At 49.4% G+C, this 115343-nt stretch carries 101 protein-coding genes, 4 pseudogenes and 1 CRISPR repeat array (1 of these 106 running past the window's edge); of the genes and pseudogenes, 39 read left to right on the top strand and 66 right to left on the bottom strand.

All coding sequences use genetic code 11. The features are described from left to right. Nucleotides 1–5 precede the first annotated feature (5 nt). The 4 genes and pseudogenes from BBD42_RS00005 to BBD42_RS32025 all read right to left on the bottom strand — a co-directional run. Nucleotides 6–335, bottom strand: a pseudogene (locus tag BBD42_RS00005) (non-canonical purine NTP pyrophosphatase); the annotation flags it as partial. Next, nucleotides 335–1071, bottom strand: a pseudogene (gene rph / locus BBD42_RS00010) (ribonuclease PH). The pseudogenes BBD42_RS00005 and rph, both read right to left, overlap by 1 nt. Before the next feature lie 488 nt (nucleotides 1072–1559). Further along, on the bottom strand, nucleotides 1560–1871 hold the full coding sequence (locus tag BBD42_RS32020; RefSeq protein WP_237163303.1) for a GerMN domain-containing protein: 312 nt from the start codon (nucleotides 1869–1871) through the stop codon (nucleotides 1560–1562). Between the two features lie 228 nt (nucleotides 1872–2099). Beyond that, the gene (locus BBD42_RS32025) at nucleotides 2100–2273 is read right to left on the bottom strand and encodes a hypothetical protein (protein WP_237163304.1); all 174 of its coding nucleotides are present in this window, start codon (nucleotides 2271–2273) and stop codon (nucleotides 2100–2102) included. 136 nt (nucleotides 2274–2409) lie between these two features. Here BBD42_RS32025 and BBD42_RS00020 point away from each other — a divergent pair, with 136 nt between their 5' ends. Together BBD42_RS00020 and BBD42_RS00025 are read left to right on the top strand one after the other, a co-directional pair. Further along, nucleotides 2410–2949 carry a phosphatidylglycerophosphatase A family protein gene (locus tag BBD42_RS00020; protein WP_056039845.1) on the top strand — a complete coding sequence of 180 codons (540 nt, stop codon included), beginning with the start codon at nucleotides 2410–2412 and terminating at the stop codon, nucleotides 2947–2949. An 802-nt stretch (nucleotides 2950–3751) separates the two neighbouring features. After that, nucleotides 3752–5578 (top strand): APC family permease, encoded by a 1827-nt coding sequence (locus BBD42_RS00025; RefSeq protein ID WP_099516482.1) that lies wholly within the window; start codon nucleotides 3752–3754, stop codon nucleotides 5576–5578. On the opposite strand, the gene BBD42_RS00030 is transcribed toward BBD42_RS00025, so the two are convergent. Together BBD42_RS00030 and BBD42_RS00035 are read right to left on the bottom strand one after the other, a co-directional pair. Beyond that, nucleotides 5563–6552, bottom strand: a complete 990-nt coding sequence (locus tag BBD42_RS00030; RefSeq protein ID WP_099516483.1) for an MBL fold metallo-hydrolase — start codon at nucleotides 6550–6552, stop codon at nucleotides 5563–5565. The two genes, BBD42_RS00025 and BBD42_RS00030, sit on opposite strands and share 16 nt — an antisense overlap. Further along, the gene (locus BBD42_RS00035) at nucleotides 6552–7301 is read right to left on the bottom strand and encodes a class I SAM-dependent methyltransferase (RefSeq protein WP_099516484.1); all 750 of its coding nucleotides are present in this window, start codon (nucleotides 7299–7301) and stop codon (nucleotides 6552–6554) included. Before BBD42_RS00035 ends, BBD42_RS00030 begins: the two co-directional genes overlap by 1 nt. Nucleotides 7302–7495: 194 nt before the next feature. Between BBD42_RS00035 and BBD42_RS00040 the strand changes: the two genes are divergently transcribed. Genes BBD42_RS00040 through BBD42_RS00050 form a run of 3 tightly spaced genes read left to right on the top strand, consistent with a single transcriptional unit; the run spans nucleotide 7496 to nucleotide 11027 of the window. After that, complete coding sequence (locus BBD42_RS00040; protein ID WP_099516485.1) at nucleotides 7496–8827, top strand: spore germination protein; 1332 nt, start codon at nucleotides 7496–7498, stop codon at nucleotides 8825–8827. Beyond that, nucleotides 8824–9924, top strand: a complete 1101-nt coding sequence (locus BBD42_RS00045) for a GerAB/ArcD/ProY family transporter (protein ID WP_172455342.1) — start codon at nucleotides 8824–8826, stop codon at nucleotides 9922–9924. The genes BBD42_RS00040 and BBD42_RS00045 overlap by 4 nt, the downstream gene beginning before the upstream one ends. Then, entirely contained in the window at nucleotides 9921–11027 is a 1107-nt protein-coding gene (locus BBD42_RS00050; RefSeq protein WP_099516486.1) for a Ger(x)C family spore germination protein, read from the top strand. The genes BBD42_RS00045 and BBD42_RS00050 overlap by 4 nt, the downstream gene beginning before the upstream one ends. 39 nt (nucleotides 11028–11066) lie before the next feature. Here the strand turns inward: BBD42_RS00050 and fni are convergent, their stop codons facing one another. Beyond that, entirely contained in the window at nucleotides 11067–12146 is a 1080-nt protein-coding gene (gene fni / locus BBD42_RS00055; protein WP_099516487.1) for a type 2 isopentenyl-diphosphate Delta-isomerase, read from the bottom strand. Between the two features lie 166 nt (nucleotides 12147–12312). Between fni and nagB the strand changes: the two genes are divergently transcribed. The 3 genes from nagB to BBD42_RS00070 all read left to right on the top strand — a co-directional run bounded on the left by nagB (nucleotide 12313) and on the right by BBD42_RS00070 (nucleotide 15928). Next, the gene (gene nagB, locus BBD42_RS00060; RefSeq protein ID WP_099521365.1) at nucleotides 12313–13038 is read left to right on the top strand and encodes a glucosamine-6-phosphate deaminase; all 726 of its coding nucleotides are present in this window, start codon (nucleotides 12313–12315) and stop codon (nucleotides 13036–13038) included. Nucleotide 13039: 1 nt separating this feature from the next. Continuing rightward, complete coding sequence (gene nagA / locus BBD42_RS00065; RefSeq protein ID WP_099516488.1) at nucleotides 13040–14233, top strand: N-acetylglucosamine-6-phosphate deacetylase; 1194 nt, start codon at nucleotides 13040–13042, stop codon at nucleotides 14231–14233. Nucleotides 14234–14530: 297 nt separating this feature from the next. Continuing rightward, nucleotides 14531–15928, top strand: a complete 1398-nt coding sequence (locus tag BBD42_RS00070; RefSeq protein ID WP_099516489.1) for an ArnT family glycosyltransferase — start codon at nucleotides 14531–14533, stop codon at nucleotides 15926–15928. Between the two features lie 123 nt (nucleotides 15929–16051). Here BBD42_RS00070 and BBD42_RS00075 read toward each other — a convergent pair whose 3' ends face one another. The 9 genes from BBD42_RS00075 to BBD42_RS00115 form a co-directional block, all read right to left on the bottom strand. After that, nucleotides 16052–16570, bottom strand: a complete 519-nt coding sequence (locus tag BBD42_RS00075) for a TetR/AcrR family transcriptional regulator (protein ID WP_237163305.1) — start codon at nucleotides 16568–16570, stop codon at nucleotides 16052–16054. A 200-nt stretch (nucleotides 16571–16770) separates the two neighbouring features. After that, nucleotides 16771–17568, bottom strand: coding sequence for a DeoR/GlpR family DNA-binding transcription regulator (locus BBD42_RS00080; RefSeq protein WP_099516491.1), 798 nt, complete (start codon nucleotides 17566–17568; stop codon nucleotides 16771–16773). A gap of 2 nt (nucleotides 17569–17570) precedes the next feature. Further along, nucleotides 17571–18527, bottom strand: coding sequence for a sugar kinase (locus BBD42_RS00085; protein WP_099516492.1), 957 nt, complete (start codon nucleotides 18525–18527; stop codon nucleotides 17571–17573). 80 nt (nucleotides 18528–18607) lie between these two features. Further along, nucleotides 18608–19039: a hypothetical protein gene (locus BBD42_RS00090; RefSeq protein WP_056039818.1), complete on the bottom strand. Its 432-nt coding sequence runs from the start codon at nucleotides 19037–19039 to the stop codon at nucleotides 18608–18610. A 239-nt stretch (nucleotides 19040–19278) separates the two neighbouring features. Continuing rightward, complete coding sequence (recQ, locus tag BBD42_RS00095; RefSeq protein WP_099516493.1) at nucleotides 19279–21438, bottom strand: DNA helicase RecQ; 2160 nt, start codon at nucleotides 21436–21438, stop codon at nucleotides 19279–19281. Nucleotides 21439–21600: 162 nt separating this feature from the next. After that, on the bottom strand, nucleotides 21601–22542 hold the full coding sequence (gene mdh, locus BBD42_RS00100; RefSeq protein ID WP_099516494.1) for a malate dehydrogenase: 942 nt from the start codon (nucleotides 22540–22542) through the stop codon (nucleotides 21601–21603). A gap of 29 nt (nucleotides 22543–22571) precedes the next feature. Then, nucleotides 22572–23867 carry an NADP-dependent isocitrate dehydrogenase gene (gene icd, locus BBD42_RS00105; protein WP_099516495.1) on the bottom strand — a complete coding sequence of 432 codons (1296 nt, stop codon included), beginning with the start codon at nucleotides 23865–23867 and terminating at the stop codon, nucleotides 22572–22574. Nucleotides 23868–23915: 48 nt separating this feature from the next. Next, nucleotides 23916–25028, bottom strand: a complete 1113-nt coding sequence (gene citZ / locus BBD42_RS00110) for a citrate synthase (protein ID WP_099516496.1) — start codon at nucleotides 25026–25028, stop codon at nucleotides 23916–23918. 449 nt (nucleotides 25029–25477) lie between these two features. Further along, on the bottom strand, nucleotides 25478–25816 hold the full coding sequence (locus BBD42_RS00115; RefSeq protein WP_099516497.1) for a hypothetical protein: 339 nt from the start codon (nucleotides 25814–25816) through the stop codon (nucleotides 25478–25480). A gap of 296 nt (nucleotides 25817–26112) precedes the next feature. On the opposite strand from BBD42_RS00115, the gene ppx reads away from it, so the two are divergent. After that, nucleotides 26113–27648 carry an exopolyphosphatase gene (gene ppx, locus BBD42_RS00120; RefSeq protein WP_099516498.1) on the top strand — a complete coding sequence of 512 codons (1536 nt, stop codon included), beginning with the start codon at nucleotides 26113–26115 and terminating at the stop codon, nucleotides 27646–27648. 88 nt (nucleotides 27649–27736) lie between these two features. On the opposite strand, the gene ppk1 is transcribed toward ppx, so the two are convergent. The 9 genes from ppk1 to BBD42_RS00165 all read right to left on the bottom strand — a co-directional run bounded on the left by ppk1 (nucleotide 27737) and on the right by BBD42_RS00165 (nucleotide 39922). Beyond that, nucleotides 27737–29797 carry a polyphosphate kinase 1 gene (ppk1, locus tag BBD42_RS00125; RefSeq protein ID WP_099516499.1) on the bottom strand — a complete coding sequence of 687 codons (2061 nt, stop codon included), beginning with the start codon at nucleotides 29795–29797 and terminating at the stop codon, nucleotides 27737–27739. An 86-nt stretch (nucleotides 29798–29883) separates the two neighbouring features. Next, nucleotides 29884–30276: an FxsA family protein gene (locus BBD42_RS00130; RefSeq protein ID WP_056039805.1), complete on the bottom strand. Its 393-nt coding sequence runs from the start codon at nucleotides 30274–30276 to the stop codon at nucleotides 29884–29886. Nucleotides 30277–30322: 46 nt separating this feature from the next. Further along, entirely contained in the window at nucleotides 30323–30799 is a 477-nt protein-coding gene (locus BBD42_RS00135) for an acyl-CoA thioesterase (RefSeq protein ID WP_099516500.1), read from the bottom strand. A gap of 197 nt (nucleotides 30800–30996) precedes the next feature. Continuing rightward, entirely contained in the window at nucleotides 30997–32751 is a 1755-nt protein-coding gene (pyk, locus tag BBD42_RS00140; protein WP_056039801.1) for a pyruvate kinase, read from the bottom strand. Nucleotides 32752–32974: 223 nt separating this feature from the next. Next, nucleotides 32975–34051: an acetyl-CoA carboxylase carboxyltransferase subunit alpha gene (locus tag BBD42_RS00145; protein WP_099516501.1), complete on the bottom strand. Its 1077-nt coding sequence runs from the start codon at nucleotides 34049–34051 to the stop codon at nucleotides 32975–32977. Continuing rightward, on the bottom strand, nucleotides 34041–34913 hold the full coding sequence (gene accD / locus BBD42_RS00150; protein WP_099516502.1) for an acetyl-CoA carboxylase, carboxyltransferase subunit beta: 873 nt from the start codon (nucleotides 34911–34913) through the stop codon (nucleotides 34041–34043). The genes BBD42_RS00145 and accD overlap by 11 nt, the downstream gene beginning before the upstream one ends. Before the next feature lie 40 nt (nucleotides 34914–34953). Next, nucleotides 34954–35142 (bottom strand): hypothetical protein, encoded by a 189-nt coding sequence (locus BBD42_RS00155; protein WP_046229439.1) that lies wholly within the window; start codon nucleotides 35140–35142, stop codon nucleotides 34954–34956. 98 nt (nucleotides 35143–35240) lie between these two features. Further along, nucleotides 35241–35741 (bottom strand): phosphatidylglycerophosphatase A family protein, encoded by a 501-nt coding sequence (locus BBD42_RS00160; RefSeq protein ID WP_099516503.1) that lies wholly within the window; start codon nucleotides 35739–35741, stop codon nucleotides 35241–35243. Between the two features lie 518 nt (nucleotides 35742–36259). Then, entirely contained in the window at nucleotides 36260–39922 is a 3663-nt protein-coding gene (locus BBD42_RS00165; RefSeq protein ID WP_099516504.1) for a DNA polymerase III subunit alpha, read from the bottom strand. 126 nt (nucleotides 39923–40048) lie between these two features. Here BBD42_RS00165 and BBD42_RS00170 point away from each other — a divergent pair, with 126 nt between their 5' ends. The 3 genes from BBD42_RS00170 to BBD42_RS00180 all read left to right on the top strand — a co-directional run bounded on the left by BBD42_RS00170 (nucleotide 40049) and on the right by BBD42_RS00180 (nucleotide 41505). Continuing rightward, nucleotides 40049–40375, top strand: a complete 327-nt coding sequence (locus BBD42_RS00170) for a YtrH family sporulation protein (protein WP_056040129.1) — start codon at nucleotides 40049–40051, stop codon at nucleotides 40373–40375. Nucleotides 40376–40378: 3 nt separating this feature from the next. After that, nucleotides 40379–40894: a sporulation membrane protein YtrI gene (locus tag BBD42_RS00175; protein WP_099516505.1), complete on the top strand. Its 516-nt coding sequence runs from the start codon at nucleotides 40379–40381 to the stop codon at nucleotides 40892–40894. Between the two features lie 314 nt (nucleotides 40895–41208). Continuing rightward, nucleotides 41209–41505: a YtpI family protein gene (locus tag BBD42_RS00180; RefSeq protein ID WP_056039788.1), complete on the top strand. Its 297-nt coding sequence runs from the start codon at nucleotides 41209–41211 to the stop codon at nucleotides 41503–41505. Nucleotides 41506–41599: 94 nt separating this feature from the next. Here BBD42_RS00180 and BBD42_RS00185 read toward each other — a convergent pair whose 3' ends face one another. Continuing rightward, the gene (locus tag BBD42_RS00185) at nucleotides 41600–42940 is read right to left on the bottom strand and encodes a DRTGG domain-containing protein (RefSeq protein WP_046228760.1); all 1341 of its coding nucleotides are present in this window, start codon (nucleotides 42938–42940) and stop codon (nucleotides 41600–41602) included. A gap of 34 nt (nucleotides 42941–42974) precedes the next feature. Then, nucleotides 42975–43463, bottom strand: a complete 489-nt coding sequence (locus tag BBD42_RS00190) for a hypothetical protein (protein ID WP_099516506.1) — start codon at nucleotides 43461–43463, stop codon at nucleotides 42975–42977. 180 nt (nucleotides 43464–43643) lie between these two features. On the opposite strand from BBD42_RS00190, the gene BBD42_RS00195 reads away from it, so the two are divergent. After that, nucleotides 43644–43991: a helix-turn-helix domain-containing protein gene (locus tag BBD42_RS00195; protein WP_046228758.1), complete on the top strand. Its 348-nt coding sequence runs from the start codon at nucleotides 43644–43646 to the stop codon at nucleotides 43989–43991. A 69-nt stretch (nucleotides 43992–44060) separates the two neighbouring features. On the opposite strand, the gene BBD42_RS00200 is transcribed toward BBD42_RS00195, so the two are convergent. Together BBD42_RS00200 and BBD42_RS00205 are read right to left on the bottom strand one after the other, a co-directional pair. Then, the gene (locus BBD42_RS00200; protein ID WP_056039781.1) at nucleotides 44061–44342 is read right to left on the bottom strand and encodes a hypothetical protein; all 282 of its coding nucleotides are present in this window, start codon (nucleotides 44340–44342) and stop codon (nucleotides 44061–44063) included. A gap of 69 nt (nucleotides 44343–44411) precedes the next feature. Continuing rightward, entirely contained in the window at nucleotides 44412–44747 is a 336-nt protein-coding gene (locus BBD42_RS00205) for a YlbF/YmcA family competence regulator (RefSeq protein WP_099516507.1), read from the bottom strand. Between the two features lie 148 nt (nucleotides 44748–44895). Here BBD42_RS00205 and BBD42_RS00210 point away from each other — a divergent pair, with 148 nt between their 5' ends. The 6 genes from BBD42_RS00210 to BBD42_RS00235 are packed head-to-tail and all read left to right on the top strand — an operon-like array spanning nucleotide 44896 to nucleotide 51636. After that, entirely contained in the window at nucleotides 44896–46260 is a 1365-nt protein-coding gene (locus BBD42_RS00210; RefSeq protein ID WP_099516508.1) for a YheC/YheD family endospore coat-associated protein, read from the top strand. 11 nt (nucleotides 46261–46271) lie between these two features. After that, nucleotides 46272–47459 (top strand): YheC/YheD family endospore coat-associated protein, encoded by a 1188-nt coding sequence (locus BBD42_RS00215; protein ID WP_099516509.1) that lies wholly within the window; start codon nucleotides 46272–46274, stop codon nucleotides 47457–47459. Further along, entirely contained in the window at nucleotides 47456–48832 is a 1377-nt protein-coding gene (locus BBD42_RS00220; protein WP_099516510.1) for a YheC/YheD family endospore coat-associated protein, read from the top strand. The genes BBD42_RS00215 and BBD42_RS00220 overlap by 4 nt, the downstream gene beginning before the upstream one ends. Beyond that, nucleotides 48832–49986 (top strand): YheC/YheD family endospore coat-associated protein, encoded by a 1155-nt coding sequence (locus BBD42_RS00225; protein ID WP_099516511.1) that lies wholly within the window; start codon nucleotides 48832–48834, stop codon nucleotides 49984–49986. Before BBD42_RS00220 ends, BBD42_RS00225 begins: the two co-directional genes overlap by 1 nt. Next, nucleotides 49986–50489 (top strand): GNAT family N-acetyltransferase, encoded by a 504-nt coding sequence (locus BBD42_RS00230; protein ID WP_150131488.1) that lies wholly within the window; start codon nucleotides 49986–49988, stop codon nucleotides 50487–50489. Before BBD42_RS00225 ends, BBD42_RS00230 begins: the two co-directional genes overlap by 1 nt. Further along, nucleotides 50446–51636 (top strand): YheC/YheD family endospore coat-associated protein, encoded by a 1191-nt coding sequence (locus BBD42_RS00235; RefSeq protein WP_099516513.1) that lies wholly within the window; start codon nucleotides 50446–50448, stop codon nucleotides 51634–51636. The genes BBD42_RS00230 and BBD42_RS00235 overlap by 44 nt, the downstream gene beginning before the upstream one ends. Before the next feature lie 79 nt (nucleotides 51637–51715). Here BBD42_RS00235 and BBD42_RS00240 read toward each other — a convergent pair whose 3' ends face one another. After that, entirely contained in the window at nucleotides 51716–52396 is a 681-nt protein-coding gene (locus BBD42_RS00240) for an HAD family hydrolase (RefSeq protein WP_099516514.1), read from the bottom strand. Between the two features lie 327 nt (nucleotides 52397–52723). Between BBD42_RS00240 and BBD42_RS32775 the strand changes: the two are divergent. Next, nucleotides 52724–52852 (top strand): annotated as a pseudogene (locus BBD42_RS32775) (transposase); the annotation flags it as partial. Nucleotides 52853–52936: 84 nt separating this feature from the next. Next, the gene (locus BBD42_RS00245) at nucleotides 52937–53599 is read left to right on the top strand and encodes a hypothetical protein (RefSeq protein ID WP_237163306.1); all 663 of its coding nucleotides are present in this window, start codon (nucleotides 52937–52939) and stop codon (nucleotides 53597–53599) included. A gap of 1070 nt (nucleotides 53600–54669) precedes the next feature. Here BBD42_RS00245 and yfkAB read toward each other — a convergent pair. From yfkAB to BBD42_RS00260, 3 genes are all read right to left on the bottom strand, one after another. Continuing rightward, nucleotides 54670–55833 carry a radical SAM/CxCxxxxC motif protein YfkAB gene (yfkAB, locus tag BBD42_RS00250; protein WP_481855907.1) on the bottom strand — a complete coding sequence of 388 codons (1164 nt, stop codon included), beginning with the start codon at nucleotides 55831–55833 and terminating at the stop codon, nucleotides 54670–54672. A 133-nt stretch (nucleotides 55834–55966) separates the two neighbouring features. Beyond that, nucleotides 55967–57091, bottom strand: a complete 1125-nt coding sequence (locus BBD42_RS00255) for an HD-GYP domain-containing protein (RefSeq protein WP_056039766.1) — start codon at nucleotides 57089–57091, stop codon at nucleotides 55967–55969. Between the two features lie 68 nt (nucleotides 57092–57159). Continuing rightward, nucleotides 57160–58614: a bifunctional metallophosphatase/5'-nucleotidase gene (locus BBD42_RS00260; protein ID WP_099516516.1), complete on the bottom strand. Its 1455-nt coding sequence runs from the start codon at nucleotides 58612–58614 to the stop codon at nucleotides 57160–57162. Nucleotides 58615–58748: 134 nt separating this feature from the next. Here BBD42_RS00260 and BBD42_RS32635 point away from each other — a divergent pair, with 134 nt between their 5' ends. Next, entirely contained in the window at nucleotides 58749–59507 is a 759-nt protein-coding gene (locus tag BBD42_RS32635; protein ID WP_099516517.1) for a molybdenum cofactor biosynthesis protein, read from the top strand. A 205-nt stretch (nucleotides 59508–59712) separates the two neighbouring features. Then, nucleotides 59713–60768, top strand: coding sequence for an HD-GYP domain-containing protein (locus tag BBD42_RS00270; protein WP_099516518.1), 1056 nt, complete (start codon nucleotides 59713–59715; stop codon nucleotides 60766–60768). Nucleotides 60769–60860: 92 nt separating this feature from the next. On the opposite strand, the gene sufB is transcribed toward BBD42_RS00270, so the two are convergent. The 6 genes from sufB to BBD42_RS00300 form a co-directional block, all read right to left on the bottom strand. Further along, on the bottom strand, nucleotides 60861–62258 hold the full coding sequence (gene sufB / locus BBD42_RS00275) for a Fe-S cluster assembly protein SufB (protein ID WP_056039758.1): 1398 nt from the start codon (nucleotides 62256–62258) through the stop codon (nucleotides 60861–60863). Between the two features lie 29 nt (nucleotides 62259–62287). After that, nucleotides 62288–62713 (bottom strand): Fe-S cluster assembly sulfur transfer protein SufU, encoded by a 426-nt coding sequence (gene sufU, locus BBD42_RS00280; RefSeq protein ID WP_056039756.1) that lies wholly within the window; start codon nucleotides 62711–62713, stop codon nucleotides 62288–62290. Further along, on the bottom strand, nucleotides 62700–63926 hold the full coding sequence (locus BBD42_RS00285) for a cysteine desulfurase (RefSeq protein ID WP_099516519.1): 1227 nt from the start codon (nucleotides 63924–63926) through the stop codon (nucleotides 62700–62702). The genes sufU and BBD42_RS00285 overlap by 14 nt, the downstream gene beginning before the upstream one ends. Beyond that, nucleotides 63923–65230, bottom strand: coding sequence for a Fe-S cluster assembly protein SufD (gene sufD / locus BBD42_RS00290; protein ID WP_056039753.1), 1308 nt, complete (start codon nucleotides 65228–65230; stop codon nucleotides 63923–63925). Before sufD ends, BBD42_RS00285 begins: the two co-directional genes overlap by 4 nt. A gap of 21 nt (nucleotides 65231–65251) precedes the next feature. Next, on the bottom strand, nucleotides 65252–66031 hold the full coding sequence (sufC, locus tag BBD42_RS00295) for a Fe-S cluster assembly ATPase SufC (protein ID WP_056039751.1): 780 nt from the start codon (nucleotides 66029–66031) through the stop codon (nucleotides 65252–65254). Between the two features lie 186 nt (nucleotides 66032–66217). Beyond that, nucleotides 66218–66805: a DUF1802 family protein gene (locus BBD42_RS00300; RefSeq protein ID WP_099516520.1), complete on the bottom strand. Its 588-nt coding sequence runs from the start codon at nucleotides 66803–66805 to the stop codon at nucleotides 66218–66220. Between the two features lie 239 nt (nucleotides 66806–67044). Between BBD42_RS00300 and mtnK the strand changes: the two genes are divergently transcribed. Together mtnK and mtnA are read left to right on the top strand one after the other, a co-directional pair. After that, nucleotides 67045–68262, top strand: coding sequence for an S-methyl-5-thioribose kinase (gene mtnK, locus BBD42_RS00305; protein ID WP_099521367.1), 1218 nt, complete (start codon nucleotides 67045–67047; stop codon nucleotides 68260–68262). Nucleotides 68263–68301: 39 nt separating this feature from the next. Then, complete coding sequence (mtnA, locus tag BBD42_RS00310; RefSeq protein WP_099516521.1) at nucleotides 68302–69357, top strand: S-methyl-5-thioribose-1-phosphate isomerase; 1056 nt, start codon at nucleotides 68302–68304, stop codon at nucleotides 69355–69357. Between the two features lie 60 nt (nucleotides 69358–69417). Here the strand turns inward: mtnA and BBD42_RS00315 are convergent, their stop codons facing one another. Continuing rightward, nucleotides 69418–69723: a YunC family protein gene (locus BBD42_RS00315; RefSeq protein ID WP_056039747.1), complete on the bottom strand. Its 306-nt coding sequence runs from the start codon at nucleotides 69721–69723 to the stop codon at nucleotides 69418–69420. A gap of 174 nt (nucleotides 69724–69897) precedes the next feature. Between BBD42_RS00315 and BBD42_RS00320 the strand changes: the two genes are divergently transcribed. After that, nucleotides 69898–70458 (top strand): hypothetical protein, encoded by a 561-nt coding sequence (locus BBD42_RS00320; RefSeq protein WP_099516522.1) that lies wholly within the window; start codon nucleotides 69898–69900, stop codon nucleotides 70456–70458. Between the two features lie 77 nt (nucleotides 70459–70535). Here BBD42_RS00320 and BBD42_RS00325 read toward each other — a convergent pair whose 3' ends face one another. Both BBD42_RS00325 and BBD42_RS00330 read right to left on the bottom strand, forming a co-directional pair. Next, nucleotides 70536–72233: a putative bifunctional diguanylate cyclase/phosphodiesterase gene (locus BBD42_RS00325; protein WP_237163307.1), complete on the bottom strand. Its 1698-nt coding sequence runs from the start codon at nucleotides 72231–72233 to the stop codon at nucleotides 70536–70538. 305 nt (nucleotides 72234–72538) lie between these two features. Further along, on the bottom strand, nucleotides 72539–72925 hold the full coding sequence (locus BBD42_RS00330) for a DUF423 domain-containing protein (protein WP_099516523.1): 387 nt from the start codon (nucleotides 72923–72925) through the stop codon (nucleotides 72539–72541). An 85-nt stretch (nucleotides 72926–73010) separates the two neighbouring features. Between BBD42_RS00330 and BBD42_RS00335 the strand changes: the two genes are divergently transcribed. Then, the gene (locus BBD42_RS00335) at nucleotides 73011–73550 is read left to right on the top strand and encodes a hypothetical protein (protein ID WP_099516524.1); all 540 of its coding nucleotides are present in this window, start codon (nucleotides 73011–73013) and stop codon (nucleotides 73548–73550) included. Nucleotides 73551–73605: 55 nt separating this feature from the next. Here BBD42_RS00335 and BBD42_RS00340 read toward each other — a convergent pair whose 3' ends face one another. Both BBD42_RS00340 and BBD42_RS00345 read right to left on the bottom strand, forming a co-directional pair. Continuing rightward, nucleotides 73606–76698, bottom strand: a complete 3093-nt coding sequence (locus BBD42_RS00340) for an AAA family ATPase (protein ID WP_099516525.1) — start codon at nucleotides 76696–76698, stop codon at nucleotides 73606–73608. Beyond that, nucleotides 76695–77870: an exonuclease SbcCD subunit D gene (locus tag BBD42_RS00345; protein ID WP_099516526.1), complete on the bottom strand. Its 1176-nt coding sequence runs from the start codon at nucleotides 77868–77870 to the stop codon at nucleotides 76695–76697. Before BBD42_RS00345 ends, BBD42_RS00340 begins: the two co-directional genes overlap by 4 nt. A gap of 83 nt (nucleotides 77871–77953) precedes the next feature. Between BBD42_RS00345 and BBD42_RS00350 the strand changes: the two genes are divergently transcribed. Continuing rightward, the gene (locus BBD42_RS00350) at nucleotides 77954–79252 is read left to right on the top strand and encodes an amidohydrolase (protein ID WP_099516527.1); all 1299 of its coding nucleotides are present in this window, start codon (nucleotides 77954–77956) and stop codon (nucleotides 79250–79252) included. 348 nt (nucleotides 79253–79600) lie between these two features. Here the strand turns inward: BBD42_RS00350 and BBD42_RS00355 are convergent, their stop codons facing one another. Beyond that, complete coding sequence (locus BBD42_RS00355; protein WP_172455343.1) at nucleotides 79601–81763, bottom strand: rhamnogalacturonan lyase; 2163 nt, start codon at nucleotides 81761–81763, stop codon at nucleotides 79601–79603. Between the two features lie 488 nt (nucleotides 81764–82251). On the opposite strand from BBD42_RS00355, the gene yhbH reads away from it, so the two are divergent. Continuing rightward, a complete protein-coding gene (gene yhbH, locus BBD42_RS00360; RefSeq protein ID WP_099516528.1) occupies nucleotides 82252–83403 on the top strand; it encodes a sporulation protein YhbH in 1152 nt (383 codons plus the stop codon). 177 nt (nucleotides 83404–83580) lie between these two features. Here the strand turns inward: yhbH and cysC are convergent, their stop codons facing one another. The 3 genes from cysC to BBD42_RS00375 all read right to left on the bottom strand — a co-directional run bounded on the left by cysC (nucleotide 83581) and on the right by BBD42_RS00375 (nucleotide 86184). Beyond that, a complete protein-coding gene (gene cysC, locus BBD42_RS00365) occupies nucleotides 83581–84195 on the bottom strand; it encodes an adenylyl-sulfate kinase (protein WP_099516529.1) in 615 nt (204 codons plus the stop codon). A 12-nt stretch (nucleotides 84196–84207) separates the two neighbouring features. Next, complete coding sequence (locus BBD42_RS00370) at nucleotides 84208–85047, bottom strand: alpha/beta hydrolase family protein (RefSeq protein ID WP_237163308.1); 840 nt, start codon at nucleotides 85045–85047, stop codon at nucleotides 84208–84210. A 99-nt stretch (nucleotides 85048–85146) separates the two neighbouring features. Beyond that, complete coding sequence (locus tag BBD42_RS00375; protein ID WP_099516530.1) at nucleotides 85147–86184, bottom strand: glycoside hydrolase family 53 protein; 1038 nt, start codon at nucleotides 86182–86184, stop codon at nucleotides 85147–85149. A 422-nt stretch (nucleotides 86185–86606) separates the two neighbouring features. Between BBD42_RS00375 and glsA the strand changes: the two genes are divergently transcribed. From glsA to BBD42_RS00390, 3 genes are read left to right on the top strand one after another with little or no spacing between them, the layout of a single operon-like run. Beyond that, on the top strand, nucleotides 86607–87524 hold the full coding sequence (gene glsA, locus BBD42_RS00380) for a glutaminase A (RefSeq protein WP_481855998.1): 918 nt from the start codon (nucleotides 86607–86609) through the stop codon (nucleotides 87522–87524). Between the two features lie 17 nt (nucleotides 87525–87541). After that, nucleotides 87542–87943 carry a DUF4265 domain-containing protein gene (locus tag BBD42_RS00385; protein ID WP_099516532.1) on the top strand — a complete coding sequence of 134 codons (402 nt, stop codon included), beginning with the start codon at nucleotides 87542–87544 and terminating at the stop codon, nucleotides 87941–87943. A gap of 13 nt (nucleotides 87944–87956) precedes the next feature. Then, a complete protein-coding gene (locus tag BBD42_RS00390; protein ID WP_099516533.1) occupies nucleotides 87957–88892 on the top strand; it encodes a dipeptidase in 936 nt (311 codons plus the stop codon). 473 nt (nucleotides 88893–89365) lie between these two features. Here the strand turns inward: BBD42_RS00390 and BBD42_RS00395 are convergent, their stop codons facing one another. From BBD42_RS00395 to BBD42_RS00420, 5 genes are all read right to left on the bottom strand, one after another. Further along, the gene (locus tag BBD42_RS00395) at nucleotides 89366–90535 is read right to left on the bottom strand and encodes a copper amine oxidase N-terminal domain-containing protein (RefSeq protein WP_099516534.1); all 1170 of its coding nucleotides are present in this window, start codon (nucleotides 90533–90535) and stop codon (nucleotides 89366–89368) included. A 38-nt stretch (nucleotides 90536–90573) separates the two neighbouring features. Further along, entirely contained in the window at nucleotides 90574–91239 is a 666-nt protein-coding gene (locus tag BBD42_RS00400; protein WP_237163309.1) for a hypothetical protein, read from the bottom strand. A gap of 284 nt (nucleotides 91240–91523) precedes the next feature. Then, entirely contained in the window at nucleotides 91524–92765 is a 1242-nt protein-coding gene (locus tag BBD42_RS31655) for an MFS transporter (RefSeq protein ID WP_172455344.1), read from the bottom strand. A gap of 57 nt (nucleotides 92766–92822) precedes the next feature. Then, nucleotides 92823–93380, bottom strand: a complete 558-nt coding sequence (locus tag BBD42_RS00415; RefSeq protein ID WP_056039706.1) for an SLOG family protein — start codon at nucleotides 93378–93380, stop codon at nucleotides 92823–92825. Next, on the bottom strand, nucleotides 93377–94159 hold the full coding sequence (locus BBD42_RS00420) for an RNA ligase family protein (RefSeq protein WP_099516536.1): 783 nt from the start codon (nucleotides 94157–94159) through the stop codon (nucleotides 93377–93379). Before BBD42_RS00420 ends, BBD42_RS00415 begins: the two co-directional genes overlap by 4 nt. Nucleotides 94160–94275: 116 nt before the next feature. Between BBD42_RS00420 and BBD42_RS00425 the strand changes: the two genes are divergently transcribed. Then, the gene (locus BBD42_RS00425; RefSeq protein ID WP_150131489.1) at nucleotides 94276–94488 is read left to right on the top strand and encodes a hypothetical protein; all 213 of its coding nucleotides are present in this window, start codon (nucleotides 94276–94278) and stop codon (nucleotides 94486–94488) included. A gap of 226 nt (nucleotides 94489–94714) precedes the next feature. Here the strand turns inward: BBD42_RS00425 and BBD42_RS00430 are convergent, their stop codons facing one another. The 3 genes from BBD42_RS00430 to BBD42_RS00440 form a co-directional block, all read right to left on the bottom strand. Beyond that, entirely contained in the window at nucleotides 94715–94903 is a 189-nt protein-coding gene (locus BBD42_RS00430) for a CsbD family protein (RefSeq protein WP_099516538.1), read from the bottom strand. Nucleotides 94904–94992: 89 nt separating this feature from the next. Continuing rightward, nucleotides 94993–95577: a GerMN domain-containing protein gene (locus tag BBD42_RS00435; RefSeq protein ID WP_099516539.1), complete on the bottom strand. Its 585-nt coding sequence runs from the start codon at nucleotides 95575–95577 to the stop codon at nucleotides 94993–94995. 42 nt (nucleotides 95578–95619) lie between these two features. Then, the gene (locus tag BBD42_RS00440; protein WP_237163310.1) at nucleotides 95620–97110 is read right to left on the bottom strand and encodes an N-acetylmuramoyl-L-alanine amidase family protein; all 1491 of its coding nucleotides are present in this window, start codon (nucleotides 97108–97110) and stop codon (nucleotides 95620–95622) included. A gap of 265 nt (nucleotides 97111–97375) precedes the next feature. Between BBD42_RS00440 and BBD42_RS00445 the strand changes: the two genes are divergently transcribed. Then, nucleotides 97376–99175 carry a sulfatase family protein gene (locus tag BBD42_RS00445; RefSeq protein WP_099516540.1) on the top strand — a complete coding sequence of 600 codons (1800 nt, stop codon included), beginning with the start codon at nucleotides 97376–97378 and terminating at the stop codon, nucleotides 99173–99175. 138 nt (nucleotides 99176–99313) lie between these two features. Continuing rightward, a CRISPR array of direct repeats spans nucleotides 99314–99953; the repeat unit is 33 nt; unit sequence GTTTCAATCCACGCACTCCGTACGGAGTGCGAC. Nucleotides 99954–100180: 227 nt separating this feature from the next. On the opposite strand, the gene BBD42_RS00450 is transcribed toward BBD42_RS00445, so the two are convergent. The 3 genes from BBD42_RS00450 to BBD42_RS00460 are packed head-to-tail and all read right to left on the bottom strand — an operon-like array spanning nucleotide 100181 to nucleotide 103028. After that, nucleotides 100181–100756, bottom strand: coding sequence for an RNA 2'-phosphotransferase (locus BBD42_RS00450; RefSeq protein WP_099516541.1), 576 nt, complete (start codon nucleotides 100754–100756; stop codon nucleotides 100181–100183). 3 nt (nucleotides 100757–100759) lie between these two features. Next, nucleotides 100760–102178: an RtcB family protein gene (locus BBD42_RS00455; RefSeq protein ID WP_099516542.1), complete on the bottom strand. Its 1419-nt coding sequence runs from the start codon at nucleotides 102176–102178 to the stop codon at nucleotides 100760–100762. Nucleotides 102179–102236: 58 nt separating this feature from the next. Beyond that, nucleotides 102237–103028 carry a nucleotidyltransferase domain-containing protein gene (locus BBD42_RS00460; RefSeq protein WP_099516543.1) on the bottom strand — a complete coding sequence of 264 codons (792 nt, stop codon included), beginning with the start codon at nucleotides 103026–103028 and terminating at the stop codon, nucleotides 102237–102239. A gap of 444 nt (nucleotides 103029–103472) precedes the next feature. Between BBD42_RS00460 and BBD42_RS00465 the strand changes: the two are divergent. Continuing rightward, a pseudogene (locus BBD42_RS00465) lies at nucleotides 103473–103641 on the top strand (cysteine synthase A); the annotation flags it as partial. A 102-nt stretch (nucleotides 103642–103743) separates the two neighbouring features. On the opposite strand, the gene BBD42_RS00470 reads toward BBD42_RS00465, so the two are convergent. From BBD42_RS00470 to BBD42_RS00480, 3 genes are all read right to left on the bottom strand, one after another. After that, nucleotides 103744–104865 (bottom strand): slipin family protein, encoded by a 1122-nt coding sequence (locus BBD42_RS00470; protein ID WP_099516544.1) that lies wholly within the window; start codon nucleotides 104863–104865, stop codon nucleotides 103744–103746. Between the two features lie 20 nt (nucleotides 104866–104885). Next, nucleotides 104886–105167, bottom strand: coding sequence for a hypothetical protein (locus tag BBD42_RS00475; protein ID WP_099516545.1), 282 nt, complete (start codon nucleotides 105165–105167; stop codon nucleotides 104886–104888). 305 nt (nucleotides 105168–105472) lie between these two features. Next, the gene (locus BBD42_RS00480; protein ID WP_237163311.1) at nucleotides 105473–106927 is read right to left on the bottom strand and encodes an RtcB family protein; all 1455 of its coding nucleotides are present in this window, start codon (nucleotides 106925–106927) and stop codon (nucleotides 105473–105475) included. A gap of 222 nt (nucleotides 106928–107149) precedes the next feature. On the opposite strand from BBD42_RS00480, the gene BBD42_RS00485 reads away from it, so the two are divergent. From BBD42_RS00485 to BBD42_RS00495, 3 genes are all read left to right on the top strand, one after another. Continuing rightward, nucleotides 107150–108469 carry a WYL domain-containing protein gene (locus BBD42_RS00485; RefSeq protein WP_099516546.1) on the top strand — a complete coding sequence of 440 codons (1320 nt, stop codon included), beginning with the start codon at nucleotides 107150–107152 and terminating at the stop codon, nucleotides 108467–108469. Then, entirely contained in the window at nucleotides 108456–109304 is an 849-nt protein-coding gene (locus tag BBD42_RS00490; protein ID WP_099516547.1) for a WYL domain-containing protein, read from the top strand. The genes BBD42_RS00485 and BBD42_RS00490 overlap by 14 nt, the downstream gene beginning before the upstream one ends. A 105-nt stretch (nucleotides 109305–109409) precedes the next feature. Beyond that, entirely contained in the window at nucleotides 109410–109802 is a 393-nt protein-coding gene (locus tag BBD42_RS00495) for a DUF4190 domain-containing protein (protein ID WP_056039670.1), read from the top strand. A 98-nt stretch (nucleotides 109803–109900) separates the two neighbouring features. Here the strand turns inward: BBD42_RS00495 and BBD42_RS32710 are convergent, their stop codons facing one another. From BBD42_RS32710 to BBD42_RS00520, 4 genes are all read right to left on the bottom strand, one after another. Continuing rightward, nucleotides 109901–110827, bottom strand: a complete 927-nt coding sequence (locus BBD42_RS32710) for an HNH endonuclease (RefSeq protein WP_348272583.1) — start codon at nucleotides 110825–110827, stop codon at nucleotides 109901–109903. 97 nt (nucleotides 110828–110924) lie between these two features. Further along, nucleotides 110925–111881 (bottom strand): 3'-5' exoribonuclease YhaM family protein, encoded by a 957-nt coding sequence (locus tag BBD42_RS00510; protein WP_099516548.1) that lies wholly within the window; start codon nucleotides 111879–111881, stop codon nucleotides 110925–110927. After that, nucleotides 111881–112441: an HD domain-containing protein gene (locus BBD42_RS00515; RefSeq protein ID WP_099516549.1), complete on the bottom strand. Its 561-nt coding sequence runs from the start codon at nucleotides 112439–112441 to the stop codon at nucleotides 111881–111883. Before BBD42_RS00515 ends, BBD42_RS00510 begins: the two co-directional genes overlap by 1 nt. Nucleotides 112442–112689: 248 nt before the next feature. Next, the gene (locus BBD42_RS00520; RefSeq protein ID WP_099516550.1) at nucleotides 112690–113403 is read right to left on the bottom strand and encodes an S-layer homology domain-containing protein; all 714 of its coding nucleotides are present in this window, start codon (nucleotides 113401–113403) and stop codon (nucleotides 112690–112692) included. 561 nt (nucleotides 113404–113964) lie between these two features. Here BBD42_RS00520 and BBD42_RS00525 point away from each other — a divergent pair. Beyond that, a protein-coding gene (locus BBD42_RS00525) for a 2-oxoglutarate dehydrogenase E1 component (protein ID WP_099516551.1) crosses the window boundary here: on the top strand, nucleotides 113965–115343 show its start. 1498 nt of this gene lie beyond the right edge of the window; only the first 1379 of its 2877 coding nucleotides appear in the window; the start codon lies at nucleotides 113965–113967; its stop codon lies off the right edge, out of view.

The following is a 115343-nucleotide window of genomic DNA, read 5'->3' on the forward strand; positions in this document are numbered from 1 at the left end:
CGGTTCAGCTCCGCTAGCAGCTTCGCATTATTCGAGCTGTCCGTAGCTCCTTCGCCAGAATATCTGGCTGAATATACGCCTGGAGCACGGCAAGCGCTGCTACGCTCAAGCCGGAATCATCGGCGAGAACTGGCACCTGGAAGGCATCGCCCGCCGCCTTCGCTTAATTCGCGCATTTGCCGAGAATGTATCGCCATCCTCCACAATATCGCAAACTCTGGGTATTCGTTCAGGCTGACTACGCGCTTGCCAAGCTTCGCGAATGCGTGGGCAAATTCCTGGACCTTGCCCTCGTTTTTCGTAGCAATCAGAATGATCTCGCTGCTTAGCTCCATCATTCTCTGCTCCTCCTCCGATCAGCCCTGCTGCTTCCCAGCACCTCGCGCTGCTTTGCAATCAGCTCAGCAATGCCGCCTCCGCCAGTTCCAAAGCTCATTCAGCTCCTTGCGGGAAAATGGCGCGTCCTCGCCTGTACCTTGAAGCTCCACAAATTGGCGCTTCCCGTCATCACGACGTTCATGTCCACCTTGGCTTAGAGTCCTCGTCATAAGCAAGGTCCAGCATCGGCTGATCTTGAATAACGCCTACGCTACGAAGCCAAATAATCTGTAATCGGATATTTCGTAAAGGTGACGTTCGTCGACAGCTTGTTCACTGCAGACAAAGCGCGAGAAAAGAGCCAGTGATCGAGGTTGTGCGGTGCCTCCATCCGCTTGAATGACATCGCAATCGAGCGTAATCGTTCTTTCCCAAGCGCCTGCAAATCTACGACAGACCGCAAAGCTCTGCCAATGAGACGTTGGATTTCCATCGTACGGCCCGTCAGCTTGCCCTTAGCCGCCTCCCGATGATTGCGCGAATGGGTTGCTCTGGGCAGCATCGAATATTCCGCTGTAATCCAGCCTTTGCCCTGATTTTTCATAAAAGGAGGCACACGCTCCTCCACGCTTGCTGTACAAATGACCTTCGTTTCTCCGACCTCAATTAGGACGGATCCTTCCGCATATTTATTTACGCCCGCCGTAATGGTAACCGGTCGCAGTCATTGGTTTGACGCCCATCTGTTCTCATCGTAATGCAGCCTCCTAGCCTATGTTTCAACACAATACTACCCATTTTACCAAAGTAAAACTAGAAAAGCATCCGTAACCGCAAAAAGAGAGCGCCTATGCGCCCTCTCCTTTCTTGAAGCATCACGTAAGGCTCCTTTGCATTTACTTTTATGATTTCATCGCATTCACATGATGCGGTCTGCGACTGGCTCGTTGTAAGAAGTATTTGATCATCTACAACGTTCGCTTCACCGTTCAACCGGATTTGAACTTTCGCTGCTCCTGTATTTTCTGTCACAGATAAGACGACGGCCTGCAGCATTTCAGCAGGAGCATTTTGGCCGCTCTCATAGGCGGTATTTGAAGATCCACCGTTACAGTATCATCCTTCTGCTCAATACTTGTAACTGAACATCATTGGTCATGAGCCATTCAGCTGCTTGCGGTTAAGCGGGCCGGCAATCAGTTCCTCCACCGCTGCCTTCACCGTCGACTCGGGCCTTGCGATTAGCCTTGTACGGGAACATAATATTGCTCTTCATTGGATGTTTGGGAGGAGAAATACAGCGTAACTGGCGTTGAGTAAGCCGAGCTGACGCCATCTGCTGTTTCCAGGTTGATGCCGACTGAGCGAGTAAGCGGACGGTCCAGCGGGAAACCATCAACCGGCATTTCACTCAGCTTGCTGCCCTCGTACCATAGCTCCACCTTTTCAATTCCGGTCATCGCCGTCAGCGTCCACGTAATGGCTTCAACGATTTCCGTTCTTTCGTTGCCGGTATAATCTGCAAAAGGAGCGGAAAACTCTACTGTAGCCATCTTCACTGCGGATCCACATGGTAGGATTTAATTTGAGTACCTTGTGGAATCACAGCCTGAAATCTTCCGGAAGCTGGCTTTTCATAAGCGCCGCCATCGACCATCATTTCCAGCGCCTTTGCCCGGCCGCTTCTTTGCCGCCAAGCGTCGTACGCAGCGAGATTGGTGCAAGGTATCCATTTTTGTCCTCTAAGTATACGGTCAACTGCGTTTCTTCTCCCTGTGGATTTACGCTGCTTGTCTTCCTGTATTCGTACCGTCAATGACGTTGGTTGATTCCGTCTGAGGCGGGTCAATCTCCTTGCTTGTCTCCGTTGAGAACAGCCCGCACCCTGCGCTCAGCAGAGGCACAACCATAACACCGCTTATCGCGGCAAGGCGAATCCATTTCGTTTGAACCATTTTGTTTTTTCCTCCTCTAGTGATTTTGCCGCATGCGGCTTTGTACAACTCTCATTTTGTAGTAATATGTATACGAGCCCTTCCCGTTTTAGACCAGTTTTGTCCACAAAATTACATCCAATAAGGGGGAACCAAGATGACAACACCACAACCATACAGCTTGAACAGCCGCAAGGTTGCCGAAGCGACGGAGGAGTGGCTTGTAAAGCGCGGCATTACGAAAATCGCCGTGGCCCAGCTCGTGCATTTTTTGCAAAAGGATTATTTCCCAGAGCTAACAATCGATGAATGCATCGTAAATGTTGACGCTGTTTTATCCAAACGCGAGGTGCAAAATGCAGTGCTCACCGGCATCCAGCTCGATATGCTCGCCGAGGAAGGCAAGCTGCTGCCGCCGCTTCAGGAGATGATTAAAAACGATGAAGGGCTATACGGCTGCGATGAAATTCTCGCCTTGTCCATCGTCAATGTATATGGAAGCATCGGCTTCACAAACTTCGGCTATATTGACAAGCTGAAGCCCGGCATTTTGAAAAAGCTTAACGATAAATCGAGCGGCGATGTACACACCTTCCTCGATGATATTATCGGTGCCATTGCAGCCTCAGCTGCAAGCCGCATTGCTCATCGAAAGCAAGCGGAGCGTGAAGGAGCAACTAATCCCCCGCTCGATTAAAAGTCGGATAGATAACGAACAGGCGCCGCGTCTTGCCAAAGACGCAGCGCCTGTTTGATGTCTACCAGATAAAAGACTGCTTGCGCGTTTCACTAGCGCTCCCGATGCCCTCTCTCTCCCATCAACCATTCCGCCTCTCCATTTTCTTTTTTCTTTTTCCTTTAGGTATTCGGCATAAGCCACTCGGTATTCGACTTTCGACTTTCGGCACTCATGATTTCAGGTTTCAGGTTTTTATTTTCTGATTTTTACTTTTTGATTCTTAATTTTTTGCTTTTTGCATTCTGCAATCTGCATTCTGCTTTCTGCTTTCTCGTATGGCCATGCAAATTGTTTGCTCTATTTTTTGCTTTATGCTGTTATCCCCTTAGCTCAGAAACCAGGCTTTCGTACGCAATCCCCCTTTTCTGAGCTAAGGGGATAACTCCCCAAAGCGAACAAAAGACAATATTTATTTTCCCCTTCAAGCTCAACCATTCCTCACGCTTTCATTGCCTGGAATAGGCAATAATCATTCCTACCGCAAGCTACACCTCGCGCCGCTAAACAGCGTTGATTTGTAATCGCTTACATGATCAAAAGAGAACCTTTCCGCCTCTTTTCAGCTGAAAACGAGATTTTACAAAAAGCATGCCTGGGGACTATGATCATCATTGCACCTGCCTCAAACCGAGTCGCTTGCGGAGAGAACAAGCAGCTTTTTTTTCCATGGTGAAAAAACTTATAACAGGAGATAGTAGCAATAACATGCTCTGCATAAATGCTTTATACTCTTACGACTAACTGCTGGCGGTGACCTGAAATGATGACTTTTTTAAAACGGCTTTTAATTGGACGGCCGCTCAAATCCAATGAACTGGGCGACCAGAAACTGATCAAGCTGAAAGCGCTGGCCATTCTTTCGTCGGATGCCCTCTCCTCCGTTGCCTATGGACCGGAACAAATTTTGATTGTCTTAATAACAGTAAGTGCTGCTGCATTCTGGTATTCAGTACCAATTGCTGCTTTCGTGCTCATTTTGCTGCTGGCGCTTATTCTGTCTTACCGGCAAATTATTTTCGCCTATCCGCATGGCGGGGGCGCATATGTCGTATCCAAAGAAAATCTCGGCATTTTCCCCGGATTAATTTCAGGCGGATCCTTGCTAGTGGACTACATATTGACGGTAGCGGTCAGCGTCTCCGCTGGAACCGACGCCATTACGTCGGCTTTTCCCAGCCTCCATGAGCATAATGTGTTGATTGCTGTTATTTTCGTCATTTTAATTACGATATTGAATTTGCGTGGCGTGACCGAGTCGGCATCCATTCTCGCCTACCCGGTATATTTGTTCGTTCTTGCGCTGTTTATTTTAATCGGAGCAGGTATTTACAATATTTCAACCGGCCATGTGCCGCCTGAGCTGCATACGCCGATTGGGACGCCAGTTGCAGGCATCAGCTTGTTCCTGCTGCTGCGTGCCTTTGCGTCTGGCAGCTCCGCGCTCACAGGGGTAGAAGCCATTTCCAATGCGATTCCAAACTTTCGCGACCCGGCTCCCCGGAATGCTGCAAAGACGCTCTCATCCATGGGCATTTTGCTGGCTATTCTTTTCTCTGGCATTGTGTTCCTTGCCTATTATTACGGCATTAAACCGGCGGTAGAAGTAACCGTCGTTTCCCAAATTGCTGAGCATACGTTTGGGCGGCATTTTATGTATTTCTTCATTCAAGGCACTACGGCGCTGATTTTGATTTTGGCAGCTAATACAGGATATTCGGCTTTTCCGCTGCTCGCGGTGAATTTGGCTAAAGACAAGTTTATTCCGCGGATGTTTACGGTCAGGGGCGATCGCCTTGGCTATTCCAATGGCATTATCAGCCTTGGCGTGCTTTCCATCCTGTTGATTATTGCTTTTGGCGGTCAGACCGAGCATTTGATTCCGCTTTATGCGGTCGGGGTATTCATTCCATTTACCTTGTCCCAGACGGGGATGATTGTGAAATGGATCCGCCAGAAGCCGAAGGGCTGGGTCGTGAAGCTGCTTATAAACTCGGCAGGGGCGCTCATCAGCTTGATCGTCACAATGATGTTCTTTTTGACGAAGTTCGCTCAAGTATGGCCTGTGCTCGTGTTTCTGCCGATTATTATTTATGTGTTTCACCGAATTAAAAAGCATTACAACGCCGTCGGCGAACAGCTGCGGCTCACCACGTGCGAGCCTGCAATGCCCATCGAAGGCAATGTGCTGATTTTGCCTGTGGCCGGAATGACACATGTTGTCGATAATTCCATTGCTTATGCCAAGTCACTGTCCGTGAATCAAATTATTGCGGTGTATGTGCCATTTGAGCGGGAGGAAGGCGAAGCGTTCGAGGAAAAATGGAAGGATTGGCAGCCGGACGTGCGATTAGTCGTATTGCATTCGCCTTATCGTTCGGTTATGCAGCCGCTGCTGAAATTTATTGATACGGTGGAGCGCAAGGCCAGCCAGTCCAGCTACCGCGTGACGGTGATTATACCGCAATTTATCCCGAAACGCGGCTGGCATAATATTTTGCACAACCAGACGAGCTTTATGATTCGCGCCCTGCTGCTGCACCGCAAAAACGTCGTAGTTACGACCGTTCCCTATCATCTCAAAAAATAAATAACGCCCGCACGCTCCGTACGCGATATCCGGCCCGACTGCTCCAGCTCATACAAATGGGCGAGCGTCTCGGCCATAGCAAAACGGTGCTGATGCGGGCTTTGTTGTGCCCGTGCACCGAAAGATCGTCCACACACCTCAAAGCCTGTGAGCGGCTCCTCCAGCATCAGCAGCATTTGCTCAAGCCGCTGCACATGATGCTGCTTAATTTCTGCGATTCGGCCAGCAAATGTCGTGAACGAATCATAATGCCCTGGAAAAGCGCGCTTAACCTCATATTCGCTTAAGCGATCCAGGCTTGCCAGAAAATCGCCAAGCGGATTCATCTCCTCGCCAGGAACGACGCTAATATTGGGAGTTATGCGCGGAAGCACCTGATCGCCGCATATCATCCATTTTTTGTTGGCTTCATAGAAACAGAGTTGGCCATAGGCATGTCCTGGCGCATCAAGCAGCTCCCACTGTGAACCGCCAAGCTCAAGCGTCTCGCCAGCCTCTATATACCTGATTTGATCTTGCTGCGGCTGCGGCGAAACTTTTTCCTGAAAGCTGCTTAAGTTGCTGCTAATTTCGTCAATGTAGTGCTGCGGCATGCCATGCAGCGCAAATAATTCAGCAAGCTCTCCTGTCATTGTGCTGCCCTCTCCCCATAAGTGCCTAACATAGCGATGGGCACGCCGGGACATCAAGACTGGTGCGCCGCTTAACTCGGCAAAATAGCCCGCGAGACCGTAATGATCAGGATGCTGATGCGTAAGGACGATGCGCGAAATTTGCTCTGGCACAATCGAATGGTCCGCAAATACCGCTTCCCAAACCGCAAGCGTCTCCTCCGTTCGGAGACCAGGATCGATAAGCGTATAACCTCCCGCAGGCTCAGTAAATACATAGCTGTTTACCGTTTTTAAGGCAAAGGGCAGCGGAAGCCTCACTTGCAGCAGACCATGCTCCCATTGCACCGCTTGAGCCGCCATTACGCATTAGCCTTTCCAAGCATAATAAGGCGCGGCGAGTTCAGCTCATCATAGGCTGAGCCATCAACGTTGCCAAATGTTTTCTCCAGCACAAGGCCTGCCTCGGCGAACGCCCGCTCAAACCACGTGAGCGAATACAGGCGAACCTGCTCATCATAATGGCGATTGTCTGCCTCATCGCTGCTTACGGCAATTTCTATATGCTTTTTGACCCAGCCATCTTCAATTTTACGCTGCTCGCGAATGACCCAGCCGGACTCTGCATCCTTGCGCTCCGATGCCGAAACGAGATTACGCTCTACATAAGCCGGATTCAGAAAATCAATTAGAAATGGCGCACCCGGCTTCAGCATGCGGCGAATTTCCCGCAGCACCTGCACGTTCTCTTTTTCATCTGCAAAATAGCCAAACGACGTAAATAAATTAACCGTTCCCTCGAACGTCCCCGATTCGAAAGGGAGCTGGCGCATGTCGCCCTGCACCCAGGTTACGCGCTGCAACGCATCATGCTTCCTCGCTTCGCTAAGCAGCGGATCCGACAAATCCATCCCCGTCACTTCATAGCCGCAGTCTGCCAGTGCCAGCGCATGGCGTCCCATGCCGCAGCCAATGTCCAGCACCTTTGCCTTAGCCGGAAGCTGGAGCCACTGCGCCATCAGCTGTACCTCCTTGTAGGCGTTGTCCCAATCCCGATGCTTATAAACAACCATATAATCGCTTCCAAAACTCTGCTCAAACCAGTTGGACATATGTATTCTCCTCTACCCTTGCAATTCACTTCTCATCCCTTCATTGTACTGCACTTTATGCTACTTAGGCAAAAGGATGCCCTGTAATGATTCACTCCAATGGGTATAATTACAGGTCGCCTGGCGCACCTTAAGCCCGTGAGCGACAAGCTGGAAGCTCGCTTTGCCCATTTTGCTGCTAAGGAGGAAACCCTATGATCGACCACATTCGCCTGCTGTTTGCCCAATCGGTTGACCTGAAGGTGCAACAGCTCAAAAATGACGATTTGATTATCGAAATTGCCTATATCTCCTCTTTATGCGACGATCAAATGATTAGCAATTATGTGCTAGTACCTTTTATGAAGGAAGAGGTGCCTTACGATAAACAGCTTCGTACGATTAGCGACTATCTAGTCGTTGATGATCCAGCTACGTGGACCGATTTGCTGCTGAAAGGCAATATTTTAATAGAAGCTCAAGGCATCGTTTACTCGCTTTACACAGCGAAAATTATTAGTAATGAAAGTACCCAAACCCAAGTAGAAAGTGCAATTCAAGGTCCGCAGCTTGCGTTGAACGAAGATTTGAAAAAATCGCTTAACCTCATCCGCAGCATGTACCACTCTCCTGAGCTGTGTGTAGAAGAGCACACCGTAGGCTCGCTGTCGAAGACGGAAATTATTGTGCTGTTTGATCAGCGCCGCGTCGATCCTACTGTATTGAATCAGTTGAGGCAAAGACTGACGAAAGCGCAAACCGAAATGCTGCAGGCCGCAGGAGAGCTGGAAACGATTTTAACCGGAAAGCAGTGGCATCTGTTCCCTACCGTCCTGATTACCGAGCGCCCGGATCGCATTACGACGGCTATCTCCAATGGTAAAATCGCCATTCTCATTAAAGGAAATATGTTTGCTCTAGTGCTGCCTGTCACCTTTTTTGACTTCATGCATGCAGTCGAGGATAACTACGAAGCCTTTTGGATGACTCGCACGCTTATTTTACTGCGCTATGTTGCGGTTGTATTGACCATTACGCTGCCTGCCCTCTATGTATCCATTATCTCTTACAATCCAGAGCTCTTTCGGGTACAGCTGGCACTCTCCATCGCCGGAAGCCGCTCGGCTGTACCCTACCCGTCCTTTATCGAGGTAATGGTTATGCTATTTATGATCGAAGCGCTAATTGAGGCCAGCATTCGGCTGCCCCGCTATATTGGTTCAACAGCTACGACCGTCGGAGGACTTATTTTGGGACAGGCGGCCCAGCAGGCCGGTCTCGTCAGCAGCATTATGATTATTGTGACCTCCGTCGTCGCCATTTCCAATTTTGTCGTTCCGGTCAATTCCTTGTCATTTGCCATCCGCTTTCTGAAATATCCGCTCATTGTGATGGCCATCTTTTTCGGCATTACCGGTGTTACCGTTGGCTCATTCATGTACGTGGTCTATTTATGCAATTTGCGCAGCTTCGGCAAGCCTTATTTCCGCATGTTTGCAGGCACAAAATCACAGTCAGGGGACATTGGGCAGGTGAAGGTGGAATGACACGCTACTTCTTTTACAACTTTTTTCTGACCAGCTTCGTCAACTTGATGCTGTATGTGCCGCATATTCTAATCGAACACCGCTACAGCGGCGCTGTCTCCTCGATGCTGATTTCCGGGGCCACCGGAACTTTGCTAACCTATGCCTATACTGCTGCGCTAGCGCATTTTCCCGGCATGGGACTGCCTGAAATTTTACGGGCCTATTGGCCGCGGTGGCTCGTCTCGCCCATTATGGTTTATGTGGCGATTATTTGCTTCGTATCGTCTACTATTGTCGTGGCCGCCTTTGCGATCATGATCAACCGCTTTTTCAATCCGGAGCTGAATCCGCTGGTCATTTTATGCCTGCTCGTTATTGCCTGCAGCTATGCGGCCTCACGCTCGACGTTATCCGTACAGCATATTATCGAAGTTGGACTGCTGCTCAATGCGCCGATTATTTTTTTCGTGCTGTTCAAAATGGTGAGAAGCCCGCAGCTAAATTGGGATGCCATTCATACCGTCGCCAATTTTGTCATGGTGCGTCCAGAGCTTGGCTCTATTGCCGCCGGGGTATTTGTATTCACCGGATTTTTCAACCTGTCGATTTTCAATCGTCTACTGCCGCCGAATTTCAGCTATACGTATCGCTGGCTCGTACCGATATTTGGCATGATAATTTTGAGCATTTCCTTCTTCGTGCCAATCGGATTCCATGGCACTGAAGCGGTAGAAGAATACCTTTATGTATGGAGCATGACTGCTGACTCGATTACGCTGCAATACGGCTTTATCGAACGGGTATTGTTTCTGTTCCTGATTGTGTATCTAAATCTATCGCTCATTTATACGATGAGCTGCTGGCATCAAGCGATGGAATTTATTAAAAGCTGCTTCCCCAAGCTGAAGATGGCAACCGACTTCGAGGAAACGCCCGTTATCAACTATATGATTTGCGGCGTGTTTGCTATAGCTGCCGTATTTTATTTATATTTCAGCGATGAACGTTTAGAGTTTATGTTTACACGCTATTGGCTGACGGCGATGCTGTTTTCTTATATAGCCATCGTGATTTCCGTGTTCATGCTTAGCCGAAAGGAGCGTAAATCCGCATGAAGATGCGCTGGTTAAAGCTCATGCTGCTGGCTTTGTGCATGCTGTTGGCCTGTACAGCATTAAGCGGCTGCGGCTTTAAGGATATTGACAAACGTTATTTTATCGTGGCGATGGGTATCGATTACAGTGGCAAAAAACAAAATCCTTTTCTCATTACGCTGCGCCTCGCCATTGCCTCGCCAAAAATCGAGCCGGGGGCTGGCAAAGCGCAAGTTGAAACAATTGAAGCCGCAAGCATCGCCGAAGGTGTGCGCATGCTCAAAGCCCATGTGGACAAGGAATTGGACTTTGGCCATTGCAAAATTTTTCTCATCGGTGAGCGCGTTGCCTATAAGGATTATTCCCCTGTGCTGGATTGGATGAAAAGACGGCGGGATATACAAAGTATTGCGAATTTGGCGATTGGCAAGCCGGATGCCCGGACGATTTTGAAAATTAATCCCCAGGCGGAGCGCTATCCGGGAAATGCGCTGTTTCTAAGCTTCGGTGCAGATGGAACGGACAATCCCTATACATATGTAGAAAATCTTTCGGATCTGACGAGGCGCGTCATGGAAAAAGGTCTGGACCCCGTCCTGCCAATTATTCGTAACGAAGGCACCAGCGGCTATATTATTAACCACACGGCGCTGCTGGATAAATCAAAAATCAAGCTAGTCCTAAAACCGGAAGAATCACAGCTATTTAACCAGTTGGCTCAAAACTACGAGAAGTCTTCGATTCAAGGAAGTTTCTCAAACAATCGGATTGTGGGAGCCATCAGCAAAATTAAAAGCCATTATCACTTTAGCGAGCATAATGGCAAGCTTCAATTAAACATGGACGTTCGCATAAAAGCGCTTATGGAGGAAGCACCTCCACATTTGTTTGAGCAGGGCTGGGGGCAGGTGGAGCAAAAGCTAAGCCAGGACTACTCCAAATTGACGGATAAGCTGCTGATAAAAATACAGCAGGCTGGCGTCGATCCTTTCGGCTTTGGCCTGCATTACAGGGCGACTCATGGTGGCGAAGCAGCCTGGAAGCAATGGGAAAATATTTACCCGACGCTGCAATTCGCCGTCAATGCCCGAATCAAAATCGAAGGGACCGGCCTGATTAAATAGGCTGCGGTCCCTTCGTTTGTTATGTAGGCTATGCCATGATTAGTCGGCTTTCGAAGCTAGCCGGTCCGTCTGGCGTAGCTGCTCAATCGTGCGGACGCCAATGCCGAACATCGCCGCCTTTAATTCAAACTCAATTCGCTCAAACTGCTGGGTAAGCTGGCGAATTGACAGGTCGGTCGTCCCATGCACCGCTTGCGGCAATAAGACGCGCCCAAAGCCAGCGAGATTCGCTCCAAGCGCAATCGCTTTAGCCGCATCAACACCATGCCTTAATCCGCCGCTCGCTATGACATTCATATGCGGCAACGTGCTGCGAATCGCGCTAACGCTTTCCGCTGTCGGAATGCCCCAATCGGCAAATGCCTCCGCAGCTTGCCGGCGCAATCCATCACCCGCCCGGTATTTCTCGACCTGGCTCCATGAAGTTCCCCCCGCTCCAGCGGCGTCAATAAAGGAAATGCCTGCATTCGCTAGCATTGCGGCGGTACCCGCATCAATGCCCCAGCCTACTTCCTTCACACCGACTGGCACAGGGAGGGCGCGGCATACTTGCTCAATTCGCGTCAGCAAGCCGCGGAAGTCCGTGTTGCCTTCCGGCTGAAAAACCTCCTGCATGCTGTTGACGTGAAGCACGAGGGCATTCGCCTCTGCTATGTCAACTGCACGCAAGCAATCATCCGTACCGAAGCCGTAATTCAGCTGTACCGCTCCGAGATTGGCGATGATCGGTACCGAAGGCGCCTCCATTCTAATATGGAAGGAGGCTGCCAAGTCCTCACGCTCAATAGCCGCCCGCATGGAACCGAGACCAATCGCCCAGCCTCGTGCCTCGGCAGCCTCAGCCAGGCGGCGGTTAATAGCCCCAGCCTCCGAGGTGCCTCCGGTCATAGAGCTGACGAGCAGCGGCGCTTTCATCGGCGAATTGAACCACTCCGTCTTAAGTTCAATTTCCTCAAATGACAGCTCAGGCAGCGCATTATGACGGAACCGCAGTCGATCAAGCCCTGTATCGATATGCTGGCCGTTCACTTCCTCCTGCAAGCAAATGCGGATATGCTCATTTTTGCGTTTCGCGGTTTTCGCCGCTTCCTCCGCCTCCGTACGCTGCGTTGTCGTCATTGCCTTTACCTCCTGCAAATATTCTATCCGTCCATCATAACATACGCTGTGAGTACATGTTAAATTGATTGTAAAAATCATTAATATGAACTTTACAATCAAAATTATTGTTAAAAAGATATTTTTGGTTTAAAATAAAATCATAACCTGAAGGAGGCGCTTCATGATGCAAATCATTCACTTTAACGACTGGGAGCTGCTTGACGCTTATGCGGCTCAAACCATTATTAATAAAGTCCAAGAAAAGCCAAATGCGGTGCTAGGGCTCGCTACAGGCTCGACACCTCTAGGCATCTATGCCAAAATAATAGAAGCATACCGCAGCAAGGAAGTCTCGTTCGCCCAGACGACTACCGTCAATTTGGACGAATATGTAGGCCTGCCTGCCGAGCATGAACAAAGCTATGCTTATTATATGAAGCAGCATTTATTTTCCCATATTGATATTGCAGACGATCATTATCATTTGCCTAATGGGCTGGCTGAAAATTTGGAAGCCGAATGCGACCGTTACGACCAGCTGCTGGAGCAGAACCCGATCGATATTCAGTTGCTTGGGCTCGGACATAACGGACATATCGGATTTAATGAGCCCGACACTAAGCTATCCGCGGGTACCCATGCCGTTCAGCTGAAGGCGGCTACGCTGGAAGCAAATGCCCGTTTTTTCGCATCGGCCGCAGAAGTTCCGAAGATGGCGCTGACGATGGGTGTTGGCTCCATCTTGAAAGCACACACCATTATACTCGTGGTTCGCGGCGCAGATAAGGCGGAGATTGTAGAGCAAGCGTTGACCGGCCCTATTACAACCGATGTGCCGGCTTCGCTGCTCCAGACGCATCCCCGGGTTATCGTGCTTCTCGACCGCGAAGCTGGAAGGAAGCTGAAATAATATGAAAAACTCGCCCTCCTCCTGGGTGATTCATCACGTCCATATCGTCTTGGAAGACCGGATCATTGCCGGCAGTGCCGTTATTATAAATGGCCTCATTCACCGCCTGCTGGAAAATGCTGCTGTTCTTAGCGCTGAGGAGCAGGAGCTGCCCGCTATAGATGGAGCCGGGGGCTATTTATTGCCGGGCTTTATCGACGTCCATGTGCATGGCGGCTTTGGCGCCGACTTTATGGACGCCAGCCGCAGCAGCTACGACACGATTACCCGTTTCCACGCTTCCCAGGGCACAACGGGCATGCTGGCGACGACAATGACCGCTTCTAAAGAAGCGATCGAGTCGGTTCTGCATGCAGCAGCGGATTACAGAAGCGGCGGCATGCCCTATGCCGCTCTGCTTGGTATCCATCTGGAAGGACCGTTTCTGAATGAAAAATGGATCGGTGCGCAAAATCCGGCCTACCTCTCGCCCCCACGGCAGGACTGGCTGGAGGCATGGACTGCGCAATTTCCCGATTTGATTCAAATTTTGACGCTTGCGCCTGAACGGGAGGGCTCCCTTCCGCTCATTGCCTGGCTTGCTGAAAATAATATCGTCGCCGCTTGCGGCCATACCGATGCCTCCTTCGCGGATATTGAAGCCGCAGCAGACGCTGGACTGTCCCACGCCGTCCATACGTATAATGCAATGCGTCCGCTGCATCACCGCGAGCCGGGAACCGTCGGCGCTGTTCTCAGCGATCCTCGGATATGCGCCGAGCTCATAGCCGATGGGCATCATGTCCATCCGGGAGCAATCCGGCTGCTTGCAGCTGCCAAACCGGCAGACAAGCTTATTCTCATTACCGATGCCATGTCGGCAGCGGGCATGCCCGACGGGAATTACTCGCTTGGCGGCTTGGCCGTCGAGATGAAGGATCAGGTTGCCCGCCTGCAAGGCAGCGGCAGTCTCGCAGGCAGCAGTCTGACGATGCTGCGTGCCTTCCGGTACATGCTGGCCAACACTGCGCTGTCTGTCGCCGAAGTTAGCCGCTGCGCCAGCGGTAATGCGGCTAAGCAGCTCGGCATCTACGAGCAGACCGGCTCCATCGCATGCGGCAAGCAAGCAGATGTCATATTGACGGATGCGGATTTCTCCGCAGTGAGCCATACTTGGGTAAACGGCAAGCTTGTGTTCGATGCTTCCCAAAATTAAACGATCTTCTCTATTAATAAAGCCGTCCCTTCCTAGCAGCAGGGGCGGCTTTATTCGTATGGAATATCCAGCATAAACTTTGCTTTAATTAAGCTTATTTCCGGCAGATGAATCCAATTGCAGCTCACAGCTAGCCTCTTTAACCTATTTCGGATAAAATTGGATAAGTCATTCCGCTTAAAGAAAGGAGAAGCTGTGCGCTTATTCCACTCATTCCAATCGATACGTTCTTTTTCTGCTCAAACGTTCACTTTTATAGGAGGCTTATTTTTCGTTGTCGTTTTCGCTGCATCCTTTATGAATACAGCGCAGCTGCTCCAAAGTCCCTTGCTTGCCGCTAGCGGTGTTTTCCTTACACTTATCCTTATACTTGCCGCCTCCTGGCTGCTTGGACGCCAAATATCGGCTAAAGGCTATTTGCTCGCACTCATAGCGATCAGCCTGCTGGCCCGGCTCGGCTGGATTATTTGGATCGATACACCTCCCGATTCCGATTTCCTGTTTATGTATAATGCTGCCAAGCTAGCAGCAGCAGGCGATTTTTCATTTAATCAGGATGAATATTTCCTCAGCTGGGTGTACCAGTTTGGCTTTACGATGTATGAAGCGGGCATGATCAAGCTATTTGGCGGAGCAGCACTGTTCATGCTTAAGCTAGTTAATGTGCTGTTCAGTGCAGCGACCGTGCTGCTCGTTTATTACACTGCCCTAGAGCTGTTTAACGAGCATACGGCGCGAATTGCGGGGCTGCTGTATGCGCTCTATATTCCCAATATTATCATGTGCTCGGTACTGACGAATCAGCATTGGTCGACATTCTTTTTCACACTCGGCTGCCTGCTTATCATTAGTAAAAGCTTCGAAAACAAATACGGCTGGCTTCTAATTGGCCTCTCCTTCGGACTTGCGAACTTGATGAGACCGCTAAGCCTCGTGTATTTAGCTGGCTTTGCTGCCTTTCTACTGCTATTTCGCTTATTCAAGGCGAACTTCGGCAATCATAGGTCTGCCGGGCGATCAATTGGCAAATCCACTACCTTACTGCTTGCCCGTGCCGCAGGCGTGTTTATTATTTTTTATATGGTGCAAGCTTTAGCCAGCTATGCACTCGTGCAAAGCGAAGCCTCGCAATACCCGTTATCTAACCGGGAGCCTTATTGGAAATTCGTCGTAGGATTAAATGCGGAAACAGATGGCAGATGGTCGCTTGAGGATGGCAAGCACGTGCTGCAATTTAAGCTTGGAGAGGAGCGCGACGCAGCAGAACTGGCATTGATCAAGGAGCGTCTCGCCGATCCGGCCGCAGTAGCCTCACTGTTTGCACGAAAGCTCGCTATTTTTTGGGGCGAAGAGGATTCGGCGGTTATGTGGAGCTTGAAGGATATGAATCAGGAACAGCTTGCTGCCGTCCTAAAAATAGCGGAGCGCTTCCTCTTCACTGCCATGAGCGCAGCAGGAGCCTATTCGCTGTACAGCTTATGGCGCAGCAGGTTTGCCGAGCAGCATAAGGCCGGCCACATGCTTTTTCTGATTTTACTGCTGGGCTATGCGTTCGTGCAGCTTTGGATTGAAATACAAGCAAGATATCGGCTCGATCTGCTTCCATGCTTTATTTTATTGCAGAGTTACGGTATCTATTTGATGCAAATGAAACGAACAGCGCGGCGAAAAATAAAGGCCAGCTCCCTGAATTGAAGGCAGCCGACCTTTAAATATGGAGCAGCAGCAGCGGAAGTTGCCATTGTCCGAGCAGTTATCGGCACGATTCCGCTGCTTTATTTTAATTAATGAATGATCATTCATTAAAATTCAAAAAATTTATCGCTTTATCGCGTCCCAGCTCATTTTAATCGCGCTATCCAGCTTTTCAGGCGTAAACTCAAAATCACCTTTAAACTGCTCTTTAACCAGTTCGGCTACTGGCAAAATAGAATACGTAATCAGCATATGATTATCTACATCCTTGAACAGCTGCTGCTGCTTGCCGCTCTCAAAAAACTCAAATATAGGCATATACAGCGCGGCGCTTTCTTCCAAGCACCAATTTTGCAGCAAGGGCGAGTTCGAGATTTGTTCCATAAACATAAAATAAGATTTGTGCTCCTGTACAAATTGGATAAAATTGCGAATGTACAGATTAAAGCGCTGCTCGATCGGTGCCGAATGGTCTACCCCATTAAACAGCTTATCGCTCATTATTTTTTTCGCTTTTAAATACGTCTTGCCGAGCATATCCTCCTTATTCTCAAAATAAATGTAAATTGTAGCTGCGGATACATTCGCCCGCTTGGCGATTTTAGAAATGGACGTTTCCGAAATGCCAATTTCGTTAATCAACTGAATCGTAGCTTCAAAAATTAATTCTATTTTATTTTCATCTCTTAGTCTCATGCGTCAACAATAAACGATCGTTTATTTATTGTCAATACTAAACGACAGCTGGCAGATTGGCCCCCATTTTTATGCGACGACCAAGCCAAGGAATACAAAGACAGGCAGCAGGAGCCACTTTCCACGCTCCTGCTGCCTTACCATTGCTAACTATTCGTTTCTGCTACGTAAACGTCAATATTGAGCTGCTGTGCCGCCAGCTTAAGCTCGCCTTCAATCGGCTGATCGGTAATGAAAGCTTGCAGCGCTGCAAGCGGCGAAATCGCGAACAGTGACATTTTGCCAACCTTCGTCTGATCGAATACCGCATACGTCTCAACGGATCGCCTAATCAGCGCTTTGGCAATTTGCGCTTCCTGTTCCGAATACGTCGTAATGCCCCCGCCTGCCGATACGCCATCGACGCCAATGAACATTTTTCCAATATTCAAATGGTCGACCATGCCTTCACCCAGCGGCCCGCAAAGCTCAAAGCTGTTGTGGCGCATAATTCCGCCCGTGACAACGACTTGAATCGGGCTCCCCGCCAGCTCCATTGCAATATTTACCGCATTCGTCACGACGGTAATGCCGCTTCTGAGCTTAAGCTGCTTGGCAATCAAATAATTGGTCGTGCCGCCGGACAGGCCGATGACATCGCCCTCCTGAATAAGCGATACCGCCTTCGCGGCAATTCTTTCTTTTTCCAGGTACGAAATATCCTGCTTTTCCGAAAAGCCCATATCACGAACGGCACTGAGCCCGTCATACATCGCCCCGCCAATCGTGCGAATAATCGGATAGCTGGCTTCCATTTGCTCTAAGTCTCTTCTTGCGGTCGCTTCCGAACAATCGAATTGCTCCACAATCTCGGAAATCGTAACGCGCCCCTGCTGCTTAAGCAGTTGCAAAATCGCCTCGCGGCGGCGCTGTCCTTTAGACGACGGAACATTCGCTTCAGCCATAATTAGCGCTCCACCCATGCTTTATCGCTCATGCGCTGCTCGACAACGCTCCATTCTGGAAGCGCCTCCCAATCTCCGCGCATTTGAACGACGAGTGAGCCATTGATGCTCGCAAGCTTTACAGCTTCAACAGGCGTCATGCCCTTCATAATGCCTGCCAAAAAGCCAGCGCAAAAACCATCGCCCGCTCCGACCGTATCAATAACCTTGTCCGCCTTATAGAAAGGAACAGCCGTTTCCTCGCTGCCATCCAGAACAATCGTCGCATCATCTTTGCCTTTAATGATTTTCACCGCATTCAGTTCAAGCAGCTTTTGCTTCACAACATCATAGCTATCGGTGCTGTACAGCAGCATCAGTTCGTCCCAGCCCGGCAAAAAGTAATCCGCATCAGCCGCAAAAGGCAGCAGTACCTCCCGCGCTTCTTCAATCGACCAAAGCTTCAGCCGCAAATTGGGATCAAAGCTTACTTTGACGCCAGCATCCTTTGCAATGTCGATGGCTCTGCGCACCGTCCGGCGGCAATTCTCGCTTAGCGCCGCTGTAATTCCCGTTACATGCAGCAGCTTCGCTCCTTGAATGTACGCCTCATCAAGATGCTCTGGCTCCATCCGGCTTGCAGCAGAATGCTTGCGGTAATAATGCACGGCCATGCGGCCTGCTACCGTCTCGCGGAACATCATGCCCGTTGGCGCTTCTTCGCTCAGCCTGACGCGGGATACATCTACCCCTTCCCCGCGAAGCGTTTTCAATATAATCCGCCCGAAAGGATCATTACCAAGAGCGCCGAACCAGCCTACAGAGCTTCCTAAGCGTGAAAGGCCAATGGCGACATTGCTTTCCGCCCCGCCGAAGCCCTGCTCCAGTGTTGTCGCCCGTTCAATCGCCTTATGCTCCTGCGGCATAAATAGCGCCATCGATTCTCCGAATGTAATGATGTCTGGTGATGCTTGTCCCACATTCTCCGCCCCCTGCAACGTTGATTTGAGTTCGCTTTCCTTCCATAATCAAACAAATACGGTGTTCACTTGCCGACTTGCTATACGGTAGCAAAAATCGGGAAACGCATAAAATAAATAACAACCAGGTACAGCACCAGCACGATCAGGCTCATGACGCGAGCTTTGCCGATATGTGCAGAAGCGCTTTGACCTTCACGAATAGAAGAAACGATGCGCTTCAGCGGCTTCGTAATAATACCGCCCAAAGCGGCAATCCCCAAAAACAAAACCGTTACAATAATCATCCAGATTACGGCATAATCGCCTTTCGACATCATGTAGCCGCCTGTCAGCAGTTGGACAATGAGAAAATATTGTGCGACCCGGTTTGCCGACAGCAGGCCATCAGCCAACCCTTCCTGTCCTACTCCTGCAAGCTTCGATGCCCGGCCAATCATAATCGGCAGCACGATATAAAAACCCATCCCTACAGCGCCCAATAAATGCAGCAAAACCATTACGTTATACATTCAGCTTTCCTCCTAAAAAAATTTGCGGAGCAGCAAGCGCTAGGCATGCATCGGCTTAATTCTCGCATGGCAAAGCTTGCGCTTAAATGCGCAAGCTTTATTGTTGCGATGCGATGAGTGCCCGCCAGCGCTGCATTAGCACCGTTTTTCTACTAAACACAGTATACTAAATGAACCTAGCAAATACAAAGAACTTCCATAAACCAATTAACTTACTCCGTTAAAAAACTAGCCATCGCTCAATCCTCTGCCTTCAGGCCGTATTTAAAAATAACGGCATGGATCGCAAAATAATCGACATCGTCCGGCAGCGCATCTTTAATCGGGCGCAGCTTCTCAGGACCCAACTCCATAATGGCTGCCACAATTTCCTCTTCGCGATGGGCGGGAATGATTCGGCTAAAGTCCAGCTCATAGCCCTCCTCCGCACAGCGGATAATATGCCCTTCCACCGTTACCCGGCTGAGGCCGCGCTCTGCGGATATGTCCTTTGGCGATTTGCCTTCATTAAACAGCTCTAACGACAGCACATGGCTAGGCGTTTCATCATTCCCTGCCCTGCTGGAAGGCTCTGCAGAAACCGTCCTTGACTGCCCAACAGCAGCTGCCTCGTGAGGCTTGCCTGCATGCTCGCCAATAATAGCCAGCACCTCGGCGCCATATTTCCGCGCCTTGGCTGCACCAATCCCTTTCGTTTGCAGCAGCTCGTCTTCGGTGAGTGGTTTGGCATCAGCCAGTTCCTTGAGCGTTGCATCAAAAAAGAGCATAAACGGCGGCACATTTTCGCGGGCTGCCGTCTCTTTGCGCCACTGCTTCAATGCATCGAACAGCGGCGAAGCCATTCCGCCCTGCCCCGAATCCCTGCGCTTTACCGTTGTCCGCAGACGCTGCATGACCGTCTCCTTGCCTTCCAGAACAGGCAAAGCATTCGTCGTGAGCGAGACGGTCGGATATTGCCCATCGCTCATCCGCAAGTAGCCCTCGGCTACAAGCCAATAGAGCCAATCGGTAATTTCCTTCTCTGGCCAGCTGCTGAGCAGCCCATATGTAGTGAGCGCATCCAGCCTGAACTCCAGCAGCCGTTTGTCGCGTGACCCTTTAAGAACTTTAGCTGCCATCGTCACGCCAAACCGACCGCGCATTCTGCCTACGCAGGAAAGGGCCTTCTGCGCTTCTGACGTTCGATCAACCAGCTCGCTTTTGTCGAGGCAGTTGCCGCATTTTCCGCACGGCTCTACATTTTTCTCGCCAAAATAATCGACGATAAACTGCTGCAGGCAGCGATGCGTCCGGCTATAGTTCATCATCGTATTCAGCTTGGACAGCTGAATCGACTTCCGTTCTGTATCGCCGACGCCCTGCTCGATAAGAAACCGCTGTACCTGCACATCCTGAGGCTCGAACAGCAAAATGCATTCGCTCTCCTCGCCGTCGCGTCCCGCCCGGCCCGCTTCCTGGTAATACGACTCAACGTCGCCAGGCATTTGCCAGTGCAGCACATAACGCACGTTAGGCTTGTCGATGCCCATGCCAAACGCATTCGTGGCGACCATAACGCGCAGTTCATCGAAACGGAAGCGCTCCTGAGTCGTCGCCCGCTCCTCGTCGGACAAGCCGCCATGATATTTGCCTGCGGCAATCCCTTTGCGTACAAGCTGATCATGAACAGACTCTGCTTCTTTGCGCGTAGCCGTATAAATAATGCCCGACTGCTCTTCGCGCTCGGTAATAAACTTCTGCAAAAATTTCTTTTTGTCCGCCCCGCTAATGACCGACAACGATAAATTCGGCCTAGCAAAGCCGCTGACAAAAATATTCGGATCATGCATGCCCAGCATAGCCGATACATCCCGCGCCACCTCGTCCGTTGCCGTTGCGGTAAAGCCTGCAACTAGCGGACGGTTAGCCAGCTGTCCAATCCAGCCTGCCAGCTGGCGATAGCTTGGGCGGAAATCATGCCCCCACTGCGAGACACAGTGGGCCTCATCAATGGCGATCATCGGAATTTCCATCTGCTCGCTAAGCGAGCTGAACATAGGCGCATCAAGCCGCTCTGGCGCCACATACAGCAGCTTGTAATCGCCTCTGAACGCGCTTCGCAGCACTTCGCGGTATTCTACAGCCCCAAGCGAGCTGTTCAAAAATGCCGCTGGAATGCCGAGCCTGTTCAGCGCATCGACCTGATCCTTCATAAGCGATATGAGCGGAGAAACAACAAGCGTCGTTCCATTCAGCAGCAAGGACGGTATTTGGTAACAGACGGACTTGCCTCCGCCAGTCGGGAGAATGGCAAGCGTATCCCGGCCTTCCAGTATTCCTTGAATAATGGCTTCCTGTCCAGGTCGAAACGAGTCATAGCCGTACACCCGTTTCAGCTCGGCTCTAGCTTGCTCCAGCATGCTTCTTTCCCTCCCTTTAGTTTCGCGGGTGAAATATAAGCCCATTATAAGGGTGAAACTTATAATTTCTTATATTTCAAACGGAAAAACCCTGCCAGCAAAGTGTCAGGGTCCTCCCGTACTAAATCTTTTATAAAAGCCAGCTTGCTTTAGCTAAATCCATTAAGCAGTTACGATTTGGATGACAGTTCGAACCGATTGCGCCGATTGATCAAGCGCAGCCTTTTCTTCTGCTGTCAAATCAAGCTCCAGCACTTTCTCAATGCCATCGCCGCCAATAACTGCGGGTACGCCCATGAACAGATCGTCATAGCCATATTCGCCTTCAAGGTAAGCGATAACTGGAATAATGCGTTTTTTGTCCTTCAAAATCGCTTCTGTCATTTGCACAAGCGCTGCAGCTGGCGCATAATATGCGCTGCCGTTGCCGAGCAAATTAACGATTTCGCCGCCGCCAACACGAGCGCGCTGCACGATAGCTTCAATGCGCTCAGCCGGGATCAGCTTCTCAATAGGAATACCGCCAGCGTTGGAATACCGAACAAGTGGAACCATATCGTCGCCATGACCGCCAAGCACGAAGCCGCGAACATCCTCCACGGAAACGTTAAGCTCTTGCGCAATAAATGTGCAGTAACGAGCAGTGTCAAGAACGCCGGATTGGCCGATAACGCGATTTTTAGGGAAACCAAGCGCTTGGTAAGCAACGTAAGTCATAGCATCAACCGGGTTGCTAAGAATAATGACATAAGCGTTAGGGCTTGTTGCCTTTACGTTCTCACAAACGGATTTCACGATACCCGCGTTCGTGTTAACAAGATCGTCACGGCTCATGCCGGGTTTACGGGCAATGCCCGCAGTAATTATAACGACATCGGAATCCTTCGTATCTGCATAGTCAGAAGTCCCGATAATGTTAACATCAAGGCCTTGTACTGGTGTCGATTCAAGCATGTCAAGCGCTTTGCCCTTTGTCGGGTTTTCCAATTGTGGAATATCGACGAGCACAACGTCGCCTAGCTCTTTTTGTGCTGCCATCAGGGCAGTTGTAGCGCCTGTGAAGCCTGCTCCAACAACAGTAATTTTTCTGCGTTTGATTGCCATTGTCTCATTACCTCCAGCCATTGTTGGTTCTAGAAGTTGTTGATAACCTCGTCAGCGAACTCGGAGCATTTCACTTCTTTAGCGCCATCCATCAAGCGGGCAAAGTCATAAGTTACTGTTTTGTTGTTGATCGATGCTTCCAGACCTTTGTAGATCAGGTCAGCCGCTTCCTGCCAGCCAAGGTGCTCAAGCAGCATTACGCCGGAGAGAATAACCGAGCCTGGGTTAACAACGTCTTTATCTGCATATTTAGGAGCTGTACCATGCGTAGCTTCAAAAATAGCATGTCCAGTCAAGTAGTTGATGTTTGCTCCTGGAGCGATACCGATACCGCCAACTTGCGCTGCAAGTGCATCGGACAGGTAGTCACCGTTCAGGTTCAGCGTTGCGATTACGTCGAAGTCAGTTGGACGAGTCAGAACTTGCTGCAAAGCGATGTCCGCAATAGCGTCCTTCACGATCAGCTTGCCAGCCGCTTCAGCAGCTGCTTGTGCTGCATTTGCAGCTTCTGTGCCTTCTGCTTCTTTAATGCGGTCATATTGACCCCAAGTGAAGGTTTGCTCTGCAAATTCTGTTTCAGCTACTTCGTAGCCCCAGTTTTTGAAAGCTCCTTCTGTAAATTTCATGATGTTGCCTTTGTGTACCAGTGTAAGCGACTTGCGGCCATGCTTAAGCGCATATTCAATTGCTGCGCGGGCAAGACGCTGCGAACCTTCTTTGGAAACCGGCTTGATGCCGATACCGGAAGTTTCAGGGAAACGGATTTTGTTAACGCCCATTTCAGTTTGCAGGAAGTTGATCACTTTTTTCACTTCTGCGGAACCTTCTTGGTACTCGATACCTGCATAAATGTCCTCTGTGTTTTCACGGAAAATAACCATGTCAACCAGCTCAGGGCGTTTTACAGGGGAAGGAACACCGTTAAAGTAACGAACAGGACGAAGGCATACGTACAGGTCAAGCTCTTGGCGAAGCGCTACGTTCAGGGAACGGATACCGCCGCCGATTGGCGTAGTCAAAGGACCTTTGATTGCTACGATATATTCACGAATTGCTGTCAGCGTATCAGCTGGCAACCACTCGCCGTATTCATTGAATGCTTTCTCGCCGGCAAAAACTTCGTACCAAGCGATCTTTTTGTCGCCGCCGTAAGCTTTCGCTACAGCTGCGTCAAGCACGCGTTTCGAAGCGCGCCAGATGTCGCGGCCTGTGCCGTCGCCTTCGATGAAAGGAATGATTGGATTGCTAGGAACGTTCAGCACACCGTTGTCGATAGTGATTTTGTCGCCTTCAGTAGGTAATGCGAATTTTTCGAATTGAGCCATTGTTTATAATTCCTCCTTTAATTTGTGTAACGGTACTAAAAGCAGCGCTTAGCGCTCGTCGATTGGAATATATTTCGCGTTGACTGGACCGATATAGTCGGCGCGAGGACGAATCAAGCGATTGTTCTCGTATTGCTCAAGAATATGAGCACTCCAGCCGGAAACGCGGCTAATCGCAAAAATTGGCGTAAATAGATCACGAGCAATGCCTAGTGTCGTATAGACGGAAGCAGAGTAGAAATCTACGTTTGGCTTAAGGCCTTTTTGGCCGGTAACGAGCTCTTCGATCTTGATCGACATTTCATAAAGCTCCAAATTTCCAGTCAGCTTGCCGAGCTCTTGCGACATCTTTTGCAGATGCTTGGCGCGTGGATCGCCGTTTTTGTAAACGCGGTGACCGAAGCCCATAATCTTCTGCTTGTTCGCAAGCGCATTGTTGATATATGGCTCAACATTGGCAAGGGAGCCGATTTCCTCCAGCATAACCATTACCGCTTCATTAGCGCCGCCATGCAGCGGGCCTTTGAGCGCGCCGATTGCCGAGGTAACACCGGAATAAATGTCAGATAAAGTCGCTACCGTTACACGTGCCGCAAATGTAGATGCGTTAAGCTCATGGTCAGCATGCAGCACAAGTGCCTGATCAAGCGCTTTCACTGCAACCTCTTCAGGATCTTTGCCCGTAAGCATGTACAGGAAGTTATGGGCGATGGATACGCCTTTCTTCGGAGCAATTGGATCTTTGCCTTCACGAATGCGAGCGAACGCTGCTACAACGGCTGGCAATTGCGCCTGCAACTTAATCGCTTTCAGCTGATTAGCTTCAGCAGTCATTTCATTAGCCGACTCATCATATAGAGCAAGGCTTGAAATTGCTGTACGAAGTGCCGCCATCGAATTCGTGTCCTTCGGGTACAGCTTAATTTGCTGGATAACGCCTTCAGGAATTGCTGTGTATGCATCTAACTGCTCTTGCAGTTTTGCTAGCTCGGAACGATTAGGCAGTTTGCCATACCATAACAAATAGGCAACCTCTTCAAATGTCGCATTTTCTGCCAAATCATCAATATCTATACCGCGGTATGTCAACACTCCGTCAATAATCGAGCTGATTGACGAAGAAGCGGCGACAATTCCTTCCAGACCTTTAGTTGCTGTCATCGTTCTCTCTCCTTTAGCTTGGAAATTTCACATCGCAAAATATCATTCGAATCCATGTCGTCCGTATAATCATAAATGATTTTGACAACAAAGTGAACAAAAGCACATATAAAAATGCTTTATCAGTAAGAAAGAAAATTGTGATGGGGTTGCTGGCATGTGAAATAACCTCACCTTTCGACACCCTGACAGATCTGGTACCTGCTTATGTAGTTAGATGTAAACGCCTGTCTTCTATCTTAACAGAAAAACAGGCAGAGTACTAACCGATCACGATACAAGCTTTAATAATCGTTTGTAAATAGACGAAACGACCGCTCCCGGCAAAATTCCGGGAAACAGCCGCTGCTTCATTTTTGCTGTTGTTGATTGATGTCGAAATGCCAAGGGCCTGCTGCGCAGCAAGTATTCTTCCCTATAATAGGCTAAAGAAACAAATGGTTTGCAGATTAATGATTTAACTCTCCAAATGATGAGCCTAGATACTGTGGCTGCTGATACGCAAAGGATTGGTTCGCATTTGAACTGGAAATTTGATTGCAAATGCTAGAAATTTGCTGCATTTGCTGCATCGCCTTTTGGTGACCTTGCAATAAGGTTTGGATAATATGGGCCGCTTGATGCTCACGCTGAGCAATTTGCTCCAACTGGGCGGCATTTGCTTGTTCTTGCCTCAGCAGCTGCTGATACATGCCTGACGCTTGCTGTGTTTGCTGCATCAGCTGCTGTAGAAGATGCTCGCATTGGGAAAGCTGTTGGCTAATATTCGTTTGTGAAAACTGATTCATTCGTAAAACCTCCAGATTGTTTAATAAACCGCCTCCTTTAATATGACTTACAAATCCATTTTTATTCCTGATTCGACAAATCTCGAATATCGTGTTTTGCAACCCTAGAAGCTTGCTTTGAATGTCGCCTTACGCATCTTAAGACATTCTTCATCTGCTATGTTAAAATAAATTATTGCAAGGTGAAACGGCTGTTGCCATCCTTTGGCGGCGCGGCGCGTTTCATTCCGAGAAATATAGAGAAAGAATAACGTTAAGTTAGACTTCCTATATTTCAAAAAAAACGGAGGTTCGCTATGAATGAACATCGCATTGGTATTATAGATATAGGCTCCAACTCGGTGAGGCTCGTTGTTTATGAGCGAACAGCACACGGAGCACACCGCGTCATTGACGGGAGCAAACGCCCGGCACGCCTGAGTGAACGAATTGACGAGCAAGGCAATCTATCGGCTGAGGCAATGAGCGAGCTGCTCGGCACACTCAGCCATTTCCGCTTAATTTGCGCCCACAACCGAACGGGAGAAATCCGCGCAGTGGCAACAGCGGCTATTCGCAACGCTTCGAACCGCGTGGTAATTTTGGAAGCGATAAAAGCCGAAACCGGCCTTGATATAGAACTGCTTAGCGGCGAGCAAGAGGCCGCCTTTGGCTTCCTTGGGATGATTAATGCGATGGACCTGGAGGATGGTCTATTAGTCGATATTGGCGGCGGCAGCACGGAGGTATCGCTGTTTCGCGGACGCAAGCTGCAGCATTCCGTCTCCTTTCCTTTTGGCTGCGTAAGCCTGAATCGGCGTTTCGCCTCCAAAGGCATGCTCAGCGACGAGGCGTTGCGCGCGCTGGACAATGCAGCGCTCGAAGCCTTCAAGTCCGTTCCATGGCTCACCAAAGCGCAGGGCCTGCCCATGATTGGCGTCGGGGGCACCGCAAGAGCGCTGGGTAAAATCCATCAAGCGGCGACGAACTACCCTTTTCATCAAACACATAATTATGCGATACCCGGAGGCGACGCCGAAATGGTGTTTGACCAGCTGCGGGCCCTGCCGCTGGACAAACGCAGCAAGTTTCCCGGCCTGTCCAAAGATCGGGTGGACGTTATTGTGCCTGGCTTAGCCGTGCTGCGCCAGCTTTACAAGCTGACTAAAGCTTCAGGCTATATCATTTGCGGTGCCGGATTGCGCGACGGCATTTTTCATGACACACGATTTTCGCAAGAGTCTACTCATCAGGATGTGCTGGGCTTCAGCCTGCATAACATCAGCATGCTTCATCCCGCTGCACCGATGCAGCATGTATCGCAGGTAAATCGGCTTGCTTTGCAATTGTATGATGAGCTGAGAGAACTGCACCAAATGCCATCGCGATCGCGGATTTTGCTTGATGCCGCTTCCAGCCTGTTCCGAATTGGCGCTTCCATTGACTACTACGATTACGCCAAGCATACGTTTTATTTAATCGTCAACTCGCATTTGAATGGATTGTCCCATAAGGAAATTTTGATTACAGCTTCGATCGCATCTTATAAAAGCAAAAGCCGGGCACGTCAGCAGCTCCGTCCTTACAAAGAAATGCTTGTCGAGTCCGACTATGAGTTAATCGGCAGGCTGGGCACGCTGCTGCAGCTCGCCTCAGCGCTTGACCGCAGCGAGACACAGGCGCTAAGCAGGCTGGCCGTCTCTCTTACGCCTGAGCAGCTTAAGCTGCACGCCGTACGTCCTAGCAGCTCGCTGACCGTTGAGCGTCTGGAGGTAGGCGAGCTCGCTCCCGAGTTTTCCAAGCTGTGGAAGCTGACTCCTGTGCTTGAGCTGCCTGATTATATTCAGGCATAGAAATCGTTGCTTTCCTTAAATATTTTCATAAAAAATAACGCGGTGAAAAAGGAATAGAGCTTCCCTTTCCCACCGCGTTTTTCTTTTTTTATACTTGTACTTTCCAGCCGGGGATATGTCTAGCCTCGAATTGACTGCGGAACGGTTTATTTTCATTTTCAACATGAATATAAGTGCCGTTTGACTGCAGCCTCCTAGCTTTGACATTGTCATTCAAATTCAAGCTCAGCATGTTGATGAGCGTCTGGCGCAAATGCGCGTCGTACACTGGACACATCAGCTCCACCCGCTTCATCAGATTGCGCGTCATCCAGTCGGCACTGGATAAATACACTTCCTCTTCCCCGCCATTGTGGAAATACATGACTCTTGCATGCTCCAAATAACGGTCCACAATGCTGATTACCTGAATGTTCTCGCTTCGGCCAGCAACACCAGGACGCAAGCAGCATACGCCGCGGACAATCAAATCGATTTTCACGCCTGCCTGCGAAGCCTCATACAGCTTATCGACCATCTCTTGATTGGAGAGCGAGTTCATCTTCGCAATGACACGGCCCTTCTTACCAGCCGCCACATGCGCGATTTCCCGGTCAATTAGGCGGAACAGCTTCTGCTTGAGATCCGTTGGAGCTACGCCAAAAGCTTTCCAGTCATATGGATCGGAATAGCCCGTCACCTCATTGAACAGCGCCGATGCATCGCCGCCGATTGTCGGATGAGATGTAAACAGGCCGATATCGGTATACAGCGTCGCTGTGCTGTCATTGTAATTGCCTGTGCCCACATGCACATAACGGCGCAGCGTGTCCTGCTCCCGGCGCACGACGAGCAATATTTTCGCATGGGTTTTTAATCCAATCAGACCGTAAACGACATGGCAGCCCGCTTTCTCCAGCTGGCGCGCCCATGCAATATTGCGCTCCTCATCGAATCGCGCCTTCAGCTCGACCACAACGGTCACCTGCTTGCCAGATTCGGCCGCTTCAGCCAGCGCCTGAACGAGCGCTGACTTGCCGCTGACCCGATACATCGTCATTTTAATCGCAAGCACATCCGGATCGGTAGCCGCCTGCAGCACAAAATCATTAACCGCATCAAACGATTCATACGGATGGTACATGAGAACGTCCCGCTGGCGAATCACTTCAAACATGTCGTCCGTGTCGTCAAATTCCATCGGATAGACCGGCTCCATTTTGTCATAACGCAAATGGTCGTAGCCTGGTATTGCCTGAGCGAATTTCATCATAAAGCTTAAATCGAGCGGGCCATCAATTTCGATCAGGTTATCCTCGATTTCCAGCTCATCCTTGAGAATATCCAGCGCATCCGGATGCATGCCGCGAGCAACCTCAAGCCGCACGGAGATGCCCCAACGGCGTTTGCGCAGCTCCTTCTCAATTTCCTCCAGCAAATCCTCGGCATCCTCATTGAGCGTAAAATCTGCATTGCGCGTTAAACGAAACGCATGCACCGCATAAGCTCCATAGCCATTGAAAAGGGTATCGATAAATTGCTCAATTAGATCCTCCAGCAGCACATATTCGCGCTTTTTGCTATTCGGGCGTTCAGGCAGCGGGACAAATCTTGCTAAAATCGAGGGTACCTGCACCATTGCGAATAGCGGGTCTTCATCAGGTGCGGCTTCCGGGTGGCGCAATAAAACAGCTAAATATAATTCCTTTGTATGTACAAGCGGAAAAGGCCTGCTCTGATCGACCGCCATCGGTGTCAGGACAGGAAATACAATTTCATGAAAATACTCCGATACGGCCTTGGACTGCGTCATATTCAGCTCGCTCATTGAACGGATGGCAATGCCTTCCCGTCCCAAGCCGCGCAGCACGTCCCGATAAGATTTATATTGATCATGCACCATTTGATTCGTGCGTTTAATTAATCGTTTCCATAAGCCCGCGGGCGTATAGCCTGTAAAATCAATTTTAGAATAGCCTGCTTTAATTTGCTCTTGAATGCCCGCTACACGCACACTCATAAATTCATCTAAATTACTGGATACAATGGCTAGAAACTTGGCCCGCTCAAGCAGCGGATTGTTTACATCCTGAGCCTCTTGAAGCACTCGGCAGTTAAATTCGGCCCAACTTAAATCTCTGTTAACATAGTGGGACAAATGTTTTGTCATTTTGTGCGCCTCCCTCATATATGCCCCTATTATGCGCTACAACTATTCGTGTCATATTATTAATTTGTAAAGCTAATGTAAACATCTTAGAACTTGCGTATGGAAAAAGATCCTCCGCGTATCCGTTTCTCCAGCCAGTGCAGCATGATCTGCTGATAAAAGGAACGGGTAAACGGCAGCAGAAAGGTCAGACCGATGATATCGCTGAAAAAGCCGGGGATCAGCAGCAGCAAACCGCCAGCCAGCACACATAGACCCTCCAGCAGCTTTCGTCCGGGTATTTGGCCCTGCTGCAGCTGAAGCTGCGCTTCTGCCCACACTCTGCGTCCCTCCGCCAGCGTCAAATACGCACCGACCATACTGAACAAAACGATGAGCCCAAACGTCTTCCACCCGCCAAGCCAGCTGCCCACTTGCACGATGCCCCAAAACTCAATCAAAGGCAATATAATCAATGCTGCGATGAGCCATTTTTTCATTATAAATTCCTCCCGTCCTGTTTATGCTGGCAGAAGCCGTCACCATTTAGCTTGTTATCTGCCTCATTAAATCATACAGCGCGGGGAGCCCTTTGTCCAAACGCATAGGCCGCCACTCCTTATTTACCCACACATGCTTGGTTCCTCCCGTAACGAGCCGCTCCCCCGGAAGGCTTTCCTGCTGCGCGTAAAAAGCGGGCTTAAACGACGCCTCATCCACTTTGCGAATTTCCGATTCAAAGGATAAACGCACGGAAGTGAAGTCCGATATGCGCGTGCAAATAAGCAGTGTGTCGTCATAACGTGCCGGCAAAGCATAATGGCAATGCAAATCGATGACAGGCAGCAGCATGCCGCTTTGTTCAATTGATTTGTAGTCAAAGCCTGCCGATCGTATCAGCTCGGTGCGCCCAATTTCAAACCAGTTCAAATAGTTCGTGTGAAACACAACCCCCATTTGATCCGTTTCCTGATAACGGACGCGCAGCGGATGCGCGAACCATCCAGACAACAGGCTGCTCATCTTGTAAACCTCCCTTTAAGTTCAACAAAAGCGACGGTGAAATCACCATCGCTTGTTGTTGCTCTGTCTATACGAGCAGAGAATATTAAGTTAAGGTGAAACGGCCGAAAGCCGTCCTCTGGCGGCGCATGGTGTTTCAGTCCGAGAAATATAGAGAAAGTATGACGAAATCATATACTTTCCTACATTTTTAAAAATTATACAGACTTGGATTGGCCGGAATAAATAACGCCTGTTTCGCCGTAAAGCGTAACTTCCATGCCATCTTCCAAAATAGTTGTAGCATTAGAAATGCCCAGAATAACTGGAATTCCGAGGTTGATGCCACAAACAGCCGCATGGCTAGTAATGCCGCCTTGCTCCGTTACGACAGCAGCCGCTTTCTCGAATGCAGGCATATATTCTTTATCGGTCGATACGGTTACCAGAATCGAACCTTGTTTTGTTTTTGCAATAGCTTCTTCAGGCGTGCGGGCAACGACTACTGTACCAGTAGCTGTTTGGCTGCCGATGCCTTGTCCATTTGCCAGAAGCTCGCCAATGTGGTGAATTTTGATCAGGTTTGTTGTTCCGGAGCGGCCTACTGGCACACCAGCCGTAATAACGATTGTATCGCCAAGAGCAAGCAAACCAGTGCTAAGTGCGCCAGTTACTGCATTTTCGAACAAACCGTCTGTGGAATCAACTAGAGCGCCTTTAACTGGAATAACGCCCCATACAAGTGCCAAGCGACGCATTACCGTCTCTTCTGTTGTTACCGCAATGATCGGCGCTTTCGGACGGTATTTGGATACCATACGGGAAGTGAAGCCGCTTTGCGTCGAAGTAACGATCGCTTTCGCTTTCAGGTCAAATGCGGAATTAGCAACCGCTTGGGAAATTGCTTCCGTTACGCTTGTTTGCTGTGCATTCGCTTGTTTCGTGAAAATTTCACGGTATTCAAGAGCCGATTCTGCACGCTCAGCGATACGAGCCATCGTTTGTACCGATTCAACTGGATATTTACCAGCAGCTGTTTCGCCGGAAAGCATGATCGCATCTGTACCGTCGAAAATCGCGTTCGCAACGTCGCTCGCCTCAGCACGAGTCGGACGCGGGTTGCGCTGCATCGAATCCAGCATTTGTGTTGCTGTAATAACGGGCTTGCCAGCGCGATTACATTTTTGAATCATCGATTTTTGTACGAGCGGTACTTCTTCTGCTGGAATTTCAACGCCAAGGTCGCCACGGGCAACCATCAGGCCGTCGGAAACTTCCAAAATTTCATCAAGGTTGTCTACACCTTGCTGGTTCTCAATTTTAGAAATAATTTGGATATGACCCGCGTTGTGGCGCTCCAGAAGCTCACGAATTTCCAAAACATCGCTTGCTTTACGCACGAAGGAAGCCGCGATGAAATCTACGCCTTGCTCGATGCCGAACACGATGTCGTTCGCGTCTTTCTCAGTAATACCAGGAAGCGAGATGTTTACGCCTGGTACGTTAACGCCCTTCTTGCTTTTAATTTGACCGCTGTTGACGATGCGGCAAATGATTTCTGTTCCTTGCACCTCTTCAACCGTCAAGCCAATTAGGCCGTCATCGATCAAAATGGTCGAACCAACCGAAACGTCGTTAGGCAGATCCGTATAAGTAATCGGAATACGCGTTACGTCGCCAAGAATTTCTTCTGTTGTCAAAGCGATTTTCTCGCCTTGCACCAGTTCAATTGGCTCTTCTTTCAATTTGCCCAGACGAATTTCCGGACCTTTCGTATCAAGGAGAATGGCAGTTGTTTTGCCGAGTTCGATATTTGCTTGACGAATATTCTTGATGCGGTTACCGTGCTCTTCAAAATCGCCGTGGGAGAAGTTCAGACGAGCGACATTCATGCCCGCTTGAATAAGCTTCTTCGTGTTTTCAAGTGATTCGCTGGATGGTCCGATTGTACATACAATCTTTGTTTTGCGCATGTTTAGTTTTCCTCCGTTATATTGCCTGCTTGAATGGTAGGCCTTGCTAGTTGATCTTCTTTTAAAAATATAAGAATTTATAAGTTGTTCACATATAAATAGGCTTATATTTCTCGGAATGAAACGCGCTGTGCCGCCATAGGACGGCGAAAGCCGTTTCACCTTGACCACAACTTAAATTACACGATTACGGGCAGCTTGTACAGTATAAAATATTTGTAAACTATACCTGCGCCGATTCCGGCTGTGCTGCTTTCTCGGTGCTTGGTTCTCCGCCTGCTGCCGCTGCCTCGGAAGGCTCGTCTGCCAGCTCAACGGTTTGCTGTTCTTCTGCCAGCGTCTGCTGGGCAATTTGGAACTTGCCGATTTTGCGGAATTTGCTGTAGCGGTCCTCTTTCAGCTCTTCCGGCGTCATGGCGCGCAGCTCCTGCAAATGGCTCCACAGCTTGGTCTTCAAGTGCTCTGCTGTAAAATCAAGATCACGATGCGCACCGCCCTGCGGCTCCTCTACAATGTCCTCGATGACTTCAAACGCGAGTAAATCTTTGGCTGTAATCTTCATCGCTTCCGCCGCCTGATCAGCTTTCGATGCATCCTTCCAGAGAATCGAAGCTGCTCCATTCGGCGAAATTGCTGAATAAATCGCATTTTCCAGCATGAGCACCCGGTTGCCTACGCCAAGCGCAAGTGCGCCGCCGCTGCCGCCTTCGCCAATAACGACGCATATGATCGGCACGCCGAAACCAGCCATCTCCCGCAAATTACGGGCAATTGCTTCCGATTGGCCCCGTTCCTCAGCAGTATTGCCAGGATAAGCGCCTTTCGTATCAATAAAAGTAATAATGGGGCGATTAAATTTATTAGCTTGCTGCATGAAGCGCAGCGCCTTGCGGAAACCTTCCGGGTGGGGACTTCCGAAGAAGCGGGCGATGTTGTCGCGCGTATCCTTGCCGCGCTGGTGTCCGACAACCGTTACCGGTACCCCGTTCAGCTTGGCAAGTCCGCCTACGATAGCCAAATCATCGGCAAACAGGCGGTCGCCATGCAGCTCGATGAAATCGGTAAACACCGCCTGAATGAAATCCAGCGTCGTTGGACGCTGATGGTGGCGCGCTACATGCATTTTTTGCGCAGGGGTCAGCTCCTGGTACATTTCCTGTTCCAGCTGCTTGCAGCGCTCCTCAAGCCGGGCAATTTCCTCGGAAAAATCCATGCCATTGCCCGCCGCGAGCGTTTCCAGCGTCTTTATCTTTTCCCTTAAATCACTGAGCGGTTTCTCGAACGGAAGCTCACCCGCCATTAGACAATCCCTCCCCTGCGGTATGCATATCAAGCAGCTTGGTCAGCATATGCTTCATGTCGTTACGGTGTACAACCATATCAAGCTGGCCATGCTGCAAATTGAATTCCGCCGTCTGGAAGTTGTCCGGCAGCTTCTGGCGAATCGTCTGCTCGATTACAATGCGGCCTGCAAAGCCTACTAATGCGCCAGGCTCGGCCAAATTGTAGTCGCCAAGACTTGCGAAGCTCGCCGAGACGCCACCCATCGTTGGATCGGTGAATACCGAGATAAACAAGCCGCCCGCTTCATGAAGCTTGGAGAGCGCTGCGCTTGTTTTCGCCATTTGCATAAGGCTCAGGATGCTTTCCTGCATGCGTGCGCCACCCGATGTCGAGAAAATAATAAGCGGCAGGCGCTTGTCAAGCGCCGCTTCTACAGCCCGCGTTATCTTTTCACCTACGACCGAGCCCATGCTGCCGCTGAAAAAGTCAAAGCTCATGACAGCGACAACGACAGGAAGACCGCCGATAGTTCCTTCGCCGGTAACAACTGCTTCACGCAAATTCGGATTTTTAGCCAGTTGCTGCTCCAGCTTGCTTGCATAACCAGGGAAACCAAGCGGATCTTCCGATACTAGGTCAGTATCGTATTCCGTCAGCTGTCCTTCATCAAGCGTCATAGCAATGCGCTCCCAAGCCGAAAGGCGGAAGTGATAGCCACAGGAGGAGCAGACCTTCAGATTCTTCTCCAGCTCTTTGCTGTATTGAATCGTTCCGCACCGCGTACACTTATTCATCAGTCCTTCTGGAATGTCGCGTTTAGGGCGCTCCGAAGGTACTGTCGCGTATTTCTTCTTCGTAAACAAGTCCTTAATTTGCACGTATGACACCTCTCAAGGCGCAATCGAATAAGGGAATCCATTACGGCTGAAACAAGGAGTTAAACACTTCTTGAACTTCCTCCAGCTCACCCGACGGCACCAATATTTCAAATTGCTGTTTAGACAGATTGACTGGACGGATCTTCACGAGAAATCCTTCTTCCGTAAGCCGTTTCTTGATATTCTCTGCGATTTTTGCTGTTGGCGCGATATAAATGACCGTCCACATTATGGTACCTCCTGAAAACTTTGCTACGGGCAAAGTTTACATCTTAAACATAGCTAAGTCCCGTTAACAGGTCATATGATCTTATAATAGTATCATAATCATGGGGAATCGGGCAAATGGTATTGCTGCGCTTTCGGGTCCTGATGTGCAATTCTTGCCGATGCGGCCGCCGCAAGTCCCGCAACGAGATCATCGAGGAACACATGAATATGCCGCCCTTTTATATTAAGCTGATTAATAATGCCAGGCTTCACTTTATCCAAATAACCAAAACTCGTCAAGCCGATCATCCCGTACACGTTCGTAATGCCAAGCGCCAGCGTCTCATCTACCCCATACAGCGACTCGTCATTTTCCATAATCGCCTGCAGCGGTTCAGGCAATAGCTTGCGCTCCGCCAGCTCGTCTAAAGCGATGCCCGTATACAGCACATACTGCACCTCGCGCTTGCCTAGTACAGCCCGAACGCTGTCCTCGCATTCCTTCATGCTTAAGCTCGCATTGTAAGGACGCTGCAGCGTATACACAATCTCAGCGATATCATCGACCTTCACTCCGCGCTTGCCCAGCCACGCTTCAATCTTGGATGTCGAAGCCATGTCCATCCCTCCCATGCTTGTACGCTGTTATGCAGCGTAAGCAGCGGCAATGCGGCTTTCGGGGCCCTAATAACGATGCTGCCTTTCGCGGAAGCTGTATCCCCATAGCCCGCAAGCAACAGCTGACCTCCCGCATTTCTCCGCTTGTATCCCTAAATGTATGCGGATAACGAAAGATATGTGCATCATTTTGAATTCGCTTGCGCAAGAGGTCGCAGGGTGAAAACTTAGAAAGCGGAGAGAACGAAATAAGAGAAGAAAGCCAGAAATACGAGGAAACGAGGATAACGAAGCAAGAGAAATAAGAGAAATGAGCAGCATGGGCTTGAAAATAGGGCTGGCCTCCGCTGTAGACAGCTAAGGCCAGCCCTATGAGTGATCGCTTCGCCATATTTAAGCTTCGCGATTATTAAGTGAAATCAAACCGTCTAACCTCAAAACGTCTAACCTTTGCAGGAGCCTTGTCTGTCTGGCTATGAACTCCTGTAATTTATGCTTGCAACGTATGCTGCTTGCTCCTATTTGACAACGACAGCCCCTTCGCCGAATAACTGCTCAATCTCGCCGAACAATTCCGGTGACGGCTTGACGCGGTAGCTGTCGCTAAGGGCGATCAACTTCTGTTCACGTTCGTAGAACAGAACGGTGTCCAGCTGGCCGGGGTGCTCGGCCAGCAGCTGCTTGAGCCGCTCCAGCGCGGCAAGCTGCTCGCGCGCGGCTGCGAGCTTGATGTAAACCCGCTGGCGCTTACGCCCAGCGGGTTCCTGCCGCGGTGCCCGCGGCGACTGCTGCTGCGCTTCGCCTGCAGCAGCAGTGCCGGGCCCGCGGCCCGCCGGGGCGGCTGGCGCTGCCGCCCCGCCCTTGCCCTGCCCGGACGGCTTCGCCTGTCCGGGACCGGGCCACGCGCCTCTCGCGGCGCGGGCTTGCGCTTGCCGTTGCAAGCGCTGCGCCTGCTCTGCGAGCGGCGCCCCTGCCGCAGCAGCTCCGCCTGCAAGCGGCACAACATCCTCCAGGATGAGCTTAAACTCCTCATCCTGATGCTGCACGGTCGCCTGCACAATGGCGAGGCCGCCCTTTTCCAGCTTGTCCGCGCAGCGTTTCCACACTGCCGGGAACACAACGGCTTCGACGCGGAGGATGCGATCCTCCAGCTCTAGAAACCCCATCGCATTGCCCTTCTTGTTCGTGAACGGCTTCAGCGACACAATATGCACCGCCGCTACCGCCGGCGCGCCTTCCGCGCTATCTGCCAGCTCGAACAGACGGTCGAGCCCGAGCGGCGCAAGCTGCTCCTCCACTGCGTCGAGCGGATGCCCTGACAAATACATGCCGAGCAGCTCGCGTTCAAACTCCAGCTGCTCAGCTGTTGAGAACGGCCTGATGTCCGGCAGCTCCACATCCCAGTTCTGCACCTCATCAAAGCCGAACAGCTCGATCTGCAGTTCGGCGCGCTCCTTGCGCCATTTCACCGCCGCTTCGACCGTCTCCTCCAGGGCACCGAGCAATTGCGCCCGGTGCCCTGGCAGCGAGTCGAAGGCGCCAGCCTGGATAAGCGATTCCAGCACGCGCTTGTTCACGACGCGCAAATCGACGCGGCGGCACAGGTCAAGCAAGCTTTCAAACGGCTTGTCCGCCCGCTCCTTGCGCAGCGCTTCAATCGCCTGCGTACCGACATTTTTCACCGTCGCCAGCCCAAAGCGCACGGCCCCTTCAACCGGCGTGAACGTCACTCCGCTCTCGTTGACATCGGGCGGCAGCACCTGAATGCCCATTCGGCGGCATTCATCGACGTATTCCGCCGTTTTCCGCTGGTTGCCGTTCACGGATGCCAGCATCGAAGCCATAAAGGGAACCGGATAATGCGCCTTCAGCCATGCCGTCTGAAATGCAAGTACGCCATAAGCAGCCGCATGCGCCCGCGGGAATCCATAGTCTGCAAAACGCACGATCATATCGTAAACGAGATTCGCCTCGTCCTCGCTGTAGCCCTGCGTCACACTGCCCTTCACAAAATGCTCCCGCTGCTCATCCAGCACCTCGCGCTTTTTCTTCGAAACGGCACGGCGCAGCAAATCCGCTTCGCCCAGCGAGAAACCGGCCATGCTGGAGGCAATCTGCATAATTTGCTCTTGGTACACGATAATGCCATACGTATCGGATAAAATCGGCTCAAGGGATGGATGAGGATATTCCACCTGCACCTCGCCATGCTTGCCTTGAATATATTTCGGAATAAATTCCATCGGACCCGGACGGTACAAAGCAAGAACCGATACGATATCCTCGAACTCCGATGCCTTCAAATCCCGCAATACGCGGCGCACGCCGGAAGACTCCAATTGAAAAATGCCCGTCGTCTCGCCGCGGCCGAGCATCGCATACGTTTCGGGGTCATTGTCGGGAATCGTGCGGAAATCAATCTCCTCGCCATACTGCTCCTTTACCCAATTCAGCGTTCGCTCCAAAATCGAAAGGGTACGCAGTCCCAGAAAGTCCATCTTGAGCAGCCCAATGGCTTCCAGATGCTCCATCGAATATTGGGTTAAAATAGCCCCTTCGCCGCCCGCTTGCAGCGGCACATACTCCGTCAGCGGCTCGCTGGCAATGACAACACCAGCCGCATGCGTAGAAGCATGGCGCGGCATGCCCTCTACCTTAAGCGCCATATCCAGCATCGCTGCCGTCTTCGGCAGGCGCTCCGCCGCCTCGCGCAGTCCCTCAGTCGTCCGCAGCGCCTCGGCAAGCGTAATGCCGAGCTGGCGCGGAATGAGCTTCGCCGCGCGATCCACCTCGGCAAACGGCACATTCATCGCGCGTCCGACGTCGCGGACCGCCGCTTTCGCCGCCATGGTGCCAAACGTAATAATTTGGGCAACATGCCCTTCGCCGTATTTTTGGGCGACATAGGCAATGACTTCATCCCGGCGCTCATCATTAAAGTCGATATCAATATCGGGCATCGATATGCGCTCCGGATTTAGAAACCGCTCAAAGAGCAGCTTGTATTTCAGCGGATCTACATCGGTGATTTTCAGTGCATAAGCAACCAGGGAGCCGGCTGAAGAGCCCCGTCCCGGGCCTGTACGAATGCCCTGCTCATGGGCAAAACGGATAAAATCCCAGACGATAAGAAAATAATCGCTAAAGCCCATTTTTTCAATGACAGACAGCTCATAGGCTAACCGCTGCTCCGCCTGCTGGCGGAAGTCCGGCTCCTGCGTCCACTCTGGCAGCAGGCTGTATCTTGCAAGCAGTCCTTCGCTGCATAGCTGCTGCAAATACCCTGCTGAGCTTGCTCCCTCTGGCACGGGATGAAATACCGGAAGCGGCGCCCGTCCGAAAGCCAGCTCAAGCGTACACTTATCCGCGATAACTGCCGTATTTGCAATAGCCTGAGGCACATGGTGGAATAGGGCCTCCATCTCCTCCCCGCTCTTTAAATACATTTGGTCCGTCTGCATTTTCATACGGTCCTCGTCATCGACGGATTTGCCTGTCCCAATGCAAATGAGCACATCCTGCATTTCTGCATCAGCCGCAGTCATATAATGGACATCGTTCGTAACCGCCAGCTGAATGCCGGTTTCCTGCGCCAGCCCAATCATCGCTGCATTCACTTTTTTCTGCTCCAGCAAATGATGATCCTGAAGCTCCAAATAAAAATCATCGCCGAAAATGTCCCGGTACCGCTGTGCCGCCTTGCGCGCTTCATCGGGCCTGTCATGCAGCAAATGCTGCGAAACTTCGCCTCCAAGGCAGGCACTCAGGCAGACGATGCCTTCCGCATGCTTCGCCAGCATTTCCGGATCGACGCGCGGACGATAATGAAAGCCTTCCAAATGGGCAATCGAGCTCAGCTTCATGAGATTGCGATAGCCTGTTTCATTTTTGGCAAGCAAAATTAAATGATAGATCGGGTTTTCCTTACGCGAGCCTTTCTCAAACCGCGAGCTTGCGGTCATATACATCTCACAGCCTACAATCGGCTTAATACCATGCTGTTGGCAGGCACGGATGAACGGAATGGCTCCATACATGACGCCATGGTCCGTAAGCGCCAGCGCCTTCATTCCCAGATCGGCAGCGCGGGCTGTCAAATCGCGAATCCGTGCCGCGCCATCAAGCAAGCTATATTCACTATGAACGTGCAAATGCACGAATGGCGACTCTTTAGCGGTCATTGCGCCTCGCCCCCTCAGGTGTTCCATCTCTATTTGTCTATTTTATCATAATCGCCACGGCACCGCCCATACAATGATAATAGGAGCCGGACGGGCTCCACTTGGCGAAGAGAGCGGGTGAGCGAAGTGAATTATTTTTTGATGAAGGCAGGGCTCGATTTCTTTATTGCCTTTGGCGTCGTATTAGGCGGCTCAATGCTCGCTGGCATTGGATCGGTTTTTCTGCTGATGCCCCCCACCTCCATGATGGTCAACACAGCGGCAAATTTAAAAATATGGGCTATAGTAGCCGCAGTAGGCGGCTCCATTGATCCAATGCGCGTCATAGAAAGCAACATTATGGAGGGACATCTGTCCCCGGCGGCACAGCAGGTTGGCTATATTATCGCTGCTTTTCTCGGGGCTCATATGGGCACGGAGCTTGTCAGGCTCATTTGCAAAGGGACGGGCTAAGCGATGCGGCTGCCCCCGTTTGAGCGATATATTAAAGGGCTGCAAATGTTTGGCATGCTTCTGCTCGGCATGGTTGTCGGCGCGGTCGTTTACAACTCCCTCTACCAAGCACAATTTGAGGCGCTTGTCAGTCTCAAAAGCGAGCTCGAAATTCAACTGGAGCAATACGAGCAGGACATTGGCAATCTTAAGGAGTTCAAGCATCAGCACACGGTCATCAAGAGCATTTTGCCGAGAATTGAGCTGGAGGCCGGGCAAAACGCAGGCCGTCCGCAGCTGGATAAAATGACAGAGGCTGAGCTGATTCGGCGGATCAAAGCCGATCTGTCCGTTTTTATCGGGCAAAGCATCTACGAGATTGATTCCAATGCGCAGTTTGCAAGGAAGCTTTTGAGCAAGAGAGTTTACAACGGAGTACTGGAGAAGGATTACGAGGTCGAGGTCAAAACGATGCTTGTCGTCGATAATGTGCTGCAGCTGTGGGTTAAAGTCCGCCTGCATGATCGCGGACCGAGCTAGAAGCGTGGTGAAACAGAGGCTGCGCTGCATGAAAAGCTTGGCTTCCGATCGCCATTACCCTTGAATTTCTATAAATATACCCGCTAAAGGGGGAAATTCAAGGGTAAAAACGAACGCTGACGCTTCTCCAGCTCAACCTTTTCATTCCGCTTCGCCTTTTCACCACGCTTCTAGTCATTTATTAAAAAAAGCAGTGCAGCGTAAAGACACCCGCTGCGCTGCTTCTGTTTATGTCCCTATTCATGCTACAATAGCAGCAGAAATGCGGAATAGAGCCCAATCATTCCGCTTGCAAAGGAGCTGCTTTAGAACGAATGGATTCACTGCTGCAATATTTATTCGCACCCGTCATCTTCCTCACCCTGCTGCTGACCGTTATTTTCAGCTACAGATCCCGCAGAGCAGCTGATGGTGCAAAGCGTATGCTGTACGGGGCCAGAATGAATATAAGCATGGGCGTCATGCTCATATTTATTGCCGGCGTTCAGCTGTTTCTGTCCAATGAATCCACTGTGCGCATCGTTATCGGAGCGCTATTCATGGTCATTGGCCTATTCAATCTTTTCGCTGGACTGCGCAATCTCAGCATGCTGCGCACGACGCGACGCTAAAAAAAAGGCAGCGGCGAACGCAGCGCTATTACAGCTTTGCTCCGTTCACTCCGCTTGCCTTTTTTTCAGAGCGGCCGCTCTGGTTGCTTTATGTTTATGGATCAATCATTTGGGCTGACATCATCGCTTTCGCTGCCAGCCCGTTTCGATCCCTCACTTCAATTTCCAGCTTCGTTGATTTGCGGCTCATCTCCATCGCCCGCGGTATAATCGTTATTTCACTGTCCATTTCTACTGGCTTTACAAAATAAGTCGTCATGCTTTCGAGCAAATAATCACGTTTCCCCGTCTCGCGAATCATTCTCCTGCCAGCCTGCGTCATAAGCGTAACGAGCACGCCTTCCGATATCATCCCAAGCGAGCCTGACATTTGCGGCGTTACGACCCCTTTATAAACAAACTCGCCAGCCGCATCTTCACTCGCCATAAATCTGGACCACATTAAATCATCGAACGTTTCGCCCGATTCCGGCTGTTTGCCCGCAAACCGCAGCGCATCAATCACCTGCTGGCGGCTAATGACACCAAGCAGCTTGCGATGCCGATCAACGATAGGCAGCAAATCAATCCCTTCCGCCGCCATCGTATGAGCTGCGGATGTAACGGTAATATTCGGTGCTGCCGTAATCGGATGGCGGGTCATCAGCTTATCGACGGTCTGCTCATCCAGTGCGCCGGAGGCATCCTTTGCCGTCATCATCCCAATGACTTTGCCGCGGTCATCCACCACGGGAAAACGTGAATAACCTGTTCTGCGCCGCAGTTCCTTGAAGCTGCCTGCCGTGTCTCCGGGATGCAGCACATCCGCTGGTCTGCTGAATGTAACCAAATCTTCAATCAGCATCACTTTTCGCTTAATGAGACGGTCGTACATAGCGCGGTTAATCATGGACGCAACGGTAAACGTATCGTATCGCGAAGAGAGAATAGGCAGCCCCTTCTCATCCGCAAGCGCTTTAACCTCTTCGCTCGTCTCGAAGCCGCCTGTAATAAGCACGCCCGCTCCTTGCTCCAGCGCCCGCTTATGCGCACCGATCCGGTTGCCGACAATAAGCAGGCTGTCTTCATCGATATAACGCAGCATAGCATCGAGCTCCATAGCGCCGATAACGAACTTATGCAGCGTTTTTTCAAGGCCGGATGCGCCACCAAACAGCTGGCCTTCTACAATTTCCGCTACTTCGCCAAACGTAAGCTGGTCGAGCGCTTCTTTTCTTTTACGGTCGATGCGCACCGTCCCAATTCGTTCCTTTGTGCTGACGAGTCCGGTTGCTTCCGCTTCTTTAATGGCTTTATAGGCTGTTCCTTCACTGACTCCCAGCGTTTTTGCAATCACTCTGACCGAGATTTTCGTTCCGATCTTCAGCTCTTGAATATGTGCAAGAATCAGCTCATGCTTGGTGCTGGTCTCTGAACCGGAACCGACTTTAGACACACCTGTACCTCCCTCTGGCTTTCAACACTGCTGGCTAACTATTAATGCTTTCATTATACCAATCCACCATAACGGCGGCGACCTTAAGTTTCGCGTCTATTTCCTTGCCCTGCTTGTCCACAAAACGATATTTATCGAACACAGGCTGCAATACGCCTTTGCTTAAAGCTGTACTCATGCCTTCAATAATGAAAGCTTGCCAATCGTAAACAATCGGTACCGAATAACGCAATTGATAAGCAGGCACATCCGTCATCTTAACCGATTGCTGCGGAATTTCTTCGTAAACGGTGGAAAATAAAATCGTGGCCTTCTCGCTATAAGGGCGAGACGCCGCTTCCGATTCCAAGCTGATACGATATTCAACCATTTGTGAATGAGGCTCAACCCGGCAGCGCAAAATACCATGCGCAAGCAGCAGTTTCTCTTTTTTGTGAAAAATCGTATAGCTCAAACGCACGTGGAATCGCACTTGACAGTAATGCAGCTGAACTTTGCGGAAAAACTCAAATTCTTCTACCATCTCCCAATCTCCTTGTAAAAAGAACCTTTTAAGTAAAAAGAAGTTTAATAAGGACCATTTTACATAATTATAATAAAGTCGGGTATTTCCGTCAATGACTTTAGTCATTATATTTAATAGGTTCTATAGAACGTTGTTGGTTGGCATCTAAAGCTCTATCTTTAGGCTGAGGTGAACAATTTGAGTAAATTTGCCCGATACATAGGAGATAACATCCGCACACTGCGCAAAATGAGAGGCCTTAGCCAAGAGCAGCTGGCGCTCAGAGCGGACATTAATGCTTCGTATATGGGGCAAGTCGAGCGAGGAGAGAAAAGTCCTACCGTCGATGTTCTCGGCAAAATTGCTGCAGCGCTCGACTCTCCGCTGGAACAGCTTGTTCATTTGGATGCTTCGCAGCAGACAAGCCCAGAAGACAATAGTTACGCCGACAAAATCGCCCATCAATTACATGGACTAACCGTCAAAGAACAAGAAGCGGTTTACAAATTCGTAAAGCAGCTCGTCCAGTTCAAAGAATTGGATTAATGTTTGAAAAACAAATAAGGCTCAGCGACCTTCGCTGGGCCTTATTTGTTTTTGTTTCGCTTTTGCTAGCTAGCCCCGCGCGCGCCGCCCGGCAACAACCTGCTGCAGCTTGCGCTCAAGCGCCCGGCTTTTGGCCCGTTTAATGCGCTGCATCTGCTGCCGCCTCGCTTCGCCTTGCATCAGCGCATCGATTTGCGCCGCCACAATGACAAGCGAGAACACCAGCCAGACGATGCCAAATAAGCTTGTCCCGCTCCATGGAGCGCCCAAATCCAGTCTGGGCACCCCGTAGACTAGCATCGCTACCGCAGCTAGCAAATATAATACATGACGGCTCCTGCCTTTTCTCATATCCCTCAGCTCCTCTGGTAGCACTCCTCACATTATATGAAGCAAGGACGAGGGATATGACCGCCGGCGTTAATCAACGATGGATTTTAGCACATCGGACATAATGCGGTTTATGTCCTCAAACACGATGGAGAAGCGGCGCTCAGCCTCCATCAAGCCGCTAACGAGCGGATTTAGCGAAATGACCTCATACAGCTTGTTCAGCGTATCCATATCGACCGCGGAAGGTTCCTCGCCCGCCATCATTTTCTGCTGCAGCTCGTTTTGGCGCTCGCGAAAATCATCAAGCATCCGTTTTGCATCTGGATCAGCATCTGCAGCCCGCTTTGCCTCTTTGAGCAAGCGCGCTTCCTCGCTGTCCTTTAACGCTTTGGCCAGTTCATACGTTTTGTCGTAAACATTCATGGCTTTTCCCCTCCATTATTTGCGTGAACAGCTGTTAGTATCTAATCACCAAGGGATAGATGTCCTCATATGATGAATTAATTCGTGCAAAACACCCAGCGGCTGTTACCCGCTTGCCGGAATCCTCCTGCTTGGAAGGAGATTTACGATGCTCAAATCGAAAGTAGCCGTCCAGGTTATCAGCTCAGGCATGCTCGCCGAGGATACGCTCATGCTGGGCGAAGCCTATATGAAACAATGGAAAATCCCTCAGGGCCAGCCTGTAGCGATGACCTTCGGCTCACTTAAGCAACATGTCAAAGTATTGCCCGTCACACGTTATGACGGCATTCGAATTAGCCAAAGTCTAGCACGCAAGATGGGCATTTCGAATGGAGCTACCTTAAGAATCAACTATAAATCCGGATCAGCGACGCTTTCACTCGGCCCGCTTATCGGTATTCTGATCAGCAGGGATTATCCAGGGACGCCAGATAAGCCATTTGGCTCGATCACCATGTTCTGCAAGGAGTTGGTTGACGGCTGCGCTGCACAGGGCGGGCATGTGTGTTTTTTCACCCCCGGCCAATTATCTGGCGGGCAGCAAACCGTGGAAGGCTGGATTTATGCGGGCGGCTGGCAAAGAGCGTCGCTTCCCATTCCAAATGTCATTAACAATCGACTAACTTCCCGAAAACTAGAGAACAAACCCAGCGTACAACATTTTTTCAAAGAAGTAAAATCCAGGTTTCAGACCACTGTTTTCAATGAAAAGTTTCTCGATAAAACGGAAGTTTTTGAAGCGCTCAAGAAGGACGAATCCGCCATTCGCTATTTGCCAGAGTCTTATTCACTGCGCAGCTTTGCCACCTTTAAAGCCATGTGCAGCAAACACGCCAACATCTTTTTGAAGCCTGTCACAGGAAGCCTTGGCAAAGGGATCATTCGAGTATCAAAGACTGAAACGGGCGGCTACCAGGCCCAATTTACGACAACGACAGGCTCGCGCAAGCAGCTTTATCCAAACCAGCTTAAAGTCTATTCCGCCATCTCTGCAAAAATGAAAACCGTCCGCTACCAGGTGCAGCAAGGCCTCCAGCTGATTGAAATCCAGAAGCGGCCCGTCGACTTCCGGGCGCTCGTACAGAAAAATGTCAGCGGAAAATGGAAAATCACTTCGATTGTAGCCCGAACAGCTGGCGGTCAGCATTTTGTTTCCAACCTCGCGCGGGGCGGCACATTAAGTACGGTTAGCGAGGCCATTTCCAAATCCAACTTGACGAGCGGCCGAGCGGATACTTCGAGTAGGCTGCAGCATGCAGCGCTCCTCATTGCCAAAGGAATTGAGACGCATATTCCCGCCCACTTCGGTGAGCTCGGCATCGATCTGGCTATTGATACGAGCGGCAGGGTATGGCTGCTGGAGGTCAACTCCAAGCCTTCCAAAAATGACAATACGCCGCTGAATGACAACAAAATTCGTCCCTCAGTTCGCATGGTTATTCAATATTCCCGTTTTTTATCGGGCTTCTAGCGGAGGCGCCTATGACAGCAGAAGGCATGACGATCGGATTATATGTTGCTTCCATTGAGATGCATGCCACGCAGGAGGAGCCGCGGCTTCCAGAGCCCGCCTTTTACAAGCAGCTTGCGGAAACCGCTAGAAGGAAAAAAATCGACTTTTACGTCTTTTCTCCCTCCGAATTTAATGAAGATAACGGTCAGCTTCAGGGCTATCGCTTTCTGAATCAAAGATGGGAGAAGGGCTTCTGCAGGCTGCCCGATATTATTTACGATCGGCGCTTTTGCAAAAACACGGAAGAGCAGCTTGCTTGTCGCAGCGCCCTGCAAGCTATTGCAGCGTGCAAGCCGCATATCATTTTGAACGGCAGCCTCCCGTCCAAATGGGAGGTTTATGAAGCGCTGGCGAGCGATGAGCGTATCGAGCCGCTTCTGCCTACTACCCTGCGTTATAGCCATGGCGCGATGCTGCGCAGCCGTCTTTCAGCTCCAGGCTCCGGGCTGTTTCTCAAGCCCGCTTCAGGCATGCAGGGCAAAGGAGCCTTGCTGCTCAGGCGGCATACCGAAGGGTATTGGACCGTCTCAGGGCGCAGCAAAAGCAATTTCCCTTTTCAGAAGCAGCTCCTCAGCTTGAAAGCGCTGGAGCAATGGGTAGCCCAGTTTATCGGAAATGCCAGCTACATTATTCAGCCGTATTTGCAGCTTCAGCTAACAACAGGCGAACCTTTCGATATAAGGGCTTTGGTACAGAAAGATGCGCATGGACGCTGGCAAGTAACGGGCCTTGCAGCCCGCTGCGGACAGAGCGGCTCGATCACCTCCAACCTCCACGGAGGAGGCGGGGTCAGATCTGCGAAGGAACTGCTTATAGCGGAATACAGCGAAGCCATAAATGATCTTTTATTGAAGCAAATTCACGAAATAAGCCTGTATGCAGCCGAGCAGCTTGAACAGCGCTTCGGCAGACTAGCTGAGCTTGGACTTGATTTTGGCATTGAGCAGGGCAGACGATTATGGCTTCTGGAAGCGAACTCCAGACCAGGAAGATCGGCGTTTAGGCGACTTGGCCTTGAGAGATGTGCTGCACAATCTCTTGAGCGGCCATTAGGCTATGCCCAAATGCTGGCCCGCCGTCTCCATACGCCGTTAATTACTCCATCACCCGTATTAGACCGTTCTCGGTATGAAAACGTTCAGGAGGTTCTTCCATGAGTTTGACAACTTGCAACGTACACTTTTCCCAACAAACCGATCGAGTCGTCTATCTGTCCAGTCCGCTTCTTAAAGAACTGAAGCTGTCAGGCAAAAAAACGATGCTCCTCAAGCTAGGCAGAGAAGTCATTACAGCTGCCATTCGCCCAGTCAAGCGCCAAGGCAACCATCTGTATTTATCGGCGGGCGTCCGCCAGTCTATCAAAGTACCGAAGACTGGCAATATTTTTTTGCTTCAATCCGGAAATAATGAAATCCAGCTAGGGCCCTTGGTCGGTATTTTAAGCGATATTGGATCCCCTTCCTCCGATAGTGCGCCATTTGGCGCAAGAACCGGCTTCATTAAGCAAGTCATCCGGTCGGGAGAGCACAAAGCATATTTGTTTGGCTTTACGCCAAACGACATCAACTGGCAGCAGGAAACCGTCAATGGCTACTTCTTGAACTCCCAGGGCAGCTGGTATCGCAAAACGGTTCCGCTTCCTGACGTTGTATACAATCGGCTTCCCAGCCGCAAAGCGGAAACCTCAACCATGATCAACTCGCTGCGCGAGCGGTTTGTAAGGAAGAAAATCCCGTTTTTCAATTGGAGCTTCTTCAATAAATCGGATGTCTACAAGCTGCTCGATAAAGACCCAGAGGCCCTGCAGCATTTGCCTGAATCGGTGTCAGGCCCTACGCCGGAAAAAATCAAGGAGATGCTGGAAGAGCATCAATTCTTATATTTCAAGCCTACAGCCGGAAGCCTCGGCATTGGCATTTATCGCTTGACCTATCACCCTAAGCGGGGCTATTTTGCAAGGTACCGCAAAGGGAATCAAAATGTGCTGCTGCGCTTTACGAACTTCCAGAGCATGATCCGCATGCTGCATGCGCGCCACGGCAGCTCGTTAAATAACTATGTCGTCCAACAGGGAATACGGCTCGCCGAAATTGACGGCTGTCCGCTTGATTTCCGTTTTCATATGCATAAAAACGGCCAGAACGAATGGGTGCCCGCAGGAATTGGCGCAAAAAAAGCCGGACGGGGCAGCGTCACTACCCATGTCAAAAACGGCGGCTCCCTCATGACGCCGCAGCAGGCGCTAAGCCGGACCTTCGGCAGCGAGGCTGCCGATGTGCTCGACAAAGCGAAGCAGGTCGCCATCAACCTTTCGGAAGCCATTGAACGCAACTATCCGCACCGTCTTGGCGAGCTGGGGCTTGACATCGGAATTGATAAAAATAGCGAGATATGGATGTTTGAAGCGAATGCCAAACCTGGCCGTTCTATATTCAAGCATCCTTCCTTAAAATCGGAAGGTCGCGCCTCACTGGATTATATCATTGAACATTGCCTGTACCTCAGCAAGTTCCAAGGGGGTGACAGCTGATGGAGCAGCTGGTTAAAGAACAGGAATCAACAGCGGAGATCCGGGCCGGAAGGCCCGTACTCGCTATTTTGACTATTGAGGATGATATTCAGCTTTTTCGTGGCAACCGCACCAATTTTGCTGATTTAATCCGTGTCGGCCGGGAGCAGGGCTTTATCGTTTACGTGCTCACTGCCAAAAATCTATATTTAAGCCGGACCAGTCTGAAGGGCTTCATTTTTGACGAACAGCAGGAAATATGGCAGCAGCGCCTGCTCCCTTTTCCGGATATTATTTATAATCGCATCCCTCAACGGGAGGATGAACTGCTGCCAGCCGTCAAAAACAAAATCAATGCCTGCATTAAAGATCCCAGAGTGACATTATTCAATCCCTTTTTTTTCAACAAGTGGCATTTATTCGAATGGCTTCGCCAATCCAAAACGACTAAGCCCTACATCCCTTTGACTCGCAAGTTAATGTCTCTCAACGGGCTGGGCAAAATGATGCAAAAACATTCCTTTTTATATTTGAAGCCAGAAAGCGGCAAAGCAGGCAAAGGCATTATGACGATTACCCTTAAAGCCGAGAAGCAGCTGCCCTATCGTTTAAAAATCCAGGAAGAGCGCAAAAGTGCTACCTATAATTGCGCTACGATAACGAAGCTGTGGAGCCGCATCCAGAAGCAAAGCTCAGGCGAGGCCTATATCGCTCAGCAGGGCATCCAGCTTGCTTCCTTTAATGACCGCCGCTTCGACCTCCGTGCCCTTGTCCAGAAGAACGGGCAGGGCAGATGGGAAATGACAGGAATCGGCGCAAGGGTCGCCGGCTCCTCGAGCATTACGACTCATGTGCCTCGCGGCGGAATGATTGAAGATCCGGAGAAGCTGCTCATTAGTTCTTTTAATGCAGAGCAGGCGCGTAGAATACTACTGAAAGCTAAACGTACCGCCTTGCTGATAGCGAGGCAGATCGAGCGCGGCTCTGGGCAAACGCTTGGCGAGATGTCGATGGACCTTGGAATAGACAGCTTGGGCAGCGTTTGGTTTTTCGAGGCCAATTCCAAGCCAATGAAATTCGACGAACCTCATATCCGTCAAAAATCGCTTGAGCGTATTTTTCAATACGGCTTATATTTAACAAATAAAAAAGCGGGCAAGGCAGGAGGCGTTTAATGATGGAAGTGCAGCTGCTCACTCCTAAACAATGGAACTGCTATCGCAATCGACTGGCTGATTTTGCTGTTCAGTATAGCGATAAGAGATTGACAGCTGCCTCCATTCAAGCCTTTCGCGCCTTGAATTCTGCCCAGCTCGTCCCATCAGTTGATGCTGCAAATTCCGAGGCAGCCGTTTCAATTGCCAGGCAAGGCTCACGTTTACTTGGCGTGGGCTTCGCAATAAATGGCAGCAAGCAGGAATGCTTTTTCGTCGTTCATCCAGAAGCCCGCGAGCTTGGCGTCGGAACGACTGTCGCTCGGAGTTTAATAAGCAGATTAGGCCAATTAACCTGTCATGTTGCGGTCGACAACATTCCGAGCATGGCACTATGCTTCCGCCTTGGAATGAGCGCGGTATCTATGTTCACCGGACCGACCGGCAAGCCGACGCTACGTTTTGAAAGGAGAACTTCTAATGACGCAGCCTGTACTCGGAATATTGACGCTATACCTCAATGAGAACGGTATGCTTGAAGAACGGGATATTTACCGTAAAATGACAACTGCTGGCCGCAAGCTGGGTCTCGACATTATTATTTTCACCCCTCAAGACGTCAACTACAAACAAAATCGCATTCATGCGTTAATTTATAATGAAACATCCAAAAAATGGTCGCGAAAATGGACCCCGCTTCCGCACATGATTTTTGACCGCTGCCGCATTCAACGTACTTATCGGTTCGATCAATTGCTGCAATTCCGATCCCGCTATAGCCATCTCAACTTCCTCAACCGCCCGCTTCGCAACAAATGGACGATACATCGAACATTGATAAAGGACGCCCGATTTAAAAACTATCTACCTGCAGCACGCATTGCAGAAAATGCCCAAGTCGTAACCGAGATGCTGCGCAAACATCCGCTTATTTACCTTAAACCGATTAACGGCACAGGTGGCAGAGGCATTTTGCGCATTGAGCGAAAACAAAGCGGAAGCCTTCTCATTCAAGGCCGCGATCAAGCAAGACGAATTATTAGCCCACAAAAAATAAATGCAGCCTCCTTAAGCGGCTATTTATCCGCATGGGATTTAAAAGGTACCCGTTATATAGCCCAGCAGGGCATCCACCTCAAGCTTCCAAGCGGACGTGTGCATGATTACCGCATGCTCGTCCAAAAAAACGGGGAAGGCGCTTGGAGCGTAACAGGCTGCGCGGGCCGAGTAGGGCCTCCTGGCAGCGTAACCTCCAACCTTCACGGAGGAGGCCATGCTGTTCCCATGAATGAACTGCTGCAGCAATGGGTAAGCGATGCCTCACTCGTTAAAGAGATCGAGGCGGACGCCGAACAGTTCAGCATTAATGTCGCCAAACATCTCGAGCAGGTTTATGGGCGGCTTTGTGAGCTTGCTCTCGATCTGGCTATTGACCGAAAGGGCCAAATCTGGCTGCTTGAAGTCAATCCCAAACCAGCAAGGGAAGTATTCGCCCAAGCGGGCGAGAGAGAGGCTTACAACCAGGCGATTATTAAACCTTTAGAATACGCCCTATGGCTTTATCGGCAGAAAAAAACTGGAAAAGCCAAAAACACCATTACTAATACCAACAACAGCAGCAGCTTGACCCATATGGATGGCTTAAGCAAATCCTCGACCGATTCCGCCTAATGATTCACATAAAAAAGAACCTGGCTGTGTGACGTCATCTTCGAGACGCCATAACCAGGTTCTTATTATTACAATTCGTTTAAGCCTCAGCCAACAGCTCTACGATATCCGGCAACTTGGCAATCAGCACATCTGCTCCCGCAAGTTCGGTATCTCGTCCATAGCTTGCATAAGCGCAGCCAATTACTTTAAGCCCGTTTGCTTTTCCCGCCTCCACATCAGAAGAACGGTCCCCAACCATCCATGCCGATGCAATTTGATGATCTTTCAATAATTGAGCAACCAAATCTACTTTCGTAGCCGTTTGGTATTCCCCTGCACTATACAATCCGTCAAACAAATCATAAATGCCCTTGAAGCGTGCCACACCACGCACATATTCTTCCAGCCCGTTGCTGGCTACGAACAGCTTGATGCCATACTCCTTAAGCTTTCTCAGCATTTCTTCCGCTTGAGGATACAATCTGCCTTCCCCTGCTTCCAGGTGTTCCAGCTCATAACGCAGCATCAGCTCGTCAGCGCGTCTATGAGCCGCCTCTGAAGCGTCAGGCATAACTTTACGCCAAATATCTTCCAGCAACATGCCAAGGCAGCTGAGCAGCCGCTCAATAGGCGGTGTTGGCTGATTATACAGGCCTTCTTCACGCAACGTTTGAAACAACCGCTCGTGAACAGATACTAACAGTGTATCCGTCTCAAACAACGTTCCATCCATATCAAAAATAACCGCTTCCGGCTTCGTCCACTTCTCTCCCGCCATATGTAAGTGCCTCCTCGAATTATGTGTCCTTATCATACTAATTATGCTGAGCCCCCGCAAGCACTAACGCGTTAGGCCCATACCTCTGGCTCTTTCTAATCCCTTCTAAAAAGCCATAACGCCGCATCAAGTAATGGTTTTATTTCAAACTTAGAGTCATTCAAGAAAGCGGCTCTGTCCTAAAGAGACTCTGCTGTTTTTGTTGCTTACAGGCATTATCCCCTTAGCTCAGAAAACTTTTTCCATCTACGATCCTAACTAATTGACTTCCTATCATCATTTCGATAGAATAAGAACATAAGTTCCCATCAGAGTGAGGTGTTAGCGATGCCTACTATTTCTGAGTCTATTGCAAAGTTCGATAGTCGCTTTTCCACTAACGAAGCATGCTATTCTTTTTTCTATAGTATTAAATGGCCAGAAGGTTTCCGCTGTCCTCGTTGCAATCACCATGCAGCCTATAGGATCACTTCGCGTTTCTCTGATTTATATCAATGCTATTCATGCCGTCATCAGACGACACTAACCGCTGGAACTCTCATGGACAAAAGCCGAACACCATTGCGCAAATGGTTGCTTGTGTTATTTCTAATCTCCCTGCACCAAATTCAGATTAACGCTGTTCAAATATCAATAGCTCTGCATGTTACTTATAAAACAGCCTGGGGCATGCTCCACAAAATTCGCCAATTTATAAGCCAAGCCGATGAACATGAAAAGTTATCTGGTGTTATTAAAGCTGCAGTGGAGTTATATGCTAGAAAGCAACATTCATCCAATCATGACTCACCTAAAGAACGTTCAATTGTTATAGCCTGCTCTTCCAGCCTTTGCTCTGCTTCATACTTTAAATTCAAAGTTATCCCATCTGCTCATTTGAATGAAAGATGCTTATTACGTTCAGGTGCAGCTGCTTTTGCTCGCAACTACGTTAGCGATTCATACGTTAATCATATAATTATACAGCCATTGTACCGTATGGCAGATTCGAGATTACTTAGATCACAATATAAACGTTCTATCATTAAATTAAATGCTTGCTTTAAGGGAATTGGCGCTACTCATTTGCAGTCTTATCTGAACTACCTTTGCTTTTTCCTGAATCATCCGTGCCTAGACCCGCACTCTCTCTTGTACGAACTTACATCATTATGCTTGGGCAGACCCTTATCAAATAACGTCCTATTGCCACTGGCAGAGTAAACTCTCCAATTTTTTCATATTATACTATAACCATAAATCAGTTCCTCTTTAAAAATTGCAATTACAGCCTAACCAGTTGCACCTTTTTGCTAGGGCCCACTTTTCTCAACGGTTTTGATTATTTCTTGAAACTTCAATTTCGCCAATAAAGATTGATTTTCTCTTTTCTCGCAATTAAATATTACACAAATTGACCCAATAACATATTAGATTTTGGCACAAGTTTTCTATTAAGTTTTTGTTTTCACTAGTACTATTCTTTAGCATTCCCCTTTATTAATTCAAGGTTTGCATTGACAACAAGTTCAATTCATCCTACTTCCTTTTTTTGAAAAAACAGTTCCTCTCCTCAGCAGCAATTCCATTTAACAAGTTCGGAACTCCTAAAGCACGAGCTTTCGAGCCTTTTCTATTTTTCTATGATATTTTATAATCTATTGATTTATCGATCAATGCTTGGATGGGCTAATGTTCTACGTTCTATGGTCCATGCTCGATGTTCTACATCCACGATCTTGATCTCTACACTCTTTGTTCATGCTCTAGGTTCTACGCTCCATGTTCACACTCTTGGTTCTACGTTTTCTGTTCACACTCTTGGTTCTACGCTACATGTTCATGCTCTAGGTTCTAAGCTTTTGTTCTGAACTCTAGGTTCTACGCTCTCTGTTCGCACTCTAGGTTCTACGCTCTCTGTTCGCACTCTAGGTTCTACGCTCTCTGTTCGCACTCTAGGTTCTACGCTCTCTGTTCGCACTCTAGGTTCTACACTACATGTACATGCTCTAGGTTCTAAGCTTTTGTTCTGAACTCTAGGTTCTACGCTCTCTGTTCACACTCTAGGTTCTACGCTCCATGTTTTGCGCTCTATAAGGCTATAGGTTCAGCGGTCATTTTTCTGAGCTAAGGGGATAATGGGCTAAAGCAAAATTTATAGTAAAGGCATCATCCAAAAACTAGAGCTTTTGCAAACATTCATATTTCCTATATTTATGTGTAAGCACGCAAAAATGACTGGCACACGCAAAAGGGTGTCAGTCATTTTTGTTCGTTCTTTATTCATAGCAGCTTTAATCGAAGCGGGCTGTGCGTTGGTGGAAATCTACTTCTTTGTAGTACATGTCTTTTACCAGTAAGTTGGGGCCACAGCAAGAGGCAACAGGGCAATAGCAGTTTACGTCTTGCGCTAACGGATGATCCAGCCATTTTGTGAACAAGTCATCTAGCTTAGAGCTTGCGATATTTCCAAATGATGGAACATCTGAAAAGTCGGTAACGAATACTTCTCCCGTAAATAAATTGACGTTTAGACGGTTCCGTCCATCTGGGTCATTGCGTACTGTGACATTTGGCTCCGCGGCCAGACGGCTAAGCAGCGCACGTTCCTCTGCATGATTGCTGCATTGATAAAAAGGCAGCGTTCCAAACAACATCCAAACTGATGGATCACGGTTATCCAATAACCGCTCAATTGCTTGTCGCATTTGCAAACGAGTGATGACCGGCAAATCTTTAGCAAATGAACTTGGATACATAGGATGCACTTCATGTCGCTCGCAACCCATTTCTACAATGAGCCGGTGAATTTCATCGATTTTATCATGTGTGCGGAAATTAATCATGGACTCTGCAGATACTAATACGCCTGCTTTGCTTAAAAGACGTGCATTCTCAATCATTCGTTCATACAGCTTAACCGATGCTTCGTAGGAAACATGATGACCCGCTTTAGCAAAGCCTACTTGGTGAAAATCATCCGCATTCGTATAGTTAAATGAAATGTGCATGACATCCAAATAGGGAATAATCGCCTCGTAGCGACTGAATGGTAAAGTTACATTAGAGTTGATTTGGGAGCGAACACCACGATCTCTGGCATATTGAAGCAGCGGCAGCATATATTCTTTGACCGTTTTAGCCGAATAGGAAGGCTCTCCGCCAGTAATGCTTATCGTCTGCAAATGTTCAACTTCATCCAATCGTTTGAGCATATCCTTTAAAGGCAATTTGGCCGGCTCCGACATAACTAGCGTATCGCCAACCGCGCAATGCTCGCAGCGCATATTGCATAAGTTTGAAATCGTCATTTCCACGCTCGTCAATTGGTGCTTGCCGAACTTCTGGATTGAACGAATAGGATCCCATGGGTCGTTAACTGGGGTTAGCTGCGGCAAAGCCTTGAGGCTGCCACTCATATCTAATGGATTTGTTACTATAGCATTTAATGTATTCATTTTATCAACACCTGATTTCTGCATCTTTCGATTGTATAATTTCTAGTACCATTGTAATGTTCGAATCCGAAAGAAGCAATAAAATAGACATGAAAAAGAATAAAGAGCCCCAAGTAGCAGGCTCTTCATGCTATTACCCATTTTTAGCTGATAGTACAGGCAAATCATTTTGTTCATCATTTACGCTTATAATCATTATGCTTAGCTGCTTGGACATGTCGATTTCATAGGGAACAGCGAGATCTTCCCCAACCTCGTTGCTTAATATACGAATAATCGGTCGATGTGGATAGGCATGATTAAAATCCACTACAACACCTGATTCCCCTGTATTGATTTTCACTGTGATACCAATAGGATAAATGGCTACCTTATCTCGGAATAATTGTACCATATGCTGTTCGTATAAGGTTCCAGTTCCTGCATACAGAAGCTCAATAGCATGATGCGGTAGCATCGGGGCGCGGTAAATCCGATTAGTCGTCATAGCGTCATATGAATCAACTAACCCGATCCACTTTGCATACTCATGGATTTCATTGCCTTTAATTCCTCTTGGATATCCGCTGCCATCCAGCCGTTCATGATGCTGATAGGCACAATGAGCCACAATTAGCGGCAGATTGGGCTCATCCTTTAATAGCTCAAAGCCAAAACGAGCGTGATTTTTCATCATGATGAATTCATCGGGAGTTAACGCTCCTGGCTTTTGAAGGACATCAATTGGAATTTGTGTTTTTCCAATATCATGAAGCAGCGCCCCCATACCGAGAGTCATTAGTTCTTCATGTGAATAATTGTAGGCTATGCCAAGAATGGTCGTGTAGACGCACACATTTAAAGAATGCTGATATAAATAATGATCTACCGTTCCCATATTCATCAGCATAATCATCGCATCCTTATGAGCGGACAAATCATCAATAATCAAATTCATCATTTGTTTGAAGGTTTGGCCAATATACGGATACGTAACGCCTTTTTTACGCTTTGGTCGATCCATCATATCACGAAAATTTGTACGGATTTCCTTTAAGGCAACTAGCAGCGTTTCCTCGCGAATGATTTCTGGCATCATAATATCATCGGTTTTCGGATCAAGAATATATATATACTGTATTCCACATTGTTTGAGCCGGGTAATAAGCCGACTGGTCAGCTCAACATTTTCTCCTAACAGCACTAAACCATCATGTGAGAAAATCTTTTTGGCCAATCGCATGCCGGGCTGAGTCTTTGTTATAGGCATCAAACGCATTTTCTCGATCCTTCCTTGACTGAGTGGTTTCTTCTTAATTAATACATCGGATAAAATTAATAAAAATGTTATATCGTTGATGCTATATTATTCCACCTAGGCAGCTTGCAATCCACAATATTTGCCTGTTCTTTCAATGCTTCAGCCAATACGTCACGAATAAATTCCGGCAAAAAATAATCTATATTGACTCCTTGTCCTAATGACAAATAGCCGATATGGAACGTGAACATGTCAATGGAAGCTACATTATACCATTTATCTTCCATTAGAGTTTGTCCATTGACCAATATCTTAACGATTCGGTCCAGCGGCGGCCGTTCGGAATCAAAAATAATTTGGAGACCGTCTACTGCAAGGGTTCCTAATACTTCACCGCGAAACCCATAACCTTTAATTCGCTTATCCATATACTCCGGCAGAAGGGATTGCTCAAGAGCCTCCTTAATATGCCTGCCAGTAAGCTGCATTTTGCAAGGGTTTATTGGAGACGGGCATAACGCATGCAGCTGTCCAGCGGTCACTTCTCCCTGCTGCAAGCCGCCTAGCAGTTGTCCGGTATTTACAATCGCGATTTCTGCTGCAGTATGCCTCTTTAGACCTGCTGCAAGCAAATTGGCGAGCGGCGACTCGCGCGCAATAGCCGTCGAAAGAGGCTCATCAATACGCGCGACTGTACGATTGAGTCGTGCGAGCCCTTCTTCTTTATATTTTGCAATAATAGCTTCAGCTTCCGGTTGTTCTTCAAAAGCAGCAGTCGGTACACAAGCCGCCTTTATTTGCGGTTTAGCAGCAGCAGTCCCCAGCGAAATTTCCACACGCCCAATATGCTCGCCAAATTTCCCAGCTGCACAAATCGAAGTTTGTTTTACTTGCAGTGCTTCCTCAAGCAAATGATGGGTATGAGCACCTAATACCAAGTCAACACCTGTCAATTCTTGCGCTATCCGCTCATCATTCGCCAGTCCTAGATGGGACAACACGATGATTAAATCCACTTCTTCACGCAATTGCTCCACTTGCTTTTGAATTGCTTCGAAAGGGTCCGTCGCATTCCAACCGAGCAAAACATAAAAATCCGTAAAATTTGCCGTAACACCAATTAAACCAATTTTTATATGGCCTTTATTTACAATAATATGAGGCAGCAGCCACAGCGGTTGCTTGTTCGTTGCCGCATCCAACATATTCGCCCCTAAAACGGCAAATTCAGCATGTTTGCCATATAATTCGGCCAGTCTTTCCTTGGAATACGTTAGCCCTTCATTATTCCCAATAGTTACCGCATCATAACCTGCTTCATTAAGCAGTGCAACATTCACCATGCCGTCACTGCCTTCTGTTTCACTTCTCATTCTGTCCATATGGTCGCCGATATCGAGGACTAACAAGTTGTCCTTACCGTGAACGCGACGTTGATCAGCTATATAGGAAGCAATTCGTGCAGCATTTTCCAAGCGACTATGAATATCATTGGTGTGTAAAATAACAATATTTTGCTCTAATCGTGGTTTGGAATCCATGCCTGCCTCCCCTAAATTTAAAAGTTATAAACGCCCGCCTAACTGTCTTAGGCTGTCTCTTTAGCATAACATTTTTCTATAGATTATGGTATGCTGTTATAGTACATCTATATCATTACGTGAGGTTAAATAACATGATTACGCAATGGAAAATTGATTTATTTGCAGGTTTGTCAGAGCGCTTTGGTGTGCGTTCTCTTATTATAGAGACTGCTGAGCAAAATATGACGGTGGCAGAACTGAAGAAGCACTTGATCGCTTCCTATCCCGAACAAGTGGATATTTTAAGCATCTCATTTCTTGCCTGCAACCACGCTTACGCTCAAGCAGACAGCATCGTAAACGCCACTGATGAGCTTGCGCTTCTCCCCCCCGTTTCGGGAGGACAAGCTGAACACTCTAATGAAGATGAACAAAAATCTCCCCTAGAACAATTGTACATGCTAACTAATGAGAAAATTACGACAGAGGAGGTTTTAGCCAAAGTTATTGTTCCCGGGCATGGTGCTTCCATTGCTTTTGTCGGAACGACGCGAGAGTGGACGCAAGGGCAGCGTACCATTCGCTTGGAATATGAAGCTTATGAACCGATGGCTGTTAAAATGATGAAACAAATCGGTGATGAACTTGAACAGCAATGGCCAGGAACCTTGTGTGCCATTACACATCGGCTTGGCATTGTCGACATTGCAGAGACTAGTGTAGTCATTGCTATTTCTTCGCCGCATCGTGCTAGCTGTTATGACGCCAGCCGGTACGCGATCGAACGATTGAAGCAAATCGTTCCGATCTGGAAAAAGGAAATTTGGGAGGATGGTTCAGAATGGAAAGGCCATCAGCTTGGCCCTTGGAATCCTGATACACCGTTAGCAAACTCTCCAGATGAAGCCTAAACTAAATCGCTTATCAAATATTTCCATTCAAAAGCATAAAAATAGGTCTTAAGACTACCTGAAACATTATCAAGATAAAAAAAGAGCGTTTTTTGTCGAAATTAGTGGGTATTTAGACTCAAATTAAAGTTCCTCATATTGCCATACCCTCAAATCATTGCTACTATACTACTTAAGTGATCAACTATTCAATAGAGGTGCAGCGATGAAGGTTCACGTAACTGATTTAAAAACGGGAGACCGTTTATTAAAAGATACCTTTAATGGATACGGTCTGCATGTGCTTTCTAAAGGCACCTTGCTGGAAAATAAAGAAATATCAAAGCTGCTTCAACATCAAATCGATTATGTTGAAGTTGAATCTGTCCCTATTGTTAATTTACCGGATCGCACATTGGAGCAAACCGTTAGTCCCAAGTGGCTTCCTTCTGTACAACCGGATTATGATAATGCGATTCAAGGCTTTCATAATCTTTTTGCCAAAGCAAGCGAGGACCAGACCATTGATGAGCAAGAAGTCGAGGATGCCTTCCAGCCGCTGATTAAGCATCTTAACATGGAGCGAGACGTCGTATCTATGCTGCTGCTGCTTAACACGAAAGACGACTACACGTACCAACACTCCGTACAAGTGGGCATGCTGGCCTATTATCTGGCTACCTGGCTCGGCTACTCCGTAAAAAAATCAGTGCAAATTGGTAAAGCCGGATTCCTTCATGATATCGGAAAAAGTCAAATTCCTGAAACCATTCTTAACAAGCCCGGCAAGCTTACAAAGGAAGAGTTCGATGAAATCAAAAACCATACGATATACGGCTATGACATTATAAAAAAATCCTTTGATGAACGCTACATTGCCTTAAGTGCGTTGGAGCATCATGAACGTAATGATGGCAGCGGTTATCCGAAAGGTCTTAATGGCGACCAAATCGAGCCTGTTTCTAAGCTTATTTCAGTTGTCGATATTTACAGCGCTATGATTTCCGAACGGGTTTATCAGAAAAAACGCGATTTATTTTATGTATTGAAGGAACTTTACAAGCTGAGCTTCAGAGAGCTGGATCCACATATTGCACATACATTCATAAAGCATATGATCCCCAACTTCATTGGTAAAAAAGCTTATTTGGAAACTGGTGAGACAGGTATTATTGTCATGACTCATCCAACCGAATTTTTCAGGCCGTTGCTGCAAATTAATCATGAATTTATAGATTTGACTGTTGAACGCCATCTCAAAATCAAAGAAATTTTCGTATAACAAAATGCCTGCTCCCTTAGCTGATTGAAAGCAACCAGTGAGGGAACAGGCATTTTTGCCGTTTTTCCGTCTAAATCGTCAAGCTTGTAGGCTTAACCGATAGAACCTTCCATCTCAAACTTGATAAGACGGTTCATTTCTACCGCATATTCCATCGGCAGCTCTTTCGTGAATGGCTCGATAAAGCCCATAACGATCATTTGTGTTGCTTCCGCTTCCGACAAGCCACGGCTCATCAGATAGAACAATTGGTCCTCGGAAACTTTGGATACTGTAGCTTCATGCTCCAAAGTAATGTTATCGTTCATGATCTCATTGTATGGAATTGTATCCGAAGTGGATTCATTATCCAAAATCAATGTATCACATTTAATGTTAGATTTCGCGCCATCCGAATTACGACCGAATGAAGCAAGACCGCGGTACGTTACTTTACCGCCATGCTTACTGATCGACTTGGAAACAATCGTCGACGTCGTATCTGGAGCAAGGTGAATCATTTTCGCGCCTGCATCCTGGTGTTGGTTTTTACCGGCTACTGCGATCGATAATACCATACCTTTCGCACCGCGGCCACGAAGCACAACAGCCGGATATTTCATCGTCAATTTGGAGCCGATGTTGCCATCTACCCATTCCATTGTCGCATTTTCATCCGCAACTGCACGTTTTGTAACGAGGTTGAAAATGTTTGGTGCCCAGTTTTGAATCGTCGTATAACGAACGCGGGCATTTTTCTTAACCAAGATTTCAACAACTGCGCTGTGCAGCGAATTTGTGCTGTAAACTGGAGCTGTACAGCCTTCAACGTAGTGAACGAAGCTATCTTCGTCAGCAACGATAAGCGTACGCTCAAATTGTCCCATGTTTTCGGAGTTAATCCGGAAATAGGCTTGCAGCGGAATTTCGCATTTCACGCCTTTTGGTACGTAAATAAAGCTGCCACCAGACCAAACCGCACTATTCAAAGCAGCGAATTTATTATCATTCGGTGGGATGATTGTACTGAAATACTCACGCACGATTTCAGGATGTTCACGAAGCGCTGTATCCATGTCCGTGAACAATACGCCTTGCTTTTCCAGATCCTCTTGCATGCTGTGATAAACAACCTCGGATTCATACTGTGCAGATACACCAGCAAGAAACTTTTGTTCCGCTTCAGGAATACCGAGCTTGTCGAACGTTTCTTTAATTTCAGCAGGAACCTCTTCCCACGTCTTGCCTTGTTTCTCAGAAGGTTTTACATAATACTGAATATCATTGAAATCCAGATCATCCATATTGCCGCCCCAATTTGGCATTGGCATTTTGTTGAACTGCTCCAGTGATTTCAGACGAAAATCGAGCATCCATTCCGGCTCGCCCTTCATTTCCGAAATAGTGCGAACGATTTCAGGCGTCAAGCCTTTTCCTGATTGGAAAATCGACTTATGCTCATCGCGGAAACCATACTTATATTCTTCCATTTCCGGCATTGTTTTAGCCATCGTATTCACTCTCCTCTTTCATAATGATGTTACTCGTGCTGTTGTTCGATACCTTTGCGCAAAGCGTTCCACGAAAGGGTGGCACATTTGATGCGGGCTGGAAACTTGTTAACACCAGACAGCGCCTCAATGTCCTCATAATCTTCAAATTCGACTGGTTCGCCTTTCATTAGCGCAGAAAATTTATCCGCTAGCTCCAGTGCCTGATCGAATGTTTTGCCTTTAACGACTTCCGTCATCATGGAGGCGGAGCTCAAGCTGATCGAGCAGCCTTCTCCACTAAACTTCGCGTCCGTGACTAGACCGTTCTCCACTTGTAGCTGGAGCGCAATGCTGTCGCCGCAGGTCGGGTTGTTCAGTTTAATCGTGACGGCATCGGCTTCCAATGTTCCATGGTTGCGTGGATTTTTATAGTGATCCATGATGACTCTACGGTATAAATCATCCAATTGCATGACCGAAGAACTCCTTTGTTTTGAGCAGTCCAGCTATAAGCTGATCAACGTCCTGCTCGGTATTATATAAATAAAAGCTTGCTCTTGCTGTCGAAGAAACGTTCAGAAAACGCATAAGCGGCTGGCAGCAATGATGACCAGCTCGAACGGCAATGCCCTCCGAATCAAGAACTGTCGCCACATCATGTGGATGCACATCGCCCAGATTGAACGTAACGAGGCCCGCACGATCTGCCTTAGGGCCATAAATCGAGACCCCTTCAAGCTCTGACAAGCGGTCATAAGCATATGCCGCCAGTTGGCGCTGGTGCTTGTCAATCTCATCCATGCCAACCTCTTGCAGAAAATCGATTGCTGCGCCCAGCCCTACGGCGTTCGCAATAATCGGCGTCCCGCCTTCGAAGCGGTACGGAATGTCCTTCCATGTTGACTCATACAAGTCAACATAATCGATCATTTCTCCGCCGAACTCAATCGGCTCCATCTTCGAGAGCAGCGCCTTCTTGCCATATAAGGCGCCAATTCCCGTCGGGCCGCACATTTTATGGCCCGAGAAAGCATAGAAATCACAATCCAAATCACGAACGTCAACACGCATATGCGGCGTGCTTTGCGCGCCATCGACGACCATTACGGCGCCATTGCGATGTGCAATAGCCGCAACTTCCTTAATGGGGTTGACGATGCCCAGTACATTCGATACATAAGTCATCGCAACGACCTTCGTATTCGCTGTAATCGTCAGCTCAGCATCGGCTAGCGTGAATGAACCATCGGGCTGAAGCGGAATATATTTCAGCGTTGCGCCAGTTGCTTTCGCAACTTGCTGCCACGGGATGAGATTGCTGTGATGCTCCATTTGCGTAATAACGATTTCATCGCCAGGTTTACATGCATTTCTGGCATAACTTGAAGCAACCAAATTCAGCGCGGTTGTCGTACCCCGCGTAAAAATAATTTCTTCGGGCAGTGCCGCATTCAGAAAAGAAGCCACTTTCTCCCTTGCGCCCTCATAAGCGTCAGTCGCCCGCGAACCAAGCGTATGAACGCCTCTATGCACATTGGAGTGGTCCTTCTCGTAATAGCGATTAATCGCATCAATGACGGAGCGCGGCTTCTGGGAAGATGCCGCGCTGTCCAGATAAACGAGCGGATGCCCGTTTATCTCTTGATGCAGAATCGGGAACTGCTCCCGAATTGCTGCTATATTCATCCTTCGAGCTTCCGCACGAGCAATTTCTCAAGCTGTTCGCGTACCGCATCAATCGGAATTTCAGAAACAACAGGAGCAAGGAAGCCGTAGATTACAAGGCGTTCCGCATTCTGCTTGCTAATACCGCGGGACATTAGATAGTAAACCTGCTCAGGGTTAACTTGCCCAACACTCGCTGCATGGCCTGCAGTAACATCATCTTCATCAATTAGCAAAATCGGATTCGCGTCACCGCGTGCTTTCGGGCTCAGCATCAACACTTTTTCGGTTTGAACGCCATTAGCTTTCGTAGCGCCCTTCTCGATTTTAGTGATGCCGTTAATAATCGCCGAAGCAGAATCCTTCATAACCGCACGCGTAACCATGTTGCTGTCGGAGCGAAGGCCGAAATGTACAGCCTGCGTCGTCAAGCTCATTTGCTGAGCGTTTTTGCCGATGCTGATTACTTTAGCATCCGATTGCGAACCGTTGCCTTTCAACACGGACTTCGTGTCCGAAAGCGTAGAGCCATCGCTCAAATCGCCAAGTACCCACTCCATTACGCCATCGTTATCAATGATAGCACGGCGAACTGTGAGGTCCACTCCGCTGCCACCAAGATGATGGATGGAGCCGAAACGAACGTGAGCGCCTGCTTTTACATAAACTTCGACTACCGAGTGGTAAACGAAAGGCTCCGTAACAGCGCCTGGTTCAGTAACGACATAATCGACATACGTAACGCGGCTGTTGCTTTCCGCTACGATTACAATATGCGGTGCAAAGGAAGCCTCTGCTTTTGTATTAAATAGAATAGCCTGCAGTGGAATTTCCACCTCTACATTGCGAGGAACGTATACGAAAACCCCGCCATTCCATAATGCAGCATGCAAAGCTGTTAATTTGTCTTCATCCTTGGCTACAGCTTGGAACAGATACGGCTTAACAAGATCGCCATGTTCCTTGCAAGCTGTCTCCAAATCGGTAAAAATAACGCCCTTCGCTGCCAGTTCAGCAGATAGCTGCGTCCATACCGGGCTTGAATTTTGCTGAATAACGAGGTTTTCAGTACCTTCAGCAACCAATTCACGTACAACTTCTGGCAAATCGGTTAGTGCATTTGCTGGAGCTGCCTGATCGTAGCTGCCTACAGCTGTCAGGTTCCAGCGTTCAATTTTGACTTTCTCCGGCTTTGGCCATTCTAATGTACCAGCAAGCTCAGCCGCTTCGCCGCGCAAATCTACCAGCCAATTAGGCTCGTTTTTGCTACGGGACAAAGCTTCTGCAGATTGGCGGTCCGTCGGAGTCGATAGTTGTGTACTCATCCGTTATACCCCTTTCTCCGCTTAGGCCTGGCCAACCGTTTCGTCCACGATGCCCAGTTCTTCTTTAACCCAGTCATAACCTTCATTTTCCAAACGCTCAGCAAGTTCCGGACCACCGGATTTCACAATGCGGCCTTGCATCATAACGTGTACAAAATCAGGTGTAATATAGTTCAGCAAACGCTGATAGTGAGTAATGATAAGGAAACCGCGATCTTCGGAGCGCATTTCATTAACGCCTTTGGATACGATTTTCAGGGCATCGATGTCAAGACCTGAGTCAATCTCGTCAAGTACGACGATTTTCGGATCAAGCAGCGTCATTTGCAAAATCTCGTTACGCTTCTTCTCACCGCCAGAGAAGCCTTCGTTCAGGTAACGATGTGCGAACTCAGGGTTCATTTCCAAAGCTTTCATTTTGCCTTCCATTTGGCGAATGAATTTAATGAGGGAAATCTCGCTGCCTTCCTCACGACGAGCGTTGATCGCACTGCGCAAGAAATCGGAGTTCGTTACGCCAGGAATTTCGCTCGGATATTGCATAGCAAGGAACAAGCCGGCGCGTGCTCTCTCATCTACATCCATTTCAAGCAGGTCTTCTCCATCCAAAAATGCGCTGCCTTCTGTCACTTCATATTTCGGGTGGCCCATTAGAGCGGAAGCAAGCGTACTTTTACCAGTACCGTTTGGTCCCATAATCGCGTGGATTTCTCCGCCTTTGATTTCAAGGTTAATGCCTTTCAAAATCTCTTTTCCTTCGATAGCCGCTTTCAGGCCATCAATGACAAAATGCGTTGCCATAATATGCTGATCCCTCCATGGTTGGTCTATTTACTTAATCACCTATAATCAAAAATGCTTCTATTATAATGTGATTCAATATAATTCTCAATGTCTTCTCAATAATCATTTTATTATAAGTTTTGTTATAAAGCAACGCCGAGACCACTCAATGTACAAGAAACCGCCATAAATCGGGCTTAATCTCTATTCCTGATTCAGCGCAGCTTGAATTTTGGCAACTTGCGACGCGAATTCTTCATCAGATAAAACAGGAACCATTGCTGCCTCTGATAGATCACTTTCAAGCTTTACCCAAGATTTGCAGCCGGTATAGGCAGGGAACATTTCAAGCTCAGCAGGCGCTGCAAGACGGTACACGCGGAGCAGAAGCAAATGCAGCGGCTTCGTCCGCTTCCATTTTAGCCTTTCTTCGGAAAATTTATCCGTCCAAATGTGAAATTCCCGCAGCCGGTCAAGCGTTTCCTGATCGTTGATCTCGATATCATGAACAGCCTCCGCGTAGGCGCCAAGCGTTATGCTGTCCATATCAGGCGACCAGCCTTCCATTATGCTTTCGATTCGGCCTTGATATGGCGCCTTAAGCAAATGCTCCTTCTGATGCTCATAAGCAGGCATTAAGTAGAAGCCTTTGCTAACCAATTGAAAATCTCGTGTTTCCTCTTCGATTCCGCCTTTGCGCAAAACCATAATAAGCTCGCCATCACGCAATGCGTTAACGGTTACGGCCCACTCCTTCAGAGCGACCGGCTCCCGCAACATGCTGTTATTCATGCCAAATTCCTCCACTCCAGCAGATCCGCCAAGCTCTTTCCTGCCATTCGAGCTTGGAGACTGCGACGAAATAAAGTACCGTTAATTTCCTCGCAGCTCCTAAGCGGACAAAAACCTTGCCTACTTTACGTAACATTATATCATTTGTTATCATTTGTAGGTATTCCAAGTCGAAATAATATTCGATATACTAAGCTTAAATGCTTATTTTTTTAAAAATACAGTCGGAGGTGGACAAACTGTCTGCTTATCATCCTTTAACCGAGCAAGAAGCTATTGAATTTTCCCGCTCCATACCTGACTTTTTCCCTGCGGGAGCTGAGCTTTCGTCCCGTGAGATCGGCGATGGCAATTTGAACTTGGTCTTCCACATTACCGATCCAGCTAGCGGTAAAGGGCTCATTGTCAAACAAGCGCTCCCTTACGCTAAAGTTGTCGGAGAATCGTGGCCGCTTACGCTTGACCGGGCACGCATTGAAAGCGAAGCGCTGATTTTGCAAAATGAGCTGGCTCCTGGACTTGTTCCAACCGTATATCAATATGACGCAGAGCTTGCCCTCACGGTAATGGAAGATCTCAGCGATCATGTGATTATGCGCCAAGGCCTCGTGGACGGCAACAAATATCCGAAATTCGCTGAGGACATTTCCACCTTCATGGCGAATACACTCTTTTTCACTTCCGATCTGGGCATGAACCAGCAGGATAAGAAGGAACGCGTCAAAGCATTTATTAACCCGGATTTGTGCAAAATAACCGAAGATTTGATTTTTGATGATCCGTATACAGATTCGCCAAACAATAACTTTGAAGCAGCGATTGCCGATGCTGCAGAAGCTCTTCGCACTGATGATGCCCTTCATCTTGAAGTCGCTATTTTGCGCAACAAGTTTTTGACGAATGCCCAGGCGCTTCTCCATGGCGATCTTCATACCGGCAGCGTATTTGTTACCGCACAATCAACGAAAGTGATCGATCCTGAATTTGCTTATTATGGTCCTATGGGCTTTGATGTAGGGGCAGTTATTGCCAATCTGCTGCTCAATTATGCTGGTCAAGCCCACTGGATTAAAGACGAGGCAGAGCTGACCGATTTCCGCAGCTACCTGCTCGGCAGCGTACGCGAAATTTGGACCAAATTTGAGAACAAATTTGGCGCTTTATGGGATGAGCACAACGTCGATCGCCTGGCCTCAAGCGCTCCAGGCTACAAGCAATATTATATCAACAAGCTGCTTCAAGACTCGATCGGCTTTGCTGGCTGCAAAATGGTACGGCGCATTGTAGGCCTTGCCCACGTTGCTGACATCGACCGTATTGAGGATGCTGCGGAGCGCGAGAAAGCACAGCGCTTGGCACTCGAAATCGGCACCTCGCTCATTCACCTGAACCGTCAGGCGATTTCGATAGAGCAAGCGATTGATATTGTTTTGTCTGCAACGGCAAAACACGGTTAAAATAAATCCCAATGTTTCGAAAAGAAAGGAATTTGCATAATGACTAGCCAGAATGCCCCCTTGCAATCCGTGATTTGGGCGGAGGACCGCCTGGATTTGCTGGATCAACGGCTTTTACCTGAAGAAATCGTATATTTGCCGCTTGTTACTTCGGAGGATGTATGGGAAGCAATTCGCCATTTGAAAGTAAGAGGCGCTCCAGCAATCGGCATTTCCGCTGCATATGGCGTCGTGCTCGGCAGCCGAAATGAAACGACGCCTAAGCGCTGGCTTGAGGAAGTGCTGAACCAAGCCGAATATTTGGCAACCTCCAGGCCAACCGCTGTCAATTTGTTCTGGGCTCTGGATCGTATGAAAGCTCGTGCGGAGCAGCTTGCTGCAGCCGATTTATCGCTTGATGAAGTGAAGCAGGCTTTGCTTAATGAAGCGCTGGCGATTCACAGTGAAGATGAAGAAACCAACCGTTTAATCGGCGAGCATGCGCTAACGCTGTTTGAGGATGGCATGGGCGTGCTCACGCACTGCAACGCCGGCGGACTTGCAACTGCTAAATACGGCACCGCGCTGGCGCCGTTTTATCTTGCGCTTGAGCGCGGCATGTCGCTCCGTGTATTCGCCGATGAGACGCGTCCTGTACTGCAAGGCGCTAGGCTGACCGCTTTTGAATTGCAGCAGGCTGGCGTCGATGTCACGCTGATTTGCGATAATATGGCGGGCATGGTTATGTCCAAAGGCTGGATTCAGGCTGTCATTGTTGGGACTGACCGCGTAGCCGCTAATGGAGATGTCGCTAACAAAATCGGCACTTACAGCGTTGCCGTTCTTGCCAAGGCTCACGGCATTCCCGTATATGTAGCCTGCCCCTTGTCCACGATCGACCTCAATACGCCGACTGGCGCAGAAATTCCAATTGAGGAGCGCAGTGCCGAGGAAATTACCGAAGGGTTTGGCAAGCGTACTGCGCCGCAAGGTGTGAAAGTGTACAACCCGGCCTTCGATATTACACCGAATGAATATGTAACAGCGATTATTACGGAAAAGGGCATCGTCCAAGCACCTTATGATGTCAATCTCAAAAAACTTTTTAACGAATAAAACATAAATCAAGAGCCTCTATCCCATCTTTCCAGAAGATAAGGATAGAGGCTCTTCATATTATGCCATTAAGGAAAGGGCATCTGTCCCCTTCATCCCGACATGAATACCCATCGCTTCCGCAGTTGTTGTAACCGATTCCAGAGGTGCAACAAGCAGTTCCTCTAATGTGCGTACGCCAACGGCTCTCCCGGCGATAATCCCCCGATTTTGCAACCGTTCGTTCAGCAGGCCAACATCAAGCGCACCACACATGATATACCCTTTATCCGTCGACCAGGCAAGCAATGTCGTTTTAGGAAGCTTGACCTCAATTCCAAGCACGGTCAGCCCATTTTGCAGTGTGGCAGGAACCATCCGCATCATTTTACGCTCACCTCCTTTGCCATCAATTAGCTGCCAAAGCCGCCAAAGCATTATATGCAAAAAAGTTTTTGTCGAATTGGACGATTAGCAAATTTTAGCACTATATATCTATTGTGATTAATGGTATAGTAATTATGCAAAAATTAACATTAGGTCGGAGGAACTATAGAACAGATGCAGAACACACAAAAACAGTCATACGTACTCCAAGTAGAATTGCTAGTAGAGAACGTTAGCAACGCTGCTGCCTTGGAGCAGGTCATTCATGCCTTAAATGCTGGCGGATTTGTGGATTATCGGATTTTATCAGGTGTTCAGCTGGGACAAGTTATCGATCAACGCAAAGCTGATGCTGCTGTTCAAGTTCCTATGGAGATCGATTTTAAAGGGCCAACGCAAAATGAAAAACAAACACAAAGCAATAAATCTGCAGCAAATGGCAAATCTGCACCGTCTGCCAAAGACAAAGACGTTCCATCTGTCAAAGCAGCTAAGCCTAAAGTTGTTGAGCCTTCACTCTCCGATCCCTATGACGGATTTGCAGACATTCGCGGTTTTATGAAAAGCAATAAACTCATTCGTCTTATTGTAAATAAGGGCCTTGGCATTACGCTCAGCATTCCATGCCGTATTCTAAATGTGGATGATACGACGAATATGATTACGGTCTATCACGTGGATGAGAAGCAAGTCTACACATTCAAGCTTAATGAAATTGAAGACTATATCTCCTGATTATAAGGCAGCACAAATTGAAAAGGTCCGTTTGAATGAGCTGGAAGTGTTCCCAGCCATTCAAACAGACCTTTTTTCTACATGTAATAGCCGCCCAGCATTTGCTCAATATTGTCGCTTGGGACTGGCGCACTCCAGAAATACCCCTGCATTTCGTCGCAGTTGTGCTTGCGCAAAAATTCGATTTGCTCCTGTGTCTCCACACCCTCTGCAATAACCTGGATGTTAAGATTATGTGCCATGGCAATAATAGCTGCTACAATTTCCGCATCGCTTGGGTCCTGTTGGATGTCGCGAACGAAGGATCGGTCGATTTTGAGCCGATCGATCGGGAAGTTTTTCAAATAATGAAAGGAGCTGTAGCCAGTGCCAAAATCGTCGATGCTTATGCCAACGCCAAGCGCCGTCAAATCCAGCAGGCAGCGCGATACATGGTTCACATCCATCGTCATGGACTCTGTAATTTCCAAATCCAAATATTGCGAATCTAGTCCGGTACGAGTCAGCACGTCTGCAACTTTGCTAGCCAAATCATGCTGGACGAACTGCCTAATAGAGAGGTTAACCGATACAGGCATAGGCGGCAAGCCTGACTCCTGCCAGCATTTATTTTGGCGGCAAGCCTCTTCCAGCACCCAATCGCCAATTTGCACAATCATGCCGCTCTCCTCGGCCAAAGGAATAAAATCGCCCGGAGGGATCATTCCCCGGATCGGATGCTTCCAGCGCACCAGCGCCTCGACGCCGATCATCCCGCCAGAAATCATATCATATTGCGGCTGATAATATAAAATGAACTCCTTGCGCTGAATAGCTCGATACATTTCATGCTGCATCGACAAATGCTCAAACGAATAATTGCTCCAGCTTTCGGAATAAAGCAGCGCATCGTTTCGACCATTCTGCTTCACCTTCATTAACGCCATATCCGCTTTATTAAGCAGCGCGTAATCATCATCCTCATCCAGACGGTTAGTGACCGCACCTATGCTCGCTGTAATTTGGATTGGAAAACCTTTAAGCTCGTAGGGCTCCTCAATCGCTTGCAGCACCATGCGGGCGCGGCTCAGCAACTGCTCCTCCGACTCCAAATCCTTAAACAGCAGAGCGAACTCATCGCCTTCCATTCTGGCAGCAAAATCCTGCTCCGACATGACGCTTGTAAAACGTTCCGCCACCTGCATGAGCAGCATATCGCCAAATTCGCGACCGAAGGAGGCGTTGACAAGCTTAAACCGATCCAAATCCATATAACACAGCCCCACAAGCTGGTTATGATCATGAGCAAAAGCAAGGCTCTCATTCAATCTCATTTGAAAAAGCGTCCGATTCGGCAATCCCGTTCTATCATCGTAATAGGCCATATAACGAATCCGTTCGATATTTCGCTTGCGATCGCTCAAATCATGGCTGACCACCATCGTTCCGATGACCTTCCCATCCTGCACCATGGGGGCGCATACGAGATGCAGCTCAAGCGGATAGCCTGACCGGTGTATAATATGAACGTTACCCTGCTTTGGACAACCGGTAAGCGAATGCTCCAGCATCGTATGTAAGGCATCCCGGCTGCCTGCATCTACGAAAGAGGCCAGCCAATTTCCCATTAACTCCGCGCGTTCATAGCCAAAAGTGCGCTCTGCGCCTTCATTTAATTCCATAATGACGCCCTCTGGATCAATGATAGCGAGCGGGACCGCTTCCGAGCGAAGCAGCGCCTCGACCATTGGTTTATGATAGCTGAGCGTATTGTCCGCCTTGGACTGCCTGACCATTAGGACGAAGCTTCCTATCAGGATTACCATAGTTAAACAAGAAGCCAGCCAAATGAAAAGCGAAGGTACTGCTGTAACTATCATCGCTGCCATCCATACTCCTATGATACTGAGCAGCAAACCGCCTTGCAGCCACGGAATCCACAACTTGGACAACCATTGTGTAAGCGCGTTACGTGGCGGTCTATCAGGCCGACCAAACGTTCGTTTCGTCACGCACTAACTTCCTTCCTACATTCGAATCCAATAAGGTTAGCCTTATTATAATCGAAACCACCGTTCCGGCATAGAAATATTATGCAAAATCAAACGGCTTTTTTTCGCGACTTGAGGGTCGCGACGATGACGCAAACCCAGCCCGCTAGAAAAGCTACGCCGCCGATTGGTGTAATGGCTCCCAGCACGCGAATATCGCTTAAAGCGAGGACATAAAGGCTGCCGCTGAAAATAATCATGCCCGCAAGCAGCAGTCTTGCTCCAGACAGCAGCAGCTTGCTCTCTCCCAAGCGATCTGCAAGCAGAGCAACCAGCATAAGGCCAAGCGAATGATACATATGATAGCGTACGCCCGTTTCGAAAATAGCGAGCAAATCAGCTGGCAGCATTTCCTTTAATGCATGAGCGCCAAAAGCTCCTAATGCGACTGCAAGAGCGGCACCAATAGCGCCGAATGTGAAATATTTTTGGAACATTCGTTTTCATTCCTTTCAGAATTGAGTATAATTTACTGTAATTGTGTTTTAAGACGAGTTACATATACTGGAGGAGAATATTTTAATGGAAGAAAATAAAAACAATTCCACACCGATATCCTTTACGAAAACGGATACGGACTATACCCAGACACCGGATTATAATCCATACGGGTCTGCACCATCGGCGGGATTTTCCGATCCCACACCTTTTCAGCCCAGCCAGCCGCTTAAGCACTCGGGCCTTGGCATTGCTTCCTTCATCATGGCCATTGCATCTATTATTATAGGCGTCATTAGCATCATAATGTTTTTTGCAGCCATTGCTAGTGTCATTCCTACAGGAAATGAATACTTAATGGAGGACCCTGCCTACTTTGAAGATTTGATTACGGGAGGCGCTGGCTCCTTTATGGCATCGATTGTAGCGGTTGTTCTCAGCGTCGGCATTACATTTGTCGGACTTATTCTTGGTATTATTGGAGCCTGCTCCAAGCAGCGCCGCAAGGTTTTTGCAGTTATCGGTATCATCCTGAACGGACTTGGCGTAATGGGCACGGTTGTCTTTTTTATTTTTTCCATTGCTGTATTCTCTGCTGGAGTAAGCGCATTTTCCGGCTACTAGCATTCAAAAGGGATAGGCAGGAAGCAACGTACGCGTTGTTTCCTGTCTTTTTCTATTAACGGACCGTTACGGCCGTGCGGCTGTAGCCTTCCTTCGTCTTATGAACTTCAAGGCAGGCCGGAAAAGCCTGCTTGAGCTCCTGCACATGCGAAATGACGCCAATCATGCGGCCGGCGCGCTGCAAATCGACCAAGGCTTCAATCGCCTTGTTCAGCGCCTCCTCATCCAATGAGCCAAACCCTTCGTCAATAAACATCATTTCAATTGAAATTCCGCCTTGATGTGCCTGAATAACATCGGTCATCCCTAAAGCAAGGCAGAGTGACGCATTAAACTTTTCCCCGCCGGACATCGTTTTCACATCGCGATTTTGCCCTGTATAAGCATCGTATACGTCCAGTCCAAGGCCGCTTTGCTTCCCTCTGACCTCCAAACGGTCGCTGCGCTGCAGCATAAACTGCCCGCCCGAGAGCCGCTGCAGCCGCACATTTGCTGCCTGCAAAATTTGCTCCAAAAATTCAATCAATATATAACGTTCAAAGGAAATTTTAAGTGCATTGTCGCCTTTGAGCATCTGATAAATATCGAGCACCTGCTCCAGCTCCGCCTCAAGCTGCTTCACGCGCTCGCTCGTTGCTGTGAGCTGACGAATCAGACGAGCAGCCTCCTCGCCATGCCTTGCAGCGGTTTGCAGGGCAGCGACAATCGTCTCCAGCTGCTGCTTAAGCTCCGCGCCTTCTGCATGCAGCTGCTGCATATCCGCAGGCTGCTTTCCTGCCAGCTCCAGCTGCAAATCTGTTACACGGCTCGACAATGCCTGAACGGCAGACTTATACGCGTCCAACTGCTCCTTAAGCGCTTGCCGCTCCTGCGGCGTCTTTGCAGCGGCGCGATAGGCCTCCAATGAATCAAATGCAGCTGTCCTTAGCTCGCCCAGCAGCCGTTCCTGCGCTTCTTCCCTATTTCGCTGCGCTTCTTCAAATTGTTCGCGGGCCTGCACCGCATGAACGGAAGCTTCCGTCTCCTTAAGCTGTGCCTGCTGTAATTGCTTGACAGCAGCCTGCCAGGCATCTGCATGCTGGCGAACTTTCACCTGCTGGGCGGCCAGCGCCCGCTGCAATTGTTCGGGCTCGCGAAGCGACTCTGGGATGCGCTCCAGCTCTCGGGCGAGCAGCGACTCCTTCGCTCCCAGCTCAATTTGCACCTGCTGATACGCCGCTTGCCGCTGTTCTTTATCCCGGATGAGCCGCTCCAGCTCCGCTTCCCGCTTCTCCGCCTGCTCTTTAAGCAGGCGCATTTCTTCATTTTGCTGCAGCAGCCGCTCGGTCTCGTCCTTCAACTGCTTCCACTTCGTACGCAGGTCAGCCTGCTGCTCAGCCAGATGCTCGGCAGAGGCGCCATATTCCGCAAGCTCGGCGGCGCTGCTTTCCCAGCCGGAACGGGCTGCCGCTACTTGCAGCCTTGACGCATGCAGCTCGCGCTCGCAGGCAGCTAGCTGCTCCTTTGCCTGCGCGAGCTGCTCGCGTGAAGGCACGTCGGCGGCCGTTTGTATTTTGCCGGGATGCTCGACGCTGCCGCATACCGGGCAAGGCTTGCCGTCATGTAAATGGGCAGCCAGCAGGCCTGCTTGGCCTTCAATCCATTGCTGCTCCAGTCCGTCATGCCGGGCACGGACGGTCGAAAGCGCCTGTTCCTGGCTCGCTTCCAGCCGATTGAACTCTGCGAGCTCCTGCTCCAGCTTGATTAGCTTGGAGACATATTTGCCCTGCTGCTCGACGCGCCTGAGCTGCTCCTGCTTCGCTTGCAGCTGCTCGCCGTCGCTCTCCATGAGCTTCAGCCGGGAAGCGCTAAGCTGCTTCGCTTCCTTCTCGGCCGCAATAGCTGCCTCTTCCCGCTCCAGCTGGGCCTGGGCCTGCTTCGCCCTTGCCCGCAGCTCCGTCACCGCCTGTCGCTGCACGCCGATCTGCTGCACCGCTGGCGCCAGCTCCTCCAGCCGGCTCAGCTCACGCTCCGCCTCCCGCCGCTCGGGCTCACGCTGCTCCTCGCTCGCATGCCGCTGCTCAGCCGCAGCCAGCGCCTGCTTCGCCGCCTCCGCTTCGCGCTGCTTCGCCTCGCTAGCCTGCTGCTTCGCCTCCGCGTCCTTGCCAGCGCGGCTCGCTTGCTCCTCATAAGGCGTGAGCAGCGCTGCCCGCTCAGCCAATTGCAGCTCGCGCCCCTTTGCTTCCTGCGCGGCGCGGCCCAGCTCCAACTGCTCAAGCTTGCTGCGCTCCGTCGCAAGCTCTTCGAACCTTGCGTTCAGCGCGAGCGCGGCGCGCAGCCTCTCTTCCTGCGCATGCAGCTGCTCGTCCATCTGCTGCCGCTGCCCATCGCCTTGCTGCACCAGCTCGCCGTAATAAGCAGCCTCCTGTTCCAAGCTAGCAAGCAGTTGCGCCGCGTTATACACCTCTTGGCTCAGCGTCGCAGCCAGCAAGCTCCCCTCGCGCTGAGGAAGCGCATCGCCCGATTGCTTCATATACATGTCATTGCGCAGCCGCGCTTCCTTAAGCGTTTCATTCAGCTCGCGGTTTTGCTGCTGAAACTTAAGCTCCAGCTTCTCATACAGCTCCGTGCGAAAAATCCGCCGCAAAATCTCTTCTTTATTATCGGTATCTGAAGTAAGCAGCTTGCGAAACTCTCCCTGCGGCAGCATCACAATTTGATTAAATTGCTCTTTCGTAAGGCCAATGATCGACTCCAGCTTGGCATCAACGTCGCGAACTTGAAACCGGTCGACCAGCGGCACAGCTTGTCCATCAACAAGCTCATACAGCTCTGCCTTGCCGCCCGTCTCGCTTTTGTTTGAGCCTTTACGATGCGGAAGCTGGCGAAATACTTGGTATTCCCGCTGGGCAACGGCAAAATGAAACTCAACCGACGTATGCGTATCATCTCCGGCAAAATGGCTCCGCAGCATGCGTGCCTCCGAGCGGTCCTCCCCGCTGGCCGCGCCATAAAGCGCAAAGCAAATCGCATCAAAAATCGAGGTTTTACCCGCTCCCGTACTGCCGGAAATAACGAACAGCCGATGCTCGTCCAGCTGGGCAAAATCAATCGTTTCCGCATCCCGGTACGGGCCGAAAGCGTTCATAATAAGCTTGAGCGGTCTCATGCGCCTCCTCCTTCCTCATGCAGCAGCCGACCGAACACATCGGCGAAGCGCTGCCGTTTACTTTCGCTGAGCGGGCTGCCCTTGACCTCCTGATAGAAGGAAGCAAATAAAGCTACCGGATCAGCTTCGCGGCGGCCAGCCGCCTCGATTGCGCCTTCAGCGAAAGCCTCCGCTTCTGCAAGCAGCACCGCCTCCGGCCTGCGCTCGACATGCAGCGCATTCGGATAAATCGCCCGTACCTTCTCCATCGGAAACAGCACTGGATTTTCATTCAGCAGCGTAACAAATACATAATCCTCGCTCATTGCATGCTGCTCAATTTCCTCCATCGTTCCGGAAACGCGGCGCAAATCGCGCAGCGGCTGGAATAACCGTTTTTCCACAGCTACCGCGCCTTTGCCATCCATCTCCACTACATAATACCCTTTGGCGTGATGCTCCTCGGAAACGGAATATTTAAGCGGCGAACCCGCATATCTGATTTTATCGTCGCTGACATTATGCGCCTGATGCAGGTGGCCGAGCGCCGTATAATGAAATGGCGCAAAATAACTGGCACGCACATGCTCCGCCCCGCCAATAGCCAGCGGACGCTCCGAATCGCTCGTATTCGGCTCCGCCTCGCCGGTTGCCGTAACAAAGGCATGACCGACAAAAACGTGGCGCGCAGCAGGATCAAGCTGAGCTCGCAGCCGGTCCGTCAAAGCTTTCATCGCATCATCATGCGTACGAATGCTCTCATCTTCCAGCGCATAACGCACATATGCAGGATCGGCGTAAGGCACAAGGTGAAAATGCACCTCCCCATGCTCATCGCGGAGAATGACAGGCTTCTGCTCCCGCTTCATTCTTCCCGCAATATGCAGCCCCCGGCTCGCCATCATCGCGGTGCCAAAATCAATCCGATCCGGACTGTCGTGATTGCCAGACACGGCAAGTACCGGCGTTTCAAGCTTAATAACAATATGCTGCAGCACCTCATCGAGCAGCTCTACTGCATCAATGGGCGGAATGGCCCGATCATACAAATCACCAGCAATAATAACGGCATCCGGACGTTCGCGTTCAATATCGGCAATCAATTGCTCCAGCACATAACGCTGGTCTTCTGTCATATAAACACCTTGAACCAGCTTGCCTAAATGCCAGTCTGCGGTATGGAACCATTTCATAATGGCGAAACATCCTTTCTTGCCCTTGACCTTCACGCAGCGTCAACGATTATTCTCCTAAGTATACCAAGGAGGGGACAAAGATGAGAACTCTAATTCAAAACGTTCATATTTTAACGATGAAAAAAAACGAAAAGCTTTTTCACGGGGAGCTGCTGATCGAAAATGACCGTATTGCGGCCATTGGCACGAATTTGCCTGAGGCTAAGGCTCAAGCCAGCAAAATCATCGATGGCAAAGGCATGCTGGCAATGCCTGGCCTCATTAATGCTCACCAGCATACGCCAATGAGCTTGCTGAAAGGTTTTTCCGATGATTGCAAGCTGATGGAGTGGCTGGAGCATAAAATGCTTCCTGCCGAGGCGCGGATGACGCCTGAGGATATTTATTGGGGAGCCAAGCTGGCCATGGCGGAAATGATTAAATCAGGCACCACGGCGTTTGCCGATATGTATGTGCACATGAACGAAATTGCTGCTGCTGTCTTGGAAACAGGAATGCGCGCCTCCTTAACGCGGGGACTTGTATTTATGCAAAATGACGGCGGCAAACGGCTAACCGAAGCACTCGATCTCATTGACCGCTGGCATGGCCAGGCCGACGGGCGAATTACGACGATGTTCGGCCCCCACGCCCCCTATACTTGCCCGCCCGAACCGCTAGCAGAAATCATTACGCTCGCTGCCGAAAAAGATTTGCCTATCCATATTCATTTGGCGGAAACGGTAGAGGAAGTCGCCAAGATCAAAGAAAAATACAATTGCTCGCCAACCGCTTACTTGCACAATCTTGGGTTATTCACCGAGGCCCATGCTTTGCTTGCCCATGGCGTCCATCTTACGCATGGCGATATTCATCTGCTTAGAGGCATGAAAGGCGGCGTTGCCCACAATCCAGTCAGCAATTTAAAGCTGGGCTGCGGCATTGCTCCGGTGGCAGCGCTTATCGAGGCTGGCGTTACGGTTGGTCTGGGCACGGACGGATCAGGCAGCGCTTCGACCGTTGACATGTTTGAGGGGATTAAGGCGGCGGCCTGGATGCAAAAAATGGCGGCAGGCGACCCATCCGTTTTCCCGGCCCGTCAGGTGCTGGAAATGGCAACGGCTGAAAGCGCCAAGCTATTGCGCCTTGATCAGGAGATAGGAACGCTTGAGGCTGGCAAAAAAGCCGACCTTATTTTAGTCAATATGAATAAGCCCCATTTGCAGCCTGTCCATAATCAGGAATCGCTGCTCGCCTACGCTGTGAATGGCAGCGATGTTGATACAACCATCGTCAATGGCAAGCTCTTGATGCAAGGGCGCGAGCTGATGACCATAGACGAGGAGGAACTGCTTAAGCAGGCGGTGATTCGGGCTCGGAGAATCGTGGATGGTATTTAGGGCAGCAAGCATTTGGCAGTGCGGTTGCTTTTTTCGCAGTCTGCCGCGCATGCGCATGCCTGCTGCCGCAGAGTGGCCGCTCTATTTCGTCACAGTGTTCAATAGGGCTAATCTGCCACTCGGGTGATGCGGTTTCTGCTTCTTATGTCCGTTATCCCCTTAGCTCAGAAAAGCCGCTTGAACGGCCCAATCCGGCATCACGCCTGATCAAATCGTCCAAACAGCTCCCCAAGCTTCCTTCAAATAAAAGGGTTACTTATTACTTTTCTTTACGCTGCTAATCTATAAAATGTTTTGGAAAGACTCCGATCTCCATGTTTCTGAGCTAAGGGGATAATACCCCAAGCTCTATAAAATAGGAGCAGCTTGTCCAAGCAGGGCGCGCATTGCTGCACCTGGAGCAGCTTGAGCGGCTGCACTTGGATCAACTGGGCCCGTTGGCACACTATTGTCTGGCAGCTGCTCAGGAGCGGGCGTCGTTTCCGGCTCTGGCTGAGGGTCTGTTTCCAGCCCCGTTTGCGGAGCTGGCTCCTGCTCAGGGGCAGCCGCTGCCTCTTCCAAAGCAGCCTGCTCTGCAAGCAAAGCATTGGCAGTGCCTACTTCTGTAAACGATGCCTGTGGCAGCGTCGTGTACATGCTTGGCGCAGGTGGCGTGCTCATGCCATCTCCGAGGAAATAGCTCGTATGCGGCGGCTGGTTGTAAGCTACATTTTGCCAGGCCACAGCAAGGCGGTATACCGCATCATGCATTAGCGTGTAGAGACGATATGCCGTGACATCTGTCGTCGTATACAAGCGCAGCTTGGTGCTGTCCTCTGTGCGCCACAATACTTCCTCGCGCCAATCGCCAATCAGATCAGCCTGCAAGCTTGGCGTGCCTTTTGTCGAATTGTTTGAGTAAGTTCCTGTTGCCGTCAGCAGGCGGCTTACTGCACCGGTATTGTAATTCCATTTTTCAATTTTGCCGACGCCAACCCCAGCGCTTCCTGACCATACATGATCAAGCAGCTCGCGCAGCAGGTCGCCGTCCCACCAAATGCCGAAATTTTGCGAGGATGGAGGCGTGCTGGAAATGAGCTGCCCCGTAATCGTCCTCAGCCCTACACCGCTGCCAGCCCAAACCTCAGCTCCCGGGTAACGAGGATCGATGTCGGCCGCCATGCCGCGTCCCGTATCAGTCCCCGTATAGACACCCCATAAAATTTGACCAGTAGCCGCATCATGTACTTGGGCGCCATAAGGCTTGCTCGTATCCTCATTTACTTTGAATACCTCAAAGCCGGCCCGATTCGGGTTCAAATCGCTGACATGCATTGCATCGCCATGCCCCATATTTGTGTTATAGAGCTTCTGGCCATTATCATCGACCGTCATTGCGCCGAAAATAATTTCATCTTTGCCGTCATTGTCTACATCCGCCACACTAAGGCTGTGATTGCCTTGCCCCGCATAGGCCGAATTGCCGGAAGTATTCGTATCAAACGTCCAGCGGCTCGTTAGCGAGCCATTGCGGAAGTCAAACGCGGCAATGACTGTTCTCGTATAATAGCCGCGTGACATGACGATGCTTGGCCTAACGCCGTCCAAATAAGCAACGCCAGCTAGGAAGCGGTCGACACGGTTGCCGTAACTGTCTCCCCAGCTTGATACAGTGCCTCTTGCCGGCACATAATTTGTAGTCGCAAGCGCTGCTCCCGTCTGCCCTGAAAAAACAGTCAAATATTCCGGTCCTGACAGCACATATCCTGAAGAATTGCGGTAATCGGCAGTCGAACTGCCTATGACTTGCCCTATTCCATCTACGGTGCCGTCCGCTGTTTTGATGACCACCTCGCCTTTGCCGTCGCCGTCAAAATCATAGACGAGAAATTGCGAATAATGGGCGCCTGCACGAATGTTTTTGCCCATATTGATGCGCCACAGCTTCTGGCCATTCATTTTGTAGGCATCAAAAATAACATTGCCCGTATACCCCGATTGGGAGTTATCCTTGGAATTGGACGGGTCCCATTTGAGGACGATTTCGTATTCGCCATCTCCGTCAAGGTCGGCTACGCTCGCATCATTTGCGCTGTAGGTGTAGCTTTCACCGCTCGGTGTTGTTCCGCCAGCAGGCTTGTCCAGCGGAATATCTTTATAATTGTTCGCCCATACCGATACGGTATTGGAGGCTGGACGTTCAACACCGTTTACAACGGCGCGAACATAATAGGTAGAGGAGCTGCTTCCACTAGCATCAAGTAGATTCGTACTTGTCGTAATGACGCTGCTGTTGACCTTCGTTCCATTGCGATAAACGTTAAAGCCCGTATTTGCTGCCTCGCCGCCGAGCAGCCGCCAGCTGACAAATACGCCTCCGCTTACTTTTACCGCAACGACTCCTCTCGTTAATGCTTCCATCTGCCTTGGGGCGGCAGCACTGACCTTCGGATCAACAACAATAGCCGGAATGACCAGCAAAGCAGCAACAGCGAGCATAACCGTTTTGCGAAATACGTTTTTAAAGTTCATCTCTTCTTATTCATCTCCTTTTCGCGAATGATATTTTATCAACACCCAAAAATGAAAGCGCTACCAAATTATTCGAAAAATAAAGCTGCTTCCTGTCTTGAATTCTCATGATTACGAACCGTTAGCCTTTCGGAAGGGCATCCACCTCCTTGATAAATCATACGTTTTTATGAATCAAAACCATAATTTGGAATCGCTTTCATTGTCGATGATAGACTGTGTTCCGACATTTTACTACTTAAAAAACAGAGTTTTTTGTTAAAAAAACCGAGATTCATTCGATTAATTAGCTAGAATCAGATCGCTTTTGACTCACATATCCGCCCCAGACTTGAATATATTGAATAACAAGGTGAAACGGCTATCGCCGTCCTTTGGCAGCAAGGCACGTTTCACTCCGAGAAATATAATTCTTATATTTCAACGAAAAATGAGATCCCCTGGCCCTGACCCAGCTAATATTGATGAAAGATGGGAGTGTAACGCTCATGGCAGAACCGTTATTTATCGTGTCACAAGAGGATTGGTCCTTGCATCGCAAAGGTTACGAAGATCAAGCCCGGCACCAGGAAAAAGTAAGAGAAGCTGTTCGGCAAAATCTCCCCGATATTGTAACCGATGAAAGCATTGTATTATCCGATGGCAAGCAGACGGTGAAAATACCGATTAAAAGTATTGATGAATCCCATTTCGTCTACAATTACAACAAGAAGCAGCATGTTGGACAAGGCGATGGCGATTCACAGGTAGGGGATGTGCTCGGCGTTGATCCTCAGGCGGCCAAAGGTCCAGGCAAAGGACAGGGCGCAGGCGATCAGCCGGGCGAAGACTATGTGGAGGCCGAAATTAGCATTGACCAGCTGGAGGATATGCTTTTCGAGGAGCTGGAGCTTCCTAATCTGGAGCAAAAACAGAAGGATGTTATGGAAACAACCGAGGTCGTCTTTCACGACATCCGCAAAAAAGGCATCATGTCCAACATCGACAAAAAACGGACGCTCATTCAAAATTTGAAGCGCAATGCCAATGAAGGACGTTCAGGAATTGGCGGCATCTCGCCGGATGATTTGCGTTTTAAAACGTGGAATGAGGTTGTGAAGCCCCAATCCAATGCCGTCGTATTGGCGCTCATGGATACTTCAGGCTCTATGGGGTCTTTCGAAAAATATTGCGCCAGAAGCTTCTTCTTCTGGATGACTCGTTTCCTGCGCAGGAAATACCAGCATGTCGAGATGGTATTCGTCGCGCATCATACCGAGGCGAAGGAAGTGACCGAGGAGGAGTTTTTCACTCGGGGCGAAAGCGGCGGCACCATCTGCTCCTCTGCCTACCAGAAAGCGCTTGATATTATCGACAGCCGTTATCCGTCTGCTAACTGGAATATTTATCCCTTCCACTTTTCCGATGGCGATAATTTGACCTCCGACAACGAGAAATGCGTGAAGCTCATCGACAAGCTGCTCGAACGCGCCAATCTGTTCGGCTACGGCGAGGTTAATCAATATAATCGCAGCAGCACCTTAATGTCAGCATATAAAAACATAAGCAATAAAAAATTTATGTATTCGATTATAAAAGATAAAGGCGAAGTGTATAAGGCGCTGAAAACCTTTTTCTCCAAGCCCGCAAGCGGCGCTTAGTAGCAAGCACTAGGCTTCGTGCTGCAGGCATCTAGCTCAAGGAAGTCGATGCTCAAGCAAAGCGAGCCAAACGTAAAAAGCTTCCTCTTCGAGCGTTCCCGAAGAAGAAGCTTTTTGCATCATTTACATCGTGTTTTGGCGCTGCATTAGTATAAGCTTTCTTATGCCAACCGCCTGCTAAATCTGCTCGGATAATATACCTCGCTGCTGCAAGCAGCGGATAACGGACTCAGCCGCTGCATCCGCATCTCCTTCGCCAGAAAACAGCTCCAGCTCTGGAGCTAGCGGCTTCTCATATGGAGCAGATATGCCCGTGAACAGCGGAATTTCTCCTCGCCGCGCCTTGCTGTACAGCCCCTTCGGATCACGCTGCTCGCATATTGCAAGCGGACAATTCACGTATACCTCCACATAGGGAAGCGGAGCTGCTATCGCTCTTGCCAGTGCGCGATCCGCCACAAGCGGCGAGACAAGCGCCGCAATGGCGATGCCTTCACTGCTGGCAAACAGCTTGGCTACCTCCGCGGTGCGCCGCACATTTTCACGGCGATCCTCTGCACTAAAGCCAAGATCGCGGTTTAGCCCATGCCGCAAATTATCGCCATCCAGCACCGTCGTTCGCACACCGCCAGCTTGAAGCTGCCTTTGAAGCGAAGCAGCGATAGAAGATTTTCCCGATGCAGGCAGCCCTGTTAACCATACGATACAGCTGGAATAGGCCAATTGGCCAGACTGCTGAAATCCGTTAAGCTCATACGATTGCCACTGTACATTCGGGGATTTTTGATCCATTCGGCACTCCCCCTACTTTAGACGCCCATTTAGAAAAAGCGCCGTCAGCCGAAGCGCTTCCTCCAAATCCGCAGTCGTGGAGGCAAAAGGATGCTTCGATCCAAAGGTGTGATCCGCTCCTTCCAGCGTAATGAACGTATGCTGCGGCGCAGCCAAGCGCATTTGTTCGTAGCCTGATACAAGACGCTCCGAATCTTGATCCCCCTGTATGAGCAGTGCTGGAACCGCAAGGGAGCCCAGCACCTGTTTAATATTAAACGCTGCTGCATTGCGCTCCAGGTCTTCAAAAAATACTGGCGATATCGGCATTTGCTGCTTCGTGCGCATGTTGGGCACATAACCGACGCCGCTGCTCAGCACCTCCTGCCGAAACGCCTCCGTAAAGAGATTCACGTCGGCTATGCCATTCCATGTCACGACTGCCTGAAGCTGCGGGTATCTCGCAGCGGCCAAAATACTATTTCCGCCGCCACGGCTATGTCCAAGCAGGGCAATCCGGGCCGTATCCAGCTCCTCGGCAAAAGGAAGCTTCGCTTCCAGCAGATGAGCGATGATGGTATCAAGATCCAGCTGTTCACGGGAATACGTGTTAACCGCAAATTTATCCAGCTCGTCAAAGTCCGTTTCCCCTACGCCATTGCAGCTGAAATTAAAGGAAATGACAGCGAAGCCAAGCCTTGCAAGCTGCTCGCAGGCATAGGGCATAAATCCCCAATCTTTAAACCCTTTGAAGCCATGGGCCACGATAACAACCGGCTTCTTCCCCGGTTCGCCTGACACTCGAACGTCCCCTCGCAGCTTCAGGTTTGATTCCAAATCAATGGTAAAAGGTTTGCTATTTACGGCTTCCACCTACAAACTCCCCCGTTTCTCCAAATAGATTCGTCCTGCTTTCTATTATAAGTGAAGGAACAGGGGAATGAATAGCCGGGCTGCTTTAACGCAAGCTTGTTAGTTCAAGAAACCTTCCAATGCAATTGTCGGCTGGCCGTTTGCCTGCCAAGCGCCTTTATTATAACCGCCATTGTAGCCCGGAGGCGCCTCTGGCTCCCAATAAAAGACGCCTAGCCCCTTGCCGCCAGAAATGTTGCGAACCTTCGTTTTAATCGCGGACACGAAGCTCTTCGTAGCGGCCGGCTGATTATATTCAAGGCCAATTTCAGAAACAATAACCGGCTTGCCGTACCGGGCAATCATATCATTGGCATTGCTAATCGTCTGGTCAACCTTGGCCGACCAATCCGTAGCCGATGGATACAGCGACATGCCGATAATATCAAAGGTAGCGCCATTGCTGATTAGCCCCCCGATATTCCAAACGAATAAAGCATTATCATTGCCGCCTGCCAAATGAACAATCGTCTTCGTTCCGGAAGAGATTGATTTTACTGCATTGTTCCCGGTATTGACCAGCCATGCATAGTTTTGCATGCTGACAGTCGCTTTGCCGTCATTCCACAGCATGCCATTGTTCGTCTCATTGCCGATCTGCACCCAATCCGGCGTCACGCCCTTCGCCTGCATCGCCGTCATTACCGCCCGCGTATGGTTCCATACCGCGTCCATCAACTGCTGGAACGTGTAACTATTCCAGGCAGCGGGCTTTGTTTGTTGGCCTGGATCAGCCCACGAATCGCTGTAATGCAGCGTCAGCATAATGCTCATGCCGGCATTTTTAGCCCGCTGTGCAAGAGTAGCGGCCCGGTTCATATCCAAGTAACCGTTTGCATAATTGCTCGAGGGATTTACGAATACGCGAATACGCACCGAATTAATCTGATAGTCATCCTTTAAAATTTGTATGATATCCTTGGTCGTGCCGTTTTTGTCCTTCCAGGTGTAGCCTTGTGCTTCAAGACCGGGAACCCAGCTAATATCCGTCCCTTTCGCAAAAGCAGGAGCCGCCTCGGCCTGATTAAGCGGCAGCTGTACAGTAATAAGAGCGACAATCATCATAGCAAAAACGAGCAGCCTTAGTCTTTTTTTCATTTTCAACATTCCCTCTTCCTTTAATAGTTTGCCAGACTTTGCGCCGATTGGGCGCACAACCAATGATGTATCCGCTTACATAAATAGGTTTCAACAAACGTCCCCTAGCAGCGACAGGCTTTCAAGCTTATGGTGAAGAAGCATCAGCAGCGTGTGCAAATGGGGGGACTGCCGATTCCTTCACCACATCTTTTCCATCGATTACTACGGGATACGCTTATGATTATAAATTCCCTTCACGCAGAAAAACAGGATACAATGTGAATATATTGGATGATTTTACAACATTTCCTCTTCTTCTCCCTTCTGATCACTGTGCTTTAGCCTGATGCGTTTCACTACCAAAATGTATTATAATAGACCCATTCATGCCAAACTGGCGAGCAGGAGGAAATGAATTGACGAATAGCGAGCTTAAACATATGCAAACCCTGCTGCCCGAATGGGTAGAAACGTCCCGCCAGCAGGCTCTTCATGGCAAAGTGGCCTCCTACATACCTGAGCTTGCAAAATCCCCCAAGGACGCCTTGGGCATTCATATTGTGGGTGCAGAAGGTCAAGTAGCATCTGCAGGAGATTGCGGCATATCCTTTACTATGCAAAGCATTTCCAAAGTTTTCACGCTCATTCTGGCGTTAATGGATAATGGCGAGGAAGCGGTTTTCGCCAAGGTTGGCATGGAGCCGACCGGGGACAGCTTCAACTCCATGCTCAAGCTGGAGCTTGTGCAGCCCGGCATTCCCTTCAATCCGCTGATCAATGCTGGAGCGATTGCGATTTCTTCGCTGATTGCCGGAAGCAGCCGGGAGGAGAAATCGGCCCGCGTGCTCGATTTTTTCCGCAATCTCTCAGGCAATATCACGCTGGATTATGATAACGAGGTGTATCTCTCAGAAGCCAAAACGGCAAATTTGAATCGGTCGATGGCTTATTTTCTAAAGGATAAGCAGGTGCTGCAGGGGGAAGTCGAGGAAGTGCTCGACGTGTATTTCCGGCACTGCTCGATCAGCGTCACCTGTGCGGATTTGGCTCGCATGGCGCTTGTGATGGCGCATAACGGTACCGACCCCGTTACCGGAACCGAGCTGATCCCACGGCGTTACGTGCAAATCGCCAAAACCTTTATGATTACTTGCGGCATGTACAACGCCTCAGGCGAATTCGCAATTCAAGTTGGTTTGCCGGCCAAAAGCGGCGTATCCGGCGGCATTTTGGCAATCGTTCCCGGTCGTTATGGCATCGGCGTCGTCGGGCCATCCCTGCATCGCAAAGGCAACAGCATAGCAGGTGTCCATTTGCTGGAAACGTTGTCTCGAACGTTTGACCTTAGCTTATTTTAACGAAGAAGGTGCCCATTATGAATCCATCTGTTGAGCTTGGCATTTCCTTTCATTCCTCCGGGCAGGAGATTGAAATGCTCAAGGTAACGCCGATTGACGATCAGCGCTACCGCATTGAAGAAAATCCATTATTTACGGAAATGGTATCATTCGGTGATATTGTCAAGCTGGAGCAGCAAGGCAACATTTATTTTTATAAAGAGACCGTCCGCAAATCCCGCTTAAGAAGATATTCCTGGCTGCTCAGTCAGGACGTTGCTTCATCCGAGGAGCTTGCCGCTTTCAAAAATCGCGTCGCCGACAGCGGCGGCAACTGGGAAACGATTTTTGGAGGCATGCTCATTATTAATGTCCCGAGCCATATTGACTTTGATCCCGATGTGGAAATTAACAATATTACGGTGAGCAAGGACCGATAAGGGGTATGCGCCAATGAACATTATCGATTTGCACTGCGATGCTTTAATGAAGCTGGGGGAGAAGAAAGGCAGCCTTTCCTTCAACGATGCGCCTGAGCTGGATACGAACAAGCAGCGCCTGCTTACTGGAGGCGTCAAAGTACAAGGCTTCGCCATTTTCGTCATGCCGAACTTGACTGATCAAGAGAAGTTTCAATCGGCGCTCGACCAGGTGCATTTTTTTTACGAGGAAGTATTAGGGAAAAATCCAGACATGAAGCACATCAAGGAATGGAAGGATATCGGCAAGCTGGCCGAGCACGAGATTGGTGCTTTTCTGACGCTTGAAGGCGTTGATCCGGTCGGCAATGACTTGCATAAGCTGAATATGTTTCACCGCCTTGGCGTGTTGTCAGTTGGCCTGACGTGGAATTTCGCCAATCTTGCTGCTGATGGAGTGCTGGAGCCTCGCGGGGCGGGACTTTCCTCCCTAGGCCGCAAAATGGTACAGTTTCACAATGAGCACCGGATTTTGACCGATGTGAGCCACTTGAATGAGCAGAGCTTCTGGGACGTCGTGGAAACAGCCGATTATTTAATCGCCAGCCACTCGAACGCCAAAGCAGTATTCGATCATCCGCGAGGGTTGTCTGATGCGCAAGCGCAAGCGCTGTTCGCCAAAAAAGCAACCGTTCATGTCGTCTATTATCCTGAGTTTATTAAGCCTGAATCGGAAGGGATTACGACGATCTCCGATCTGATTAAGCATATTGACCATTACTGCGCCATTGGCGGCGTTCATCATGTTGGCCTTGGCTCCGATTTTGACGGCATCAACGCTTACGTGCATAATCTCGAAAACGCCGCAAAAAGCCAAAACCTGATTAATGAGCTGCTTAAGCATTACTCTGAGGAGCAGGTGCGGGGCTTTGCCCATAATAATTTCCTGCGCCGCGTTTCCTCTCTTTAATGCAGCAGACTCTTTTCGAACATATTATAGCTCTCTGAATAAAAGAGCGCAGCAAGCCCCCACCTTCACTGGTGGGGGCTTGCTCGGTGCTTACTATTTTAGAGATGTCAACTTCAAACATCGGGTTATCTTTTCCAAACCCTAGTTACATTTTTAAGATTTATTCCGTTGAAACTAAGTTTATATATATCGGGCATATCCAACTGTCTCCAAAACCCAAAGTCAAACGCAGCGTCAAAGTGGTTCATCGTTTCTACAAGCCCATTTAGAACTTCGTGCGGAATGACCTGTTGCCCCGTTCACTTTATGAATCCTCAAAACCAAACATAGATGCGCTAGCATCCATATTTTAGAAATCAGTAAAAAAAAGACGCCGCAGCACTGCTTTCCTCCCTTGCGGGCAGGCGATACAAACGCTGCGGCGTTTTCTTTTTTCTTTATTCGGCTTAACCTTCTGCTCGCTTGTTCAACGATTATTTGCGTTTCCAGACGGAGCCGTCGGAAAAGGCTACCCTATCGATTTGAATATTTTTCAGCTTAGTCGTGTCTTCATAGCCATATAAGTCCCAAGTATACACTGGGTTTTCTCCACTACCTATACTGCTATTTACAACCTTGCCATAATAGCGGTTCGAATATGGATAACCGCCTTTTACTGGATCGCCATAAGCATCATACGTGCTGAAAGAAAGCTCGAATGAAACTATCTTTTTGGTCGTCAAATTCCAGAGCCTTATATTCGCTTCCGGATAGCCTAATGAATCGTAAGTAATGCTGTAATCAACAACTTTAAACGGAACATTATTATTTTTCTTAAGCTCCTCTTTCAGTTTCTTCTTGTATTCATCTTCCTTCTGTTTGTAGAGGGCTCTCATCTGCTTTTCAATCGTGCCGCCATTGCCATAAAGCTGTTTAGCCAGATTGTAGCTTTTGCTTACTGTTTCTTTTTCTCCAGTCTCTATGCTGTAGATGGCTCTGCCAAAATAGATATAGTTCGTGCCATTCGAATCATAATTTTCGCCAGGCTTTACAGTCGCACTGTTAAAAGCGGCTTTGCCGCGCGCATTCAACGATGCCGTAAAATCATAGGTCTGTACAGCGCCACCGGCATAATAATACTCTTTATAATGAACAACGATTTTTTCCGTGCCTAGATTTTTCACAGCGGAATTCGTAATTTGCAGCGGCAGGCCTGTATAATATTTGCTTTTGCTCGGGTCTACCGTTTTAATGCTGATTTGGTTGCCTTTCGTTTCCATAGAAGCGCCTAGACCATCTGTCAACAGGCGAAGCGGAACCATGGTGCGGCCATTTCGTTCTACAGCAGGCGTTCCCAAAAATATAGAAATGCCATTAACCGTAGCAACGGGCTCATTCAAAATAATCGAAATCGTCATTTCGCCGCTTGAAGCGATGATCCGTTTGTTGCCCTTGTCCCAGCTGAAGGCGAGGCCAAGTGCTTCAATCGTTTCTTTTGCCGATACAAGCGTTGTGCCGTTCTCGCTTATTGGTGCCTGCGCGTAAGCGATTTTCTTGCCGTTTACAAAAACAGTCTGGCTCTCCGCCTTAGCGGCCGAAAGCCCCGTTGGGATTGCCAGCAGCATGACCATAGCCAGCAAAATTGTAATTACTTTCTGTTTCATATTTCAGTCTCCCTCTATTTATATATTTCGTGAAGCGTCTATTCGCTGCGCAACGAGTAGACGTATTCCTTGCCTTCAATCGTAACGATAATATCAATCGGCTTTTTGTCATTGGCCGCTTCCTTAGGCAGCTCAGCGATAAAGTGAACAACTCCCGTTTTTAATGGTTCAATATTCGTTATGTTTGTGTAGGTAAAGTTGCCTCCACCCGACTCTTCAATCGTTGAAAAGCTTTTATACTCGTATTTGCTATCATATTTCACTTGTACATCGGCAAATTCATCTGCGCCTTTGGACGAGCTAAGCAAGCTTTTGAACTTAAGAACGATGTCCAAATAAATATTTTCGGCATCCTTTATCTCATAGTAATTGTAGAAGCTGTCAGGCTTCGGCGGAACGACTTTGGACGTAAACTCTGTCTTCGTGAGCGTAACCTCTGCAAAGTCGGCAATAACGAGCGCTTTTTTCAATTCTAGTACACTGCCTGCGTCAGCGGATGGTTCCGGTGCCGGCTCCGAAGACGCCTCGCTTACCGCAGCAGTATTAGCGGCCTCGGCAAGCTCTGCCTTCAGCTTCTCATTTTCAGCGCTCAATTGGCTAACCTGCTCCTTTAATTGGCTGACCTCAGTAGAAAAGTCCTCCGTTTGGCCGGAGCAGCCAGCCATGACGAGCATAGCGGCAACTGCAAAAATAGCTTTTTTCATTATGGTAAATACCCCCTATCATCTTTAGCTATTAAATTTTCTACATAAAGTGCTAAAATCCTCTAAAATCATTTCATTTTACTGAAAATTCATCATTTATTTTTTCGATCTCTGTCATATTTTATCGAACTTCAATAATTATCTGCTCCATTTATGATTTCAAACTGCCATAACAAATTTACCAAAATAACGGACAGAGGCTTTTAAAAACAAATAAAAAACGTTGCTTCCGCAAGGGGAAACAACGTTTAAGCAACATGTAATCACTCTTTATGCTGATCTACTTACAAGATCAAATCACCGAACAGGCCAAACAACAATAAGTAAGCACAAACCGAAAGAACGATATACGACCACAGCTTCTCCTTTGTCACCTGGCTGGCCACCGATGCGCCGACCAAGGAAATGCCAAGAGTAGACAGCAGTGCCGCAGCCATTACAAAAAGGCCCAGCTTAAAGCTAATAAGCGAAACGACGCCCGCTATTAAAAATCCGGACCCAGAAGCGAGCTGCATCGCTCCAATCGACGTAATGAAAGCTCTGAGTGTTAGACGCTGCGTCGCTCTCCACAAGCTGATTCCCCATAAAGAACCGAGGAAGGCAATCGTCGATATTAGCGACAGCAGCAAGATTTTGCCGAATAGCGCTGCGCTCATGCCGCTTCCCTCACGCAATAGATCGGATACCCCATAGCCGAAAAACAGCTGGATGGCGCTGCCTGTAAGCAGCCCAAACAAGAGGAAACCGATTATCGCACTAACAATGCCGATTATACCGTAGCTCAAATCTTTGGCCGGGTTTAAATTGAGACCCTCCAGCGGATTTTTCAGCAGCTTCAGCAATACTTGCATATCGATCTGCTTAACCGAGCCGGATACATTTTGCAGCAGCTTGTTTGCTGCCCCTGCTGCTGCGCTTTTGGCTGCTGCTCCTGATCCTGCGCCAGCACCAGCACCAGCGCCCGCAGCACCTGCCATTCCGGCAGCTTCATTTCTCACTGATGCAGCCGTTCCAGCTGCCTCATTTCTTGCTGACGCCGCCGTAACAGCTGGCTCAGCATCAACTGCATCGTATTCGCTATTGTCATCGCCGTATGCGTCATATTCCCCATACTCGCCGTAACGTTCCCGTTGCCCCGGCTCTTCCTCCAACCCCTCGCGCTTCTGCAAAGCCGCTTGCTCCCGCGTCGCCTCAAGCAAGCGCGCATCTTCCTCCTGGCGCGCCAATTCCTCCTGCCGTGCTGCTTCCGCACGCCGCAAAATCTCTTCCTGCCTCGCCGCCTCTGACTGGCGGGCAACCTCAGCCTGCCTTGCCGCTTCCGCTAGGCGGGCTGCCTCGGCCCGCTGCGCCGCTTCTTCCCGCGCAGCTTGGGCTGCTGCTTGCGCTGCCGCCAGTGACTGCTGCGACTCCCGCGGCTGGCGGAACACATGCACCGCCTGGCTAGCTGGCTCGCTCTTTTCTAAATCAAACGGCCGCGCCTTTTCCGAATGCTGCTCTTGCTGCTTTTTATCATCCTGATCATCCATCTCTGTATCCTCCTCTTGCTGTCAAGAGCCGCCCTAACGAGAGGCGGCCTTATTATGCTAGTCCATATCCCGATAATTCGCCTCATCCGCAATGCTCTGAATATCATCCGAGCTGATGCTGATGTAGCGATAACCATCGGCCTGCTGCCGGCGGAGCGCACGCTCCTTGAAGTAGCGCGGACTGCCTTCCCCTGCATCCTCATCGTACACGAGCAAAATGCCCTCGGTTTTGCGAAACAGCAGCTCATCCCTCGCCTGCAGCTGCCAAATACCGTCATAAGGCTTATCGCTGACCGACGCATAATAATCGACGCCCTTCAGCACCTGCTCATAATATTCCTTCTTGTCATCCTTCCACTTCTCTTCCGGATTGCTATACGCTGTAATAATAGAAAGCCTGAGCTGCGGGTATTGCGGCTTCAGCGCGATGACAGCTTCACACGCCCATAGATCAACGCCATATTGGCCCGGCGTAATGACCCATTGCAAGCCATCATCAATAAGCGGCAGCAGCTTATTCGTAATCGCCTGCTTAATATAGGCAATGCCTTCATGCTTTTGATTAAAAATGTTCAGCTCATGCGCACGGTAGCCCGACACTAGCAAATTGTTCATGCCTTCGGCGCATTTCTAAAGGTTCGTTCGTAATCCTCGAACCGGATTTTACGAATCATTTTGCGATCAGCCGTTCGTGCAATGATTCCTTCTGACTTTCCGGCTGCATCCATTCCTACACGCGTGACCGCAAAATCGCTAAGAAAGCGGCTCGTCTCCTCCAGCCCGACCGGAAACGCAGCTCCACCCAGCTCAGCCAGCAGCGGCGCAGCGTCGAGGCTCCATCGCTCGATAAATGCTGCTTTCTCCGCCTCTTTATAAAAAGGCTGGCCGCCATGATCGCGCCACTTGGCAATTTGGTCAATCGGCAGTTCCAGCAAATGCTTAAGCTCCTCATGCGTCAGCGAAAACAGATCGAATACCCGGTAGCCTTGGCTGCCGCTGGACGTATAATTTTTGGCCGCCTTTGTTTTTCCGCCATAGCTCTCCTGATATATAACCGTAAGTCCAAGCTTCCCATCCGCCAAGCTGGCCTGCATCCGCTCCGCAATCGGGGTTAGCAAGGCCGCCATATTGCCATAAGGATTGCCAATTCGGTCCCCCTTGGCATACAGCAGCTCCTCTCGTGAGCCAATAACATAGTCCGTCCCGGCTTCATTATGAAGCAAAATCATGCGCGCATTTTCCCCGTCTACTTTTTCATAAACATAAACGGGCTTATCCAAATCGAAGGCCTCGCCTTCGGTTAATGTGTCGTTTAAACGGCCGCGTTCCCCAAGCTGGTGATAGGTGAGGATACTCGGATATTTCGTTAAGGAATTCAGTTTTGTAAAATCCATTATTCATCTCCTGCATCATAATAAGTCTGTTATCCCATCATAATACCATCGTTTCCCGCTCTTGGTTAGTCCGAAGGCAAGTTTGGGTAAGTAAAGAATAAGCGAGAGGAGGGTATATGATGTCTATTCATAATGAAAGGCCGATCGATTTACCAGAGCCGAATCCAGACAAATCGCCGGAAATCATACCGCCGAACCCACCTGAGATTTTGCCCGAGCAGCCCGCGCCCGAAATTATTCCCAGCACTCCAGCGCCCGAGATCGAGCCTGTGCCGGCACCGAATGTCGAAACGGACTTCCCAACCGAAATGCCGCCTGACCACTTTTAAAATAGCGCAAAGCAAGGAGCGTTTGCCGACCTGCACAGCAGCGGCGAACGCTCCTTTACTTCGGTTAGCTATGTATTACTGTACCTTCCCCATTACCTTGCAACGCTTTGCGGGTACGCTCGCCTCCTGCCTGGTCGTTATGCGCCGCAAGAAGCCAGCCTCCACGAATTGTGAAGGCTGGCTTCTTGATGAACGATGCAGCTATAGCCAAGCTTGCACCCGCCATCTACTTGCTGATTTTATTTTTGAGCTCGCCGATTTTTTCTTGGGCGATACCTTTGGCTTTATCCAGCTTGCCTTCTCCTTGCAGCGATTCATTGTTCGTCGCTTTGCCGATCTGGTCTTTAATCTCGCCTTTTACTTGGTTGGCTTTGCCTTTTATTTTATCGCCTAAACCGTTATTTGAAGCTGTCATATGATCATCTCCTCTTTGGTTATATGTCTCTTTACCTCTTAAAAGAGATGATGAAACATAGCGATGCAAACTATCGGTTTACAGCAAGCTTATTTCCCTCTCGTAATGGGATGCTCCAAATCGGCATGTCCCATTAAGCTTTCCAGTTGTTTTCCATCAACGAGCAAATCAATTGTTTTCACCTCTACGAATTGAAATAGCGTCCATGTTAAAGCATCCAAAGCGAGTATTTCACTGCCAGATCCGAGACGCGCCGTGTCAGGCATATGAATGTCGAGCGTGAGCGCTCCGTTTTTAAAATGGACGGATTTCAGCTCGATCTCTTTCGACCAGAGCGGTATCAACTCGGCATTGTCGCTTTGCTGCAAAGCTTTAAAGGCTTCCGTATATTTTTCTACAGGTGTGGCAAAAGAAATCTGCACACCCGCTTTATTCAGCTTTTCCCCCTGAGGGTCTGAGAAAAAAACTTCAATTGTCCGCTTCTTCACTTCCGCAGCAGATACCGGAGCCTCAGCCGTTTGCTGCGGCTCCACGACTGTGACCGCTGTGACCGTCTTGGATTGGGCAGCATCTAAAGTAACCTCTTGCGCCGAATGGGCCGATGACTTGTCCGCACAGCCGGCTGTCGTCATAACGATTAATAGGAGCGCCGCAATAGCAATCTTTGTGTTCATTCAAACTCCACCTCCTTCAGGAATTGAAAGAAACAAGCTGTACTATTTAATACCCAAATATTCTTTAATTCCCTCAACGATGCCTTTTGCCATACGCATTTCCACCGTTTCATTCGTAATAACCGCCAAATCCGATGCATTGCTCATAAAGCCTGTCTCTAGCAGAACCGCTGGCATCGTTGTCTCTCGTATGACGTGATAGTTGCCGTATTTCACTCCGCGATCTCTAAGTCCAGTCGCTTCCACCAAATAGCGATGAATCGTCTTAGCTAATGGTATGCTCGAATCCCGCGCATAATACGTCTCTGTGCCTGAAGCTGTAGATGTCGTGTAGCCGTTCGCATGCAGGGAGACGAATAAATCGGCATTCAGTGCATTTGCCAGCTTCGCACGATTCGAAAGGCTGAGTGTAGTATCATCCTTTCGCGTCATCACCACATTAATGGCAGGCACCTGCTTCAGCAGCTGCTCGACTTTCAAGGAAAGCGCCAGATTGATTATTTTTTCCTGCAGCCCTGTCAGCGCCACCTTGCCTGGTTCTACACCGCCGTGGCCCGGATCAATGACGACGATTTTTTTGCCGTCTGAACTGATTGGCGGCACAATCGGTGCACCGCCTACGTCGCCGTCCACATTAAGGTCTACGACATAAAGGCCAGAATCATCGCTGACAAGCTGATAGGAGGTCGCCTGTCTCAAATCCAAAACGATGCGAATAGCCGACGGCTCGCGGGTAAACAAAGAATAACGCACCTTCGTAACATCTGAGCTGTCCGTAATGACAAGTTCGCCCATCTGGCTGCCATTCAAAGCTTGTCCATCGCCAAACGACGGTGCAAAAGCCGAATTTGGCAAATCGATGACGAGGCGATCAGGCGCCTTCATCGTGAAAATTTTCGGCCCTACTTTGCCGCTTGTCGTGACGATAAGCCGGTTGTCATTAAAACTGATAGCGCTTACTGTTGACACGCCACTCGGGATAGCTCCATCAATAATGGTGCCTCCTGTTTCGGAAGGCGGCGGAGTAACCGGATCATTTCCAACCTCTTCGTCTATCACCTCTGGAATCGGGCTCGTTAAAGTGACCGTCTTCGTCGTATTGTTCCAGCCAACCTTGAGATTCATCTGCTCGCCTACGAAGCGCAGCGGAACGAGCGTTGTTCCTTTTTTCATTACAGGAGGAGCATCGATATCGATGGCAGCCGTATTGACCTTTGCCGCTTTCTGGCCTACCGTCATTTCAATCAGCGTGCCTTCCTTACTAATTGTGACCGTCTGTGCCTGCTTATTCCAGAGCACGTCGTAGCCCAAGCTTTCCGATACGATCCGAATCGGGATCATGACTTTTTTGTCAATGATTTCGGCTTTCGTATTTTCCGGCTGCACGAGCTCTGTTCCGTCCAAAATCACCTTCGTATCCACCGCTGCTGCAAAGCTATCGTTTGGGAACGCCACTAAAAGCATAAATAATACCATTAAAAACCCTAGCCTCTTCATCATATTCTCCTGCCATTGTGTCTTTTTTTGAATCATTGCAACCTCTCTTCTCTGTACAATTTCAATTTTTTCCATAAAAGAATAGACGATATAGTTTGGTAAAAGTTGCAAGAGCCCTAACCAATTAGGAGAATAGATTTAATGGAGCCCCTAAGGTGCATTTCCACGGTTTAATTAACTCTAGTAAAGTATTTACTCAAAAAGCTAGACAGTGCGCCTCAGACTCCATGCGCTGGGCCTCTTCTTTTCCAAGCCATTGCCGCATAATCTAGGGTTAAAATAATACCCTGGGGGTGCTGTCATGAACAGCCAACCGCTCTCAAGAAAAAAGCCTAATTTCCTTGTCATTCTCGTCGATGAGGAGCGATATCCTCCCTTTTATGAGAACGCGGAAATTAAGCAATGGAGCAGAGAAAATCTCGTAGCCCAGCAATTTCTCAGAAAATCGCACAGCATGGAATTTCACAGGCATTATATTGGAAGCGCAGCGTGCTGTCCGAGCCGGGCAACGTTGATGACCGGGCAATATCCTTCTCTCCACGGGGTCAGCCAAACGACGGGAATTGCCAAGGAACCGTTTGACTCGGATATGTTTTGGCTGGGCAGCAATACGGTGCCTACGCTAGGGAATTATTTTCGCGAGGCAGGATATCAAACCTACTATAAGGGAAAATGGCATTTTTCCTACCAAGATATCATTATCCCTGGCACGCATCAAAGCGTCCTCAGCTATTCTCCCGAGAACGGTATGCCAGATCGAGCACGGGAGGAGCTGTATTTGCATGCCAATCGAATGGACGATTTCGGATTTTCCGGCTGGATTGGCCCAGAGCCTCACGGCAGAGACCCGCGCAACTCCGGCTCGTCTGCTGCTATAGGCCTGAGCGGCCGAGATATCGTCTATGCCTCCGAAGTGGTTTCCCTGATTCAGGCTCTTGCCCATGAGAAAGAGCGAAATGATGCGGCAAAACCATGGCTCATTGTGTCATCATTTGTGAACCCGCATGATATTGTTTTATACGGCGCTCTCGCTGCACAGCTGCCTACCTTCAATTTTGACATCGGGCCAATGCCTCCGGTCGCGCCAGCGCCGACCCAAAATGAACCTTTAGATACGAAACCGCGCTGCCAAAAAAGCTACCAGCAAATCTATCCGCGCGCGCTGCAGCCTATTATTAATGAGCCTCATTACCGCAAGCTCTATTACCATTTGCAAAAACAAGCCGATATGCAAATGCAGAAGGTGCTTGAAGCTCTCGTCCAAACGTCTGCCTATGACGATACGATTGTCATTTTCACTTCCGATCACGGGGATTTGCTTGGCTCCCACGGCCGCCTTCATCAAAAATTTTACTGCGCCTATGAAGAGATGCTCCATGTTCCTTTGATCATTCACAGCAAGCAGCTGTTTCCGAAGCCAGAGCCGCAGCTATTCAACACCCTTACCAGCCATGTTGATCTGCTTCCGACTATGCTTGGGCTGGCTCAGGCTAACGCAGGCGACATCCAAAGCCGCTTGCAAAAAAAATTCAGCGAGGTCCATCCCTTTGTCGGCCGTGACCTGTCCAGCTTTATTTTAGGGCATAACACATCCGAGCCCGTAGAATCACCGATTTATTTTATGATCGACGACGATGTTACGCGGGGCCAGCATCAAGTTAATCCCATCGGAATACCATTTCCTTCCGTTGTTCAGCCCAATCATATTGAAACGGTAATTGCCCCTCTCTATAACGATAACAACAAACAATTATGGAAGTATTCCCGCTATTATGATAACGAGCAGTTTTGGAGCGAGCCGGGAACTAGAGACGTAACCTTTCAGCCGACCGCTTCGCATGCCGGGAGTGCAGCCTCCGGGTCACCCTCTGCCTCTAATATCTGCTATGTTGCAGCTATCAAAACCGTTCCTGTTGCTGAGGAATACGAGCTGTATAATTTGACCGCTGACCCGCTTGAAACACGCAATCTCGCCCATCCTGCCTTCGCGACCGAGCAGACGAAACGCATCCAACAACAGATGGCACAGCTGCTTGACGAACAACGACAGCAAAAAAGGATAAAGCCTTATCTTACTGGCTTATCGCCAGACGAATTATAAACTCGGCAGCCTGAAATTCCTTTCACTGCCGAACATAAAAAGAGTATGGAGGCTATTAAAACCTTCATACTCTTTTTGAATTGTTTGAAAAAGGCTGTCTGACGAGATGTTTAACCCTCAATACTATGATTTTATGGAGTTTCAATCCACGCACTCCATACGGAGTGCGACGTATCAACACCTATAGATGATCCAACAGAAATGCAGTTTCAATCCACGCACTCCATACGGAGTGCGACTATGAGTATGTAGCACGCGTCATTTATAATCAAAGTTTCAATCCACGCACTCCATACGGAGTGCGACGCTTCCGTTCAGCAGTAATTGCCCTTTCTACAGCATGTTTCAATCCACGCACTCCATACGGAGTGCGACGCAATTTATGATGTAGATTACCTGAGAGCGAGGTGTTTCAATCCACGCACTCCATACGGAGTGCGACTCGACATGGCTAATACGCGTCTCAATGCGGAAAGGGTTTCAATCCACGCACTCCGTACGGAGTGCGACGTTGGTTGCCGATTGCGCGAGCGTAGCCAGAGTAGTTTCAATCCACGCACTCCGTACGGAGTGCGACTTGTCCCGTATAGGGACGATTGTCGCAACTGTGTTTCAATCCACGCACTCCGTACGGAGTGCGACGCTATGAGTCTTCAACTGCAAATTTTCCATTTTCAGTTTCAATCCACGCACTCCGTACGGAGTGCGACAAGTTAACTTTTTTCCGAGCCGGCATTGAGCTGCAGTTTCAATCCACGCACTCCGTACGGAGTGCGACAGCGAAATTACATACAATTGATCCCATCATGGCATCAATTCACGATCTTTTCAAGAAAAATAATGCTAAGCGTATATGATTAAAACATTGACTTTTTAGAGAGTCACTCAATTTCGACACTTATCGACATTTTCCGAGGTGCGAATCTCCTAGGGATTTCATGGGAGCTTCACATTCGCACCAAAGGACGGCTATGATTTCCTCTGCTCAAATTGTAATTCTTGCACCTAAGTTTTCGCCGTAACAATCGGCAAATCATATATCCGGCAGCAGGCCGCCGGAATCTCCTCAGCCAGCCAGACCTCATTGCCAGCATAATAAAAAACAACCCCGAGCTCCGCGGCCAACTGCGTATCCACTGCCAAAATCGCCAGCTTGCCCCTTCGGCTGCCTGCAAGGGCTGCAAAATCCAGCCCCTCCGACAGATGGCAATATTGGCGGCCCATCGCCTGAATGCCTTCGCGCAAAATAGCCGCTACCACCGCTTCATTCGTGCCATGATACAACACTTCCGGCGGCACCGCAGCCGGATAGCTCACCTTTTGCACGCTATGCCCATAACGGGCGCGGATGCGCCCGTCTGCAAGCTCAAAGCGCTGCTTCGAGGAGCGCTCCACAACGTAGCGAATATGCGCTTCCGTTATGCTGCTCCAATCCGGCTGCCGATTAATGGCGGCCAGCAGCTCGTTAAGCAAGCAGGAGCCATCCGCTTCATCAAGTTCAATGCCGAACTTTTCGGGCGCATGCCGCAATATTTTGGTCATCATCTTGCTGAGGCTTTTTTCCCGTTTATCCGTTAACATCGCTTAAGCCCCCTTAATTGTCGCCAGCGGCTTGCATTTGGCCACAACCTCAGCCAGACCAGCGCCGACGACACTCTCAATAATTTGATCGACATCCTTGTACGCCTGCGGCGACTCATCGACCATCGACTCCAGCGAACGCTGGTTGAGAACAATTTCGTCCTCCATCCCTACCCGCATTGATGCGGCAAACTCTTCAACTGTAATGAGCCGTTTGCTCGCACTCCGCGAGCGAATGCGACCAGCGCCATGGCAGATGGAGTGGTAATTGTCGCGTCCACCCGGCTTGCCTACCATAATGTAGGAAGAGGAGCCCATCGAGCCGGGAATGAGCGCCGGATGTCCCGTTTCCTTGTATGGTTCAGGGTTATCCGGATGCTGGGCAGGGAGCGCTCTTGTCGCCCCTTTGCGATGGACGAAATACGAATGCCCGTCATGCTCTTCCTCCCATGCGTAATTGTGCATGAGATCATAGAGCGTCGACATTTCAAATTTGCTGCCAAAAACATCCTTCCCCGCCTCGCGAATCGCATAAGCGATGAGGTGTCGGTTGACGACCGCATAATTCAGAGCGGAATACATCAGCTCTACATAATCTTTGCCCAATTGATGTGCAAGCGGCGCGAACACCAGCTTGGGATCAGCGGTGCCTAGCCCTTCGGCTTTCATCATTTTAGTCATATTGCTGCTGCAATATTGGCTTACTGAGCCGCCCCATGCGCGCGAGCCAGAATGAATCATGATGACGACCTGACCATCCTTCAAGCCCCAGGCTTCCGCAATTTCGCGGTTTTCCTCGGGAATTTCAATCGCCTGAATTTCAGCAAAATGATTGCCCCCGCCAAGCGTGCCAAGCTGGCGATGCGAGCGATGCCATACCCGTTCCGGGAACAAGTCCAGCGCACCGCCTTCCACATAAAATTTGCTGCTTTCCACATGCGTCAGCGAAGTCGCTTTGCGCGGTGTATAAGCATCCGGAATATATTTTTTCGGCAAGCCGTGCAATCCTTTTTTCACAACATGCTCTAAGCGAATATCTGAAAAATGGCCCCGCCCATGCTCTTCCATCGGCAAATATTTCTCAATCGCCTTCACCAGCTTGCGGCGAAGCTTCACATCCTTCAATTCATCCTTGTGCAAATTGGTCAAATGAACCCGCATGCCGCAGCCGATATCGCTGCCGACAATGGAAGGCGAGACGTAGCCGTCTTCCATATTCCATACTGCCGTCGTTCCAATGCACGTACCTACGCCCACATGAACGTCAGGCGTGTAGCCCATATAAACTTGATTCGGTATTTGCAAATTGTTATTTGCAAGCTCAAAAACTTTATAATCCAGCGCAGCAAACAGCTCCGGCCCCGCATATACATGCACCTGCCCCGAAGGCAGCTTCACTTGTTGATAATAGTTGTGTAACATCAATTAAATTTCCTCGATTCTTATGCTGCGGCTGCGCCCTGCCGCCTTGCCTGCCGCTCTATTCCGCTCTGGGCCCCCATACTTCCCGGAGTGCTGAGCGAAATAGTTCATCCAGCGCTTGATCCTGCTTCTGCCCCGAAGCTGGCGCTTGCTTTGCCACTTCCTCGTAATAGGCGATACGCCTAGCGAGAAAATCGTTAATTACGCTGATTTTCGGCTCCAAATCCAGCTCGATGCCTGCTTTCTTGCGTTCAAGCAGCGTGAGCACCTCGCGTTTAAGCGACGAATCTGGCACCAGCTCATGCACTAGCTCCTCAAATGACAGAGGAGGCACGGTGCCTCGCTCTTCAACCCATTGGCAGGCGAGCACCGGGCGCAGCACGTAGAAATATTTTTTAATTTTCACTTGGTCGCCCTGCAAATACTCGCGAAAGTTCCCTTTCGCCATATGCAAATAATGATAGATGCTGGAGCGCGGCGAGAAGTTCGCCGGAGCAGCCTCGCGAATTTGCTCCGCTACCGTCGTCTCCTCCATATAGTGGATCGGCGATTGCAGCCATTCCAGCAGCGGCGGATTCGATTTACGGAATAAATTCAGCGCTTTTTTCAAATCCCAGCCGTTAATATCGAGCATGTCGCTGATTGGGCGTTCAATCACATCGCGCTGCTCAAAAATCGATAAATACCAATTCGTCTCCCGTACATAAATAAATCTTACATCGTAATCACTGTCCTTCGACGGGAAGCCCCATGCGCGGCTGCCTGACTCACAGGCATACACGATACGCACGCGTTCCTCCGCTTCTATTTTGCGCAGCTCGGCTGCTATTTTAGCTTTATAATCGCTCATCCGAAGCCCTCCTTTGTTTTTTTGGCAACAAAAAAAGAAGCTACGGACATTCGAGCATCGTCCATAGCTTCTTAAGTAATTAGAGCTATTGCAAATCGGAATAGACAGCGCACAGCTGACCTATAATCCTTCGCCTTACAGCAGTTGGTTCCGCTGAGGCCGACCCGCATGGACGTTAGCTATGAAGTTGGTTTGTGGGATAATCATCATATTTACGGACATTTGTTTCGGCCTCCCTTCAAGTTATTTCGTTCATCTTACTCGCGTACCCAGCATTTGTCAACCCATTTTTAACTAATTCACGATGGATGCTGTTCTATTGCAAATCATTTAATTATTTAGCACTGTTTAAATCATAGTTAAACAGTAGGATTAAACAAAGCAGGAGGAGAAAAATTGGCTCATATTCATAAAAATTTAACCGAACTAATTGGAAATACGCCGCTGCTTGCGCTTGGCGCCGAGCTGATTTTAACACCGGAAGCGAAAAGGCATGACGGGCGCCATTAGACGGGCTGAGCAGCTTGCTGCCGAGACGCCAAATTCTATTATCCCCCAACAGTTCAACAACCCTGCCAATCTGGAAATTCACCTAAGCACAACCGCAGAAGAGCAATGCTGGCAAAACCATCGTCGTTCTGCTTCCAGACAGCGGAGAGCGTTATTTATCTACATCGCTATTCCCTTCTATCGACTAGTAATAGATTTCACCTTATCATTCTTGCTTTGCACTCAGCAGCGAGTTGAGCTGCTCCAGCATGTTGCCGCCGCTGGACAGCGAAATCGTGCCGATTTTCTCGCAAATTTTTTCCATGAACTCAAGCTCTTTGAGGCGGTACAGCGTCGTATTTTCATCCATCAGCTTCGCTGTGTTCAGCAGGCTGCGGGTGGAAGCCGTCTCCTCGCGGCGGGTGATGAGATTGGCTTGCGCCTTCTTCTCCGCAATAAGCACCGTGTTCATAATATCCTTGATATCGCCTGGCAAAATAATGTCCTTCACGCCTGCCGACAGAAACTGGACGCCGTAATCATCGCCCTTCTCATTGAGCCGGGAAAGCACGAATGCGGCGATTTCCTGCTTCATCTTCAGCAAATCATCGAGGCGCAGCGTACCGACATATTCCCGCAAAATCAGCTGCAGCACAATGTACACCTGATCTTCAAACGATTTAATCATCAGCACTTTAATCGGATCAGTGATTTTGTATTGGCAGACGAAGTTAAGCCGCAGCGTCACCTTGTCCTCCGTCATCATTTCCTGTCCCGTCAAATCAAGCTGCTGCTGGCGCAAATCCGTCTTGCGGACGAGCACCGTCGTCGGACCATTCCAGAAATAATATTTGCCCGGAGCCAGCTCCCGCTGCATCACATTGTTATAAAACAATGCCGCTGTCTCATAATTCGCGACCTCCACGCACTGGTAGTAGCCATTAAGCTTAGACATAATTGCCAGATTAATGTCCTTGCTGATCTCAGGCTGGCGAATATCCGCATGAACGAACGTATGCTTTTTCAGTACATTCCAGAAAATATGCTTGCCTGCCGTCAACAAGGAATTAAATTTCCCATCTACATAATGCAGCACATATTCAAAATCCTGCACCTCAACGATCGTAAGCTGGGCGAGCAGCTCCTGATCATGCAGAAACATATCGGCATCCTTGCCCGTAACTTGAAAACGCTTCGTCACATTCAGTACAGTCGCCGTTTCCTCGCGCCATGTTGACAACCGGTATTTGCCTGGCTGCAAAAGCTTAATATAGCCGCCTTTACGGAACAAAAGCGCGCGCTCATCATCCTGTATAATCAATGGATTTTTAAATTTAGCCGTCGTCATATAAAGCCACCTCATTCAGGTTATTTAAACGTTAGATTGATTGATTTGTCATTTGATTTGTTGTGATTCTTGCAATCAGGAATGCTTCCTGCGGTTAAAGCGGAATCAGGCTTAAGAGCACCGTCAAGCGCAGCAATCTGCGCGGTGCTCTGCGAAGCATAGCGGCCGCGTTCAACTTCAACCGGCCGATCCTTCGCTTTGCTAACCGCTAAATATACCCGCTTACCCTGCTCGGTATCCACCGATTGCATAGCCGTGCCGCAGCGCCGCCGTATAGGCCGGCAGGAGCATTCCTGCTGCAAGAGTCTCTCATTTTTTGACTCCTTGGAAGGGAGTTGATGTGTGCTATAGCGTAGCTACAGCTGCTCCAATGCTCCGTATCAAAACGGTTGGGATTCGAACCCGGTTCTAAAGCTTGTGGGGCTCCAAGCTTCATGCGCTTTGCAGCACACAAGCGCACAGTGTACGCCCGTACTGCTGGATCATACTGAAATCCATGCCATGGCAAGCCATAAGCTATGCAGCCCAAACTATTATTGAAGTTATCTTAAATAGCAAAGTTAAGGAGCTGCGAAGAAATTAGCGGTGCATTATTTCGTCGCAGTCTCTAAGTGCCTTTAATGGCAGCCATCGGCTGGCATTTGGCAACGACAGCGGCAAGCGAAGCGCCGACCACACTGTCGATAATTTGATCCACATCCTTGTAAGCCTGCGGACATTCATCGAGAATATCCTTCAGCGAGCGGTGGTTGACCAAAATTTCATCGTCGCTCCCGACGCGCAGCGATTGCTCAAATTGATCGACGGTGACGAGTTCCTTCGTCGCCCGTCTCGATCTGGCGCGCCCCGCACCATGGCAGACGGAAAAGAAGTTTTTCACTCCTTCATCCTTGCCGACCATAATATAGGATGCCGTTCCCATCGAGCCTGGAATGAGGGCAGGATGCCCCGTCTCCTTATAAGCAGGCGTATTTAAAAAATGGTTCGGCGGCAGCGCACGCGTCGCACCCTTCCGATGAACGAGCATCGGCTGCTTGCGGTGAAACTCCTTGAGCGCGTAATTATGCATCAGATCATAAAGCACAGGCAGCTGCATCTCCGGGCCAAAAACATCCCGGAACGCTTGCTGGACGCCAAATGCAATCATATGGCGATTGCTGACGGCAAAATTCAGCGCCGAATACATGAGATTCAAATACATTTGACCCTCGCGGCTTGCAATCGGTGCATACACCAGATTTGGATCAGGGTTGCTGATTCCCCACTGGTACATCGCTTCTTTGATGACCTTGTTATATTCACGGCCTACGGCAGCGCCCCAGGAGCGCGAGCCGGAATGGATCATGACGACGACCTGGCCGTCGAACAAGCCCCATTTTTCCGCCAATGCGCTGTATTCCTCATTGATGTCCAAATATTGAATTTCAATAAAATGGTTGCCGTTGCCGAGCGATCCCAACTGCCCATGGGCATTACGCATAATACGGGGCGGCAAATGCTCCAGCGCAGCATGGTCGAAGGCGAATGCTGCTTGCTCGACATGCGTCAGCCATTGCTCATTAGGCACATACTGGGCCGGAAGCCCTTTTAGCCCGTCTTGCACAACGCTCATAATATCAATATCCGCGTAATTCGTATTCGTTCGCTCGTGGGTTGGTACGTATTGTTCAATCGCTCTAATTAATGCGCGGCGCACCTCTTTATCCTGAATATCGCGCTTATGGAGCGGCGTTGTATGCACCCTCATGCCGCAGCCGATATCCGATCCCACAATCGACGGCGAGATAAAGCCATCCTTCATATTCCAGACGGCCGTCGTTCCAATGCACGTTCCTACTCCAATATGCGCATCCGGCGTATAACCCATATATTGATTGCGCGGAATGCGCAAATTGTTATCAGCCATTTGATATACATTAGGCTCAAGGGATGCAAACACTTCATCATTTGCGTATACATGCAGCTTTCCGTTTGGAAGGCTGAGCTCGTGGTGATTGGTTCCTTTAAGCTGAATCATCTTCTCCAGCACTTGTTTTGTCATATCATTCATTGTGTTGGCCATTGCTGTTCCTCCTTCATTCTGCCCTGCGTCATTGACGCTCCGTAGCCGCTCTTATGGATCTGATTTTGCCTTAAAAATCCCTCCTCGAACATGGCGAAAGTATTACGACCAGGAAAAATATAACGTTTTTTCACGCCTATGGTCTTTTTTGACAACGCTACTAATCCTTCATAGAATAAAACAATAGATAGCGAGAGTAAGCTGGAAGGCAGGGGACCACCGTTGGCTAAAGAAAGCTTCGATAAAGAGATTCAGTTTCTGCGCATGCTTGTGTTAACAAGCGGAGCCTATAATCGGCAGCAATTCGCAGATCGGCTCGGCATCTCCATTCATACATTTGATAAAACGATTAAAAAGCTCAAGGAAATTGTAAACGCCGTCTACCAGCAGCTTCCCGAGGAACAGGGCAAGGAATTTGCAGAGACCGTTCGTTATAGCTATTTTGATTCTGCCGACCCTATGCTGCTCTTTCTATTCCGCGCCAAGTCGCTGAAGGAAACCGAGAGCAAGCGTATTTCCCTGCTGCTGGAGACGCTGCAAAGCGGCAGCGCCATGACCGCCATGGAGCTGATGGACGCTTGCTGCGGCAATATGCCCGCTGAGCTGGCGCCCCCGGATGAGAAAACGGTGCGCAGCGATCTGAAATATTTGGAAGAGGTCGGCGTCATCCGCAAAGAACCGGGGCCTCGTCCCTACCGCTACCGGCTGGCAAACGAGCTGGTGCAGGAGCTGACGGAGGAGGAGCTGCTGGATTTATACGATTTTGCCGACGTCATGGCAAATACGCATGTTCCATCCGTGCAGGGCTACATGCTGCGCGACAGCTTGAAAAAGCATTTGCAGCGCACGCAGGAGGACAACGTCACGCTGGACGCTTTTTTGTATAAATATCACTTTTACTCCCGCCTGCTGGATGAAGCCCATTTATTCAGCCTGCTGGCCGCCATTCGCGAGCGACGGAAGGTGAAATTTCTTTATTTTTCGCCGAAAAATGAAACCAGCTACGCCTCTCGCAACACGAACCCTTTGTTCGAGCGCGATACAACGGGCAAGGAAGAGGTCGCCATTCCGATTAAAGTCGTATACGACCACCAGTATGGACGCTGGTATTTGCTCGGCTTTCGCTCTGACAAAGTGATTGTGAAATACAGGATGGAGGGCATGACGCAAATTGAGGAGGGCGAGGCTGTGCCGCAGGAGCAATTTGAGCAGCATATGGCACAGCTCGAAGCGCGCACGGCGCAAAGCTGGCTCATTGATACGGGAAGAACCGTTACGGTGCGTGCCCGTTTCTTTCACCCTGTAGGGGCACCGCACAACTTCATTAAGGAACGCGTGTTGCTGCAAGGCCAGTGGGGACGCATTATCGAGGAGGCTGGCGCAGATTCCTTCATATATGAAATCGAAGTGAACGGCACGTTCGAAATCAGGCCTTGGCTGCGCAGCTTCGGTTCAAGCTGCGAGGTGCTGGAGCCTCTCCGTTTGCGCAATGAGATGATTGACGAATGGAAGGAGATTGCTGGCTACTATGAATCCGTTTGAGAAAATATTCAACTATCAGCTCATGTCCCGCCTTGAAGATTCCGGCACCTTTATGGTAACGGGGAATGAACGAAGCTGGCTAAAGGCGATGCTGCAGCATCCTGAAGCGGTGCAGGCTTTTGCGCCCGGAACACTCGCGAAGCTTGAAAGCCTGCTTGAGCAGGACAGCGTTATGGAAACAGCCGGTCCGCTCATTCAGAAAGCTGCCAGCAAAGAGCTGCAAGTGTACCACCCGCTGCTGCGCCAGCTTAGACGCTCGATTATGCATCGCAACCAGATCAAGCTGAGCTACATGATCAAAAACGGCAGACAGCATGAACACCAAGCTGGCGTGCCCTATAAGCTGGAATATTCCATGGTGAAAAAAGAATGGTATTTGCTCTGGTATCACCAGCGCCACAGGACATTAATGAGCACAAAGCTGCAAACGATTCTCGCCATTCAAGATATGCCTTGCGAGCCCGAGCGTTATGTACAGCTTTCCGCCTCCATTGAGGCGCTGCTCACTAAGCGCAGCACAAGTGCAGTCATTCAGGTTATGGAAACGTATAATGCGGAGCTGTCGCGAATTTTGTACGCTTTTTCCTGCTTTGAGAAGGTTGTGTCCTACGATGACCAGCTCAACCGTTATACGATTAAGCTGACATTTCCAAGTAATGAAGCAGAATATGTTTTGTCAAAAATCCGCTTCCTCGGCAAGCGAATTAAAGTGAACGAAGGCGATTATTTGCTGCGACGCATGCGTGAGGCATCGTCCCTTGCGCTCGCCAGATATGGAGCGTCGCCAGATCAGCAAGCACTCCAAACCGATCGATTGGTTCAAAAAACGGATTAGATGTCCCGCTCTTTACCAAGTAATGTATGGCCTTCGGGTAAAAAGAGACGTATAATAATGGAAACCCTGATTTCATCATATTTCCAAGCTTAGGAGGAACCATCCTTGAATGATTACAACAATGGGCATAATTATCAAAACCATGCGCCATTTCAGCCACCATTCCAGCCACCGGTGCAGAAGACGAACGGTGCTGCAATTGCCGCGCTCGTGTGCGGCATTACATCCTTCATCCCGTTCATCGGTATACTTTTAGGCATTGTCGCTGTCGTAATGGGCATCGTTTCGCTTAATCAAATTCCAAAAACGCGCGAGCAGGGACGCGGCATGGCGATAGCCGGCCTCATTTGCGGAGCTATTAGCCTATTCCTCAGCTTGCTGGTGTTTTTACTTTTTATTATTGGCATCATGAGCTACGAGGACAGCATGTACAACTATGGCTGGAACGAAGGCTACTACAATGCCTCGATCCAGCTAGTCAACGCACTGAACTTGTAGAAGCTGTTCCACGCCTAACTTTATCGCACACAAATAAGCGCCAACATACCGTGCAGCTTCGCTGCCCGCTCGTATGTTGGCGCTTATTGTTAATGGGACTATACTTCCCGCATAAAATCCTCCAGGTTTTTGTCAGCCTTCGACTGGTTGCACATATGGCAAGCACAAACACAATTGTCCGGCGTCGTATGGCCGCCCTTGGCGCGCGGAAGCATATGGTCGATCGTATCGCCATACTGCTTGCAGAAAAAGCAAGTATAATTATCCCGCGTTAAAATATATTTACGAAAATCTTTATTGCTGAATAGCCTGCGAATCGTCCGGCGATTCACGACAACGGCGGCATGCTCGTTAACGAGTATAACGGCCAGCTCCAGTTCAATTTCCTGATACCACTGCCTGCCCTTGTCGGTTTTGCCTCTCATCCATACCGTGCCTTGCCCGGAAGGGCGCAAATAGGTAGGGTCCGTCGGCGAATGATTAGACGGCTTCGGCAAAGGACGCTGCTTCGGCGAGCGGGCAGCCGTCTTCGCTCGCGGCGCCTTCTTCTCCGGCTTGCGAACGACGCCTAGCCTGCTAACTGCGCCGGCTTCCTGCGCCACTGCCGCCACTGCTGAATCCGTTCCTGGCGGCTGGGCGCCTGCTCTCGGGGCAGCTGCGCTGGCTTTCGCCGCTTCCCTGCCGCCCGTTTCCTTCGCCGCCTGCTCAGCTGCGGCGGCTACTGCCGCTGCGGCCTTCGCCCGCCTTCTTCTCCCGCCGCGCTTCCGGCGGGACTTCTTCTGTACGCCAGCAGCCGCCGCTTCCGGCCTAGGCTCATCTGCGGCGCCTGCTTGTACAACTGGCGCCTCCACAACAGCTGCTGGCGCGGCCTGCGAGCTCGCCCGTTCTTTCCTGCAGGAGCGGCAGGCGCCGCGCCGCGAGTCAGGGCCCGAGCGCCGGCCGGTACGGCGCAAAAAATCGCCAAGCGGCTTGTCTTCGTTACAGTACGCGCACTGCTTAATCGGCGTTTGTATGATTTCTGCCATTGGTATTGTACGGGCCTGGCAAGCATGAGCCTGCGTACCCGTTATTGTCACCTCAAATTTTTATAGATATGTTTGTTCCCTGTTATTCTAAGCAGAGTTACAGCTTCATCCGATAAATAGGCTTATTTTCGAGCCCGCGGATAAAGGGTGTCCACGGTTCCGTGTCTGGCGTCGTATCCAGCGCATCCTCGACCATTTGCAGCTTGGCATCCATGGCATCAATATGATGCAGCGCGACCGCCTCTGCTGTCTGAGGCTGCACCGGGCTGCCCCATTCACCCAAATTGTGATGGGAGAGCACCAAATGCTGCAGGCCGAGCACCTTTTCCGACTCCAGATCAATATCGCAGCGAATAGCCGCTTCCGTAATCCAGTTGGATGCGAGGGAAATATGCCCCATTAGCTTGCCAGACAGGCTGTATTCGGATACGATGCCTAGCTGGGCAACCATTTCCTCCGGCTTGGCAATATCATGCAGCACAATGCCTGCCTTGATTAAATCGGCATTCAAGAATGGACGCTGCTTGCAAATAAAAGCGCCAATTTCCAGCATCCGTACAATATGATAAGCAAGACCGGCAAAATAAGCATGATGATGTGTTTTCGCAGCCGGATAATGCATCAGTCTGTCCTCGACCTTATCAACGCAATACGTGACGATCGTTCTAATTTCCTGGTCAGCAATGCTCTCCGTTACCTGTTTAATCGTATGCACGAGGTCGACTGGACGAACCGGCGCCGAGCGGATGAAATCCGTCAGCGCTACCCCGTCCTCTTCCGTAACTTTGCGCATGCGCGAAATTTTTATTTGCAGCTTCTCCCGGTATGTATGAGCGTTGCCTTGGATTTTTACCAATCCCATTGGGAAAAAGGTTTCCTTATCCGCACTCGATACGTCCCAATATTTAGCGGAAAGCTGGCCGCTGGCATCGCATAATACGATGTCAAAATAATCTTTCGGCGTTGCCCCGTTCGTCTGCTTCACTTCAAGCTCTCTAAGCAAATAATATCCGGTAAAATCGTCTCCGCTCACCAGTTGGTTAATCAATGTCATTATGCCCTGTCCCCGCTTTCCCTTTGACCAAACATCGCCTCAATTTTTTGATTTAAAACGTCCAGCAGCGGAAAGCTGCCTTCATGGCCGAGGCTGTCCGCCACCGCCTTGTAATACCATTCCTGCTGCACCCTGCCGCGGTTGAAGCGATCCCACACCTTCTCGCCCTCCCGCTCATAAGCGGCAAGCGTCGAGCCCATATTATGCAGCTTATCCGCGCAGGCTACCGTCTTGATGTCTAGCGGCGCCTTTTTCAAATAATCCAGTTTATATTGCTTGCGCTCTTCCCAAGACAAGGATTTGTTGGGCTCCGTACAGCCGACGACAATTCGCGTCACTTCCGGGCCAAAAAGCTCCAGCAGCGCTTCCTCCGTCGCCTCCGTATCTTCGAGCGTATCATGCAAAATGCCCGCAGCCACCCACTCCGCCTGGCAACCCGCCTCCATTAATATCATACCCACACCGAACGGATGTGAAATATAAGGAATATTCGACCCCTTGCGAAGCTGATTCCCATGCAGCACCGCTGCATAATCAATTGCTTTTTGAATCAGGCTCATGAATGTACACCTCCAGGTTCAAGATCGTCCTGCTTTTATCTATAGATGCATCGTGATTTCACGCAAGCTGCTGTTGTTTTTTATACAACTTTAGTCTAGCATCTTCCTGTATATGCAAACAAGCACGCGTTTAGGCCTGAACCAAAAAATCCGTCAATAAAATAGCGTTTTCATGGCATAAACGAGAAAAAACCTCCACACCCGCTTCTAACAGTAGGGTTGGAGGTTTCTATGCTGCAGTTAAACGTTTATTGCTGTGCTGGCTTTATCCCTTGCTCTTCTAGAGATTGGTCGCCAGTCTCTCCTTCAAGCTGCTCGTTATGTTCCTTAATAAATTGATGCGCATTGTACAGCATCGCTGTGGATTCAGCACGGTTTAAAATTTGCTGCGGATGGAATTCGCCTTTATCATCCAAAGCAGTAAGCTTGTATAGCAAAGCGCGCTGAATGGTGCCTTGATATTCAGTCGTAATGTCACTCTCGTCTGAAATGACGACATACATTTTGATCAGCGGGTATTGTCCGGTCTTTTCCAGCGCCTGCACGAGGTAATGCGTGAACTGCTCGCGTGTCATCGGGGCATTTGGGTCAATATCAGCTGGAATGTCGAGTTCGTTGTAGTGCGCGATGATGAAGCTGTCTGCGTACCAGGCATTATTTTTCACATTGCTAAAAAGGCCTTCTGCTTCTGGAGCTTTATTAAATGAAATGGCGGCAAGGCTAATTTGCGTCGTCTTTACAATAAGCGAAATACCTTGTGCATTTGTCAAGCTTTCTTCCGGCTGGAACAGCGACTGCGATACGCCATTCACAATTCCGAGCCCTTGAAGCGTCTCAATTTGCGCCTTTTGCGGGGAGGTTGCGATATCCGTAAATGAACTTGCTGCGAAAGCCTGACCTGTCAGCGCTACCGATAGAGCCACGGCAGCAGAAATAGATGCTGTTGCGATACGTTTCTTCATTAGAATCAATCTCCTTTAGTTGTTGAACGCGTTCTAATTCTATAAACGATGCCTGTTTCAAAAAGGTTGCAGCCTCTTCCTCTCGCTTTGAGCCGTTATCCCCTTAGCTCAGAAACTGCCTTGCAGCACAAGCAGCGCAAACCATCCAAACCTCCTAAACGCCATCACCTCCTGAAATAAAGAGCTGATTAGACAGTGACACGTTAACAAAAATCCCCATCGTCCCACCCTTTTCTGAGCTAAGGGGATAACCGGCAAAAGAGAAATTTACCGCTGCCCCTAAGAATGGACAATTGAAACTTTAAGCAGGCTGCTTCGTATAAATTGAAAGGGCATACATTTTTTGCTCAAAGCCCTTAACAATCGGTTTTGAATAACCGATAAATGGGAGAGACTGAGAAGATGGACTAGCGGCTCACCGATTGATCTATTTTCAAGATAGTTATGATACATAATCGTTATTTAAGTTTCCATGTCGTTCTGTACTATAATGAAGTCATATGCTAGTTCTGATTCCGTCCATAAACTTACAAAATTCAAAGACGGAGGTATCTGTCGAAAATGTCGATTGGCAATGAAACTAACCCAAACCCGTGGGAAGGCTATTATGGCCCCAACTATGGGTACATCCAAGAACAATATGAGCTATTTAAACAAAACCCTGAAACCGTAACATCTGAATACCGCGATTTATTTGCTCGCTTTGGCGAGCCGCCTGCTTATGCTGCAGGTCAAACTGCCGCTGCTCCTCAAACGGTGGGCGCTGCTTCAATCGATGCGAAAACGCTTCAAAATTTGGTCGCTGCCGGCAAGCTTGTATGGAACATTCGCGCTTTCGGTCATTTGGCGGCTGATATTGATCCGCTCGATATCGGACCTAAATCAAATACGAAGATGCTAAGCCCGGAAACGTATGGCATCACTCAGACGGATCTGCTGGCTCTGCCTGCCGAGCTCGTATGGACGAATGCTCCTTCCGATGTTGCTAATGCATGGGAAGCCATCCAGAAGCTGCTTAAAGCTTACACAGGTACGCTAGCCTTCGAATTCAGCCATGTGCATGATGAAGCGGAGCGTGCTTGGCTCAAGAAGCGCGTTGAGCGCGAGCTGCCTTCTGCTGCACTCAACAAGGAAGAACGCAAGAAGCTGCTCGTCAAGCTATTCGAAGCAGAGCAATTTGAAGATTTTCTGCAGCGCACCTTCGTCGGTCAAAAACGGTTTTCCGTTGAAGGCAACGATGTGCTTGTAGCCATAGTCGATGAATTGGTTCACGAGCTGTCAAATGACGGTGTGAGCCAAATTGCGATGGGCATGGCACACCGTGGGCGCCTTAATATTTTGGCGCATGTACTGGGCAAGCCATATACCAAAATTTTCTCCGAGTTCTACAACTCGCCGAACAAGAAGCTTATTCCGTCCGAAGGCTCGATCGGCATCAACTACGGCTGGACTGGCGATGTGAAGTACCACTTGGGCGCCAATCGTTCGTTCAAAACTGGCGAAACGGTTGAAACTCGCATAACGCTCGCGAACAACCCGAGCCATCTTGAATTCGTCAACCCGGTTGTCGGCGGCTTTGCTCGTGCAGCACAGGATGATCGCAGCAAGCCTGGTTATCCGGTAACGAACCTGGACACAGCTGCTTCCATTGTTATGCATGGTGATGCAGCATTCCCTGGCGAAGGCATTGTAGCGGAAACCTTGAATATCGCTCAGCTGAGAGGCTATACCAGCGGCGGTACGCTCCATGTAATCGTCAACAACCGCATCGGCTTTACTACAGAAAGCCATGATTCCCGTTCGACGCAATACGCAAGCGATGTAGCTAAAGGCTATGAAATTCCAATCGTGCATGTTAACGCGGATGATCCTGAAGCTTGTATTTTTGCAGCGCGGATGGCTAGCGAATACCGTACGCTTTTCAAGAAGGATTTCCTAGT

The sequence above is a fragment of the Paenibacillus sp. BIHB 4019 genome (genome assembly GCF_002741035.1).
GTDB lineage: Bacteria > Bacillota > Bacilli > Paenibacillales > Paenibacillaceae > Pristimantibacillus.

What these genes read in the sequence shown, in the direction of transcription:
- nagA (WP_099516488.1), top strand. Translation starts at nt 13,040, where the DNA reads ATGAAAAACTCGCCCTCCTCCTGGGTGATTCATCACGTCCATATCGTC.
- BBD42_RS00450 (WP_099516541.1), bottom strand. Translation starts at nt 100,756, where the DNA reads ATGTTAACGGATAAACGGGAAAAAAGCCTCAGCAAGATGATGACCAAA.
- BBD42_RS00340 (WP_099516525.1), bottom strand. Translation starts at nt 76,698, where the DNA reads ATGAGACCGCTCAAGCTTATTATGAACGCTTTCGGCCCGTACCGGGAT.
- sufD (WP_056039753.1), bottom strand. Translation starts at nt 65,230, where the DNA reads ATGAGTACACAACTATCGACTCCGACGGACCGCCAATCTGCAGAAGCT.
- BBD42_RS31655 (WP_172455344.1), bottom strand. Translation starts at nt 92,765, where the DNA reads ATGGATGATCAGGATGATAAAAAGCAGCAAGAGCAGCATTCGGAAAAG.
- BBD42_RS32020 (WP_237163303.1), bottom strand. Translation starts at nt 1,871, where the DNA reads ATGGCTACAGTAGAGTTTTCCGCTCCTTTTGCAGATTATACCGGCAAC.
- BBD42_RS00315 (WP_056039747.1), bottom strand. Translation starts at nt 69,723, where the DNA reads ATGATGCGGATGGTTCCTGCCACACTGCAAAATGGGCTGACCGTGCTT.
- BBD42_RS00270 (WP_099516518.1), top strand. Translation starts at nt 59,713, where the DNA reads ATGAAGGTTCACGTAACTGATTTAAAAACGGGAGACCGTTTATTAAAA.
- BBD42_RS00215 (WP_099516509.1), top strand. Translation starts at nt 46,272, where the DNA reads ATGACAGCAGAAGGCATGACGATCGGATTATATGTTGCTTCCATTGAG.
- ppk1 (WP_099516499.1), bottom strand. Translation starts at nt 29,797, where the DNA reads ATGACAAAACATTTGTCCCACTATGTTAACAGAGATTTAAGTTGGGCC.
- BBD42_RS00200 (WP_056039781.1), bottom strand. Translation starts at nt 44,342, where the DNA reads ATGAGAAAAGGCAGGAGCCGTCATGTATTATATTTGCTAGCTGCGGTA.
- ppx (WP_099516498.1), top strand. Translation starts at nt 26,113, where the DNA reads ATGAATGAACATCGCATTGGTATTATAGATATAGGCTCCAACTCGGTG.
- BBD42_RS00210 (WP_099516508.1), top strand. Translation starts at nt 44,896, where the DNA reads ATGCTCAAATCGAAAGTAGCCGTCCAGGTTATCAGCTCAGGCATGCTC.
- BBD42_RS32635 (WP_099516517.1), top strand. Translation starts at nt 58,749, where the DNA reads ATGATTACGCAATGGAAAATTGATTTATTTGCAGGTTTGTCAGAGCGC.
- BBD42_RS32710 (WP_348272583.1), bottom strand. Translation starts at nt 110,827, where the DNA reads ATGGCAGAAATCATACAAACGCCGATTAAGCAGTGCGCGTACTGTAAC.
- BBD42_RS00320 (WP_099516522.1), top strand. Translation starts at nt 69,898, where the DNA reads ATGCAGAACACACAAAAACAGTCATACGTACTCCAAGTAGAATTGCTA.
- BBD42_RS00395 (WP_099516534.1), bottom strand. Translation starts at nt 90,535, where the DNA reads ATGAAACAGAAAGTAATTACAATTTTGCTGGCTATGGTCATGCTGCTG.
- BBD42_RS00050 (WP_099516486.1), top strand. Translation starts at nt 9,921, where the DNA reads ATGAAGATGCGCTGGTTAAAGCTCATGCTGCTGGCTTTGTGCATGCTG.
- glsA (WP_481855998.1), top strand. Translation starts at nt 86,607, where the DNA reads ATGCAAACCCTGCTGCCCGAATGGGTAGAAACGTCCCGCCAGCAGGCT.
- BBD42_RS00135 (WP_099516500.1), bottom strand. Translation starts at nt 30,799, where the DNA reads ATGAGCAGCCTGTTGTCTGGATGGTTCGCGCATCCGCTGCGCGTCCGT.
- BBD42_RS00180 (WP_056039788.1), top strand. Translation starts at nt 41,209, where the DNA reads ATGGATTCACTGCTGCAATATTTATTCGCACCCGTCATCTTCCTCACC.
- recQ (WP_099516493.1), bottom strand. Translation starts at nt 21,438, where the DNA reads ATGCTGGAGCAAGCTAGAGCCGAGCTGAAACGGGTGTACGGCTATGAC.
- BBD42_RS00335 (WP_099516524.1), top strand. Translation starts at nt 73,011, where the DNA reads ATGGAAGAAAATAAAAACAATTCCACACCGATATCCTTTACGAAAACG.
- BBD42_RS00025 (WP_099516482.1), top strand. Translation starts at nt 3,752, where the DNA reads ATGATGACTTTTTTAAAACGGCTTTTAATTGGACGGCCGCTCAAATCC.
- mtnA (WP_099516521.1), top strand. Translation starts at nt 68,302, where the DNA reads ATGACTAGCCAGAATGCCCCCTTGCAATCCGTGATTTGGGCGGAGGAC.
- BBD42_RS00345 (WP_099516526.1), bottom strand. Translation starts at nt 77,870, where the DNA reads ATGAAATGGTTCCATACCGCAGACTGGCATTTAGGCAAGCTGGTTCAA.
- BBD42_RS00020 (WP_056039845.1), top strand. Translation starts at nt 2,410, where the DNA reads ATGACAACACCACAACCATACAGCTTGAACAGCCGCAAGGTTGCCGAA.
- BBD42_RS00355 (WP_172455343.1), bottom strand. Translation starts at nt 81,763, where the DNA reads ATGAACTTTAAAAACGTATTTCGCAAAACGGTTATGCTCGCTGTTGCT.
- BBD42_RS00510 (WP_099516548.1), bottom strand. Translation starts at nt 111,881, where the DNA reads ATGACATTGATTAACCAACTGGTGAGCGGAGACGATTTTACCGGATAT.
- BBD42_RS00470 (WP_099516544.1), bottom strand. Translation starts at nt 104,865, where the DNA reads ATGACGACGGCTAAATTTAAAAATCCATTGATTATACAGGATGATGAG.
- BBD42_RS00225 (WP_099516511.1), top strand. Translation starts at nt 48,832, where the DNA reads ATGGAGCAGCTGGTTAAAGAACAGGAATCAACAGCGGAGATCCGGGCC.
- sufB (WP_056039758.1), bottom strand. Translation starts at nt 62,258, where the DNA reads ATGGCTAAAACAATGCCGGAAATGGAAGAATATAAGTATGGTTTCCGC.
- BBD42_RS00520 (WP_099516550.1), bottom strand. Translation starts at nt 113,403, where the DNA reads ATGAAGAAACGTATCGCAACAGCATCTATTTCTGCTGCCGTGGCTCTA.
- BBD42_RS00420 (WP_099516536.1), bottom strand. Translation starts at nt 94,159, where the DNA reads ATGGATTTTACAAAACTGAATTCCTTAACGAAATATCCGAGTATCCTC.
- icd (WP_099516495.1), bottom strand. Translation starts at nt 23,867, where the DNA reads ATGGCTCAATTCGAAAAATTCGCATTACCTACTGAAGGCGACAAAATC.
- BBD42_RS00145 (WP_099516501.1), bottom strand. Translation starts at nt 34,051, where the DNA reads ATGGCGGGTGAGCTTCCGTTCGAGAAACCGCTCAGTGATTTAAGGGAA.
- sufC (WP_056039751.1), bottom strand. Translation starts at nt 66,031, where the DNA reads ATGGCAACGCATTTTGTCATTGATGGCCTGAAAGCGGCTATCGAAGGA.
- mdh (WP_099516494.1), bottom strand. Translation starts at nt 22,542, where the DNA reads ATGGCAATCAAACGCAGAAAAATTACTGTTGTTGGAGCAGGCTTCACA.
- sufU (WP_056039756.1), bottom strand. Translation starts at nt 62,713, where the DNA reads ATGCAATTGGATGATTTATACCGTAGAGTCATCATGGATCACTATAAA.
- BBD42_RS00440 (WP_237163310.1), bottom strand. Translation starts at nt 97,110, where the DNA reads ATGATTCAAAAAAAGACACAATGGCAGGAGAATATGATGAAGAGGCTA.
- BBD42_RS00205 (WP_099516507.1), bottom strand. Translation starts at nt 44,747, where the DNA reads ATGAATGTTTACGACAAAACGTATGAACTGGCCAAAGCGTTAAAGGAC.
- BBD42_RS00425 (WP_150131489.1), top strand. Translation starts at nt 94,276, where the DNA reads ATGATGTCTATTCATAATGAAAGGCCGATCGATTTACCAGAGCCGAAT.
- BBD42_RS00430 (WP_099516538.1), bottom strand. Translation starts at nt 94,903, where the DNA reads ATGACAGCTTCAAATAACGGTTTAGGCGATAAAATAAAAGGCAAAGCC.
- BBD42_RS00455 (WP_099516542.1), bottom strand. Translation starts at nt 102,178, where the DNA reads ATGTTACACAACTATTATCAACAAGTGAAGCTGCCTTCGGGGCAGGTG.
- BBD42_RS00230 (WP_150131488.1), top strand. Translation starts at nt 49,986, where the DNA reads ATGATGGAAGTGCAGCTGCTCACTCCTAAACAATGGAACTGCTATCGC.
- BBD42_RS00165 (WP_099516504.1), bottom strand. Translation starts at nt 39,922, where the DNA reads ATGACCGCTAAAGAGTCGCCATTCGTGCATTTGCACGTTCATAGTGAA.
- BBD42_RS00220 (WP_099516510.1), top strand. Translation starts at nt 47,456, where the DNA reads ATGAGTTTGACAACTTGCAACGTACACTTTTCCCAACAAACCGATCGA.
- BBD42_RS00390 (WP_099516533.1), top strand. Translation starts at nt 87,957, where the DNA reads ATGAACATTATCGATTTGCACTGCGATGCTTTAATGAAGCTGGGGGAG.
- BBD42_RS00480 (WP_237163311.1), bottom strand. Translation starts at nt 106,927, where the DNA reads ATGGCCAACACAATGAATGATATGACAAAACAAGTGCTGGAGAAGATG.
- BBD42_RS32025 (WP_237163304.1), bottom strand. Translation starts at nt 2,273, where the DNA reads ATGGTTCAAACGAAATGGATTCGCCTTGCCGCGATAAGCGGTGTTATG.
- BBD42_RS00445 (WP_099516540.1), top strand. Translation starts at nt 97,376, where the DNA reads ATGAACAGCCAACCGCTCTCAAGAAAAAAGCCTAATTTCCTTGTCATT.
- BBD42_RS00435 (WP_099516539.1), bottom strand. Translation starts at nt 95,577, where the DNA reads ATGAACACAAAGATTGCTATTGCGGCGCTCCTATTAATCGTTATGACG.
- BBD42_RS00030 (WP_099516483.1), bottom strand. Translation starts at nt 6,552, where the DNA reads ATGGCGGCTCAAGCGGTGCAATGGGAGCATGGTCTGCTGCAAGTGAGG.
- BBD42_RS00350 (WP_099516527.1), top strand. Translation starts at nt 77,954, where the DNA reads ATGAGAACTCTAATTCAAAACGTTCATATTTTAACGATGAAAAAAAAC.
- BBD42_RS00240 (WP_099516514.1), bottom strand. Translation starts at nt 52,396, where the DNA reads ATGGCGGGAGAGAAGTGGACGAAGCCGGAAGCGGTTATTTTTGATATG.
- BBD42_RS00330 (WP_099516523.1), bottom strand. Translation starts at nt 72,925, where the DNA reads ATGTTCCAAAAATATTTCACATTCGGCGCTATTGGTGCCGCTCTTGCA.
- nagB (WP_099521365.1), top strand. Translation starts at nt 12,313, where the DNA reads ATGCAAATCATTCACTTTAACGACTGGGAGCTGCTTGACGCTTATGCG.
- BBD42_RS00375 (WP_099516530.1), bottom strand. Translation starts at nt 86,184, where the DNA reads ATGAAAAAAAGACTAAGGCTGCTCGTTTTTGCTATGATGATTGTCGCT.
- fni (WP_099516487.1), bottom strand. Translation starts at nt 12,146, where the DNA reads ATGACGACAACGCAGCGTACGGAGGCGGAGGAAGCGGCGAAAACCGCG.
- BBD42_RS00245 (WP_237163306.1), top strand. Translation starts at nt 52,937, where the DNA reads ATGGACAAAAGCCGAACACCATTGCGCAAATGGTTGCTTGTGTTATTT.
- yfkAB (WP_481855907.1), bottom strand. Translation starts at nt 55,833, where the DNA reads ATGAATACATTAAATGCTATAGTAACAAATCCATTAGATATGAGTGGC.
- pyk (WP_056039801.1), bottom strand. Translation starts at nt 32,751, where the DNA reads ATGCGCAAAACAAAGATTGTATGTACAATCGGACCATCCAGCGAATCA.
- BBD42_RS00400 (WP_237163309.1), bottom strand. Translation starts at nt 91,239, where the DNA reads ATGAAAAAAGCTATTTTTGCAGTTGCCGCTATGCTCGTCATGGCTGGC.
- BBD42_RS00070 (WP_099516489.1), top strand. Translation starts at nt 14,531, where the DNA reads ATGAATACAGCGCAGCTGCTCCAAAGTCCCTTGCTTGCCGCTAGCGGT.
- BBD42_RS00160 (WP_099516503.1), bottom strand. Translation starts at nt 35,741, where the DNA reads ATGGCTTCGACATCCAAGATTGAAGCGTGGCTGGGCAAGCGCGGAGTG.
- citZ (WP_099516496.1), bottom strand. Translation starts at nt 25,028, where the DNA reads ATGACAGCAACTAAAGGTCTGGAAGGAATTGTCGCCGCTTCTTCGTCA.
- BBD42_RS00300 (WP_099516520.1), bottom strand. Translation starts at nt 66,805, where the DNA reads ATGAATAACAGCATGTTGCGGGAGCCGGTCGCTCTGAAGGAGTGGGCC.
- BBD42_RS00155 (WP_046229439.1), bottom strand. Translation starts at nt 35,142, where the DNA reads ATGTGGACGGTCATTTATATCGCGCCAACAGCAAAAATCGCAGAGAAT.
- BBD42_RS00515 (WP_099516549.1), bottom strand. Translation starts at nt 112,441, where the DNA reads ATGAGCCTGATTCAAAAAGCAATTGATTATGCAGCGGTGCTGCATGGG.
- BBD42_RS00175 (WP_099516505.1), top strand. Translation starts at nt 40,379, where the DNA reads ATGCGGCTGCCCCCGTTTGAGCGATATATTAAAGGGCTGCAAATGTTT.
- BBD42_RS00115 (WP_099516497.1), bottom strand. Translation starts at nt 25,816, where the DNA reads ATGAATCAGTTTTCACAAACGAATATTAGCCAACAGCTTTCCCAATGC.
- BBD42_RS00080 (WP_099516491.1), bottom strand. Translation starts at nt 17,568, where the DNA reads ATGGCTGAAGCGAATGTTCCGTCGTCTAAAGGACAGCGCCGCCGCGAG.
- yhbH (WP_099516528.1), top strand. Translation starts at nt 82,252, where the DNA reads ATGGCAGAACCGTTATTTATCGTGTCACAAGAGGATTGGTCCTTGCAT.
- BBD42_RS00235 (WP_099516513.1), top strand. Translation starts at nt 50,446, where the DNA reads ATGACGCAGCCTGTACTCGGAATATTGACGCTATACCTCAATGAGAAC.
- BBD42_RS00255 (WP_056039766.1), bottom strand. Translation starts at nt 57,091, where the DNA reads ATGCGTTTGATGCCTATAACAAAGACTCAGCCCGGCATGCGATTGGCC.
- BBD42_RS00325 (WP_237163307.1), bottom strand. Translation starts at nt 72,233, where the DNA reads ATGGTCAGGCAGTCCAAGGCGGACAATACGCTCAGCTATCATAAACCA.
- BBD42_RS00090 (WP_056039818.1), bottom strand. Translation starts at nt 19,039, where the DNA reads ATGTATAACGTAATGGTTTTGCTGCATTTATTGGGCGCTGTAGGGATG.
- cysC (WP_099516529.1), bottom strand. Translation starts at nt 84,195, where the DNA reads ATGGATCAAAAATCCCCGAATGTACAGTGGCAATCGTATGAGCTTAAC.
- BBD42_RS00385 (WP_099516532.1), top strand. Translation starts at nt 87,542, where the DNA reads ATGAATCCATCTGTTGAGCTTGGCATTTCCTTTCATTCCTCCGGGCAG.
- BBD42_RS00130 (WP_056039805.1), bottom strand. Translation starts at nt 30,276, where the DNA reads ATGAAAAAATGGCTCATCGCAGCATTGATTATATTGCCTTTGATTGAG.
- BBD42_RS00190 (WP_099516506.1), bottom strand. Translation starts at nt 43,463, where the DNA reads ATGGTAGAAGAATTTGAGTTTTTCCGCAAAGTTCAGCTGCATTACTGT.
- BBD42_RS00040 (WP_099516485.1), top strand. Translation starts at nt 7,496, where the DNA reads ATGATCGACCACATTCGCCTGCTGTTTGCCCAATCGGTTGACCTGAAG.
- BBD42_RS00415 (WP_056039706.1), bottom strand. Translation starts at nt 93,380, where the DNA reads ATGAACAATTTGCTAGTGTCGGGCTACCGTGCGCATGAGCTGAACATT.
- BBD42_RS00285 (WP_099516519.1), bottom strand. Translation starts at nt 63,926, where the DNA reads ATGAATATAGCAGCAATTCGGGAGCAGTTCCCGATTCTGCATCAAGAG.
- BBD42_RS00490 (WP_099516547.1), top strand. Translation starts at nt 108,456, where the DNA reads ATGAATCCGTTTGAGAAAATATTCAACTATCAGCTCATGTCCCGCCTT.
- BBD42_RS00035 (WP_099516484.1), bottom strand. Translation starts at nt 7,301, where the DNA reads ATGTCCAACTGGTTTGAGCAGAGTTTTGGAAGCGATTATATGGTTGTT.
- BBD42_RS00260 (WP_099516516.1), bottom strand. Translation starts at nt 58,614, where the DNA reads ATGGATTCCAAACCACGATTAGAGCAAAATATTGTTATTTTACACACC.
- BBD42_RS00460 (WP_099516543.1), bottom strand. Translation starts at nt 103,028, where the DNA reads ATGAGCGATTATAAAGCTAAAATAGCAGCCGAGCTGCGCAAAATAGAA.
- BBD42_RS00045 (WP_172455342.1), top strand. Translation starts at nt 8,824, where the DNA reads ATGACACGCTACTTCTTTTACAACTTTTTTCTGACCAGCTTCGTCAAC.